The following is a 112,676-nucleotide window of genomic DNA, read 5'->3' as shown; positions in this document are numbered from 1 at the left end:
ACGGCAGCGGCTGCTGACATTCGTGATCGTCGGCGGTGGTCCGACAGGCGTCGAGATGGCCGGTGCCGTTGCGGAGGTTGCCCGCCAGACACTGCCGCCGGAGTTCCGGAACGTAGACCTGCGTCAATCGCGGGTTATCCTGCTGGAAGCCGGACCGCGGATTTTGGCAACCTTCCCCGACGACTTGTCGGCTTATGCGCAGCGAGCGCTCGAGCGGCTTGGCGTGGAGGTCCGAACCTCGACCGCCGTCACCGCCATTGACGAGCGTGGCGTCGGGACTGCCGCCGAGCATATCGACGCCGGAACCGTTATTTGGGGCGCCGGCGTCGTTGCGTCCCCTGCTGGACAATGGGTCGGGGCCGAGCGGGACAAGGCCGGACGGATCAAGGTCGGCCCGGACCTGGCGGTTCCAGGCAGGCCCGAAATCTTCGCCGTCGGCGATACGGCCGCTGTCATCGGCAAAAACGGCCATCCCGTTCCGGGCATTGCGCCGGCGGCCAAGCAGATGGGCCGTTATGTGGCGGACGTCATCACCGCCCGCGTCACCGGTCGGGCCGCTCCGGCCCCCTTCCACTACCGGCATCAGGGAGATCTTGCCACGATCGGGCGAAAGGCCGCGGTGGTGAAGCTCAAGCGTATTCACCTGCGCGGCTTCATCGGATGGATCTTCTGGGGCCTGGCCCACATCTATTTCCTGATCGGCATCCGAAACCGCTTTGTGGTCGCGCTCAACTGGCTGTGGAATTATTTCACCTTCCAGCGCGGCGCCCGGCTCATCACCGAGACAGGACCCACTGTTCAGGTTTCGACCGACGCTGTGCCCCCCTCCGCACCGCAGAGAGGCCGTTAGGGAAACCTCCACCGGGCAGCCGCCGACAGCCGCAAAGAGAACTGGGCCTGCTGAGGATACGGTCACCGGGGCCGTCGACAGGATGTTACTTCTGTGACACGTTTCAGGCCTAGCTTCCGTTCATCATCGGTGGACCCACCCCATGCGAGGACATTCGACCATGCTTCAAAGCCGTCCGCTGGCCGCCCTGCGCGCCGGCTTTCTTGGGTTTTCCCTGCTTCTGTCGGGTACGGCTTTGGCCCAGGAGGCCGTGACGATCCGCTTCGTGCAGACCAACGACATCGACCGGATGAGCCCGGAAAAGGGCCGCGGCGGCTTTGCCAAGCTCGCGACGGTGATCAAGGAGGAGCGCGCCAAGGGCAATGCCTTCTTCGTTCATTCCGGCGACACCATCTCGCCTTCGCTTCTCTCTGGCTTCGACAAGGGAGCCCATATCATCGACATCCTCAATCACATGGGCGTCGATGCCATGGTGCCGGGCAATCATGAATTCGATCTTGGTCCTGACGCCTTTCGCGCCCGCATGGCGGAGGCCAAGTTCGACGTGCTTGCGACCAACATCGTCGATGGCGACGGGATGCCGGCTCATACCAAGGCCGACAAGATCGTCGATGTTAAAGGCATCAAGGTCGGCTTTTTCGGTCTGACGACGGAAGATACGCCCATCGTTTCGACACCGGGAAATATCAAGTTCAAGCCGTCGGTCGCGACCGGCCGCGACAAGGTCAAGGATCTGCGCGCCAAGGGTGCCGATATCGTGGTGGCGGTGGTTCATACGCCGCTCGATGTCGATATGCTTCTCGCGCGTTCCTCCGGAGCCGATGTGATCCTCAGCGGACATGACGAGCATCTGCTCGCGTTCTACGACGGCAAGGTCGTGGTGACGGAATCCGAATCTCAGGGCAACTATATCAATGTCGTCGAATTGTCGGTGACGAAGACCGAGAAGGACGGCAAGGCGACCGTGACCTGGACGCCGAATTTCCGGATCATCGACAGCGCGACGGTCAAGCCTGATCCGGAGATCGAGGCCGTCGTGAAGGGCTATGAGGACAAGCTCTCCAAGGAACTCGATGTGGAGATCGGCGTCACCGAGACGGCGCTCGATAGCCGGCGCGCGACTGTGCGTGGCGGAGAGGCTGCCATGGGCAATCTGGTGGCGGACGCCCTTCGGGCCTCGGTCGGCGCCGACGTCGCCATCACCAACGGTGGTGGGTTGCGTGCCGACAAGGAATATGCTGCCGGGCAGAAGCTGACCCGCCGCGACATCCTGTCCGAGATGCCCTTCGGCAACACCACGGTTCTGCTCGAATTGACCGGCGACAAGATCAAGGCTGCGCTGGAAAACGGCGTGAGCCAAGTGCGCGAGCTCGGCGGCCGCTTCCCGCAGACCTCCGGCATGATCGTCGAGGTCGACATGAAGGAGCCTCCCGGCAGCCGAATCAAGTCGGTCACGATCAACGGCCAGCCTCTGGATCCGGCCAAGACCTACAAGCTCGCGACGAATGACTTCATGGCCCGGGGCGGCGACGGCTATCGTGCCTTTGTGGACGCGAAGCAGCTCATCGACGTTGCTGCGAGCCAGCTGATGGCGTCGCAGGTCATCGACTACGTCGCCAAGGCCGGCAAGGTGGCGCCAAAGGTGGAAGGCCGCGTCGTTCTTCGCTAGCGGCGTGACAGATTGAAGGACCGGAACTGTACGGTTCCGGTCCTTTTTTATGTCCTGACGTTTGGAAAACGGGGGAGGGGCTGCTATTTCTCCCTTCCGCCATTCGCGTCGCCCTTAAGTCGGAACCGAATGATCAAGCTCGACAAAACTTTTTGAAGCGATTCTTTCCTTGCAGAAAGTGACCCGCCCGCCGGATTCAATCCTGTCTCAGAAACGGCGCCGCCAGTCCCTCTTCCGCGGGCGGATGACCCTCGCCATGGGGTTTCTGGGCATCGCCTTCATCGTCGTCACCTTTGCCTTCATCGCCTGGGAGCAGCGTAGCCGCCTGATCCAGCGGGATGTGGACGATATCCGGAACAATGCCTTCTTCCTCGCCGATCATGCGGCGCGCCTTCTGGAGGTGACAGATGTCGCCCTGCGTCAGACTGCTGCACTCGTGGAGACCGAAAGCACCCTGGCCCACGAGCCGGCGCGAGCGCTCTGGGAGCAGCTGCGCGCCGTCAAGCAGGCTCTGCCCTATATCGAGGACATCTGGCTGAATGATCCGGAAGGCAAGCTTCTCCTGACGACCGCCGGGTTTCCGACACCCGCCTCCCATGCCAGCGATCGCGATGCCTTCCAGGCTCAGGTGGGGTCAGATCAGGGCCTCTTCGTCGGAGAGCCGATCATCGGGCGGGTAACAAAGACTCCGACCTTTATGGTCAGCCGTCGCCTGCAGCATCCCGACGGGAGTTTTCACGGTGTCGCCTCCGTGACCGTCTCTCTCGCCTATTTCAACGATTACTGGTCAAGGCTGCGTCTTCCTGCCAAGAGCCGGGTCAGCTTATTCCGCGCCAGCGATGGCAAGGTCATTGCTCAGCATCCTTCGGACCCAGGCAGCATTTCTTTCCTTCCGATCGACAAGCCGTCTTTCGACAAGGCGGTGTCCATCGATCCCGAGGCCGGCTTTTATACAGCTGCCAACGAGGGCAGGGAGCGGCTCGGTGCCTACCACAGGCTTGGAGAATTTCCGCTCTACGTCAGGGTCAGCATCCCGGCGGATGCCTATTGGAATCCCTGGGTCGACCAGATCCGGATCTACGGCTCCTTCGCGCTGTTCGCGCTGATCGCCTTGCTCGCGCTTATGGCCGTTGCCGCCCATCAATTCCAGGAGCAGGCGGCCAATGCGGCGCTGCTCGAGAAGGAAGTAACGCTGCGCACCAGCGAGCTGCGGAAAGAGACGGGTGCGTTGGAGGTGCTGAACCGGACAGGCCGCGCGCTGGCGGCCGAGCTCGATTTCGACAAGATCGCCCAATATGTGATCGATGCAGGCGTCGAGCTGACGGGCGCGCAGATCGGTGCTTTTTTCTATCACGTGGACGAGCATATGCGTGCCGGCGACAAGGGCGGCCCGCGCGCCATGCCTTACGCGATTTCAGGCGAGCTCAGCGGCTCCTTCGCCGATATCGCCATGGTCCGGCACACGTCGATCTTCGCCCCGACGCTGGTCGAGGGGAAAATCGTGCGATCGGACGATATCACTGCCGATCCACGATACGGCCAGAACGCTCCCCATGGCGGTGCTCCCGATTGGCACCCGCTCCTTCGCAGCTATCTTGCCGTTCCGGTGATCTCGCGAACCGGAATCATCGAGGGGGCCCTCCTGTTTGGTCATGAAAAGCCGCGGATCTTCACTAGCCGTGCGGAGCGGCTGGTCGTGGGGCTTGCCGGTCAGGCAGCCATCGCACTTGAAAACAGCAATCTCTACAAGGCAGCGCAGCACGAGATCGATGAGCGCAGGCAGGCGCAGAAGCAGCAATCTCTGCTGATCCGCGAGCTGCATCATCGGGTCAAGAACACGCTCGCAACGGTTCAGGCCGTCGTCGGGGCAACTGCGCGTTCCACCTCGAGCATCGAGGATTTCTATGCGGCCTTCGTCGGCCGCATCATCTCGCTCGCCAACACGCACTCCCTCCTGACCGAAGCCATATGGCAGACGGCGTCGCTGCGTGAGATCCTGGAGAAGGAGCTGAGCCCCTACAATGATGGGACTGGCGAGAGGATCGTCCTGGACGGCCCCCCCGTAGAGCTTCCCTCGGAAGCGGCTGTGCCCATCGGCATGGCGGTCCATGAGTTGACCACCAATGCCGCCAAATACGGGGCGCTCTCCGTCGCTTCCGGCCGCGTTGCCGTTCGCTGGGAATCTGCCGTGGAACCGGATGGGTTGCGGCTCAGGCTGACCTGGACGGAGCAGGGTGGGCCGTCCGTTGCGTCCCCGAAACGGCAAGGGTTTGGATCGCGCTTGCTGCACCGGGTTCTCGCAACGCAGCTCAACGCAGCGGTCCAGATGGATTTCGAGCCTTCCGGCTTGAAGGTTTCCCTGAATGCCCTTCTTCGGCCTGGCGGCTTCCCCTCTTCTTCCATCTGAGGTGCTTCGCGAGCCGCTCACGGAGCTGTGGCCGGGCGCGGCCCGAGGTCCTGTTGGCTGCCGACGCGGAAACACCTATCTAGAGCCACATCAAAAAGGCGCGGCGCGCCAAGGGGCCCCTCGATGAATGAAACTGTCAAGCTTGCCGATCTCAGCCAGGGGGTCCGTCCGGTGGACCATCCGACGATCAGGAGCGGACGGATCGGGGTGCTTCTCCTCAACCTCGGCACGCCGGAAGGCACCGGCTATTGGCCGATGCGCCGCTATCTGAAGGAATTTCTGTCTGACCGGCGCGTTATCGAGACGCCACGGCTCCTGTGGTGGCCGATTCTCAATCTCATCATCCTCACGACCCGGCCGGGTCGGAAGGGACGCGATTACGCCACGATCTGGAACAACGAGCGCGACGAAGGACCGCTCAAGACCATCACCCGCGCACAGGCCGAGGATCTTGCCCGGCATCTGAAGAGTGTTGCCGGTGATCGGATCACTGTCGACTGGGCCATGCGCTATGGCAAACCGGAGGTTCGCGAGCGCATTCAGGCGTTGCTGGATGAGGGCTGCGACCGCATTCTCTTGGTGCCGCTTTATCCGCAATACTCCGCCGCCACCTCCGCGACGGCCTGCGATCACGCCTTCCGGGCCTTGATGGACATGCGCTGGCAGCCTTCGGTGCGGGTATCGCCCCCCTATCATGACGATCCGGTCTATATCGATGCGGTCGTGTCGTCGATGAAGCGTGAACTCGCAAAACTGCCCTTCGAGCCGGAGGTGATCCTCGTCTCCTTCCATGGCGTTCCGAAGGAATATCTCCTGAAAGGCGATCCCTATCATTGCCACTGCGTGAAGACATGGCGCCTGATGCGCGAGGCCTTCGGTTGGCCTGCCGACACATTCCGCATGAGCTTCCAGTCCCGCTTCGGCACGGCGGAATGGCTCCAGCCCTATACGGACAAGACGGTGCAGGCATTGGCCGAGAGCGGTGTCAAGCGTCTCGCCATCGTGGCTCCCGGCTTCTCGGCAGACTGCCTGGAAACGCTCGAGGAGCTCGACGGTGAGAACCGCGAGATCTTCATGCATCACGGGGGCGAGCAATTCGCCTATCTGCCGTGCCTCAACGACAGCGAAGACGGCATGCGAGTGATCCGCCACATTGCGGAGCGCGAACTTCAGGGCTGGATCTAGGACGAAACATCGTCGGACGGGCTAATCGGCCGCTAAACCTGCGGCCGATTCTTACTGCAATTCCTTTGCGGAAGAACCGAATAACGAACGTAAATCTCTTCGATTTCGAACAACATTTCAAATCTTTTCAAGAAAATATTCACCCTTTCCGGGGCATGACAGATTGGCCTGATTTCTTCGCGTCAGAGCGGCGCGAGCCTCCACGGCGATGTGGCGGGCCTCCTGAACTGATATGCGTGCCCTACGATCCCTCTCCATTCGTGCCAAGCTGATCGGCACGTTTTCCTTCTTCGTCCTGCTGCTTCTGGTGCTCGGCTTCATCAGCCTACGTGGTCTCCGGGACATCAATCAGCAGACGGCTGAAATCGCCGATAGCTGGCTGGTTTCGTCACAGAGGATCGGGGCCCTCAACGCCGACGTTCGTGAGTTCCAGACGATCGTCCTGCGCCATATGCTCGCCAACGGCGAAGAAGCGCAGGAGATCGAGGAGGGGATCTCCTGGCGGCTCGACAACATCAACGAATCCACGAGAGCCTATGAAAAAACGATCGATCGCGCAGAGGATCGTAAGCAGTTCGAGGAATTCAAGAAGCTCTGGATCGACTATGATCGGGAAGCCCGGACCGTGCTCGAGTTGTCCCGCAACGGTGAGGTTGCGAAGGCTCGGGATCTCAACTCCCAGAAGGCCGTTCCGATCGCCGAGCAGATGAGTTCCGCACTGACGCGCATGACGAAATGGAACCGCGACAATGCCAATGCGGCGCGGACGCAGGCCTCCGATGTCTATTCCAATGTCCAGAGCCTGACGCTCGGCGTTCTCGCCATCGGAACAATCGTGGCGATGGCTTTGGCAACGCTCCTCATCCGCTCGATCTCTCGCGGCATCGCGTCGGTGACGTATCCGATGGGGCTGCTGGCGCAGGGCGATTTGGCGGCGGCCATTCCGTTCCGCGGCCAGAAGACCGAACTCGGCACGATTGCCGACGCCGTTCAGGTCTTCAAGGAGGCGCTCATCGCCAAGCAGGCGGCAGACGAAGCGGCTGCGCTGGAAGCCGACGCGAAGATGCGGCGGGCGCTGAAACTCGATGAACTCACGCGACGTTTCGAGGCGAATGTGTCCGCTCTGACAGAGGGACTGGCGGGCGCTGCGACCGAGATGGAGATGACGGCCCAGGGCATGACGACCATTGCGGATCAGACCAATCGGCAATCGGTGCATGTGGCGACGGCCGCCGCCCAGACTTCCGCCAACGTGCAGACGGTCGCCGCCGCCACGGAGGAGATGTCCATTTCCATCCAGGAGATTGCATCCCAGGTCACGCAATCCTCGCACATCGCCAGCAGAGCGGTCGATGGCGCGAAGCGCACCAATGAGACCGTCCAGGCCCTGGCCGGAACGGCCGAGAAGATCGGCAATGTCATCGCTCTCATCAACAACATCGCCGGACAGACCAACCTGCTGGCGCTGAACGCCACCATCGAAGCGGCCCGGGCCGGCGAAGCGGGACGCGGCTTCGCGGTCGTTGCGAGCGAGGTCAAGGACCTGGCGAGCCAGACGGCAAAGGCGACGGAGGAGATCGGCGCACAGATCGTCAGCGTGCAGCAGGCCACTCAGGACGTGGTCGCTGCGATCCATGAAATCGCACAGACGATCACCGAGATGTCGCAGATCTCGACGGGCATTGCGGCGGCTATCGAAGAGCAGGGCGCTGCCACGCAGGAGATTTCCCGCAACGTTCAGGAAGCCGCCCGCGGTACCGAGCAGGTGACGGGCAGCATCGGCGAAGTGCAGTCGGGTGCCGGAGAGACCGGTGCGGCGGCGACGCAGGTGCTCGGTGCGGCGCAGGAACTGGCGCGCCAGTCGGAAAGCCTGAGCCGCGAGGTGGCGGACTTCCTGTCGGACGTGAAAGCAGCTTAGGAGCGAAACAGCCCGGTCTCTTGTCCGGCGACCTTCCTCCATTGAGAAGACTGATCGGCCTCGAAGTGGATGTGCTTCGGGGCCGACGCTTTTGAACGGAGGCCATTGCTCGGCACGGTCGCGCTCTAGAGCTGTTTCCACTGACGAGGAAGCATCCCTTTTCTTTGGCAGGATGCATTTTTTGACGGCGAACCGGGCCCACTTCGCTGAAAATGCTTTAGGCGCTTCCTACGGTTTGGGATAGGTTGAAGATCCTGCAACTCCGTTGCCTGGAGGCCGTCCTGTGTTGAGTGGTTTCGATATCTTCGTCATCGTTCTCGTCTTCGTCGTCATTCTGACGATCGCGATGGGAATCAGGACGGTTCCGCAGGGCTATGCCTATACGGTGGAGCGCTTCGGCCGCTATTCGCGCACCTTGAGCCCGGGCCTCGGCCTCATCGTCCCCTACGTGGAGCAGATCGGCAAGAAGGTGAACGTCATGGAGCAGGTCCTCGACGTTCCGAGCCAGGAAGCTTTCACCCGCGACAATGCGGGCGTCACCATCGATGCGGTCGCTTTCTTTCAAGTACTCGATGCGGCGCGCGCCTCCTATGAGGTCTCAAACCTCAACCAGGCGCTCCTCGTCCTCACCATGACCAATATCCGCACTGTGGTGGGCTCGATGGATCTCGATCAGCTCCTGTCTCACCGGGATGAGATCAATGAGCGTCTCCTGCGGGTGGTCGATGCGGCGGCATCGCCCTGGGGCGCGAAGGTCACCCGCGTGGAGATCAAGGATATCGTGCCGCCGGCAGATCTGGCCGGCGCCATGGCCCGTCAGATGAAGGCGGAACGGGACAAGCGCGCCGCAGTCCTCGAAGCGGAAGGCATGCGCCAGTCAGAAATCCTGCGCGCCGAGGGACAGAAACAATCGCAGATTCTGGCAGCGGAAGGTCGCAAGGAGGCGGCGTTCCGAGATGCTGAGGCGCGCGAGCGTCAGGCGGAGGCGGAAGCGAAAGCCACCACGATGGTGAGCGACGCGATCACTCGCGGCGATCTGTCGGCGGCGAACTTCCTGGTCGCGGAGAAATACATCGATGCGATCCGCGCGCTCGCCACGGCGCCCAATCAGAAAGTCGTCATCGTCCCCATCGAGGCGGCGGGACTTGCCGGGACCCTCGGCGGCATCGCTGAATTGACGAGATCGGTCTTCGGAGACGGAGGCAGTGCGCAGAAGCCGGCACGCAGCGTGCCTGCCGTCGTCGGCGGAGCAGAGCGTCCATGATCGTCGAGGCCTTTATGAGGCTCGGCGCCTGGGCCTGGATCATTTTGGGCCTTCTTCTCGCCGGTGTCGAACTTCTGGCGCCGGGAGTCTTCTTCATCTGGCTTGGGCTGGCGGCTCTCGTCACAGGCGTCATCGACGGCATTTTCGGCCTCTCGTGGCAGGCCTCCGCCCTCGTCTTCGCTGTTCTCTCGGTTAGTGCAGTCCTCGTCGGACGGGCCCTGACGCGTCCGAGGCTGCAGCCGGACACCCAGGCCGAATTCCTTAACCGTCGCGGCGAATCCCTCGTGGGGCGTGTCTTCGTCCTCGAAGCGCCGATCAGAGACGGCGAGGGACGCATCCGTGTCGATGACAGTTCCTGGCGCGTCACCGGCGCAGACCGGTTCGCCGGCGCCCGGGTCCGTGTCGTCAAGGTCGAGGGCTCGACCCTCGTGGTGGATGATCCTTAGGCTGCTCCGACACGCAGAAGATCGAGATAATGCACGAGGCCGACCGGACGACGGTTCTCGACGACGATCAGCGCCGTGATCTTGGAGCTTTCCTGAATCTCGAGAGCCGAGGCCAGGAGATCGTCCGGAGCAATGGTGCGCGGCGTCCTGGTCATCACGGCGGTAACGGGCAAGGTACCGAGATCGGGCCTCAGGTTTCGGCGCAGGTCCCCGTCGGTGACGATCCCGGCGAGTGTGCCGTCCGGATGGACCACGATCACGGATCCGAAGCCCTTGCGGCCGATCTCTTCGATCGCCTCGCCCATGAGCGCGTCGGCTCCGACGATGGGCAGGCGTTCGTTCTGATGCATGACGTCGCGAACGAGCTTGAGACGCGCGCCGAGCTTCCCGCCCGGGTGGAAGACCCGGAAATGCTCCGCCGTGAATCCACGCTTTTCGAGGAGCGCTACGGCTAACGCATCTCCGAGGGCAAGCGTCATGGTGGTGGAGGTGGTCGGAGCCAGCCCGTTGGGACAGGCCTCGTTAGCCTTGGGCATGGTCAGGCAGATATCGGCAGCGCGGCCGAGCGTCGAGGCCGTATTCGATGTTAGCGCGATCAACAGGACCCGGAAGCGCTTGGCATAGGCGATGATGTCGGCAAGCTCGGTAGCCTCGCCGGACCAGGACAGGGCAACGATCACGTCGTCCGGCTGCACCATGCCGAGATCGCCATGGCTGGCTTCGGCGGGATGAACGTAATGGGCTGGCGTGCCGGTCGAGGCGAGCGTCGCGACGATCTTGCGCGCGATATGGCCCGATTTGCCGATGCCGGTGACGATGACCCGGCCGCGCGCGGCCGCGATCCGCTCGACCGCGTCCGAGAAAAGGGCTCCCAGGCCGCCGTCGAGGGCCTCCATGAGGGCGGAGAGGCCATCCCGCTCGGTGGCAAGGGTGCGCAGAGCCGAGGACACGGCTTGGTCAGGAGAGGAGGGGAGAAGCGATGCTGATGCCATGGCCGCCCCTCTAGCATGGAGCGGCGGCCGGGCAAAAGTCGGCCATCGGGCTATTTCTGCCGCAGCAGCGCTTCGAGCTCCTGGCGGAATTCGGCGCTGAGGTCGCCGCGCTCTAGGGCATAGGCGACGTTGGCCATCAGGAATCCGATCTTGGATCCGGTGTCGTAGGTCTTGCCCTCATACTTCATGCCGAAGAATTTCTGATCCTTCATGAGGCGGATCATCGAGTCCGTCAGCTGGATCTCGTTGCCGGCGCCGCGCTCCTGCGTCGAAAGCAGGTCGAAGATTTCCGGCTGCAGGATATAGCGGCCGGAGATGATGTAGTTCGACGGCGCCGTTCCCTTCGGCGGCTTCTCCACCATGCCGGTGATCTCGAAGGTCTGGCCGAATTCCGCGCCGACCGAGACGATTCCGTATTGATGGGTCTGGTCGTGCGGCACCTCCTCGACGGCGATGACATTGCCGCCATGCTTTTCGTAGGCGTCGATCATCTGGGCCACGGAGCCACGGCTTAGCATGTCCGGCAGGAGGACGGCGAAGGGCTCGTCGCCCACCAGTTCACGAGCACACCAGACCGCGTGGCCGAGCCCGAGGGGCTCCTGTTGGCGGGTGAAGCTCGTCTGGCCCGCGTCGAACTGATCCTTGGCGAGAGCTTCCAATTCCTTCGTCTTGTTGCGGCTCTCGAGCGTCCTATTGAGCTCATAGGCGATGTCGAAATGGTCCTCGATCACGGCCTTGTTGCGGCCGGTCACGAAGATGAAGTGCTCGATGCCGGCGGCGCGGGCATCATCCACAACGTGCTGCACGACGGGACGATCCACGACGCAGAGCATCTCCTTCGGAACGGCCTTGGTGGCTGGAAGGAAACGGGTGCCGAGACCGGCGACGGGCAGAACTGCTTTACGGATGCGCTTCATAGATTCGGCCATTGGGAAGAGACGTCTCTTAGGGAGGAACGAGAGAGAGGAACTGTCAAGGTTCGACCTTCATATAACGCCCAAGTGAAGGTCTTGTTGCAGTTGGGCGTCTTTCCCTTTTGCCTGCGGCGACCTGAATTGTGGCTGAAGCCCTAACGTTAATCCGGTGCTTGAATTCCGGTCCTGAGACACCTGTCTCCCTCTCTTTTGCTGCTGCCGACCGCCGAATGGCGCGCGGAAAGCCGCACCGAGCCCCTCTATCAACCGCCTGTTAACCTCCATAAGGTCGCATGAGGGGATCCAAGACTTCACTTCCGAGCGGGAGCGACCCACATGCAGCAGCCGATTCGACTGGTGCGCCGTATCCTCTGCGGCGCCTTTCTCCTGGGTGTCATCCTGTCTTCCGGGCCGGCCGCAGCACAGGGGACATTCCGCTCCTTCGTCGATGGGCTATGGCCGCAGGCGAAAGCGCGAGGCGTGTCCCGGGCGACCTTCGACGACGCCTTCCGTGGAGTGGAGCCCGATCCAAAGATCGTTGCGCTGACCAAGAAGCAGTCGGAATTCGTTCGGCCGATCTGGGACTATATCGAGGGTTCGGTATCGGCCCAGCGCCTGCAGCGTGGGCGGCAGATGGCCGCAGAATGGTCGCGGACGCTGGATATGGTCGAGCGCACCTATGGGGTCCCTCGCTCCGTCGTGCTCGGCGTATGGGGAATGGAAACCAATTTCGGAAGCTTCACCGGGTCGATCTACGTGGTTCGGGCCCTCGCGACGCTGGCCTATACCCGTTATCGCGGCGACTTCTTCAAGGACGAGCTTCTGACGGCGCTCCAGATTCTGGAGCAGGACCATATCGACCGCGACAAGATGCTGGGCTCCTGGGCCGGTGCCATGGGCCAGACGCAGTTCATGCCCTCAAGCTTCATGAAGTATGCAGTAGATGGCAACCGTGACGGCGTTCGTGACATCTGGTCGTCGGTGCCCGACGCTCTCGCCTCGACGGCCAATTACCTGCGCCGCCAGGGTTGGGAGCCGGGGCTGCCCTGGGGCTTCGAGGTGAAGCTGCCGAAAGGCTTCGATTTCCGCAACCTGCGGCAGGGTTTCTCCAGCTGGGCCGCGCTCGGCCTGCGTCGCGTCGATGGCAAGCCTCTGCCCCGTTCCGGCGAGGCGTTCCTGTTTCTGCCCGGGGGAGCGGGTGGTCCGAGCTTTCTGCTCACGGACAATTACGACGTGATCAAGTCCTACAACTCGTCCGATGCCTATGCGATGGGCGTGGCCCATCTCGGCGATCGGATCACGGGCGGAGGGCCGATTCAGGGTGCTTGGCCGAAGGACAAGCCTCTCCTCGACAAGGAGCAGCGGGAAGAGCTGCAGCAGCATCTCGCCGGGCTTGGCTTTTATGAGGGCGATGCGGATGGCAAGCTCGGCTCGAAAACCCGGGATGCGGTCCGGAACTTCCAGCTGAGGCGTGGCTTGATCCCGGACGGCTATGCCGACTTGGCCCTGTTGCGAGAATTGCGCGCGGCCCGCTGACGGGCCTCCGACGCAGCTCTATAATGCCGGCAGATCCGTTTTAGGAGATGGAACCGCCGATGAGGTTGTCGCCTGTGTCATTCCGATTGCTGTTCGTGCTGCCCTGTCTCCTGGGCGGCAGCCTTTCGGCCTGGGCACAGCCGGCCTATGGGCCCTATGGCTATCCGCCGCCTGCGGCACAAAGAGATCTGCGAGCGTATCCGCCGGGCTATTACCCCGGCAAACTCGTCCAGCCTGCCCAGCCACAGGGTTTCAGTCTGCGACGCCTTTTCGGCGTTCCGGATGAACCGCCGCCGCCCGTCTATCGACCGGTCGTGCGGCCGCGGCGTCCTGCTCCTCCGCCGGTCACGGTGACCCGTCAGGAAAAGCCTAAGACGAATGCGGTGACCCAGGTTGTCGTCTTTGGCGATGGACTCGCAGCATCCGTAGAGCAGGGCATCGCGGATCTCTATGCTGATTCGGAAGACGTCGCGGTCGTCCGCAAGACCAGAGATGATGGTGGCCTGCTACGCGCCGACCCGGACGAATGGCCGAAATTCATCCGGGAGGTCCTCGACAGCGGCCAGAAGGCCAGCCTCGCGGTCGTCATGATTGGGGCCAAGGACCGGGTTTCCTTCAAGGATCAGAGCGGCGATCACGATCCCCTGACGCCCGAATGGCGTGCAGCTTACCGCCAGCGCGTGGACGCGGTGATGCGGGCCTTCGCGGACCGGGGCATCCCCGTGGTCTGGATCGGTCTGCCACCCATGAAGAACGAGGCGATGTCCGAGGACCTCGTCGCCATGAACGAGATCTTCCGAGAGAGCGTTCAGCGCAGCGGTGGCACTTACGTGGATATCTGGGCCGGCTTCGTAGATGATGACAACCGCTATACGGCAATAGGCCCGGATACCGACGGTCAATCCGCCAAGCTCAGAAGCAACGACGGCGTCTCGTTCACCAAGGCGGGCGCCCGGAAGCTTGCACATTTCGCCGATACGGAAATCAAGCAGATCATCGCTGCCAGACAGCCAGGTGCCGCGAGTACCGCCGGGGCGCATCCGGTCGAGGGCGCACCCGGCGCATCGTCTCCATCTTCCATCGAGTCCGCATTGCCCGCACCGCCCGAGGCCGCGACTCCCGTCTCTCTGCCCTCGAAACCGCTGATCGGTCCCGTTCTGCCGCTCAACCGGCCGGACGTGACGCCGAGCGGGACCCTGGTCTCCACTACGCCGAAGCTCACTGGCGACCAGGCCTATCCGATCCAGAAGGCTCTGCGGGACGGTGTTGCTCCAAGCGCGCGCCCAGGCCGCGCGGACGACTTCCGCTGGCCGTCTCAGTAGACAGAAGCACAGATTGTCGCTGCTTGCGATACAATGTATTGTATCGTTATGGTGGTCATAGGAACGTTGCGAACGATTGCGCTTGCAGCCGTTTTCGGCTGTTGGGCACCCATTCTGATCTCACCGCTTTCCAAAGCCCAGGCTGAAGACGGGGCGGGGAATGGATGTGTGCTTGCGACACCTCAGCCCGTCTTCGCGAAGGGCGGCTTCAAACTCGATAAGAGCAAGGGGGCGGCTCGTGAAACTCTGCGGTTGAATGACGATGTCGTCGTACATCTTGAGCAGACCCAATGCGAATATCGCAATCAGACCTACGCGTTCGTTCTCAACGGTTTTCCCGACGCGATGAACATCATCGGCTGGGAATATCGAGTAGCGATTGAGCTTTTGTCTCTGCTTGAGACGCGGTCGGTTCCGAAGCTGAAATTCGCCGACGAGAAAAAGGCGCTGAAGGCCTATGAACAGCTTGTTGCTGATGCCAAACCAGGCGTCGACATCAACATCAAGCCGCCTCATGACCAGTTTTCTGAGTTGATCTCCATATCGGCGAAGGTCCTTGAGAAAGGGACCCGTATCTCGGTCAAGATTTGGAGTGGGCCCTACTGACGTGGGCCCACCGAACGTCGAGTTGATATAGACGGCTATCCTCGCCTGTACTCAGCGCGGCAGGTTGCTCGATCCTGTCAGGTATTCATCAATGGCACGGGCGGCCTGGCGGCCTTCGCGGATCGCCCAGACCACCAGTGACTGACCACGGCGCATGTCACCGGCGACGAAGACCTTTTCGCTCGTTGTCTTGTAATCCTGATCGCTGGCGACCACGTTGCCGCGTCGGTCGAGAGCGACGCCGGATTGGTCGAGAAGACCCTCCTTCACCGAGCCGGCGAAGCCGATCGCCAGAAACACGAGATCGGCCTTCAGGATGAACTCGGAGCCGGCAATGGGCTGGCGCTTCTCGTCGACACGGGCGCATTGCACACCCACGACCTTGCCCTTCTTGCCTTCGATGCCCAACGTCGCTGCCTGGAACTCGCGCTCGGCACCTTCTGCCTGACTCGACGAGGTGCGCATCTTCGTGGGCCAGTACGGCCATACGGTGAGCTTGTCCTCGCGCTCCGGAGGCTTGGGACGGATGTCGAGCTGCGTCACCGAGAGTGCGCCCTGGCGGAAGGCCGTGCCGACGCAATCCGATGCCGTGTCGCCGCCACCGATGACCACGACGTGCTTGCCTGCAGCCAGGATGGGTTCGCCGGTGACGTCTTCCTGTCCCAGCCGCTTGTTGGATTGGGTGAGATAAGGCATCGCGAAATGAACGCCCGCGAGATCCTGGCCCGGCAGATTGGGATTGCGCGGATCCTCAGCGCCGCCGGCGAAGAGCACCGCATCGTACTCGTTGTGGAGCGAGGCGAAGTTCTTGTCGACGCCGACATTGACGCCGCAATGGAACACGACACCCTCGGCTTCCATCTGCTTCACGCGGCGGTCGATGTGATACTTCTCCATTTTGAAGTCGGGGATGCCATAGCGCAGAAGCCCCCCGGGCTTCGCCTCGCGCTCATAGACATGCACTTCGTGGCCGGCACGCGCGAGCTGTTGCGCGGCGGCAAGTCCGGCGGGGCCCGAGCCGATGACCGCGACGCGCTTGCCTGTGGAGAACGAGACGATCTCCGGCTTGATCCAGCCCATCTCCCAGGCCTTGTCGGCGATGGCCTGTTCGATGGTCTTGATGGCGACCGGCTGGTTCTCGAGGTTGAGCGTGCACGCCTCCTCACACGGCGCCGGGCAGATGCGGCCCGTAAATTCCGGGAAGTTGTTGGTGGAGTGCAGGTTGCGCGCCGCTTCTTCCCAATCGTTCTGCCAGACCAGGTCGTTCCAGTCGGGAATCTGGTTGTTCACCGGACAGCCCGTCGGTCCGTGACAGAACGGAATGCCGCAATCCATGCAGCGCCCCGCCTGCTTTTTCAGGTCGTTGTCGTCGAGCGGCAGCGTGAATTCGCGGAAGTGACGGACGCGTTCGCCGGCGAGCTGATACTTCTGCTCCTGGCGGTCGTATTCGAGAAAGCCTGTGACCTTGCCCATTGGAATTGCCCCTTGATCCTTATTCCGCTGCCTGCAAGGTGCGCAGCCGATCCATTTCCTGAAGCGCACGGCGATACTCGACCGGCATCACCTTCACGAACTTCGTCCGGTAGGTCGTCCAGTTGTCGAGGATCTCCTTGGCTCGCGCCGATCCCGTATAGGTGTGATGGTTGGTGATGAGCTGCATCAACCGCTCCTCATCCGAGCCCGACATGTTCGCGAGGATGTCAATGCGGCCCTTGGTTTCCAGGTCTCCGCCGTGATGGAGGACGCGACGCATCAGGTCTTCCTCTTCCTCCACGGGCTCGAGGTCGACCATCGAGAGATTGCAGCGCTTGGCGAAGCTGCCGTCCTCGTCGAGCACATAGGCGATGCCGCCGGACATGCCGGCCGCGAAGTTGCGACCTGTCTGCCCGAGGACCACCACGAGGCCGCCGGTCATGTATTCGCAGCCGTGATCGCCGGTGCCTTCGACAACCGCGATGGCGCCGGAATTGCGCACGGCGAAGCGCTCGCCGGCGACGCCGCGGAAATAGGCTTCGCCCGCAATGGCTCCATACATCACCGTGTTGCCGACGATGATCGAACGCTCCGGCACAGCCTTCGTGTTCGCAGCCGGCCTGATGATGAGCTTGCCGCCCGAGAGACCTTTGCCGACATAATCGTTGGCCTCGCCCTCAAGGGTCAGCGTGACGCCTGCAGCCAGCCACGCACCGAAGCTTTGGCCAGCGGTGCCCTTGAGCTGCACCATGATGGTATCGTCGGGCAGTCCTTCATGGCCGTAGCGCTTGGCGACTTCGCCGGACAGCATGGCGCCCACCGCGCGGTCGGCGCTGCGAACCTTCTCCTCGATCACGACCGGCTCGCCCTTTTCCAGCGCAGGTCCTGCCTTCGCGAGGAAGGCGCGGTCGAGCACGTTGGCAATGGGATGAGCCTGCCGCTCCGTATGACGAATGGCGATATCCGAGCTGACGTCCCGCTTGTGGAAGAGCTTGGTGAAGTCGAGGCCCTTTGCCTTCCAGTGATCAATGGCTGCATTCTTGTCGAGAAGATCGGACTGGCCGACCATCTCGTCGAGCGAGCGGAAGCCCATGGCTGCCATCAGCTCGCGCACTTCCTCGGCAACGAAGAAGAAGTAGTTGATTACGTGCTCCGGCAGGCCCTTGAACCGCTTGCGGAGAACGGGGTCCTGCGTTGCGACGCCCACTGGGCAAGTGTTGAGATGGCACTTGCGCATCATGATGCAGCCGGCCGCGATCAACGGCGCGGTCGAGAAGCCGTATTCGTCGGCGCCGAGCAGCGCCGCAATCACCACGTCGCGTCCCGTGCGCAGGCCACCGTCAGCCTGGATCGCCACACGGCCGCGCAGGCGGTTCAGCACCAGGGTCTGCTGCGTCTCCGCAAGGCCGATTTCCCACGGGGAGCCCGCATGCTTGAGAGAGGTGAGGGGAGATGCACCCGTCCCACCCTCGAAGCCGGAGATCGTAATGTGATCGGCCCGGGCCTTGGCGACGCCCGCCGCCACCGTGCCGACACCGACTTCGGAAACGAGCTTCACCGAGACGTCCGCCGACGGATTGACGTTCTTCAGGTCGAAGATCAGCTGCGCCAGGTCCTCGATCGAGTAGATGTCGTGATGCGGAGGCGGCGAGATGAGGCCGACACCCGGCGTCGAGTGACGCACGCGCGCGATCTTCACGTCGACCTTGTGGCCGGGAAGCTGGCCGCCCTCGCCAGGCTTCGCGCCTTGCGCCACCTTGATCTGCATCATGTCGGCATTGACGAGGTATTCCGTCGTCACGCCGAAGCGACCGGAGGCCACCTGCTTGATCGCCGAGCGCTTGGAGCGTCCATCGGGAAGAAGCTTGAAGCGCTCCGGCTCCTCGCCACCCTCGCCGGTATTGGACTTGCCGCCGATGGCGTTCATGGCGAGTGCCAGTGTCTCGTGAGCTTCCTTCGAGATCGAACCGAACGACATGGCGCCCGTGGAGAAGCGCCTGACGATGTCCTGCGCCGCCTCGACCTCGTCGAGCGGCACAGGCGTGCGACCCGTCTCTTCCGCCCCCTTGATGCGGAAGAGACCGCGGATCGTCTTCAGGTTATGCTCCTGCTCGTTCACGAGGCGTGCGAACTCGCGGTAGCGGTCATGCGCATTGAGACGCACCGCATGCTGAAGCGTCGCAACCGTGTCCGGATTCCAGGCATGTTCCTCGCCGCGGATGCGATAGGCGTACTCGCCGCCGACATCGAGCATGTTGCGATAGATTGGAGCATCGCCGAAGGCGTCGCGATGACGCTGCACCGTCTCGACGGCGACTTCGTCCATGCCGATACCCTCGATCATGGTCGCCGTGCCGAAGAAGTCGCGGTTCACGAAATCGGACTTGAGGCCGACCGCATCGAAGATCTGCGCGCCGCAATAGGATTGATAAGTGGAGATGCCCATCTTCGACATGACCTTGAGCAGGCCCTTGTCGATCGCCTTGATGTAGCGATGGACGATTTCGTCCTCGTCCACCTCGGGCGGCATCTCGTCCTTCATGGACAGCAGCGTCTCGAACGCAAGATAGGGGTTGATCGCCTCCGCACCATAGCCGGCGAGGCAGGCGAAGTGATGAATTTCGCGTGGCTCGCCGGATTCGACCACGAGACCGACGGACGTGCGCAGCCCCTTGCGGATCAGGTAATTGTGGACGGCAGCCGTGGCGAGCAGCGCCGGGATCGGGATGCGGTCCGGCCCGACCATGCGATCCGACAGGATGATGATGTTGTAGCCGCCATGCACCGCCGCTTCGGCACGATCGCAAAGCCGGTCGAGGGCACCATCGAGAGCGGCCGCGCCAAGTTCGGCCGGATAGGTGATGTCGAGGGTCTTGGTGTCGAAACGATCCTCGAAATGACCGATGCAGCGGATCTTCTCCAGATCCTCGTTGGTGAGGATCGGCTGGCGTACCTCCAGACGCTTGCGACGTGAGGTGCCCTCGAGGTCGAGGATGTTCGGACGCGGGCCGATGAACGATACGAGGCTCATGACGAGCTCTTCGCGAATCGGATCGATCGGCGGATTCGTCACTTGAGCGAAGTTCTGCTTGAAGTAGGTGTAGAGCAGCTTCGGCTTGCTGGAGAGCGCAGAGATCGGCGTGTCGGAGCCCATGGAGCCGACCGCTTCCTGACCGGTGACGGCCATCGGCTGCATGAGGAGCTTCAGGTCCTCCTGGGTGTAGCCGAAGGCCTGCTGGCGATCGAGCAGCGACACGTCGGTGCGCGATTCACGCGCCTGCACCGGCTTCAGGTCTTCGAGCACGATCTGCGCGCGCTTCAGCCAGTCCCTATAGGGATGCGCGCCGGAGAGCTGCTGCTTGATCTCGTCGTCGGAGATGATGCGGCCCTGTTCCAGATCGATGAGCAGCATCTTGCCCGGCTGCAGGCGCCACTTCTCGACGATCTTCTCTTCCGGGATCGGCAGCACGCCCATCTCGGAAGCGAGAACGACGAGTCCATCGTCGGTGACGAGATAGCGCGCGGGCCGCAGGCCGTTGCGGTCGAGGGTCGCACCGATCTGCTTGCCGTCGGTGAAGCACACGGCGGCGGGGCCGTCCCACGGCTCCATCAGGGCGGCGTGATATTCATAGAAGGCGCGCCGGTCCTCACCCATAAGCGGATTGCCTGCCCAGGCCTCGGGGATCAGCATCATCATCGCATGAGCGAGCGAATAGCCGCCGCGCACGAGGAATTCGAGGGCATTGTCGAAGCAGGCCGTGTCGGACTGTCCTTCGTATGAGATAGGCCAGAGCTTCGAGATGTCGTTGCCGAAGAGGTCGGAATCGACGGAGGCCTGGCGTGCCGCCATCCAGTTCACGTTGCCGCGCAGCGTGTTGATCTCGCCGTTATGCGCCACCATGCGGTAGGGGTGGGCGAGCTGCCAAGTCGGGAAGGTGTTGGTGGCAAACCGCTGGTGCACGAGGGCAATGGCGCTCTCGAAGCGGGGATCCTGGAGATCGAGGTAGTAGTTTCGAAGCTGTGTCACCAGCACCATGCCCTTGTAGACGATGGTGCGGGACGACAGGGACACCGGATAATAACCCGCGGTCCGCACATCCTTCATGTCGTAGACGGCGTTCGAGATGACCTTGCGGGCCAGAAACAGGCGACGCTCGAAGGTCTCCGGGTCGTCCATGCCCTTGCCCTTGCCGACGAAGATCTGCCGGTGCAGGGGCTCGGACGACTTGACGCTCTCGCCCAGGTCGCCGGAATCGACCGGCACGTCGCGCCAGCCGAGAACCTGCAGACCCTCGTCGATGATCGCCTTGGTGACGATCTCCTCCACGAGCTTGTGGCCGTCCGGGTCGCGCGGCATGAACAGGTGGCCGACACCGTACTCGCCGGCTTCCGGCAGCCAGATGCCGAGCTTGGCGCATTCCGCCGCGAAGAACTTGTGCGGGACCTGCACCAGAATGCCGCAGCCGTCGCCGGTCTTCGGATCGGCGCCGACCGCGCCGCGGTGGTCGAGATTGAGAAGGATCTGCAGGCCCTGTTCGACGATGGCATGCGACCTGCGGTTCTTCATGTCGGCGATGAAGCCGACACCGCAGGAATCCTTTTCATTCGCTGGATCGTAGAGGCCCTGGCGAGCAGGAAGGGAGGGGTCCCATGCGACGCGGGCCGTATCCGTCGTGGCGGCCGTGCGGCTTGTAGCTTCGGTCGTCAGGCTCTTCATCGGCACGTCGGTCATTCCAGATCCTCGCATCCACGCGAACAGGTCATAAGGTTCGTTCGAGGCGGCTTTTGGGTCCGCCGGATGTCGGTGATGATCCGGAGCCCGCCGCTTTTTGCGTTTCTTGGAGGACCGGGATCCTGGCAGGAGCCCGCTCCTCGCGGGCTGCCTTGGGCTTTGCGTTCAGCCCAGAGTCGCCCGTTCCGCCCACGTTTTGCGGGCAGTTTTATTGGTATCTCGTTTCGTTCGCGTCGAGCGAAGCATCAAGAAAACCTCAGGGACGAAAGAGCGCAGGCGCCCAGATGGGACAGCATCGCTGTCCTAATGCTGGAAAGGTGCCAGAACTCGGCCGGTGATACAAGAGGGTTTAGAAAAGTTTTAGACAAAAATTTCAAGGCGACGGTCTGGAATGTAACAAAGGCATGATTTGACGCCGATCGGCGAAAGGCTTCTCTGATGGGTCAACGACCTTGACATGATGCTGATCGTCGTGAGGCTTGCCGGCCGCAAGGAGACGATTCATGAATTTCGCGAGCGATAATGTCGTGGGCGCGAGCCTGCCCGTGATGCAGGCTCTCATGCAGGCCAATACCGGGGCATTGGCGGCCTACGGGGCGGACGAGATCACCCGCCGGGTGAAGGCGCGCTTCAACGAGATCTTCGAGCGTGAGGTGTCGGTGTTCCTCGCCGCGACGGGCACGGCCGCCAATGCGCTTGCACTTTCTTCGGCGGTGCCGCCGTGGGGGCTGTGCGTGTGCCATCAGGAGTCCCATGTCATCGACGACGAGTGCGGTGCGCCTGAGTTCTTCATGCACGGCGCCAAACTCATCGGACTGCCCGGGGCGGCCGCAAAGCTCGAGGCACAGGCCGTCCGCACCTACCTTGAGGGGCTGCCGAAATCGGTCAAGCAGATGCCGCCGAAGGCCCTGTCGATTTCCCAGGCGACGGAGTGCGGGACCATTTATCGGCCGGACGAGATCGCGGCGTTGAGCGCTGTCTGCCGCGACCATGGCATGTCACTGCACATGGACGGAGCGCGCTTCGTCAACGCCCTCGTGTCGCTGGGCTGCACGCCGGCCGAGATGACCTGGAAGCAGGGCGTGGACATTTTGTCCTTCGGCGCGACCAAGAATGGCTGTCTGATGGCGGAAGCCATCGTGGTGTTCAAGCCGGAGCTCGCGGAGGGGCTGGATTATCGTTCGAAACGGGCGGGCCAGATCATCTCCAAGGGGCGTCTGATCGCCGCGCAGCTGGAGGGTTACTTCGCCGCAGATCATTGGCTCGCCAATGCCCGCCACGCCAACCGCATGGCCGCTCTCCTCGCCGAGGGACTCATGCGGCACCCGAGCGTGCGTCTTGCGTGGCCTGCGGAGGCGAACGAGGTGTTTCCTATTCTTCCGCGACGCCTGAGCGATGCGCTCAAGAGCGCAGGCGCCGTGTTCATGGGGTGGACGGAGGCGAGCCTTCCGAAAGGGGAAAGAATCGGATCGGACGAAGCCCTGATCCGGTTGGTGGCGTCCTTCGCCACCACGGAAAGCGAGGTGCGCCAATTCCTCGATGTTGTGGACGAGACTCTGTCGCAGCAGGCTGCGGAGTGACCCTGCCCTAACCCTGCCGCATTCTCTGACGATGTCTCCCCTTCGAGACCGTACACCGGGGTGCCTCCAGCCCCAGCGGGACTCAAAGGACCAGGTCTAGATAATCAAGAAACGAAAAATATTACGCCCCGGTTTTTTGCCGGGGCGTTTTTTTTGATCGGGAGGGCTCGTGGATTACGCGGCCCGCTGAGCCTCGATCGTCCGAGAGGTCCCGTTGGTGTTGATCGGGATGAGCTTCGGCTTCTTGGCTTCTGGAATCTGCCGGACGAGATCCACATGGAGCAGCCCGTTCTCAAGGGCCGCGCCCGTGACCTGGACGCCATCGGCGAGCTGGAAGCGCCGCTCGAAGGTGCGGGCCGCAATGCCCTGATAAAGGACATCGGATTTCCGCTCTTCGGAGGGCTTCTTCTCGCCGCGGATCGACATGGCGTTTTCCTTCACCTCGATGGCGAGATCCTGATCCGTAAAGCCGGCGACCGCGACGGAGATTCGATAGGCGTTCTCACCGGTCCGCTCGATATTGTAGGGCGGATAGCTGGGAGCCGCGTCGACGCTGACAAGCTGGTCGAGCATCGAGAAAAGGCGGTCGAAACCGACCGTGTTGCGGTACAGAGGGGCAAGATCGAACTGACGCATGGCATATTCTCCACTTGAAGCAACATGCAGTGATGATCCACCTCGAGAGGCTGGATCGGCTGGGTTCGTGCCGCCGTTCTTGGCCGGCACAACCTGGATGTGGGAATAGGCATTTTTGCTGTCAAGGGGCGTCAGAATGTCGGTGGCCCGGGGTGAAAATACCCTATAATGAAACCATCCCCGGACCCTTGAGAACCCGCTCCCGTGCAGCTCGTCCCCACCCCGAATAATCCTGTGCCGGCTGAGCCGAGCCTTTATGCAATCAGGACAAGGGACGGATTGTCCCTTCGGGCCGCAAGCTGGTTGCCCGAGATCGGCAGGCCGCGAGGAACGGTCTGCATTTTCCAAGGACGAGCGGAATTCATCGAGAAATATTTCGAGGTCATCGGAGAGCTGCTCCAGCGCGGTTTTGCCGTGGTCGCGTTCGATTGGCGTGGCCAGGGCCTGTCCGACCGCCAGGTGCGGAATGCCCGCAAGGGGCATGTCCGGCGCTTCGCCGACTATCGCCTCGATGTCGAGGCGCTTCGGGATCAGGTGCTGATTCCGCACATGCCGGAGCCGCATTTCGCGCTGGCGCATTCCATGGGCGGCGCCATCGCCTTGAATGCTGCCTACGAGAGCTGGTTGCCTTTCCGCCGGCTTGTGACGACGACGCCGATGATCTCGCTCAGCATGATCAAGACACTGCGGACCGCCGCGATCCTCGACCGCCTCCTGCGATGGCTGGGTTTCGGCAAGGCGTTCGTGCCTGGCGGTGGTGAAACTTCGATTTCAACCATGCCGTTCAAAGGCAACCGGCTGACAAGCGATCCCGAGCGCTACGCCCGCAACGCCGAGGCTGCGACCGCGCTCGGGGACGGCGCGATTGGTGCGCCCACCGTTGCCTGGCTCGATGCTGCTTTCCGGTTCATGAAGTGCTTCACGGATCCCGCCTATGCCCGCAAGATCCGCCTGCCGACGCTGATCATCGCGGCGGGAGCCGATCCGGTCTGCGCGACGCCGGCGACGGAGCGCTTCGCGTCCCGGCTGAAAGCAGGCCACGCCATCGTCATTCCTGGCGCACGCCATGAAATCATGATGGAGCGCGACGACATCCGCGAGCAGTTCTGGGCCGCGTTCGATGCGTTCATACCGGGCAGTTCGGATCTCAAGGCGGAGCCGATTGGGAGCGCCGCGACAGTGCCGGACGACCTAGCGGCTGAGGAGTTCGACGGCAGCGGCGTGGACGCGGCGATCGCCCGCCGCGACGATGCGGCCACCCTGAGCGGCTGAGCCGCCATCCCAGGCGGTCACGATCCCACCGGCGCCCTCGATGATCGGGATCAGCGCGACGATGTCGTAAGGCTTGAGGCCCGACTCGACGACGAGGTCGATATGCCCGGCCGCCAGCATGCAATAGGCGTAGCAATCGCAGCCGTAGCGGGCGAGGCGGGCGACGCTTTCCACTCGGTCATAGGCGCGCAGCTCCTCTCCCGCAAAGAGCTTCGGACTCGTGGTGGAGATGATCGCATCCTTGAGAGAGGTGCAGCGCCGGGTCATCAGCTTGCGCTCGCCGCCGGGGCCGTGATAGGCCGACCGCCCTCCATCACCGAAGAAGCGCTCTCCGGTAAAGGGTTGATGCATCATGCCGAAGGCTGGCTTCCCCTGCCGGGTGAGGCCGATCAGAGTGCCCCAGGTCGGAAGCCCGGCAATGAAGGCGCGGGTGCCGTCGATAGGATCGAGGACCCAGACATACTCGGCGTCCTCCCGCTCCGAACCGAACTCTTCGCCGACGATGCCGTGGGTCGGGAAAGTGCGCTTGATCAGCTGGCGCATCGCGGCTTCGCTTGCCCGGTCAGCCTCGGTCACCGGATCGAAGGCGCCACCGCGGGATTTGTCCTCTGCCGCGATTGAGCTGCGGAAGAAGGGAAGGATCGCCTGGCCGGAGACGCTGGCAAGCTCATTGATGAAATGAGTGAAGTCGATGAGCCCCATGATGCTCGCTATCCTTTGGCCGCGATGACGGTCCCCACGCCGAAGAGACGGCGGAGGACGTTTCGGCTCAGCTTTTACCAAGAGCCCGGTCGGCGGCAAGAGCGACTGCAGGCTAACGCGTGCGCGACTGCAGGCTAACGCGTGCCGTAAGACGCTCGCCCTCTGTCGCGGGGCGGTTGCCGGGAGGTCCAGGGGAAATTGTTAGGAATATGGGCAGATATGCAGTCTAGGCATAGCTTTGCGTGATTTTGCACTTGCTTATTGTGCGGCGCACTTTATATTGTGCAGTGCGATATGGCGATGGCGTCGCCGTATCGTAGCCCTTCTTGGGCGTTTCCTCCCTAAACTTCGGGCCGCTGGCAACAGCGGCCTTTTTTCTTTTGCAGATAAGCGCGTCGGCTGTCCATTATATCGGGCGGGGGAGAAGCCGACCTTGGCGTTCCGGAACCCGGATCACGTTCCGACCGAATCTTTCACGCACTTATTGGTGAAGCTGGTCTTCGCCGCTCCGCTCAGCTTCTTCTCGGTGGCCTGTGTATCGCAGGAGGCCTTCATGTCCCGCTCGCACTTGGTCATGAAGCTCGTCTTGGCGGCACCCGCCAGTTTCTTGTCCGTGGCCTGAGCGGTGCAGGAGCTTTCGGCGGCTAGCGCGCTTCCGGCACACATTATGAGGGCAATGGCTGCTGCAATGATCTTCATCACGCGTTTCTCCAGGAGCTTGTCCTTGGGGAAATGCTAGGGCAACGAGAGCGGAAGGCAAATAGAATTAAGTATCGGCCCGCAGGGAGCTGGTCCCGTCGAAAATGCCGTCTTTCAGAAGGCGTGATGCCAAATCAGCCCGATCATGCCGATCCCGACCAGGAAAATGGGAAACCACCGCGGGCAATGACAGGAGGGAGGTGGCTCGTCCTTGAGAATGTCCAGATTATCGTCGTGTCGGCTCATCATTCCGATGCCAGTATTTCACGGATGTTTCGGTCATATGACAGGTCCGTCCTGTCGATGATCCTCGGAAGGCGAGGATCGGCCCTGATACGCACAGGCGTCAAGCCCGCGACTTCCAGGCGGCAGCTTAAGCAGAATTTATGCAGGCGATAATCGGCCGGCGCGCGGGTTGGGACATTGGCCGACGGAGCTTTCGTGAAAGGATTGTGCGGCAAAAAAGGGCAGCTGTGCTGCCGTTTTAATCTTGCAGAACGTTTAGACGGAAACTATTTATCGCAATGCGGCAAGGCGATGGCGTCGCCCTGTCGTAGCCCTTCTTGGGCGTTTCCTCCCTAAACTTCGGGCCGCTGGCAACAGCGGCCTTTTTTCTTGTGTCATGGAGCTTGGGAGAGAGTTTCGGGAGCGAGGCTCACTCTGCCGCAATCCGGCTGGGGCGCTGCGCGCCGGCCAGATCGTCGATCACCTGGGCGAACGCAAAGGCGAGATCCTTTGCGAGCATGCCGAAGCCGGACTTCTTCTGCAGCGTCCGCTCGTCCATGTAGATGGATCGGTTGATTTCCACTTGAAGCGCATGGCGGTCAAGGGCCGGCTCTCCGTAATGCTCGGTGATGAACCCGCCCGCATAGGGTTTGTTGCGGATCACCGTATAGCCACGGTCGCGCAAGGCGGTCTCCACCAGATCGATCAGGAGGGGCGCGCAACTCGTGCCGTAGCGATCCCCGAGCACGATATCCGCCTTGGCGCCTTCATCGCGGCTGACGCTGGTCGAGGGCATGGAGTGGCAATCGATCAGGAACGACTGACTGAAGGTCTGGGCCGTGCGGCGGATCAGCTGCCGTAGCATGCGGTGATAGGGCTTATAGAGCCATTCGATCCGCTGGAGCGCTTCGTCCACCGGCAGGCGATGGGCATAGATCTCCTGCCCGTCGGCGACGATTCGCGGGACGGTGCCGAGCCCGCCGGCGACGCGCATGGAGCGGGTATTGGCGAAGGGCGGCAGACGCCCGTCGAACATGCGGGAATCAAGTTCGTAGGGCTCGCGATTCAAGTCGAGATAGGCTCGCGGGAACCGTGCTGTCATGAGCGGAGCCCCTAGATCCACCACGGTGGTGAACAGCTCGTCCACATACGCATCCTCGGACCGGCGCAGGGCCAGGGCATCGAGGCGGGACGAGGCCAGGAAGGCTGCCGGGTAGATCGCTCCTGCATGGGGAACGTTGAAGACGAAGGGCACCGTCTGGCCCGCCGGCTCGACGACGATAAAGGGAGGCTCGAACGCGTCGGTGATGGTGGGCAGCATCCGGTTCTTATGATCTTTGGCTGACAATAAAAGAAGGCTGAGGATAGTGTAAGGCAGCGCCATATTCTGTCCATGGCATTATCATGGACAAGATGCGTCGTTCTTTCACGGCTTATTTACCCCGGAGAGGGCATCAAGACGGGAGACGTTCGTGAAGATTCGAGGTTGGCGGCGATGAAGATCCTTCTTGCCGAAGACGATAACGACATGCGGCGCTTCCTGGTGAAGGCGCTGGAGAACGCCGGCTACGATGTAGCTTCGTTCGACAATGGCCTCTCGGCCTATAACCGGCTGCGCGAGGAGCCCTTCGAACTCCTCCTGACCGACATCGTCATGCCGGAAATGGATGGTATCGAGCTGGCGCGCCGGGCGACCGAGCTCGATCCTGAGATGAAGGTCATGTTCATCACGGGTTTCGCTGCCGTGGCGCTCAACCCCGATTCTCAGGCTCCGCGGGAGGCCAAGGTGCTGTCGAAGCCCTTCCATCTGCGCGATCTGGTGAACGAGGTCGATAAATTGATGGCGGCCTGAAAAAGGTCGCGATCATGGCTTGCGTCCCCGCGCGCTTGCCGGTATATCGCGCTCCACACCTGAAGCGGGACCCAAAACTTCGCCGTTTCAAGGGCGCGTAGCTCAGCGGGAGAGCACTACGTTGACATCGTAGGGGTCGCTGGTTCGATCCCAGCCGCGCCCACCATTTGCTTTTCGTCGGCCTTCCCGAGAGGCTGCTGCAGGAGATCGGACATGAAGATCCGTAACTCGTTGAAGTCGCTGCGCGGCCGTCACCGCGACAACCAGCTGGTTCGTCGCAAGGGCCGCATCTACATCATCAACAAGACCCAAAAGCGCTACAAGGCTCGTCAGGGCTAAGCTTGCGCCCGCGGCTTTGCCGCACGCGAATATGAATTGACGGCGCATGCCGGGATCCTAAAATCCCGGCATGCGCTTTTTTGCGTTCCTTCTGACCGCTTCCTTGAGTCTCTCCGTCGTCCCGGTTTCGGCGCAGGAGGACGTGCGTCCGCCGCCGTCCAAGCCGTCACAGAGCCGCCAAGCTCCGCGGCCTATTACTCTGGATAGCCTGTTCGAGCGTTTGGCCAAGGCCGGCAGTGAGCGGGAGGCAGACGGCATTGCGTCCCTGATCGAACGGCGGCTGTCCCGGTCAGGCTCGGATACGGCGGACCTTCTCTTCTCTCGCGCTGCCAAGGCCGTTGAGGACAAGGACTATCCTCTGAGCGTCGAGCTGCTCGACCGTGTTCTCGCGCTTGAGCCCCAGTGGGCGGAGGCCTGGTATCGCCGCGCCACCGTGTTCTACCTGCTCGACGATCCGGTGGAGGCTCTTGCCGACCTCCATAAGGCCGTGACTTTGGAGCCGCGCCATTTCGGTGCCTGGACCGCCCTGGGTCATCTGTTCATGTCATCTGACGAGAAGTCGCAGGCGCTGGTAGCCTACCGTAAGGTGCTGCAGATCAACCCGCAGACATCCGCCGTCCAGACCATCGTGTCCCATCTCGCTCCCGAGATCGACGGCCAGGATCTCTAGAACATCGAACGCAAAAGTGGGAACCGATTTTGCGTGAAAAGATGCTCAGAATCAAAAACTTAAAGCATCGGACGTGAATGCGAATTCACGTGGCAGAGCAGTGTAGGCGGCGCAATTCTGCGCCGCCGATTTCTATAGAACTCAAGCCTTCGCTGCGTGCTCGCTGTTGATGAAGGCGATCCGGACCATGTTGGTCGCGCCGGGCGTTCCGAATGGGACGCCGGCCACGATGATGATTCTGTCGCTCACCTCGGAGAAGCCCTCGCGCACGGCGAACTTGCAGGCACGGAAGGCCATGTCGTCGATGTCGCTCGCATCCTTGGTGCGGATCGGATGCGTTCCCCACACCAGGGCAAGGCGCCGCGCCGTGTGAATGTTGGGCGTGAGCGCGATCACCGTCGAGTTCGGCCGTTCGCGGGCAAGACGGAACGCAGTGGCGCCCGACGAGGTCCAGGCTGCGATCGTCTTGAGGTGAAGGGTCTCGGCGATCTGGTGGGCGCCCGCTGCGATGGCGTCCGATCCTGTCGCCTCCGGCTCGGCGGCCTGGGTCTTGATGATCGACCAATAGCTCTGGTCCTGCTCCACCTCTTCCGCGATGCGGTTCATGGTGGTGACGGCCTCGATCGGGTACTGGCCGGATGCGCTTTCCGCCGAGAGCATGACCGCGTCGGCGCCGTCGTAGACAGCAGTCGCCACGTCCGAGACTTCGGCGCGGGTCGGCACCGGCGAGGTGATCATCGATTCCAGCATCTGAGTCGCGACGACGACCGGCTTTCCGAGCTTGCGTGCCGCCCGGACGATGCGCTTCTGGATGCCGGGGACCTTTTCGAGAGGCATTTCCACGCCGAGATCACCGCGCGCCACCATGACGGCGTCGGAAATTTCCATGATCTCGTCGAGACGGGCGATCGCCTGCGGCTTTTCGAGCTTGGACATCACGAGCGCACGGCCCTGCGCCACCTTCTTCACCTCGGCGACGTCCTCGGGGCGCTGCACGAAGGAGAGGGCGATCCAGTCGACGCCGGCGTCGAGGGCAGCCTCGAGGTCCGAGCGGTCCTTCTCGGTCATCGCCGCTACCGGGATCACCGTATCGGGCAGGCTGACGCCCTTACGGTTGGAGATCTTGCCGGCCACTTCCACCGTCGTAACGGCCTTGCCGGGCTTTACGCTCTTCACGCGCAGGCGCAGCTTGCCGTCGTCGATGAGGATCGTGTGCCCCGGCTCCAGGGAGGAGAGGATTTCAGGGTGGGGCAGATGCACGCGCTGGGCGTTTCCCGGAGTCTTGTCGGCATCGAGGGTGAAATCTTGCCCTTTCACCAGCATGGCGCTGTCGTTCTCGAAGGCGTCGACGCGCAGCTTCGGGCCCTGGAGATCCGCCAGGATGGCGATCGGTCGCTTGAACTTGGCCTCGACGCTGCGGATCATCTCGACCCGCTCCTTCAGCTTCTCGCGGGGAAGATGGCTCATGTTGAGGCGGAACACGTCTGCTCCTGCCTTAAAGAGGCTCTCCATCATCTCCGGATTCTCGGAGGCCGGCCCCAAGGTTGCGAGAATTTTCGTCCGCCGTGCGCGTCTCATCATCATCGTCATTGCCCCCCCGGGCGATTCGTTTCGGTCAGCTGGATCGTCCAACTCTTCTGTTCACCTGTATCGACTTCGAAGAAGCCGCTGCGATCAAAGCCTCTGGCGAGGCAATCTTCCGTCCCGCGGATCGTGAATTCCCGCTCCCGGGTGCACATGAAGGAGCGCCCGCTCCATTCACCACCGCGGTCGTAGTCGATGGCGAAGACATAGTAGAATCGGCTGGCGAGCTGGCCCTTGAGAAGGGTTTCGCAGCCGCGGGAATTCAGGTTCCACCAGCCTTCGGTCACCCAGCCCTGGCCGTCGCGATATCCGATCGCCACGCCGACGCGGCTCGACGACATGTTGCACATGCGCAAGTCCGCCCGGGCAGGGGATGCCGCAAGGAAACTGCTGCCGAGAGCGAGAGCTGCGAGGCCAAGGCAACGCCGCCCATTGGGAGCCGATAGGGAAAAGCCGGCGATCATGGATATAGGTTCAGGTCGATTCGGGTAACGAAGATGCACAATGCGTCAGGAAGTATGTCGAATCCTTGTCGGCCAGAAGCGTCGTCGCATCAAGTCCCCCGATGAAATTCGTTCTGATTTGCAAACAAGCTACGGATGAAAGCCGGCTATCTTTTTCCGGGCTTGGGCCGTGCGACCCAGATTCCCGCGAGAATCGCGGCGCCGCCGAAGGCTTGAACCAGCGTAAGGGCTTCGCCGAGCAGCAGCCAGCCGAACAAGGCCGCTGCAACCGCCTCCAGGAAAATGACGAGCGAGGAGAAGACCGGAGACAGGCGTCCCAGCGCAACCGAGAGCAGGCCTTGCCCGCCCGCATGGCTGATAAAGGCCATGGCGACGAGGGCGGCGATGCCCTGGCCGGTCTGGGGAAGCACGCGATCGTCGAGCAGGAGGGCGACGAAGAAGAGCGCTATCGACGTGATGACCCCGCTCTCGAAGGTCACCCGTGCAGCGCCGGCGATCGTCCGGGCCCGGCCAGCGAAGATGAAATAGAGGCCGAAGAAGAAGGCTGTGCCCACTCCGAAAAGATCGCCGCGGATGCGGCCGGGATCCACGTGAAGGCTCTGGCCGATCAGGGCGGCTCCGCCGAGAAGGCATATGACGAGGCCCAGGACGGTGCCCGCAGAGACCCTCTGCTTCAGAAAGAGCCAGACGACCAGGACGACGAAGAAGGGTGCGGTGGTGGCGAAGAAGGTGGCGTTGGCCACCGTCGTATTGAGGATCGCCAGATGCCAGAAGAACAGGTCTCCGGTGAAGGCCAGGCCCGCTAGAATCGTTACCTTGGGAAATGATCGTCTCGGCCTATCCTGGGGAGCTTTCGCCTCCTCGATCCGCATCCATCCATAGAGCAGCGGCAGGGCGAGGAACACGCGGTAGAAGGCGCTGGCGAACGGGCCGACATCTGCGGAAGCGTAGCGGACGAAGATCGGCGAAATGCCCATCGCCACGGCGCCGAGGCAAAGGGCCGCGAAGGCTGAGGCGAAGCCCGAATCCAGGCGCGCCTGGGCGGGGGAGGGTGACGTCTGGGTCGGGGGCATGGGCCTGATCGGAAAGGACCGCGCCGCCAAATCGCCACGCGGAAGGTCACATTGTCAGCTTTCCTAGGTCAGGATAAGGCTTCTCTTCAATCCCTCATTCGTCCCTTAAGTATCCTTCCCCGTTTCCATCATGTCCGCTTCTCCTGCATCCCGGCGCGACGATCCAGCCCTGCCGACCTGCCCCGTCGAGAGCATCGAGGGCCGCATTGATTCCGGCGTTTTGCTCCTGTGCGATCACGCCTCCAATAGGGTGCCGGTGGATCTCGGCGATCTGGGCCTGCCGGAGGCCGAGTTCCACCGGCATATAGCCTACGATATCGGCGCGGCCGCCGTGACCCGGTCCCTGGCCCGGAGACTCGAGGCACCGGCGGTGCTGACACGGTTTTCCCGCCTCATCATCGATCCGAACCGGGGGCGGGACGATCCGACCCTCGTCATGCGTCTCTCGGACGGCGCCGTCGTTCCCGGCAATGCGCGGATCACCGAGGAGGATGTGCAGGAGCGTATCCGGCGCTTCTATGATCCCTACGATGCGGCGATCGACGCCGCCGTCGTGCAGGCATTGGCCGCCGGGCATCCGCCGGTGATCGTAACGGTTCATAGCTTCACGCCGATCTGGCGCGGCTGGCCGCGGCCCTGGCATGTGGGTCTCTTGTGGGATGCGGATGCGCGCTTTGCCCAGCCGCTGATCGATGCCCTCCGGGCCGAGGATGGACTCGTCGTCGGCGACAACGAGCCCTATGATGGCGCTCTGCTCGGCGACACGGTGGACCGGCATGCGACTCGGCGCGGTCTTGCAAGCGCCCTGATCGAGATCCGCCAAGATCTCATCGCAGCGGAAAAGGGCCAGGAGGAATGGGCCGAGCGCTTCGCTCGCCTTCTCGCACCGCTGGCAGCGGACGAGGCGCGCCGGCAACCGGCGCCGCAACCGACCCGAACACGCGACCGTCTGCGTCGGCACTAGGCCGATCCGTGGACGGTTCCTGAGGATGACGCCATGACGGACATCGATTCCGAAACCCGTACCAAGCTAGAAGCCGCGGCCTTCCGCAGGCTCCTGGAGCACCTGCGCGAGCGCAGCGACGTTCAGAACATCGACCTGATGAACCTCGCGGGCTTTTGCCGCAACTGCCTGTCGAACTGGCTCAAGGAGGCCGCCGATGCGAGCGGCGTCCCGCTCTCGAAGGAAGAGAGCCGGACTTACGTCTACGGCATGCCTTATGAGGAGTGGAAAGAGCAGCATCAGAACGAGGCCACGGACGCTCAGCGCAGGGCCTTTGAAGAATCCAAGCCGAACCATTAAAACGGCTTCAACCAAATGACCCTACGGTTTCCCCGAGCCCATTTCTGGCGCTAGCGCCATTACTCAAAGGCAAGTTTTATGGATGACGCAGCTTTTCAAACCGAATCCGTCGCAGCCGACCAGCTGAAGGCCTTCATCGAGCGCATCGAGCGTCTCGAGGAGGAAAAGGCCGGGATCGCGGGCGAGTTTCACACCTGCGCCGTCCTCTCCTGATAATGGAACGCCTTGCTGGCCAAGGACTAGCCGAACTCTCACTATCGGGACAGACCTGATAGCGACTGACCCTTCCCATCACTCTCAATGGCGATCTCCAAAACAGGGAGACCGTCATCACAAAGGCGCCCGTTCAGGCGGCCGAAATGACAGACTTGGAGACATCCATGAACCAGCACGCCATGCCGAATGCTGATATCGACACGAGCAGCGTTGCCGCCGATGAACTGAAGCAGTTCATCGAACGTATCGAGCGCCTCGAGGAAGAGAAGGCCGGGATCCAGGGTGACATAAAGGAAGTTTTTGCCGAATTAAAAGGGCGAGGCTTCGATGCTAAAGCGGTAAGAACTATTGTTCGCCTCAGGAAGCAGGACTATTCGGAGCGGCAAGAGCAAGAGGCTATCCTTGAGCTTTACATGCAAGCTCTTGGAATGGCTGGCTAAAATTGCGTCGATTGCGCTCGGAATACATCCTGTGCAATGGACGCGAGACACTTCAGGCGTGAGCGCCAGATAAGAGCCTTGGAAGTTTCGGTTTGCGATGTAAGCCGTCTTCCAAGGCTCTTTGGCTTTAGGACCTGCACATAAGAGCAAGCTGTCAGGTCCTCAACGGCGCTGTAGCCCGGCTGCCCTTATGTGCTGGTACGGTTTATGTGCTGACGGTGAAAACAGCAGTTCAGGTGATTGCAGGGGTTGTATCCGGACGGCACTTGATCGCGCAGTCAGCTTTCGAGCTGCTCATCCCAGCTTGTGTTCTCGCGCTGCTCTCTAGTCTCCCGAACGACGTCTGACATATCCGCGGATCCTCGACTTTGATGCTGCATCAGAGCGAGAGGGCGGGACTTGGTCGCCTCCCAATGCAGGTGGCAGCAGCAGGCCGCCGCCTGAGGTTTCCGTCTCTGGAATAAACCGAATTCCATGCCGCTCCAGGACGGCCTGCACAGCATCATCAATGCGGCTATGCCCAGGCTCCCCTCGCTCAAGCCGATCAACGGATCCACGGCTCACGCGTGCTTCCTCTGCCAGCTCACGCTGTGTGAGCCCAAGCAGGAGACGCGCAGCCCTCAAAAGTTTCCAGGATGCCCCCATGCGCGGACATTGACCGTGCCGGATTGGCTTCGCCACTGCTTGTCAACAATTTGGGCCACTGGCACGAAAACTTAGGCCAGTAGTACAAATTTCTTCTGGATTTCACGAATCCTTCTCCGTATGTGTCGCTGCAGGGGTCAGCCATCGGGCGCTGATTCGTGCGTCGCGGTCTCGGAGTGGAGAATGGCCATCTTCGTCTTTGCAGGATCTAAGGGTGGAAGCGCCCGTACGGTTTCGAGCATCCTGCTGGCCTCAGGGCTTCGCGAGCTGGGTTTCTCTCCAGTTCACGCACAGCTCGTCTCGGAGGGCATGTCACCATCTCTGAGCAGGATCGATGGGCTTCCATTCGCGGTCTCTTATACGAGAAGCGGCAATGTGAAGATGTTCGATGCTGTTTTGGAGGCAAGTTCGCATTGTGGTGCCTCGCACTCTCACGTCATCATTGACAACCCTGCGCAGCCCATCCGAAAGGTTCTCGCATACGCTACAGATACACGGATGCGAATCTTTCTCCCGATGCGCGACGGAGTGCAGGAAATCGCGCAGGTCATCCATGACCTGCGCGAGATCCAAGAGGAAACGAGCGCGTCCGAGGAACCATTACCGAAAATCTGGATCCTTCCCATTGGTTGGCCATCAAGCCTGAAGCCCAAGGACTACTTCGATATCCTGTCGCGCCGGGGTCTCAAGCGAGAACCTCTGCTGGCTCTGTCCGTCCTCCATCCGGGAGTTCCCCAACTCGACACCCTCGACCTCGATTTCCGGGACGATGAGAACCGCTTCATTCTGACCGAGCAGCAGCAGGATGCCGCTATCCGGCTTGCGGAAGCCGTTCTGCGGGCCAATGGCGAAGCGCAATCGATACGGTCCCCTGACAATTGGTTCAGCGGGCCGAAATCGAACTGAAATGGCGACCATCCTTCGCCTCTCCCGATTTGCGCCGTCAATACGGAGGGCGAATCCCCAGCCGACGGTTCACTTCCGCAATGGACCCAAAGCCCTCGATCACATCTCTCCATTACTCCGAGAAACCCATGTTCCTGATCAACAAAGTCCGCCCCTTGAACCGGGCGGCTGCCACGCTCGAGATCGAACGGCTGCAACGGCTCGCGATCGATCTGACGAGTATCCGCGATGGGTGCGGACCAACCGAGGCTGACCTTGCTGACGCCCCCTTTCTCGTAGGATGGAGCCGTGAGCGCCGCCCGGCTTACTGCCTGGTGGGGCACGCATTCGGACACCCGCGCCTGACAGGAGCGGGTCAGCCGATCATGACCTCGGACTTGTGGGTCCTGAACGAAGAACAGGGATGGGCTCGGACGATCTCCCGGTGGTACCGCCTTGGACAGGCGGCGTCCGATACGCCTGCATCCTGATCCCCGGATGATACCTGATGTCATCTCAGGAGGAAAAATCGCCATGGACTGAAGCACGCCGCCGTCATTTCGAACGGCGGTCCTGCGCCGCTGTAGAGGCGCGTTATTTGCCAACTGCGGACGAACTCCTCCAAGGAATGCCGTTCTTTGCCGATAGCATGCAGAAGGACATGCAGTGCTTTGCCGAACACCTGCTGCCTCGAATGCGGAGGAAGCCTGGCTATCGGGCCAAGGCGCGCGTCGTCCGAGCCCTGGAGCGTCTCGTGGGCAATGCCGGCATTGAGGATATCCGGGAGCTGGCAAGCGCGTTCACCGCAGCCTCGGACAATCTCCCGTCCGAGGCCAAGTCCTGGCAGCTTCGATGCCGGATCTACTTGGCTCATATGTACGACCACTCTGCCGCGCTGGCATTGGCGCAGGACGCGATCACGATGGCAACAGCTCCGGAGATCCTTGATAGGTCACAGGATGAGGCGGTTGACCTCATCGGCGTGGCACTCGGCTGGTTGTCATTCGCTGCCGCCAATCCAGCATTCAACTATCTGGCCGCTGTTCCGCGCGGCATCTTCTGGGCTTCGCTCCTCAATGGAGTTGTGAGCCGAAGTCACATCCTCTTGGGCATGATTGAGCGGAATCCGCTATCGTCTCCAAAAGAGACAGAGACGCCCCTGGTCTTGCCGAGGTCATTGACGACAGGTCCTGCTGCTGTCGTGTTTCAGCAGATCGGCAATCAGAAAACCGAAGAAGGCAAGAGAGTCCTCGAGCAATACAAGGACATTCTTGGCAAGGACCTTCCGCTTGTTACGATGCTAGACCTCATTCGCGCCAGAGACGCGCTAAGATCCGAGTTTCCATATGCGGAACAGGTGATCGATCGGATTCTCGCGGACATTCCGGTCCAATCCTATGTCCAACTCCGCCCAACGATCCTGGTCGGTTCACCCGGTTGCGGAAAGTCGCGGTTTGCCCGCAAACTTTTAGCATCGATTGGAATGCCGCACGACGTGATCTCTTGCGGCGGCCTGTCGGATGGCACGTTTGCCGGGACGCCTCGACGCTGGAGCACAGGCGAGCCGTCGCTGCCCGTTGCGCTGATCGGTCGATACAAGAATGCCGGGCCTGGCATTGTTCTAGATGAGATCGAGAAGGTCGGAAGCTCCCGGCATAATGGAAACGTCCATGACGCCTTGCTGTCCTTCCTTGAGCAGGAGACGGCATCTCGGTATCATGATCCCTATATTCAGGCCCCTTGCGACATCTCTTACGTGTCTTGGCTGATGACGGCCAATTCGCTCAATAGCGTCTCGCGTCCGCTGCGCGACCGTTGCCGGGTCATCGAATTTCCCGCGCCTCGCCCGGAGGATCTGTCGACGCTGAGCCGCCAGATCATGATCGAGATGCTTGCTGAGCAGGGGCTCGATGAGCGGTGGCTGGTGCCCCTTGATGGAATGGAGTTGAAAGCCATTCTGGATGTCTGGACAGGCGAGTCGCTCCGAACGCTCAAGCGGATGATCGAGATCGTATTGGCAACCCGATATGTGAAGCAGTGAACTGCAATAGGGATGGATCCCATGGGTGCAGGTGACGACCACGTTCCTTCCATGTTGGCTCATGCCCGGAAGGTTGATGGCTTGGAGCTGGAACGAGCTTGCTTATCGTCTCGCTAGACCACGTTCCGAGGTACGCGGGCGGGCCCCCGGACAAGAGCCGGACCCGACAAGTCTTGAACACCTTGTCGGGTTGCTCGACACGCTTGCTTACATTGATCGTGGGAACGGTGAAGAAAATCAGACACTCCTAGCTTTAATCTCACCTGGAGGTCGGGCAGTCGATTGTCTTCTTCAGGATGGTCAATTCGATCTGGTCCGGGAGCTGCTGGGGCTGGATGAAGGACGCCGAGACATCAGACGGTGGCTCACGCAGTTTGCCGAACACGTTCTTACAGGGGATGAGCATGGGTACGACAGACTTCTTCGAACAGGCGGTCACCAAATCGTGGTTGAGCCTGCCGAAAAGCCGAGAAAGCGCCCGGTTAGAGTGAAGCGCGGTTGAAGCGATATAGTCCCGAGTTTTTTCTCAATCGCCCCATTCACTGCTTCAGCGACATGGTCGGGAAAGAATCTAATTCGCGACCTTCGAGGCGTCGATCAGCCATTGTGCTTATTGCTCAAGGTTGCGGAGGTGGGATAAATGCATCTGACAGGTTGCAGAGCGCACGCTTTTCGCAAATCCCGCCAAAGGCTGAGGCACGATGGATATCGAAGGCGAAACATTCGACGATCTTCTTAGGAAAAGCCTTCAGCTGCTTCTGGAGCGCGGCCACCCGATCGAGCCGACGAAGAAAAAGGCGATTGAGCTTATCGGGGTCTGCTTGAGACTGGAGAATCCTCGCGCCCGGTTCAGCCGGACCGAGAACCGCGGTGTCCTCTACAGCGCTCTGGGCGAGACGCTCTGGTATCTGTCAGGGTCGGACGAATTCGATCCCATCGAATACTATATTCAGGGCTATCGGAAGCATTGTGGAAGCCCGCCAGCGGACGTGAAGAGTTCAGAAGCAGCTTATGGGCCTCGTCTGGCGAGCCAGATGGAGTTCATCAAGGAGCAAATCCGCAAGCGCGATACCCGCAAGGCCGTGATCTCGATCTATCGTCAGGCCGATCAGCAGAATCAGTACGATGTGCCTTGCACCTGCATCTTGCAGTTCTTTCCACGCTCCGGCGCCTTGCATGCGATGGCGCAGATGAGATCAAACGATGTTTATATGGGCATGGCCCACGACATCTTCGCTTTCACAATGCTCCAAGAGCTTCTGGCAAGGTCAGCAAGCTTGGAGGTGGGAACCTACATTCATCAGGTCGGAAGTTTTCATCTCTATGACAAAGACCGGACCAAAGCAGAAAAATACCTGAAACGGGGTGTTCCGGACACGGTGCCAATGGATGCCATGCCTGAGGGCGACCCGGAGGGCGGACTAAGCTGGCTGCTCGGCATGGAGCGCGCGCTACGGGTGGGCAAAGCGATGCCGGACGCATCGGATATCGATCCCTATTGGCAAGATCTCGCGCGTCTTTTACAGGTCAGACAGCTTCGGAAAGCCAAAGATCGAGTCGGCCTGCGAGCGATCCGGGAGGGGATGCACACAAAGGTCTATCACACCTTTATTCAGGACGAGATCAGCAAGGCATGAGCAAATCCCAAGGCAAGCAAGTCGCGAAAAGACACCGCGATGCAAGAGGGACCCATTTGGCAGCCGCACTCAAGGCCTATAGTGCGCAGACGAAACCTTTGCCGGGAATCCAAGATCCTGCGTCTCTAGACTGTCTGATTATGCAATTGCTCGACAGCATCAGGCGCGTGGAATTCGTCAAGCGGCTGACCCTGCAACGATTTGATCCGGACGTTGCTGATCCGACTTCTACTCGGTTCGATCCTTTGAAGGCAGCGGTGTTCAGATCCAGCCAGGGTCATGCCGATGATGCCGTCTGGTTGGTATTCCTCGCCGTCCATTTCGGAAAGCATGCGAAGCACGGGTGGGAACTGACCCGCCATGTTTATGGTCGGCATGGCGAGCAGGGGATATGGGACTGGCGGAGCATTTCGACGGACCTGGGCGGGTTTCGTCGTTGGCTTGCGGCTCAGAACGCTGTCCTGCGTCAATTCCGCTTTAGCAATCACCGTAAGTATGAAGGTCTTGATGCACATTCCCGCAACGGAACGGGCAGCATTATCGCGAGCTTCGTCAACTGGATTCTAACGGCAGGATCGCTCAATCAGCTTGTTCGCACGATCCATCTGAGAGTCGGCCAGAATCCAAGCGAAGTCTTCGATGCGCTCTACAAGGATATGCGCAAGGTCCACCGCTTCGGACGCCTTGCGAAGTTCGATTTCCTGACGCTGCTCGGCAAGCTCGATCTTGCTCCCATTGCCCCGGGATCGGCCTATATCAGGGATAATGCAACGGGGCCTTACCTGGGAATCCGTATGCTGGTGATGGGTGATCGAATGGGCAAGCTCACACGGGGCCAAGCGGACACAATCTACGTCGAACTCGGACATGCGCTGAACATCGGGATGCAGGAGCTTGAGGACGCTCTCTGCAATTGGCAAAAGAGTCCCACGAAGTATGAATACTTCAGGGGATAACGCCGTTATTGTAGAGCTCTTTCCACTTGAAGCGGCGCTTCAGCTTATTGAGCCAGTCATACGGGAGGTGGCCAAGCCGCTGCATCTGACCCACCACGATGCCGGGCGCAATACCGATGCTGAGTGCGAACTCGATGTAATCTTCATACCGTTGCGGAAGGCTGTACATCGTTTCCTGTTTATCGAGCGGGATCAGCGTATCGAAGGCGAAAGTGTTCGCTTGCTCCTCTCTTTCGTCCACTTCACCATCTTCTTCCTCCAGGAAAAGGTCTTGGTCCGTGTGTAGGATAAGATGGCCTGCCTCGTGGAAGAAGGTAAACCAGAAATGATCGTCCGAATAATAACGGAAACTCAGTACGATCATCGCCTTACGCCGGCGGATCAACTTTGTCGCGCCGCTGGCTTTGCAGCCCTTCGGGGTGGGAGCAATCACTACCGCAACTCCCGAATCCGCGCAGATCTCGCGTAGCTTCGGCAAAAACCTTTCAGCATGGTGATTACGCGACAATGCCCGAATAGCGGGAAGACTGGCCGCGAACGCTTCACGATCCCATGGTTGGCAGGTAATGCTCTCGGCCTTGTCCTCTGCCCAACGAAGCCACGCCGATGTTGCCGACGGGTCGGACCGGAAAGCTAGCGACGTTCTGAAGTTCACGCGCGCGAGCAGCGCTGACTGCTGTTGCCTCCAATCGTCGAGGCCGATAACGCCGAAGAAGCGAAAGCACTCTTCAGCCTGCCGGATCGTGTCGCGGTATAACTTGAGCCAGCCCAGACCCGCCATCTCCTTCAGCGGTAGTTGCTTGAGCCAACTCTTCACATCGTCGTCGATGTAGGCAGCAAGATTGCGCTGAATGTCGTCACGGTAGCTCTGCTCGCACCGCAGCCAGAACGACGACGTCGAACCGACGACCCTTGCAAGCCGCGATGCTAGTTCATCGTCGATGACAATTGTGCCTTCGATCAAGCCGCGGGCATCGCGTGTGCTCAGCCCGACCTCGAACGCGAAATCGTCGAGCTCAACCTGTTTGCCGGCAAGGATCCGCGCGACGATTTCACCGGGTGGAGAGATCCATTGCGGAATGCCTGATAAGAGCTCAGGCATCGGGCGCCTCAATGTTTAGGACCAAAACGCGATAGACACCCGTCCAATCAACGCTATTTCCGCTTGTGGGTACTGTGTCCTGATCGATGCGCATGATCACTCCGTATTCGGTTACGAGATTGACCCGCCATGTGAGGTCATCCTGCAAGTCGCCTTGCTCGGGGTGCCCCAACGGTAGTTCCGCAACGTGGTCCGCGTTCCGTAGTGCATGGTAGAACGCATGGATGTCCCTTATGACAGCCCTGGGCAAAGCACCAGCCTCAGGGGTGCGCGCAAGGCAGACTTCCTTCAACTCCTCGGTTGCGAATGAGATCTCCATCTAAGAATAACGGTAGTCCGAGCTAAGAATCCTGCAACTAGAAGGTTGCGTAGCTTCTTGTTTTTTCAACACCTCTTTAGTCGCGCCGGTCAGCTTGCTGTTCCTGGGACTGCCAGGAGGCTGTCCCGGATTATGCGATATCTGAGGATGTCCCCAATGCCGTTCGGACCTCGCTTGAGAGGATTGCGAACATATCTTCAGCCTCCTCCTCGGCGAAGGTCACATAATTATCACGAAGTTCGGAGACCCGCCGCATGATCTCCTGCGCGTCCTTTGGAGGCTCTCCCGGCAGGAGGTTGGCGATATCGATTGTGAGATTAGCCAGAATGTCAGCAACGGTTTCCCTGTCTGCGTCTTCGGCGACGAGAGCAAAGTCGATAACCCGTGAAGTGAGCGATGGCCGCTCATGGGCATGAACAAGGCGGTGCCGCTCGCGGAGCCTGCGATCGAACCGCTTCCGAAACCCCTTCTGGAAATTGTTCGCTCGGTCCACGGTGGCAACGCCTAAATCCAACGCGACGTCGTGCAGAAACCTCATGAGCTCAGTGCCGCGTTCCTGAATGATGTAGAGTTCGCTTTGCCGTAGGCTGTGGCTATGTACCTGCCAGGCTGTCAGCATGTCATGGGGCCCTGAATTGATGAGCTCCCGGTAGCGGGCCGTGAATGGATAGAGACGGATGCGATCGCCCAGGCTCTCGATTTCCATTTTTATCAGGAACGGAAGCTTTTCGGGGGTTGAGTAGGTCGGGACGCTTTTGGGGCTGAGACGTTTGGCGACTCCCTCTCTGGTCCGTGCGGAGATGGCCGGCAATTCAGCGGCACGGGCAAGTCCCTTTCGCAGCTCATTCTCGGAGTACGCCGCCAAGGCCTTGACTGCGTTCCGATCGACTTTCCGCGTGATGTCCCCATTTGAGGCAGTCATAGAAGTTCCGAGCCGATCTTACGGTGAAATGCCAATGACGCCCGTCGGCTCGGCCGGCGGGGTTTCGTCGTCGGCGTCGGCGGCGCCGGGCCCGGGATCCTGCTTTAGATTGCCGAGCATGTTTCGACAGTAGGCGGCGACGTAGCCGGCGATTTCTCGGTAGACGGGCGAGGGCATGTTGGAGCTTTCCATCTCGGCGATGACGCCGGGAAGCGCATTCAACGTCGTTTGCGAAAGTTCGGCAACGCGGCGCCTGACGCCGCTCGCGGAAAGGCCATTTTCTTCAGCGAAACGGTTCCAATGCCGGGCATAGATGTGACCACCCCGTTGCTTGTTGGCGATCTTCATCGCGAGGTTCCGAGTCACATTCTCGTAGATGTCGCCGTTCATCACGTCGTAGATTGGAGCCATAAGGGCCGAGCCGCTGCGGATCAGGAGCGAATAGTTTTTGGCGTGCGCGTCGACATTACCGCACAGCACGTTGAAGAGCATCGCTTCAAAGAAACGAAGCTTGTTGGGGGCTGGCGCAGGTGTGCCCGCCAAGGCATCCATGCAGAGCTTCAGGCCAGGTCCGTGCTTGGCGATGCTGGCGTTCCATTCGTATTTGAGATAGGGCGGAAAGCCTGTCGCCTGGCAGAGGTCCTCCTGATGAAGACGTTGGACCCGGCCACCCTGAATGATGCGATCATATCGTTCCACCAACAGGTAATCGACGTCCTCAGCGCGCTGCATCGTTACCTTTGCGGCGGGAAGTCCGACGGCTGCCGCAAGGCGCAGACAAAAGGCTTCGTTTTCCACGGATGCCCGGAACCGATCGTTCCTCGGCTTGAGGATGTGCGTGCTCGGGGCTCCGTCGAGGGCCAATCCTATGCCTCCATCCCTGTAGCGGACGACCGGGAGCTTCTCCTGGGCGCCGGCCACCGACATATGGACACCGTCTTCGCCGACGAGCAGCGGTCGCTCAGGCAATCGGCGGAGCGCGTCAGCGAGTTCCGCTTCGCTCAGACGGTGATAGTGCGGACGGAACGCCTTTGTGTCCGTTCCGGGACGGCGAATGTCGAGCGCGCCGGGCAGATCACGTCCCATCTCCGCGAGCATTCCGAACACGTCCATTTCATGGACCTGGAGAATGTTTCCGACCGCTTGGAGAGCTCCTCCCTCGGGCAGCAGGTTCAGGAACCAGGGATAGACCACGACTGGATCGTGTTCGACCGCCGCCAATGGCATCGTAATCGAGATTGGGAAGCTGCCCTGGGCGTCGATCCACGCTGGAGCGTAGCGAAAGACGATGTCGGTCACCGCCTCGCTGCGCCGTTCGAGCTGGCCGACACATTGGCCGTCAAACCAGACGTCCAGAAGTTCCCCCGGAACGACAGGGTGCGCGACTTGGTTTCTCACGGCTGGTACCCTCCCGGTTCGTCTTCGATGCCGAGTTCATCTTCCGAGGCGGCAGGTGGCACGGGAGCAGGATCAGTGCTGGCGACAAGGCGAACGCCAAGAGCCTCTAGAAGGCGCAGCGTCAATCCAATCTGGCAGGTCTCCTTGCCGTTCTCGATGTCGACGATGAACCGGGCGCCGACATTGGCCGATAGGGCCAGATCGTGTTGCCGTAAGCCAAGCGCCAACCGCCGAGCCCGAATGAGGGCGCCAAGGGACTGGGTTCCAGAAATGGGAAGGTTTTCCATCGTATTAAATATTCCCGATCGGTAAAATCGTGCTCCTGAATGGGCTTTGAGTCAAGCTAATTTTACCGAGCGGTAATATTGAGGGTGGCAGAGGGTTTGAAAGCCGGAATTTTACCGATCGGGAATATATAGCCTACCGCTTCACCAAAGAAAAATCGCGTCGGTTCGTAAATAAAGGGAGGAGTCGCTCGGGGGAGAGCCTTCAAAGAAATCGAGTTCGGGCAAGGCGCCACAAGCCGCTTCAAACGGAGGAGAGAGCCATTCGGAGGTGGCGATAGCGCCGATCTCTCGTCCGCCACCGACTTCGGAGATTGCAGAGTAAGCCTGTTCACGGCTACGCAAAAACTCCAGCAGCAAGGGAATTCGCTTCTCGCGATCTATCGACGGGCCATGGATGGCCCCGAGGGGCATCAAGCTGTCCTATAAGGGCCGGCTCACAAACGCTCGCAACCTATTTAGGCGCTGGGGCTGCCGACCCAGAAGCTGTGCGTATCGGCTAGGGTTTCGCCAGCCTCCTTCATTGCATGGAAGCAAGCTACACGGTGATAGCCTTCCGCAAGGTGAAGTGGATACTTTAGGTCAGCGGGCGAAGTTTGGAGGAACTTCATTCCCTCAGTTCGAAGAAGTATCGGCAAAACACTCCAAGTTCCATGAAAACGCAGGGACGCTGTAATAAACGGCTTCGCTGTGAGTCCATGTCTCAACATCTGCCCGAATTGGCTTGGTCCGCCACGGAATGCCTCCTGCCCAGGAACAGTGGAAAGGGTAAATTGCTCTATCTCCCACTTGATCTGGGAGAGATCGAGAAATTGCCAACTCTCGGCCGCAGTTGGTTGCTCTTGGAACCAATCGAGGAGGACATCGTCGGGTGGTACGGTCGGTCCAAGTGCTCGGACCCGCGAGAGGTATCGCGTCCGAGCCTCCTGATTTCGCCCTCGTTCGTCATCAATGGGGACAAGGTTCAAGGTTGTGATGGTCATTGTGAGCCGACCCTCATGCACGTAATCAGCTTTGTAAAGGATAAGGAACTGGCGTAGGCAAGGTCATCTTGCGGGCTCTAGCGGTAAGATGGACGGCAGACACCCTATTGGGCAGAGCGCTGGGCCCGCTGGCGCTAGGGTCCTGAGCACCTCAATCGCCGCCAGCAGCGAGTTACGCCAGAAATATTTCTAAACCATCAACAATTAGGGTTCTTACCTGCATTCTATCCGAAGTTGCGATATCGAAGCGAGTTTCAGGAAACAAAATGAGCGATATATCTGCGCAGTTGGGTGTATTGAATCCTGGTGAGGTCCATTGCTGGCGATTCAATCCGTGTAGTTTCAACGTAGAGGAACTCGTCACTGTACTGTCTTCTGATGAGCACGATCGAGCCGCCCGCTTCTTATTGGAAAGGGACAGAGCTGAGTACATAGTTTGTCGGGGCGTGTTGCGACATTTACTCGCTGCCTACGGGTCAGGACCACCCGCTGCTCTGACGTTTGAATATCTCCCTCAAGGGAAGCCAATCTTATCGCAAGCTCATGCGCCGCGAGTCGAATTCAACCTGACTCACTCCCACGACGCGGCTCTCATCGGCGTCGCGCACGGAGCCGCGATCGGCGTTGATTTAGAAAGAGTGCGCATCGTTGAAGACTTCGGGTCATTGGTTTCGAATTGTTTCGCACCCGAAGAACAAGTGGAATTGATGTCCCTTCCTGAGGGCCTCCGCGCCGGCAGGCCTATGGACATATGGACGGACCTGAAACCCTAGAGACCTGTAGTTCCCTATCAGGAGAATATCCTGAGAAGTAGCTTTCGTGTGAAAGGGGCGATATCAAGGACGTCTATGCGGAAGCCAAAGGCAACGGCTTCGACACGAAAGTCCTCCGCAAGATCATCGCCCTCCGCAAGCGCGACTATGCCGAGCGGCAGGAGGAGGAGGCGATCCTCGAACTCTACATGCAGGCGCTCGGGATGGTCGGCTGAGACCGATCACTCAACGAGATCCGAAGGCGGGGCATGCACCCCGCCTTTTTTGCCCTCAGCAGCGGCTCGGTGTACCTGACGGATTGGTGTTGCCGCCCGGATTGGCGTTCTGCTCCGGGAAGCAGGGGTTGCGCCCGCTGGCTCCGATCTCCGCGGCATTGTTGCCGCCAGGAGTGAAGGTCCCGGGTGGATTTCCCGGAGGGTTGACCTCCGAGTTGGATCGCCCGGTCGACCCGGTCGCCCGCGGATCGGATGTTTCGCTGACGGGATGCTGCGGCTTGCCGGCATTGCCTGTGTCAGGTGTTGGAGCAGGCGTCGACAGGCCAGGCGGGCTGCCCGGGAGAGGTTTTGTCTGTCCCGGGCCCGTCGAACCGAGGCCCTGTTGCGCCTGAGCGGCGGTGGTGCTCGCAAGGGCGACAGTCAGGATGAGAGCCGGCCAAATTTTAGAGGACATCTGCAACCTCCGGCCTGCTGAATAATCCGTCACGGATGAGGATGACTCATCTGGAGGACGGATGTTTCAGCGTAGCGGGAGATTCGACCTTGTAGCTGCTGCCCTTAACGTTAGCGGACCACAGGCAGGGGCTTCACGGCAGGCCCGGTGAAGCGGTTCGTGGCGAGATCCCCGACGGGCTTCGATGAGAAGCCCATGTTGATGCTGGGACCTGCCGTCAGGAGTGCCCTGGCCGTGGTCGCGTGCTGGCTCTTGTCTTTCGACGGAGCCTTCTGAGCATCGGCAGCCTTCGGCTTCTCGATTGCGACGGCCGTCCGGGCCGGTGCCGAAGGTTGAGCCGGGATCGTGACGGGCGCCGCAGAGGCCAGCGTGATCGAAGGCGAGCCAGGACGCGGCGGCGGGAGAGGGACGCCCGTCATCTGGCCGCTCAGCGGGAGGCTGGCGATCTGAGCTGGCCCGCGCAGTTCCGGCAGGCCGGGAATCGGGTTTGTCGCCGCAAGCACGCTCGGACGGGCAGGCGGGATCGGCGCATAGGCGATGGCGCCTGTCGCTCCGATATCATCCGGCCGACGCGGTGGCATCGGTGCGAAGGCAATCTCGCGGCCGGTTTCGCCGCTGCTCTGGCCCGAAGGGCCCTGCTGCCAGGCCAGCGTCGGGCCCGAAGGTGTCGCAACCGTGCTCGGCAGTCCCGCGATGCGGGTCGGCGGCAGCGGAGGCGGCGGGACGATTTCCTCGCGCAGGGCAGGGGCGGCGGCTGCGATGGCCGCTGCTGACGGGGCGGGCATCGGTTCAGGTTCCGGCTGCGGCTGGACCACCGGCACAGGCGCCGGCCGCGTCGCCACCTGGACGCGAGGCGCCGCGGTCGGTTGGAGGGCCGCATAGACCGAGGAGTTCGAATCGCTCGCGTAGTAGTCCTGTTGCGGTGCCGAGCGGGACGCCAGGAGATTCCGGCCAGGGCGGGAGGCGGCCCGGATCTCCTCCACGTCCTCATCCTCGTCGCTGCCGCCGAAGAGGGTCGCCCAGAGGCTCTTGCGGCGGGTCGGAGCCGCGACCTCGCCTGCATCCGCCACGGCGCTGTAGCCGGCCACCGTTCCGCCATTGGCGAGAACTTCGGCGCGCGCGAGGTCGTAACCCGGCAGCGGTGTGCCGTCGGCCGGGATATGGACGGTCTTCCCGTCCGGGAAGAGACGCACGAGCTGGTCACGCGTCATGCGCGGCCAGGCGCGCACGCTGCCGACGTCGAGATGCACGAAGGGTGTATAGGCATTCGGATAATAGCCGACGCCGCCGTGCTGCAGGCGCATGCCGATGGCGCGCAGACGATCGGCCGACACGTCGGGCAGGTAGAAGTCCATCGCCTTGCCCTGCATGTGCTGGCTGTTCTTCGCCACCACGCTGGAGCGCCGGCGCAGCATCGCGTTGGTCTGGGGCGAGCGATAGGCGGAATTCACGTGGACGGGCGCGCTCGATCCGACTTCCCGATAGACTTCCCACACCGTATCGAAGAGGCGCGGATCCATACGGGTCTTCTCTTCGCGGCGCCAGTCGCGCAGGAACCAATTGAGCTGCTCAAGGGCCTGCGGGTCGTATTGCCCGTTGCGCCGGAACGTGACCGTGAGAGTCTCTTTCGTGTTGTTGTGGTAAAATGTCAGCGTGCGCGTGTCGCCGTTGGCGATGGCATCCTGCGTCCCGCGCGTTCCTCCGAACAGAACCGCCACGACGGCCGCAAGGCCGATACCGGCGCGCCGCACGAACGTTAAGGCGGCCGCACGGCGATCCGAACGCAATACTCTCACTGTGATACTCGTCTTTACGCGCCGCTGCTGCGGGCTGCGGCATCCCTTATCGTGAAGGGATCTTTGCCGAAGACGGTTACTTCGAGGTTAAAAGATCGAATGTGACTTCAAAGTCACGTTCGATCCATTAAATATTTGATATTGAACATCTTTTCACGCAAAACCGGTTCCCACTTTTACGCTCGATGCATCAAATGCGCAGCGAAAAAATCGCTGCGCCGAAAGGTTCACGATTGCAGGCCGAGAGCCTCCCGCACCTTGCGGTCGAAGCCGTAGAGGTCGTTGAACGTCTTCATCTGACCCTTCTCGTCGATGGACAGCGTGAAATAGGTCAGATGCACCGGCAGAGGGCGACTGAGATTGAGATAGCGCTCGCCCTTGCCGATCAGTCCGCGGAGCTTTTCCTCGGACCATTTCTCGCCGAGAACTTCCTCCGCGAGCTGGAACGGCTGGTCGACACGGACGCAGCCATGACTGAATGCACGCCTGCCGACGCCGAACAGTTTCCGGTTCGGCGTGTCGTGCAGGTATACGGCGTGCTGGTTCGGGAACATGAACTTGATGAAGCCCAGCGCGTTGCGCTCGCCCGGCGGTTGCTGCACGGTGATCCGGTTGCCCTTGCGGATGACCTTGTAGCCCTTCTTCTCCGCATAATAGGGATCGCTGGCCATCGCCGGCAGGAACTCCTTCTTGAGAATTGAAGGCGGCAGCGTCCACGACGGGTTGATCACCAGATACTTCATGTTCTCGGAAAAGATCGGCGTCTGTGACTGCTCCTTGCCGACGATCACGCGCGTCTGATGAATGACGTCGCTGCCATCCACCAGCCGCAGGCTGAATTCCGGCACGTTCACCATGATATGGCGCTCGCCGAGATCGGAAGGCAGCCAGCGCCAGCGCTCCATGTTGGCGATCAGCTCGCTCTCCATATGGGCAACGGACGGGCCTGAGAGCGCCGCCACCGTGTCCGGACCGAGCACGCCGTCGTCGCGCAGGCCCTTCTCCTTCTGGAATACCGCGACTGCCGAGGCGAGGCGCTCGTCGTAAACGTCCTTCTCGTCCGGCGTCTTTCCGAGATTGAAGCGGGCTCTGATCAGCGGCACCCGCTCGTCACGCATGCCGATCCGCAAGGTCGGGCCTTTAGGGAACTTGACACTTGGCTGCGACGGATGGCTGGCGCGCAACTTTGCAAGCTGCGCCTTCAGGGCGCGGTAGCCTTCATGGGGTGGGTTATAGGCTTCGAGAGCGGCGCCGGCATCCGAGGCGTTCGCCACCTGACTCAGGACGTCGCCTACGGCCGGGATGTCGAGCTTCGGCGTGATCAGAGGAGAGATGCGTGAGGGGTCAATGCGCCCGCCGCGCGCGTCGCGTGCATAGCGGATCACGGCGGCGCTCAGCTTGAGGTCGGCCTCCGCCCATTGCGCGGGTGGGGCATCCTTTGAGAGCCGCAGATCCGGCAGCGGGTAATCTGCCGAATCGAGCCCGTCCTCGTCGGCAGCCCTGAGGCGCGCGGCAACCGCCTGCGCGGCCGGCGTGAAGACGCCGTCGCGTGCCCAGGCCAGCGGCCTGTCGGCATTGGCATAGAACGCGGCAAGACTTTCCTTGTCGGCCTGTTTCAGGCGCAGGTCGCGCAGGAGCGCGTCGGAAGCCAGGCGTGCCTCGACCGCCATGCGCAGCCAATCGGTCTGCACTCCTGCGAGCGCTGCCGCCGCGTCCGGCAGAGGAATTTCAGGTATCGGCTTTATCGCTTCGGCGGCGTCGATCGTCACCGGAGCGGCGGGCGGCGGCTCGGGGAGGGCAATCTCCTCATTCGCAGGCTGCGCCGGGGAGGCTCCAACGTCGGCAAAGGACGGTTCGGCGGTATCGACGACAATAGATGGAAGTGCTGGCTCTGGGCCGCCGGCGTCGCCTCCTGCCGCCATGGCAGACAAGGACAACAGAGACACCGTGCCCGTCAGGCCAAGCCACAGTGCCGTCTTGCGCAGGCTAAGCATCCGTTTACTCCTCATCGGTCAGGCGATCGCGAATCGCCTTTTTGAGATCGTGATGGCAGGCGTCAGAATCCTTGCCCGCCAAGCTGTCAACGTTTGAAACGCTCAAGCGGCTTCATCGCTCAGCCCGAGTTCCTTCAATTTTCGGTAAAGTGTGGAACGGCCGATGCCGAGACGGCGTGAGATCGCCGACATCTGTCCACGATAATGCGACAGCGCGAAGCGAATGACTTCGGCCTCTAGTTCCGCAAGGGTGCGCATCTCTCCGCAGGCACTCATCAGAGCAAGCGTGCTGGGATCGCGCGATTGAGGCAGCAGACGGTCGTACACGGGAAGAAGCTGTGTCTCGGGCAGGGCCGGAATGTCGATCCGGCTCTTGCCGGCACGCGCTGCGACCTGCGGAAATTCAGCCGCCGTCAGGACGCTGCCCTCTGCCAGCACGACGGCTCGGAAGATCGCATTTTCGAGCTGCCGCAAGTTCCCGGGCCAATCGTAGCGCGCCAGAAGGTCGAGGGCGTCGGGTGCGAGGTCGATAAGCGCTTTGCCTTCCTCCTTCGCAAGGAGGCGCAGGAAGATCCGGGCCCATTCGTCGACCAGCTCCGGCTCCGTCCTTAAGGGGCGAAGGACGATCGGCTGAACCTGGAGGCGATAATAGAGATTTTCCCGGAAGCGACCGCGCCGGACCTCCTCGTTCAAGGAGAGGCCGGAGGTTGCGATGATTCGCACGTCGAGGCGGGAGGAACGGCGCGGGCCGTCCTGCTGCGTCAGTCCATCGAGCAGGCGGCTCTGCGCAGCCGTCGACAGGTGCTGGATGTCCTCGATGCACAGAGTTCCGCCATGCGCTTCCCGAAGCCCGTTCTGAAGAAGGATTTCCTGATCCTCCTCCCGCTCCGGCCTCTCGCTGCCGCGCAGGATGATGAAAGGACGGCCTTTCCTGTCGCCGCTGGCATGAATGGCACGTGCCAGAGCGGTGGCGCCGCTGCCGGGCTCACCTTCGATCAGGACCGGCAGCATCGAGCGGGCCGCGCGATCGGCGAGCCGGATCGTGCGCAATCCTTCGGGATGCGCCACGTGTCCGGCCGCGCCCTGCCGCAGGGCCCGGATGTCGTCGGCGAAGATCTGAGGAAGAAGCATGAAAAGGCATCAAGTATGGCGAATGGAACGGCGCGATGCTGCGCGACAAGGGTAAACCAGGTCTTAACGGAAACGGGGTGGGCGGAACTTATCCTCCAAGGATCGCGGGTTGATCCTGCGGCATAGACAGCCAATATGATGGACAATCAGTTCTCTTATCCGTCCTAAAATGGCAGATCCCTTGAAACGTCAGAACAATTCTCCGTTGCATAACGTGTCCTCCACCGGCGCCAAACCCGTCGAACTCGGCGTTCTCCCTGAGTGGAATCTTGGTGATCTCTATCCTGCGATCGACAGCGACGCGTTCCGGAACGATCTCGCCAAGGCGGAAGCGGAATGCAGGAGCTTTGCAGAGGCCTATCGCGGCAAGCTTGATTCGCTGGCGCGCGGAGAAGCTCCTTCGACTGCTCTCAGTGAGGCGGTGAAGCGCTATGAGGCCATCGAGGATCTGCTTGGACGACTGATGTCCTATGCCGGGCTCGTCTATTCGGGCGATACCACCGATCCCGTGCGTGCAAAATTCTACGGTGACACGCAGGAGCGCCTGACAGCCGCCTCGAGCGATCTCCTGTTCTTCGGCCTGGAACTGAACCGCATCGAAGACGAGGTGCTGGACAAGGCGATGGGCGAGGAACCGCTTGCCCATTACAAGCCCTGGATCGAAGACCTCCGCAAGGACAAGCCCTATCAGCTCGACGACAAGACCGAGAAGCTCTTCCACGAGAAATCCGTCACCGGGCGGGCCGCCTGGAATCGGCTGTTCGACGAGACCATCGCCTCTCTGCGTTTCCAGGTGCGCGGCGAGGAATTGCCGATCGAGCCGACGCTCAACAAGCTCCAGGATCCGGACGAGAGCATCCGCAAGGATGCGTCCGATGCCCTGGCCAAAACCCTGAAGGCCAATCTGCGCACCTTCACCCTCATCACCAACACCCTCGCCAAGGATAAGGAAATCTCCGATCGCTGGCGCGGCTTCGAGGACGTGGCGGATTCCCGCCACCTGGCGAACCGGGTCGAGCGTGAGGTCGTCGAGGCGCTGGTTTCCGCCGTGCGCGAGGCCTATCCGCGCCTGTCGCACCGTTACTATGCCCTCAAGGCCAAATGGTTCGGCAAGGACAAGCTCGACCATTGGGATCGCAATGCGCCACTGCCCAAGGTCGAGCAGCGGACGATTGCCTGGAACGAAGCCAAGGAGACGGTGCTGTCCGCCTATTCGGCTTTTTCGCCCCGCATGGCCGAGATTGCCCAGCGCTTCTTCGACGAGAGTTGGATCGACGCGCCGACCCGCCCCGGCAAGGCCCCCGGCGCCTTCGCGCATCCGACTGTTCCGTCTGCGCATCCCTATGTGCTGCTGAATTATCAGGGCAAACCGCGCGACGTCATGACTCTCGCCCACGAGCTTGGACATGGCGTCCACCAGGTCCTGGCCGCGCCCAACGGCGCTCTCATGGCGCCGACGCCCTTGACGCTGGCTGAAACCGCCAGCGTCTTCGGCGAGATGCTCACCTTCCGCCGGCTCCTCGATCAGACCATCGATCCGGCCCAGCGCAAGGCGATGCTGGCCGCGAAGGTCGAGGACATGATCAACACCGTGGTGCGCCAGATCGCGTTCTATTCCTTTGAGCGCAAGGTGCACCTGGAACGTCGTAACGGCGAGCTGACGGCGGAGAAGCTCTGCGAGTTGTGGATGTCGGTGCAGGACGAGTCTCTGGGTCCGGCGATCCGCCTCGGCCCGGGCTACGAGTCCTTCTGGACCTATATCCCGCACTTCATCCATTCGCCGTTCTACGTCTATGCCTATGCGTTCGGCGATTGCCTGGTGAATTCGCTCTACGGCATCTACGAGCGCTCGAACGAAGGCTTCGTCGACCGCTATTTCGCGCTTCTCTCGGCGGGCGGCACCAAGCATTACTCGGAGCTTCTCGCTCCCTTCGGGCTGAACGCGCGAGACCCGTCCTTCTGGCAGATCGGCCTGTCCATGATCGAGAGGCTGATCGGCGAGCTCGAATCGATGGAGAAGGCGGCCTGAGCCGATGTCCGACTATGATCCCGAAGCCAACCGCTTCTCCGCCCGGGCGGCGCGCTATGCGCGTGTCGGTGCCAATATGGGCGGCGTGGCGGCGCGGATGGCCGGCGCGCGTCTGTTCGGTCGCGAGGGGCTGAACGGGTCCAACGCTGCGGCCTTGGCCCAGGCGCTCGGCGGGCTCAAAGGTCCGATCATGAAGGTGGCGCAGCTCCTCGCCACCATTCCCGACCTCATCCCGCCGGAATATGCCGCGGAGCTGCAGAAGCTCCAGAGCGAGGCGCCGCCCATGGGAGCGGCCTTCGTGAGGCGGCGCATGCAGGCGGAGCTGGGGCCGGGCTGGCAGGAACGGTTCGGAAGCTTCGATCTCAATCCCGCCGCGGCCGCATCCCTCGGCCAGGTCCATCGGGCGACCACGAAGGCGGGCGAGCCGCTGGCCTGCAAGCTGCAATATCCGGATATGCAATCCGCCGTGGAGGCGGATCTTTCCCAGCTCGAGCTGGTGTTCTCCCTCCATCGCCGCATGGATCCCGCCATCGATACCCGCGAGATCGCCAAGGAGATCGGCGAACGGGTGCGGGAGGAGTTGGATTATGAGCGCGAGGCGCGGCACGCGGCGCTCTACGCCCGGACCCTCGCCGAAGTGCCCGAAGTGCGGGTGCCGAAGGTCCATCCGGAGCTGTCGACGCGCCGGCTCCTGTCGCTCGAATGGCTCGAGGGCGACAGGATCCTGAACTACGCGCAGGCGGACGTCGCTGTCCGCAACCGGCTCGCGATGGCCATGTTCAAGGCGTGGTGGCATCCCTTCAGCCATGCGGCGGTTATCCATGGGGATCCGCATCTCGGCAATTACACGGTCTTCCGTCAGGATGGAGAGCCGGCCGGGATCAACCTCCTCGATTATGGCTGCATCCGCATCTTTCACCCAAAATTCGTCGGCGGCGTTGTCGATCTCTATCGCGGCCTTCAGAACGGGGATCGGGACCGGATCGTCCATGCCTACGAGACCTGGGGGTTCAAGAATCTCTCGGCCGAACTGATCGATATCCTCAATATCTGGGCGCGATTCATCTACGGGCCGCTTCTCGACGACCGGATCCGCACTGTTGCCGACGGCGTGAAGCCCGGCGATTACGGGCGCCGCCAGGCTTTCGAGGTCCACAAGGCCCTGAAGGAGAAGGGGCCAGTGACCGTTCCGCGGGAATTCGTCTTCATGGATCGTGCCGCGGTTGGGCTTGGCGCAGTGTTCCTCCATTTGAGGGCGGAACTGAACTATCACCGTCTCTTCGAAGCCGAGATCGAGCAGTTTTCGCTCGAGACCCTCTCGCAATGCCAGACGGAGGCGCTGAGAGCCTCCGGTCTTCCCCTGCCTGTGTAATGGAGTTGCATATCTGGCCGTCCCGCCGTAGATGGAGGGTTACGGCACGTCAGGGGAAGTTATGAAGTTCGTTTTCGTTCACCAGAATTTTCCCGGCCAGTTCGGCCGGATCGCCAAGGCGCTCGTGCAGGACGGACACGATGTGGTGGCGCTTGGCACGGTGAGAGAATGCACCCTGCCGGGTATCCGATATGTCCCCTACGATGCGGTTCCCGGGCCCGATGATGCTCCTTTCCAGAATCGGTATTCGCCGGTCGTCCCGCGGCTGCGGCGGGCCTACGGGGCTGCCAACAGGGCCCGCCAGATGGCCGAACAGGGATTTTACCCTGACGTGGTCGTAGTGAACACGGGCTGGGGCGAGAACCTGTTTCTCAAGGACGTGTGGCCCGATGCCAAGCATGTGGCCTATTTCGAATATTATTACGCCGCCAAGGGGCAAGACCTTGATTTCGATCCGGAATTCCCGGTGACGAATCAAGAGGTGATATGGCGCCTGCGGGCCAAGAACGCCATGCAGCTCGGCGCGCTCGACGCCGCCGATCTCGCCGTGGCGCCGACCTATTATCAGCGAAACACCTTCCCGGCCTATCTGCGCGACCGGATCGCCGTCATCCATGATGGAATCGACGCCCGGAATCTCAATCCCAATCCGAAGGTGAGCCTTCGCCTCGGCGCCGACGGCCCGCTCCTGAACAGGGACATTCCGGTCGTGACCTATGTCAGCCGCAATATCGAGCCGATGCGCGGATCCCATATCTTCTTCCGCGGCCTGCCGGAGATGCTCAAGATCGATCCGAAGCTGCGGGTCGTGGTCATCGGCGGCAAGGGCAACAGCTATTCCGGCCAGGCGCCGGGCGGAAAGACGTGGTTCGATCTGTTTCGCGAGCGAATCAAGGGCGAGGTGGACTGGTCCCGCGTCCATTTCGTCGGGAATCTGCCTTACGACCAGTTCGTCAAGGTTCTCCAGGTCTCCTCGGCTCATGTCTACATGACCTATCCGTTCGTCCTGTCCTGGTCGTCCATCGAGGCCATGGCGCTGGAATGCCGGATGGTCGTCTCCGACACGGAGCCGGTCCGGGAGATCATCACGGAGGGCGTGAACGGTCGGTTGTTCGATTTCTTCGATCATAAGGCCCTAGTCGAGCGGGTCCGGGAGACTCTCAAGGACAAGGCGCGCTCGGCCGAAATGGCGCGGGAGGGCCGCCGCATCGCGTTGGAACGTTACGATTTCCAGAGTGTCTGTCTTCCGAAATGGCAGGCGTTTCTCGGGGCCTCCTAGGGCTTTGCCCATAATTTTGGCGCCTCGGTGGTTTCGAAGCGTTGCGGCGCCTCACCGCATGGGGTAAACGCAGCCAAAAGAACTGTTGCGAAACAAGGCATCGATTATGGCCGATACAAAACACGCACCCTTTGGGGGTTATAGCCCGGACATGGACGGTTCGGCACACGAGGCAACCTATGTGGGCTTCGTGCGGTTTGCCGAGATCGCGACGGTCGTCGTCGTCTGCCATGTGCTGGCACTCGCCGTCGGCGGGGTCCATCACGCCTGGTTGACAGCCATCATCGGCGTCATCCTTTCGCTCGTGGCTGGCGGCATCGGTGCCGTATCCCCAGCGATTGGCGTGCGTGCGCCTGCGGTCGTCGCAGTCCTCTTGCTTCTGGCACTCCTTTTCTATTGAAATAACTCGAAGGGGACCTTCGTCCCCTTCGATCAATAAAGGGCTGGCCGGGAAGGCACCCAAGGCGGGGGGTTGCATGCGGATTGCTGTTCTCTCGGAGTCCGACAAGGCGGAAACGCGTGTCGCGGCCACCCCCGAGACCGTCAAGAAATACAAGGCGCTCGGTGCGGATGTCGTGGTGCAGGCCGGAGCGGGCCAGCGCGCCGGCATCCCGGATGCCGAATTCGAGGCCGTCGGCGCGACGATCGCACCCAGCGCGACGGACGCGGCGCGCGATGCCGACATCGTCCTCAAGGTTCTCCGTCCCAAGCCGGCGGAACTGGCGACTCTCAAGCAAGGCGCTCTCCTCATTGCCATCATGGATCCGTATGGCCATACGGCGGCCCTGAAAGCCATGGCCGACGCCCGCGTCGCCGCTTTCGCCATGGAGCTGATGCCGCGTATCACCCGCGCCCAGGTGATGGACGTGCTGTCGTCCCAGGCCAATCTCGCAGGCTATCGCGCCGTCATCGATGCTACGGCCGAATACGGCCGTGCCATGCCGATGATGATGACTGCGGCCGGCACGGTCCCGGCTGCCCGCGTCTTCGTCATGGGCGCCGGCGTTGCCGGTCTCCAGGCCATTGCGACAGCCCGCCGTCTGGGAGCGGTAGTCACTGCGACCGACGTTCGCCCGGCGGCAAAGGAGCAGGTGCAAAGCCTGGGAGCGAAGTTCATCGCGGTCGAGGACGAAGAGTTCAAGCAGGCCGAGACCGCAGGCGGTTACGCCAAGGAAATGTCCGCGGAATACAAGGCGAAGCAGGCTGCGCTGGTGGCCTCCCACATCGCCAAGCAGGACATCGTCATCACCACCGCCCTCATTCCCGGCCGCCCGGCGCCGAAGCTCGTGAGCCGCGAGATGGTCGAATCCATGAAGCCCGGCTCGGTCCTCGTCGATCTGGCGGTGGAGCGCGGCGGCAATGTCGAGCTGGCGGAGGCCGGCAAAGTGACCGACCACAACGGCGTGAAGATCGTCGGGCATCTCAACATGCCGGGCCGCCTCGCCGCCACCGCGTCGAGCCTCTATGCGCGAAACCTCTACGCCTTCGTCGAGACGCTGGTCGACAAGGATACGAAGGCATTGGCGGTCAAATGGGACGACGAACTCGTGAAGGCCACGTGCCTGACCCGCGACGGGGCCATCGTCCACACGGCTTTCCAGCCGACAGCGTAAGGGGGCAACGCCATGGCAGTCCTGACACCCGAACAGGCCGTTGAACAGTCTCGGGCGGCGGCAGATGCTGCCCAGCGTGCGGCCGATACGGCCCACGCCATCGCCGATCAGATGGCCGCGGCTGCGAGTGTCGTGACCCACGGAGCGGTCGATCCGACGGTCTTCCGTCTCGCGATCTTCGTGCTGGCCATCTTCGTCGGCTATTACGTGGTCTGGTCGGTGACGCCCGCGCTGCATACGCCGCTCATGTCGGTCACCAACGCCATCTCTTCGGTGATCGTCGTCGGAGCGCTGCTGGCCGTCGGCGTGAATGTCGCGCCTGCCCTCGGCGACGGGCCAGTCTGGGCGCGGGCCTTGGGCTTCATCGCCCTGGTCCTCGCCTCCATCAACATCTTCGGCGGCTTCCTGGTGACCCAGCGCATGCTCGCCATGTATCGCAAGAAGGGTTGAGGCGATGTCGGCAAATCTGGCCTCGATCCTATACCTGATCTCCGGCGTTCTCTTCATCCTGGCCCTGCGCGGCCTGTCGCACCCCACCACGTCCCGGCAGGGCAACCTCTACGGCATGGTGGGTATGGGTATCGCGATCCTCACCACCCTGCTGGTGTCACCGCCGAGCGGCTTCGGCGGCTGGGTCCTGGTGATCGCGGGCCTCGCCATCGGCGGCGGCATCGGCGCCGTCGTCGCGAAGCGCGTTCCGATGACGGCCATGCCGCAGCTCGTCGCCGCCTTCCACTCGCTCGTCGGCATGGCGGCTGTCCTGGTGGCGGCCGGGGCTCTCTATGCTCCGCAGGCCTTCGGCATCGGCTCCGTCGGCACCATCCATGGCGGCTCGCTCTTCGAGATGGCGCTCGGCGTTGCCATCGGCGCCGTCACGTTCACCGGCTCGGTGATCGCCTTCCTGAAGCTCGACGGACGCATGTCCGGCAAGCCGATCCTCCTGCCGCAGCGTCACGTACTCAATATCGCGCTCGGCGTGCTGCTGCTCGTCTTCCTTGTCGGGTTCATCCGCACGGAAAGCCATGTCCTGTTCTGGCTGATCGTGCTGGTGTCCTTCGTGCTCGGCGTGACGCTGATCATTCCGATCGGCGGCGCGGACATGCCCGTGGTCGTGTCGATGCTCAACTCCTACTCGGGCTGGGCGGCGGCAGGCATCGGTTTCACCCTCGGCAACCTCGCGCTCATCATCACCGGCGCGCTGGTCGGCTCCTCGGGCGCGATCCTATCCTACATCATGTGCAAGGGCATGAACCGCTCGTTCTTCTCCGTCATCCTCGGCGGTTTCGGAGGCGAGACGGCGGCTGCGTCCGGCGGGGCCGTCGAGGCCCGTCCGGTGAAGCAGGGTTCGGCGGCGGATGCCGGCTTTATCATGAAGAACGCCGCGAAGATCATCATCGTGCCGGGTTACGGCATGGCAGTGGCGCAAGCGCAGCACGCCCTGCGCGAGATGGCGGACGAGCTGAAGGCCGAAGGCGTCGAGGTGAAATATGCCATTCATCCGGTCGCGGGCCGCATGCCCGGCCACATGAACGTGCTCCTGGCCGAAGCGAACGTGCCCTATGACGAAGTTTTCGAGCTCGAGGATATCAACGGCGAGTTCGCGCAGGCCGACGTGGCCTTCGTCATCGGCGCCAACGATGTGACCAACCCCGCGGCCAAGACCGATCCCGCTTCGCCGATCTACGGCATGCCGGTTCTCGATGTCGAGAAGGCCAAGACGGTTCTGTTCGTGAAGCGCAGCATGGGTTCGGGTTATGCGGGCGTCGAGAACGAATTGTTCTTCCGCGACAACACCATGATGCTCTTCGGCGATGCCAAGAAGGTCGTGGACGACATCCTGAAAAACCTCGACTGACGGCCTGCACGCTGCATTTCTGATGAGTCGAAGGCCGGTCACGAGCCGGCCTTTCGCTTCTGGAGCTGGGCATGAGCATAACCTTGCGGACGGCACGCCCCTCCGACCGGACGGCCGTCATCGAGCTGATCCACCGGCTCAATATTTTCGAGGCCGACCTCACCGGCGACCGCCGGAGGGACTATGCTGGCGCCAGTGCCTATTACGACGAACTCCTCCAACGGCTGACCGGACGGCAGGGGCGGGTGGTGCTGGCGGAAGAGGACGGCATCATCGTCGCCGCCATGGGCTTCTCGATCGACCTGGACGCCGCCTATGTCACGGAAGACGTCCGCAGGCACGGCACCGTGACGGATCTGATCGTGCACGAGGATTGGCGCGGCCGCGGCATCGGCCAGATGCTCCTCCGGGAGGCCGAGCGCCTCACCCGCGCCGCTGGTCTCAGGCGCCTGATGATCGGCGCCCTGGTGGCAAACGAGCGCGCGGAGCGGACCTACCGCGAATTCGGCTTCGAGCCTTATGTATCCTACATGGTGAAGACGCTCTGACCACGCCTCGGTCTTTGACTCCGCGGCCATTCCCACCTACATCGTCAGGGTGACGGGGATGGGGTTCCCCGATAACCGCCAACAGGCTGATGACCCCTACCGGGCGCGTTCGCGCAGGTAGGAGCTTGTCCGCCCCGCACCTCGCACCCGCCCGGACTGGGTTTGGGTCCAACGATCGAGGTGCAGAATGCTTGCGACAATTCTTGTGTTTCTGGGGGGCGGCATCGGCTCGGCCCTGCGTCATGGGGTGAATTTGGCCACGGCCCGATTCCTGGGCACCGGCTTTCCGTATGGAACGCTCACGGTCAACGTGGTGGGCTCTCTGGTCATGGGTCTGCTGGCAGGCTTCTTCGCGTTCAAAGGCGAGGGGACACAGGCTTGGCGGCTGTTTCTCTCGACCGGGATCATGGGAGGGTTCACGACCTTCTCGACCTTCTCCCTCGATGCCGCCTTGATCTACGAACGCGGACAGATGGACATGGCGTTGGTCTATGTACTGGCCTCCGTCGTGGTCTCGATCCTAGCACTTTTCCTGGGCCTGTTCCTTGTGCGGCTATGGTCGTGAGAATGTCCCTCGATCGGGGTTCAATGGGCGGCCTTTCGCGCCAGGACGGGATCTGATCCGTCGGGACGCCGGCCGATTTCGCCTCAGGCGGTCCGTGGCCCCAGCAGGATGATGGCCGCCCCGACGAGGCAGACCACTGCTCCAGTCACGTCCCAACGGTCCGGACGCACGCCCTCGACGGCCCAGAGCCAGAGGAGGGAGGCGACGATGTAGACGCCGCCATAGGCCGCGTAGGCCCGGCCGGCCGCCTCGCTGTCGACGAGCGTCAACAGATAGGCGAACAGGGCCAGCGAGACGCTGCCCGGAACGAGCCACCAGATGGATTTGTCCAGGCGCAGCCACGCCCAGACGGAGAAGCAGCCCGCGATCTCGGCGACCGCGGCACCGGCATAAGCAAGGATCGTCATGCGCCGAACCTGCGACAAATTCGCTCGCTTGCCAATGCCGAGCCTGACCAGGCGCTTCTGCCGCCGCATCAGTGCTCTACGGGAGAGCAGGCCGAGCGCCTCACCCGCGCCGCCGGTCTGACGTTCCTGATGATCGGCGCCGGGTGGCAAACGAGCGCGCGGATCTTGACCCCTTGCAATCACTCGAACCGGTCCGCTGCGTGCCCACGCATATGGGCCTGCGGGCTGCACCCCATCTCGGTCCGGAATGCGTAGACGAAGGCTGATGTCGAACCGTAGCCGAGTTCCATGGCCGTCCGGGTCACATCCAAGCCGCCGCCCATCAGTTCGATCGCCCTGAACAAGCGCAGGCGTCGCCGCCAGGAGCGCAGGCTCATGCCCAGCTCGGCCTCGAAACGGCGGGCCAGAGTCCGTTCCGACATCCCAAGCTCTCGGCCCCAGGCTTCCGGCCCGCGCGAGTCGGCTGGGTCCGCGTAGAGAGCCTCGCACAGCGCAGTCAGAGGCGATCCCCCACGGGGCCAGGGGAGCGCGCCCGGCAGAGGCTGTGCCCGCCGGAGTTGATCAAGGATCAGGGTCGTTACGCGTCCGGCGTAGCCATCACGGTCTTCCTCTCCCTCGATCGTAGTCGCCTCCACGATGAGGGTCTTGAGCAGGGTGCTGACACCGAACACGGTCGGAGTTTCGGGCAGGCCACGACCGGCCTCGTCGGCGATCCAGAGACTGCGGAACTCTGCTCCGAGCAGGGATCCGACCCGGTGCAGCAGACCTGTCGGCAGCCAGACGGCCTGCTCCGGCGAGATCACGAAGGAGTGCCCCTCTACCGTCACCGTGAGCACTCCGGAGATCGCGTACACCATCTGGTTCCAGCGGTGCGAGTGCTCAGGGATGAAGTGGCGCGCCGGAATTGTCTGCGCGCGCACGGTCATCGGTTCCGGCGGCGCAAGACCTGGAGGCGCCTCGATCGTTGCCCATGTCACGGCTAGCCTCCAGTTTGGCGGTTATTCTACATGACTTGGCGGATTGTCAAAATACAGCCAAGGGGCAATCCCATATAAACCGATGAAACGAGTGCAATGGTCCGCCCGCTCTCAGTATGAAGTTTCCACCATGACACACCTCGATAGCCGCGGCCTGTCTCTCTCGACCATGTCCGACCGTGCGGCCAAGTACTACCGGGAAGGAGTGGACCTGCTCCTTTCGGCCTGGCCCGGCGCCGCCGAGACCTTGGACGAGGCCATCGCCGCCGATCCGGATTTCGCTCTCGCCCACGCGGCGCGCGCGCGCCTGCACGCCATCCGGTCCGAACTGGCAAAGGCCCGGGCACGGATCGCGTCGGCGGAAGCGATCGTCGCCCAGCGTGGAACCGAGCGGGAGCGGAGCCACGTGGAAATCCTGTCGCTTGCCATCAATGGCCAGTCGGCAAAAGCACTGGAACAGGCACTCGCACATGCCGAGATCTGGCCGCGGGATGTCCTGATCCTCTCTTTGCCTCTTGGCGCCTTTGGTCTCTTCGCCTTCTCCGGGATGGCGGATCATGATCAGGCGCGCGTGGATCTCTGCGAACGCCATGCCGGGCACTTCGACGCCGACGACTGGTGGTTTCTCACCTACCGGGGCTGGGCTCATGCCGAGAACGGCAACGTCGCGCATGGCCGTGCGCTTGCGCAGCGCGGTTACGATCTGCGAACCAACAATGCGAACGCGGCGCACGCACTCTCGCACGCCATGTACGAGGGCGGTGCGCATGACGAGGCGGAGCAGCTGATCGCCAACTGGCTGCCTGGCTACGATCGAACCGGGACTCTCCATGGTCATATCGCCTGGCACTCGGCCCTGGGCGCCCTGGAGCGGGGTGATCCGGAACGGGCGCTTGCGATCTACGCAGATTACATCCAGCCGTCGGTTTCCGCCGGGATGCCGGTCAATGTGGTCAGCGATACTGCCTCCTTCCTGTGGCGGCTGAAAGCCTATGGTCACACCGTGCCGGCAGGGCTTTGGGAGGCGGCAGCGGGCTACTCAAGGAGATACTTCCAGAATGCCGGCTTCGCTTTCGCAGATATCCATATGGCCATCATTGCAGCGGCCACTGGTGACAGGGCGGCGGTTGAGCAACGCGTAGCGGCTCTGACGGGCCTGATCGAGGCTGGAAGTCTGGCTGCCGGGCCGGTGGTCCCGGCAATCTGCCGCGCCGCTTTGGCCTTTGCGGAGGAGAATTATGCGGGCTGTACCCGCATCCTCGAGCCGGTCGCTGCCGAGGTCGTGCGCATCGGCGGCAGCGGCGCCCAGCGCGAGATGATCGAGGATATGCTTCTTCTCGCCCTGATGCGGAGTGGCGAGGCCGTGAAGGCTCGTGCGCTTCTCGACCACCGCCTGCACCGCCGCCCGTCGCCACGCGACACACGCTGGCATGCTCTGCTCGCAGCCTGAGGATTCCCATGTCACATGTTGATGCCAACACAGCGACCGCACTCGCGCCCGCGATCCGGTCCGGCAATGCCGATGTCTTGAGACTCGCGATCGCGCAGGCTCTCGCTGGGGCGAACTCGGCGGTGGTGTATGCAACCGGCGCCATCGTCGGCAACATCCTCGCTCCTAGCAAGGCGCTGGCCACGCTGCCGATCTCTATCTTCGTTGTCGGAATGGCGGCATGTACCCTACCGGCGGGCGTCATCGCCCGGCAGTACGGCCGCCGTGCCGCGTTCCTGACCGGGACAGGCTGCGGCGTGCTCGTCGGGTTGCTCGCCGCCCTGGCGATCGTGCTGGGCTCGTTCTGGCTGTTCTGCTTAGGCACATTTTTCGGCGGAGCCTACGCGGCCGTGGTCCTCTCGTTTCGCTTTGCGGCCGCAGATTGCGTCCCGCCGGCGCGACGCCCGCGAGCACTATCCGCCGTCATGGCAGGTGGTGTATTTGCCGGAGTGATTGGTCCTCAGCTCGTCACCTACACGATGGACCTGTGGCAGCCCTATATGTTCGCGGCGACGTTCCTGGCGCAGGCAGCCGTTGCTGTCATATGCGCCCTCGTTCTGCTCGGGGTTCATGTTCCGATGCCCACGGCGGCGGAGGTGGCTGGAGGCCGCCCGCTCGGGAATATCGTGCGCCAGCCCCGCTTCATCACCGCGGTGATCTGCGGGGTCGTCTCCTACACGCTCATGAACTTCATCATGACGGCCGCGCCCTTGGCGATGCGCCTGTGCGGCCTGTCGCAGGAATCGTCCAATCTGGGTCTGCAATGGCACATCATCGCCATGTACGGCCCGGGCTTCTTCACCGGGCGGCTGATCACGCGCTTCGGCGCGCCTCGCGTGGTGACCGCCGGACTGGCGCTGACCGCCGTTTCCGCCGTCATCGGGCTGACGGGGGTGGATGTGGCGCATTTCTGGCTGACCTTGATCCTGCTCGGCCTCGGCTGGAACTTCGGCTTCGTGGGCGCCTCTGCGCTCGTGCTCGAGTGCCACCGGCCCGAAGAACGGACTCGGGTGCAGTCGCTCAACGACTTCCTGGTATTCGGGACGATGGCCGCGGGCTCCTTCTCGTCCGGCAGCCTGTTGACAGCTTACGGCTGGGATACGGTCCTCTGGGTATCGTTCCTCCCCCTCGCAGTGGCGCTCGCGGCTCTGGCCATAACGGCATCGTCACGCCCGGGCCGCGCGGCCGGCTGACCATTATGGGAAGGTTCATGCTCATGTTTCATGGCAGATCGCGCGGCATCGGCCTCCAGAGCGTCTGAGCGTGTCGTTAGGCGACCTCAGGTCGCCATGCGATGACGCCCTGCGTGCGTGCACGGACCTCAGGCGAGGCAAGACAGGTCGCGACCGCCTCGTAACCGGGCGCGCCGGGATAGGGGGCGACCTGGATCGGGGGGCTGTGGTTGGCGGGGCAGTAGAGGATCGCCTCGTCCGGGCCCGCAGCCGCCAGATCCAGGATGGCGCAAGACCGTGTGAGCAGGAACAGGGGCGGCTTGCTGCCTCCACTCCCACGCAGATAGGCCATCAGGGCCTCTTGAGTGACCTGATCCAGCCCTTGTTCCACCATATCGATAATGAAGGCGGACCGGCCCTCAGCTTCCAATTCGACCAGGAGGGAGACTAAGGCATCAGAGATCGTGGCGCCGTCTTCGGCAAGCCACGTCCGGATTTGGTCTATCCTGGCCTTGAGGTTCGGATCGGCGTCGAGCTGCGCCCGGGCCTTGGCACCATTTTCTACGCGCTCCAGACCGAGGAAGGTGGCACCGGGAAGCGTCTCGGCAATACGATGAGCCAGCCGTGTCTTGCCGCTCCCCAGAGGGCCCGTGATGTAAGTCAGAGGCCGGATATCACGCAGTTCGAACCGTTCGCCACCCCAGGGCCAGGGCAGGTCGAAGGCGACGCTGAGATCGGCGGAGATCCTTAACTCCGTGAGTTCTCCAGCCGTGGGCAGGAGGCCCTGGGCAAGGTCGGCTCGAAGGCGGCAAACCTTTTCGATGACGCCGGTCGTCTCACGGACCTGCTCCTCGAGTCTTACTTGGTGTGCGGCCAGGGCAGGCTCCAGATCCTGAGCATCGCCGCCCAGAACGCGCCCCACCTGGGCGAGGCTGAGGCCGAGCGCACGCAGGGCTGCGATCTCGGCGGCTCGGGCCATCTCACCGGGACCATAGGCTCGCCACCCGGCTGCCGAGCGGGTTGGGATCAGCAAACCGCGCTGCTCATAGAGCCGGAGAGCCTTGGTGGAGACGCCGAGCCGTTTGGCCGCTTCGGACGGGCTGAGAAATGGGGTGGAAGAGCTCACGACGCACCTCGGTTTTGTTGGTCGCTCCTCTTATCGGGGCGGCCCCAAGGGCCAGGTCAAGAGGGTGTTCGCACTTCGTCGGTCTTCTCGCGCTTGCTGCGAGACGGAGCGACTGGCCCCATGAACGTGGCCCGATGAACGGTCTTCCGCCTCAACACGGAACCGGAAAGGTCTCGTGATGGAGCAAAGCGGACAACTCTACACAACGGTTCTTGGGCTCTTTCTGACCCATAGGAGCCCTACGCCCGAATATGGCCTGTTCGACGATGTGGCTTTCCGAGAGCCCATATCACTCCATCAGGTCATGCGCTCGTCGCGACTTGATCTCGGCAATCCGTTTCGTATCGCCGGCTTGCAGGTAGCGACCACGTTCGAGGATCTCGAGTGTGTATTCCTCGTAGGTCAGACCCAAATCCGCTGCCTTGTGTGCCCTTCTGATGGCGATCTCCATCGGGATTGCCTTCCAGGCGTCCCGGTGTGCCGCCTTCCACGAGAAATAGGTGCCAATGGGGCCTTCACCCCACTCGGGCAGAAGGTCGTCGAGCGGTGGGCCACCGTTGTGGCCTTGAGCAGCAGGAGATGCCTTTTGTGACATTGCGATGGCCCTAAAAACAGTCGCGCGCACCTGGAGCGGCACCCAAGGCGAAGGAGCCTAGGTCCGAAGGCGCGGTCATACGTGCTGGATTCACGGGATAGCTTCGCCCGGGTCGGCGCGCCTATCCAGCTTCAGTTGCAGGAACGCCAGATCGAGCCAGTCTCCGAACTTGGTGCCGGCCTCCTTCAAATGTCCGACGCTCTCGAAGCCGAGTTTGTGGTGCAGCCTGATCGATGCTTCGTTGCGGGCCTCGATCCCGGCCACCATGACGTGCTTGCCCATGGAGCGGGCCCGGTCGATGAGCTCCGCCAACAACGCTCTGCCGATGCCGCCGCCGCGCTGGTCCCTGCGGACGTAGACCGAGTGCTCGACCGTATACCGATAGCCATCCCAGGCGCGCCAATCGCCGAAGGAGGCATAGCCCAGTATGGCTCCCGCATCGTCCACTGCCACCAGGACCGGGTAGCCCTGACAATGTCGGTCGGCCAGCCACGCGGCCCGATTGGCCACATCGACTGTGACCTCGTTCCAGATAGCGGTCGTATTCGCGACGGCATCGTTGTAGATGGCTACGATCCCATCGATGTCTTTCACGTCGGCGTCTCTGACGAGCATAGCGCTTGTTCCTCTCGTCCTGTCTACTATAATAAGATGTATGTCTACCAAATTAGACAATCTGGATCAACGCATCGGGGCTCGCATACGGACCGAGCGGGAGGCCCGTAGATGGTCTCTCAGCGACTTGGCCGAAAAATCGGGTGTATCGCGGGCGATGATCCATAAGATCGAGCGTGGTGACAGCTCACCAACGGCCACGCTGCTTGCGCGGTTGTCCGGGGCCTTCAGCCTGAGCATGTCGACGCTGATGGCCCGGGCGGAGATGCAGGAGGGGCGTCTTTTGCGCCGGACGGATCAGCCGGTCTGGACCGATCCGCAATCCGGATATGTGCGTCGGCACGTCTCGCCGCGGTCGGATCTGCCGCTGGATCTCGTGCATGTCGAGCTTCCGCCAGGAGCCGAGATCCCGATGCCGGCTTCCGCCTATGCGTTCATGAGGCAGTTGATCTGGGTCTTGAGCGGCTCGCTCGTCTTTCTCGAAGGCTCAACCCGCCACGAGATGGAGGAAGGGGATTGTCTGGAGTTGGGGCCTCCAAGCGACTGCGTATTCAAGAATGAGAGCGCTGCGCCCTGCACCTACGCTGTTGCGGTCCTGAGCAATTCGTAGGCGACCTAGGCGCCGCGCTACTGCTTGTGCCCGTCTATTCTCGTCCTGCCGAAACGGTCAGCTCAAGAACGTCAGCTTCGGCCAGCGCGTGGACCAATCCTTGCGGGCAAGGCGCTCGCGATAAACATCCATCTTTCCGAAGAAGGACGGTGTCGGCCGGACGATCAGGCCAAGAAGATCCTCGATCCCATGGGGAGCGATGATGTCGACATGATCGCCGGCCAGGCGGGCCGCGATGGCGGTTGCGGTTTCGGGCCAGCGGGCGATGGCACCGGCCGTGTCGCGATAAGGCGCATCGCCGTTGCGCAGGTGCATGCGTGCCTGGTTCTTCACTTGCCAGCGATGATCCGGGCAAAGGCGTTGAAGATGGGCCTGAAGGGCGTCATCTCGCTCGGCGCCGATCTCCGTTCGATCGAGAAACACTACGTCCACGTCGTCGAGGGAGGCGAGGTCGAAAGGCCGTCCGTGCAGCGCATCCCAGACGGCGTTACGCACGAAGCCTGCACCGATCCAGCTGTCCGGCAGGTCGAGGGAGGCCACGATAAACAGAAGCCCACGCATCGCCGCGTGGGCTTCGATCAGATCCGTGATGTCCGGGAGGCCGCGCACGAAAGGAGCGCTGCCCGCGCCGTCAGAGGCGGGAATTGCCCTGCCGCGCGACCTGATTGGTGTTGTCGATGGCAAGAGCGCGCTGGAAGCTCTCGGCAGCTTGGCTCTTGTTGCCCTGCTTCTCGAAGGCGACGCCGCGCCAGGCCCAGGAATCGGCGTCACGGGCATTCACGTTGAGAGCGGCGTTGAAGTCCTCGATCGCCTTGTCGAACTGCCCCATGGCGATGAGGCTCTGGCCCCGGGCGGCGTAGGGCGCGGCGACGAAGGGATTGCGGTCGATCGTGGCGTCGAAGTCAAGGACGGCCTGCTGGTGCATGCCCTGGCGCTGATAAAGCAGGCCGCGGGCATGGAGAGCCTCGGCGGATTCAGGAAGCAGCCGGATCGCGGCATTCAGATCGTTGAGAGCGTCCTGGTACTGATTCTGGGCGCGCAGAAGGTTGCCACGGCCGATATAGGCCGGGCCGTAATTGGGATCAGCCTGGATCGCACGGGTGAAGTCGGCCAGCGCCTGGTCGTTGCGGCCCGTCTGCCGAAGGGCGAGGGCGCGGTTGGCATAGGCCGGGGCATTGTTCGGATCGAGCTGAACCGCCTTGGTGAAGTCCGTCATGGCGTCGCTGTAGCGGCCGACCCGGGCATAGGCGGCGCCGCGGGTATTGTATGCGCCCGGATCGCCTGGGTTGCGCTCGATCACGTCCGACAGAGAGGCGATGTTCACCTTGCTCGTGCCTTGGGTGTCTTCCTCCACGACGGCGATGCGCCGGGTGACGCCGCTGGTGGTCTCGCAGGCGGCGAGGCCAAGGGCGACAAGGGTCAGGGTCAGGGGCGCAAAGCGGCGAATCGATGGGGCGAGCACCTTCGTCTCCAGCTCGTGAAAGGGGGATAGGTTCACCCTAACCGGTAAACCTTAACAGCCATGAAATAAAGCAGCCTGAACGGGGAGGGTGGCTCCGAAATGCAATCGGCGCCCGGTCTTTGCAGACGGGCGCCGTTCACAATCGAAAGGCCAAAATTATAAAGCTCTGGGAAGAGCTTAGCGGGCCGGACGGCCCGGAGCGGCAGTGCGCGGCTTCGAAGGCAGGAGGCCTTCGCGCTGCATACGCTTACGGATCAGCTTGCGGGCGCGACGAACGGCCTCGGCCTTTTCACGGGCCTTCTTCTCAGACGGCTTCTCGTAATGACCGCGAAGCTTCATCTCGCGAAAGATGCCCTCACGCTGCATCTTCTTCTTGAGAGCGCGGAGCGCCTGATCGACGTTGTTATCCCGGACAAGAACCTGCACGCGAATTCCTCGTATTGATCCGTTTCGATTGTGACAAAAAGAAATGAGGCGCGTCCTGCGCACCTCGATCTGACCGGCGTGACTACCAGAAGGCACCCAGATTGTCCAGGCATCTTCACGAGAAAAGCACCGACCAATGCCGACAACGGCTCAGCCAGGAAAAGGTTTCAGTCGCTTTCGGGGTAGACGCGAGTCACATGTCCCATCTTGCGGCCAGGCCGGGCCTCGGCCTTGCCGTAGAGATGGAGATGGGCTCCTGGCTCGGCCAGAACCTGCTCCCAGGCATGCGCGTCGTCGCCGATCAGATTCTGCATCTCGACCCGGCCCAGGCGGCCCGTCGCGCCGAGGGGCCAGCCGCAGATGGCCCGGACATGCTGCTCGAATTGCGACGTCACCGCGCCGCCAAGGGTCCAATGGCCGGAATTGTGCACTCGCGGCGCAATCTCGTTGACGACAAGACGCTCGCCATCCTCGCCGGTCAGCAGGAACAGCTCGACGGCAAGGACCCCGACGTAATCGAGAGCCTCGGCGATCGACCGGGCAATCTCGAAGGCCGCCTCCTCGGTCCCGCGGGAGACGCCGGCCGGAATCCGGGTCGTCGCCAGAATGTGGTGGCGATGCTCGTTGGCGCAGAGATCGTAGGCTGCGAAGGCGCCTGCAGCCGTCCGGGCCGCGACGACCGAAACCTCGCGCTCGAAGGGAACGAAGCCTTCCAGGATGGCTGGCGCCCTGCCGATCGCCGCGAACGCCTCCGCCGGATCCGTATCGGGCCGGATCATGACCTGGCCCTTGCCGTCATAGCCGAAGCGGCGGGTCTTGAGCACGGCGGGACGGCCGATCCGCTCCAGGGCGCCGACGAGATCCGTCTCGCCCGCGACAGCCGCGAAGGGGGCTGTCGCGATGCCCAGCTCCGCCACGAAGGTTTTTTCCATCAGCCGGTCCTGCGACACGGCGAGGGCATGCGCATTCGGAGCGAGGGGGGCATGGGCGCCCAGGATAGCCGCCGTCGCGGCCGGGACATTCTCGAACTCGTAGGTGACGACGTCCACCGCCTTGGCGAAGCGCACGAGGGCTGCCTCGTCCTCGTAAGCCGCAACCGTATGCTCTGCAGCTACGTCGAAGGCGGGACTGTTCCGCTCCGGCGCGTAGATATGGGTGCGAAGTCCCAGATCCGCGGCCGCCATGGCCATCATGCGGCCGAGCTGGCCGCCACCGAGAATGCCGAGGGTGCTGCCGGGGCGAATCATGTCCTCTCAGCCTTCGCTGACGGGCCGCTCGGCCACGCTTTCGCTTTGCCTGTCGCGCCAGGCATCCAGCCGTTTCGCCAGGTTCTTATCGTGCAGTGCAAGAACCGCCGCGGCAAGAAGGGCGGCATTGACAGCGCCGGCTCGCCCGATCGCGAGCGTACCCACCGGAATGCCGGCCGGCATCTGCACGATGGAGAGGAGGCTGTCCTGCCCGGACAGGGCCTTGGACTCCACCGGCACGCCGAAGACCGGAAGCGGGGTCATGGATGCCGTCATGCCGGGAAGATGTGCAGCGCCGCCGGCGCCCGCGATGATCACCTGAAAGCCGGCCGCTTTCGCGCCCTTGGCGAAGGAGACGAGCCTGTCAGGCGTGCGGTGAGCGGACACGATGCGTGCGTCGTAAGGGATCTCGAGGAGATCAAGGGTTTCGGCGGCGTGCCGCATGGTGGCCCAGTCGGATTGACTGCCCATGATGATGGCAACGGGGGTTCCTGCCATGGTCCGGCTCCGGCTCTGGCCAACTGCGTCACGGCGGGCATAGCGAAGCCTTCATGGCCAAGCAAGGGCCATGCGTAGAGCCGCCTGCCTTTCAGGCGATGATGTCGGGGGTGATCTGATCCTCGATCTGGATGATCCGATCCTTGAGGACCAGCTTGCGCTTCTTCAGGCGCTGCACCTGAAGCTGATCTCCGGCGATCATCTGTTCGAGGGCTTCGATCGCCATGTCCAGGTCGCGATGCTCCTGCTTGAGGCGCGCGAGGTCCGCTTCGAGTTCAGCCAGATCATGCATCGAAAAACCCAGATGGCACGTCGCCTTAAGCGGGTGCGAGAAGCCAAAATTATGCGCTCCGGGCGGGTCGAGAGCAAGATGCAACCGGGCCGTGCCCAGGCCGTTCCTTCGCCGCAATGCAGCATGCTTTGCCTTCGACTCGCCATTTTCTCTGTGTCACACTCCTGTCGTCAGATGTCGAACAGGAGGTTGCTGATATGCCGCTGCAGAATCATCTTGTGGAGCTCGAACGGAGGCATCAGGCGCTTGAGCGCGAGATTCAGGATGCTCTCAATCACCCGTCCATGGATGACACGAAGCTGGCGGAGCTGAAGCGCAAGAAACTTCAGCTCAAGGATCAGATTTCCCGCCTCAGAAGCTCTCACGCGATGGTGCACTGATCACACCATCCTCTCCTCATTCCCCACCAAGAGCTGTCGCCATCCGTCAGGGATGCGGCAGCTTTTTTATTGGATCTCACAGAAATGTCCTGATGCCGTCGACGATAAGCTTGGCGCCTACCAGGACCAGAAGAAGATAAACGAGGGTGTAGAACCGTTCACCGGAGGTCCGGCGCACGAGCAGGACCCCGAGCCACGTGGAAACCACCGCGACCGGAAAGAGGGCGGCGGCGGTTGTGAGATTTTCGTGGGTGAACTGGCCCAGAGCCAGATAGGGCGGCACCTTGATCCAGTTGATGAGCGCGAAGCAGATCGCTCCCGTTCCGACGAAGATGTCGCGCGGCAGGCGCTGCGGCATCACATAGATCTGGAACGGCGGCCCGCCCGCATGGGCGACCATGCTGGTGAAGCCGATCACGGTGCCCCAGAACAGCCCGTGCGGAACATCCGCCTTGGTCGGGTCTGGCGGCATCGCGCGCCGCTCGACGATCAGCCTGCGAACGGCGAATGCGATCGAAATGACGCCGACCGCAAGCGTGACCGCTGCATCCGAGACCCTGGCCGCCAGGAGATAGCCCGAGACGATGCCGACGATGCTGCTTGGGATGAGGATCGCGAGATTGCGGCGGTCCCAGTAGCGCCGATAGGCCCAGACGGTCACCACATCCTGAATGATCAGGATCGGCAGCATGATGGCCGCCGATTGCACCGGCGAAACGACGAGCGCCATGAGCGGCAGCGACAGGAGACCGAGTCCCGAAAAGCCGCCTTTCGACAAACCCATCAGGACGACCGCCGGTACAGCCGCGACATAAAACGAGAGATCGGTGATCATGGCCAACTCGCCGAAAGTCGCCGCTGACCGCAGCGTTTTCGCCTGCTACCACGGCAGGGCTTGGAAGTCTCATGCGGTGAACACATTGGGGTAATGCCATGACAACGACCCGGATGACCTCGAGCCAGGAGACATCGAACCAGAATGGATCGGGTCGGAGCCGCTACCACGACGCCTACGGACGCTGGCAATCCGACCCGGAATGGTTCTGGGAGGAGGCTGCCCGCGAGATCGATTGGTCGAAGGCAGCGGAGAGGATTTTCGACCCGGCGCAAGGCGTCTATGGACGCTGGTTCGTGGGAGCGGAATGCAACGCCTGTTACAATGCCGTCGACCGCCATGTGGAGCGCGGCCGCGCGGGTCAGGCGGCGCTGATCTACGACAGCCCTGTCACCGGGACGATCCGGACCTTCACCTATCACGAGCTGCGGGACGAGGTCGCCACGCTGGCGGCCGTATTGCAGGAGATGGGCGTCTCCAAGGGAGACCGAGTGATCCTCTACATGCCCATGATCCCGGAAGCCGTCTTCGCCATGCTGGCCTGCGCTCGCATCGGAGCCGTACATTCCGTCGTGTTCGGCGGATTTGCCGCGCGCGAGCTCGCGACCCGGCTGGAGGATGCCACGCCCAAGCTCGTGCTCTCCGCCTCCTGCGGTGTCGAGGGCGCCCGTGTGGTGCCCTACAAGCCGCTCCTCGACGAGGCGATCGCGTTGAGCGCTCATAAGCCGCAAGCCTGCCTGATCCATCAGCGCCCGCAGGCGCAGGCCGTGCTCGTGAAGGACCGGGACCACGATTGGCAAGCGGCCGTCGCCACGGCGCGTGAGGCCGGGCGGAAGGCACCCTGCGTGGCCGTTGCCGCGACCGATCCGCTCTACATTCTCTACACCTCGGGGACGACAGGCCGGCCGAAGGGGGTTCTGCGCGACACGGGCGGCTATATGGTCGCGCTCAAATGGTCCATGAAGAATCTCTATGGGGTCGATCCGGGCGAGGTCTATTTCTGCGCCTCTGACGTGGGCTGGGTGGTCGGCCATTCCTACATCGTGTACGGCCCGCTCCTGCATGGATGCACATCTATTCTCTACGAAGGCAAGCCGGTCGGCACGCCGGATGCCGGTGCCTTCTGGCGCGTCATCGCGGAGCACAAGGCCGTGGTGCTGTTCACAGCACCGACGGCCTTCCGGGCGATCAAGAAGGAAGACCCGAACGCGACGCATCTTCAGAACTACGATCTGTCGAGCTTCAGGGCCCTGTTCCTGGCGGGCGAGCGCGCCGATCCGGACACGGTGCAATGGGCCGAGCGGATCCTCGGTGTGCCCGTCATCGACCATTGGTGGCAGACCGAATCCGGCTGGCCGATCGCCGGAAATCCGCTCGGCCTCGGCGCCCTGCCGGTCAAGTACGGTTCGCCGACCGTCCCCATGCCGGGCTATGACGTGCAGGTTCTCGATGAGGGAGGGCGGCAGCTTCCCGCGGACACGATGGGATCGATCGCCATCAAACTGCCATTGCCGCCCGGCTGCCTACCGACCCTGTGGCATGCGGATGAGCGCTTCCGCGACGCCTATCTCGTCACCTATCCCGGCTACTACAACACCTCGGATGCCGGCTTCATCGATGGCGACGGCTACGTCTACATCATGGGCCGTACGGACGACATCATCAATGTGGCCGGCCACCGGCTCTCCACCGGCGGCATGGAGGAGGTGCTGGCCTCCCATCCGGCAGTCGCGGAATGTGCCGTGATCGGCGTGCGCGATTCCCTGAAAGGGGAGGTCCCCTGCGGTTTCGTGGTGCTGAAATCCGGAGTCGGACAATCGCCGGCGGTCGTCGAGACGGAACTGGTCGGGCTGGTGCGGGAAAAGATCGGTCCCGTGGCCGCCTTCAAGATCGCCATCACGGTCGGGCGGCTGCCGAAGACGCGCTCCGGCAAGATCCTTCGCGGGACCATGAAGAAGATCGCCGATGGCGAGACATGGACAATGCCGGCCACCATCGACGATCCGGCGATCCTCGGCGAAATCGGAGAGGCGCTTCGGAAGCGGGGATTGGGGGAGTAGCCGGGATGAAGTCCTCACGCGATGCCAACATGAAGGCTCAGCCCGTGACGCAGCCGACTTCAACGGGGGAGGCGGCATTCGAGGCGATGTTGAAGCAGGTTCTCTCCGACGAGGAAGCCCGCATGCACCGCGCCGCGAAGGAACAGCGCATGAGCGCGCTCAACCGTGCCGTCGAGGCGAAAGAGACTTTCGAGCGTGGCCGCGAGCGGCTTCGCAAGCCGCTCAAACGCAAGGCCAAGCGAGCGGCGGAGAAGTCCCGGCTCAAATGAAAAGGCCCGGATCGCTCCGGGCCCTGAAACCTTATTCTTCGTCTTCGTCGTCGGAGCGCTTGAGCTGCTTGAGCTTGGCGAAGACCGAGTTCACGTCGATCTCTTCCTCCTTGGCCGGCTTCGGCCGGCTCATGTCGGCGAAGGGCTCCTCGCGCTCCGGCTCTGCCGTCGAGATCTCCGCCGGCATCAGGGTACCGCCGCCCTCATGGGACACCACGGCATGCGGCCGGTCCTTGGCAGCGCGCTGGACTTCGAAGTCGAGGTCGATCTGCGAGCAGAGGCCGAGGGTCACCGGATCCATGGGCGAGAGGCTCGCCGAGTTCCAGTGGGTGCGATCGCGGACCTGCTGGATCGTGGTCTTGGTGGTGCCGACGAGGCGCATGATCTGCGCATCCTTCAGCTCGGGATGGTTGCGCACGAGCCAGAGAATGGCGTTTGGGCGGTCATGGCGCCGGGAGACCGGGGTATAGCGCGGTCCCTTCTTGATGCGCTTCTGCTCGGGCAGCTTCACCCGGGTCTCGGCCATCTTGAGCCGGTAGTTTGGATCATTCTGCGCCTTCTCGATCTCTTCCCGGGTCAGCTGACCGGTGGTGATGGGATCGAGCCCCTTGATCCCGGTTGCCACCTCACCGTCCGCGATCCCCTTCACTTCGAGCGGGTGGAGTTTGCAGAAATCGGCGATCTGGTCGAACGACAGGGAGGTATTCTCGACAAGCCACACGGCTGTCGCCTTCGGCATCAGCGGTCCCTGGGACATGGGCTAAACTCCTTCAGGCCGGGCGCCGGCTCATCGGCGCCGCGCGGCAAAACTCTCCTGCGCTCCGTCCCGGCTGGGCCGGAGCGATCTCGTCTCACGATGTGAGGGAAACAAGGTGATTATAGGGAACCCGTCCTCATGTTTCAATTCTAAAGGGTGAGAACGATCTTGCCGATATGATCGCCGGCATCCATGCGGGCATGGGCCTGGGCGACCTCCTCCAGGGGAAACGTCGAATCCATCACCGGTCTGACGCCGCCCTGCGCCAGCAACGGCAGGACGTTCTCCTCGAGCGCGCGGGCGATCTCCGCCTTCTCGGCCACGGAGCGGGGACGCAGGGTCGAGCCGGTGTGGATCAGGCGCTTGACCATGAGCAGGCGGAAATCCACCTCCGCTCTGCTGCTTTTCAGAAAGGCGATCTGAACGATTCGTCCGTCGCGGGCAGCGGCCTCGTAATTGCGGGGAATGTAGTCGCCGCCCACCATGTCGAGAATCACGTTCGCGCCCCGGCTTCCCGTGGCTTCCTTTACGGCGGCGACGAAGTCGGTCTCCCGGTAATTGATGGCGAAGTCGGCGCCCAGGGCACGGCATGCATCGCATTTCTCGGCTGTTCCGGCGGTCACGATCACCCTTGCCCCGAAGGCCTTCGCCAGCTGAATCGCCGTGGTGCCGATGCCGGAGGAGCCGCCATGGATCAGAAGGGTCTCGCCAGGCTGCAATCCGCCGCGCTGGAAGACGTTGGTCCAGACCGTGAAATAGGTCTCCGGGACGGCGCTGGCCTCCTCCATGGACAGGTTAGCCGGTACCGGCAGGGCATTGGTCTCGTGGGCGATCGCATAATCCGCGTAGCCGCCGCCCGGGACGAGGGCCATGACCCTGGCCCCCAGCGGGTAGCGGGTCGCATGCGGGCCCGCCGCGACAATCACGCCGGCGATCTCCAGGCCGAGGATGTCCGGCGCTCCCGGCGGAGGCGGATAAGAGCCCTGACGCTGGGCGACATCGGGGCGATTCACGCCGGCGGCCGCGACGCGCACGAGAATTTCTCCCTCACCGGGGCGGGGAACCGGGCGCTCGACGATCTTCAGCACATCGGGGCCTCCGGCGCCTTCGGCAACGACTGCTCTCATCGTGTCGGAAATGGTCGTGTCAGAAATTGCCCCCATTCGGTCCTCCTTCCGTCAAAGGTTGATGGATATAGGTCAAGATTGGCAAGCCGTGCACTGCGCACTACCCTTATGGCAGCGTGAGGAAGGAGGATGTCATGGCTTTCGATCCCTTCGACGAGGAAACCCGGCTCCGTCCGACGGGTCATGAATTCGGCCAGGATCTTTCGAAGCTGTCCATCGATGAAATCGACGATCGCATCGCGATGCTGGAGCGGGAGATCTCACGCCTGCAGGAAGCCAGGCGCGGCAAGGAGAATTCGCTGGCGGCCGCCAGCGCCTTCTTCAAGCTCGGCTCCTCGTGAGCGCATGCTTAACCGGGTATTAAGGTTTCTTGGAAGATAATCGAAGGCATCCAGTCCTCCCTCTGGATACGGAGTGGCTCCTGTCCACTCCATTTGACGCCTCCCTGTGATGACTTGAGCCGCTCCGGCGGCTCTATTTTTGAGTGCTCATTCTGCTCTTAACCTTAAGAAACGGTTAGCAGAGCATCGAACAAAGAGCCGCTCTATAGTGTTTTCTGCTATGACGTTGACGTCTCGGGCCGCAATGGGGCCGGGGACCAGTGCCTATGGGAGATGGCCAGTGAGCGAACCCGAAGTGATCAAGCTTGGCACCGAAACCGTCCCGTTCGGGCACAGCTTCGTCCATTCGGACGCCTTCAAGGCCCTGTTCCAGGAGGGAATGGAACTCGTCGAGGACACGGCCAGCTATCTCGACGGCCAGGGGCGGACGGATTCCAAACTTCTCCCGCGCGAGGGCGTCATTGCCTATGCAGCCGAGAGCATGCGCCTGACGACGCGGCTGATGCAGATTGCCTCATGGCTGCTCCTGCAGCGAGCAGTCGCCGAGGGCGAACTCTCCCTCGATCAGATCCAGCTGGAAAAAAATCGGGTGCATCTGACGCAGCAGGACACGATCACGACGATCGAGGATTACGAGGCGCTGCCGACACGTCTGAAGGAACTGATCGGCCTCGCCACAAGGGTCCACGCGCGTATCCTGCATCTCGAGCGGCTCATGAGCGAGCCGGAGACGGCGCCCGCGGCGCCCCGGCCCAATCCGGTCGCTGCCCAGCAGCGGTTGCTGGAACAGGCCTTCAGCGCCCGTTAGGAAGTCTCCCCACCGTCATTCCGGATTGTCGTCAGACAAGTCCGGAACCCATAGCCGCTGACGGCCGAGGGTAGGGTGCAATGGCAGCCATTGCTTTCCATTTTGCCGCACCGGTGTTTATAGGTTCCGGGCTCCGCTGCGCGGCCCCGGAATGACGGGTACGTTGCATTCCGATGCTCTGAAAATGGAAAAGCCCCGCCGAAGCGGGGCTTTTGCTTTTGACCGCAGAGGTCGAAACTCTTGAAGCGGCTTACTTCTTGCCGAACGACAGGTTGCCGAACTTCGAGTTGAAGCGCGACAGACGGCCGCCGCGATCGAGCAGCGTCTGCTGGCCGCCGGTCCAGGCCGGGTGGGTGTTCGGGTCGATGTCGAGGTTGAGCGTATCACCCTCTTTGCCGTAGGTGGACCGGGTCGTGAACTCGGTGCCGTTGGTCATCACGACCTTGATGAAGTGGTAGTCGGGATGGTCGATTTCTTTGCGCGCCATTGCCATATCCTCTTGCGGTCCGCCAGCGTGGTGCCCGCAGCCTGTGATCGAGCCTGTCTTGAAAGGTTGCGGGCCTATACCTTACTTGGAACCCTGAAACAAGCCGGGACAGGGATTGCAGCCCATTGAGAGCCCGACATCCCGGAAACAATATCGATATGGCCTCTGACCCCTACGGATCGCAACGCCCCAAGGCCGCTTTAAGCGCCCTGAGGCCCCTTGTCCCCTATGCTCTCGCCTATAAGGGCCGGATCCTGGCAGCTCTTGCCGCCCTTGCTCTGGCCTCCGCCATGACCCTGGTGATGCCGGTCGCGGTGCGCCGGGTCATCGATCTCGGCTTCACCGAGCAGGGCCGTGGGCTCATCAACGCCTATTTCGGCGTCCTGACCCTGATCGTGGCCCTTCTCGCCCTGGCCAGCGCGAGCCGGTACTATTTCGTCATCACCCTGGGTGAGCGCGTGGTGGCCGATCTGCGCTCCGCCGTCTTCGGCCATCTGACCTCCCTCGATCCGGCCTTCTTCGATCAGACCAAGAGCGGGGAGATCGTCTCCCGCCTGACGGCCGACACCACGCAGGTGAAGGCGGCCTTCGGAGCCAGCATCTCGATTGCACTGCGCAATATCTTCCTCTTCCTCGGGGCGGTGGCCCTGATGATCGTGACGAGCCCCAAGCTCTCGGCTCTCGTCCTGGTCGCGATTCCGGTCATCGTCCTGCCCCTCGTCCTGTCCGGCCGTGCGGTGCGGCGGCGCTCCCGGGCGGCACAGGACCGGCTTGCCGATGCATCGGCCTATGCGGCGGAGGCGATCGGGGCAGTACGGACCATGCAGGCTTTCGGAATGGAGCGCCAGACAGCCCTGCACTTCGCCGATGCCGCGGAAGAGGCCTTCGATGCCGCGCGCCTGTCCACCACCATGCGGGCCTTTCTCACGGGAATCGGCCTGTTCCTGGTGTCGGCCAGCGTGGTCGGGGTGTTGTGGTATGGCGCCCAGGACGTGATGGCCGGGACCATGACGGCGGGCCAGCTGTCCCAGTTCGTGCTCTATGCGGTCTTCGCCGCGAGCGCCCTCGGCCAACTGTCGGAAGTTTATGGAGAATTGGCGCAGGCCGCAGGCGCGGCGGAGCGATTGGCGGAAATCCTGGCGGCCGAGCCGGCGATCGAGGCTCCGCGCGATCCGAAGCCGCTTCCGGAGCCATCTCTCGGCACCCTTGCCTTCGAGGATGTGCATTTCTCTTATCCGACCCGCTCGGAGCAGCGGGCCCTGCACGGCCTGAGCTTCCGGGTGGGGACCGGTGAGCGCGTCGCTCTGGTCGGCCCTTCCGGTGCCGGCAAGAGCACCGTGCTCCAGCTGCTCCTCCGCTTCTACGATCCGCAGCAGGGCGTCATCCGCGTGGACGAAGTGCCGGTGACGGAGGCGGATCCGCTCGCCCTGCGCCGACGCATGGCGCTGGTTCCCCAGGAGCCGACGGTTTTCGCCGCGAGCGTTCTCGACAATATCCGCTACGGGCGTCCGGAGGCGTCGGAGGAGGAGGTCCGCCGCGCAGCCGAACTCGCATCGGCTGACGGGTTCATTCGCGCCCTGCCGCAGGGCTATGCGACGCAGATCGGAGAACGCGGCGTGACGCTCTCCGGCGGCCAGCGCCAGCGCCTGGCCATCGCCCGCGCCATCCTGAAGGACGCGCCGATCCTGCTCCTCGACGAGGCCACCTCCGCCCTCGACGCGGAAAGCGAAAAGAAGGTGCAAGGAGCCCTCGACCGGCTGATGCAGGGGCGCACGACCCTCGTCATCGCGCATCGTCTCGCCACCGTCCGCTCCGCCGACCGGATCCTCGTCATGGATGGCGGACGGATCGTGGAGGAGGGGACGCATGATAGCCTGCTCGCCGCCGGCGGTCTCTATGCCCGCCTTGCCCGCCTCCAGTTCACGGGCGAGGGCGGCCATGCTCAGGCCGCCGAGTGAGCTGGCGAGTGCCCGGGATTGAACCGAAGCTTGCCTCCTGAAGTTGAAAAGGAACCGGCGGCCCCGCCGGTCAATACGGCTTCAGGAGATCAGGATGGCTGACAATCTGAACAAGCGGCATCCTCAGGATGCCTCCCGGATCAACATCCACGAGGATTGGGAAGTCCGTTACTGGAGCGACAAGTGGCACGTGTCGCGGCAGCAGCTGATGGACACCGTCAAGCGAGTCGGCGTTCAGGTATCGGACGTCGCGCGGGCTCTCGGCAAAGCAGGCTGAGAAGACAGGCTGAGACGTCCGGATCAACGCTCCGTCAGCTTCAGCTCGATCCGCCGGTTCCGGGCATAGGCCTCTTCCGTCGTTCCAAGATCGAGAGGCTGAAATTCACCGAACCCCGCCGCAAGCAGATGCTGGGGCTGAACGCCGCGGGCTGCGAGCGCCTGCACGACGGCAATGGCGCGGGCGGCGGAAAGCGCCCAGTTCGAGGGGAATTGCGATGTGGCGATGGGCCTTGCATCCGTATGGCCGTCGACGCGGATGACCCAGGGGAGGTCGGGCGGAATCTGCTTTTGCAGCTCGACGAGGGCGCTCGCGATCCGGTCGATCTCGTCCGAAGCCTCGGGACGCAGGGTCGCCTGTCCCGCCTGGAACAGCACCTCCGACTGGAACACGAAGCGGTCCCCGACGATGCGCACGTCGGGCCGATTTCCGAGGATCTGGCGCAGGCGGCCGAAGAAGTCGGAGCGATAGCGCGCCAGTTCCTGGACGCGCTGGGCCAGCGCCACGTTGAGGCGGCTGCCGAGATCCGCGATGCGGGCCTGGCTTTCCTTGTCGCGACTCTCCGAGGCGGCCAGCGCCTCTTCCAATGCCGCAAGCTGGCGGCGCATGGCGGCGATCTGCTGGTTGAGGATTTCTACCTGGCTCAAGGCTCGCCCGGTCGCTTGGCGTTCGGCCTCAAGGGCCGTGTTGAGTTCTCCTGCCCGTGCCTGGGCTTCGCCGCCGCTTTCGATCAGGCTCTGGAGCCGCGCCCGATCCGCCTCCACGGCGCTAAGAGTGCTTTGAAGGGCGTTCATATTCTCTTCCGTCGTGCGCCGGCCCGACTTTTCCAGAGCGAGGAGATCGGTGAGCTCGGCGATCTGGCGGTTGAGCCGGTCGAGCACCGTGTCGCGGCTCGACAATTCGCGGGACAGGAAGAACTGCCCGACCATGAACACCGAGATCAGGAAGACGATGGACAGAAGCAGGGTCGAAAGCGCATCGACGAAGCCTGGCCAGTAATTGAGCTGTCCCTGGCGGCCACGGCGGCGCCCTCCCGTGGAGGAGGCGGGCATCAGGGCAGCCTTTCCCGAGTGAGACGATCGAGGACCTGCTTGAGTTCCTTCTCACGGGCGGCCTGGGCCTCCACCCAGTCGCGAATCATCTGCTGTTCGGCGCGCATGTGCTGGACGAGGCCCTGGACGCCTTCGGCGAGGTTCGCCATGGCCTGGGTCGAGGCCCGGCCGCTGGCGCCGTCGTTGACGGCTGCCGTCAGGCGGTTGAGGGCCAGTGTGACGTCGCTCGGTGCCGCGCCGGCCCGCAGCGAGACTTCGGGCGTCGTGTCGGCGGTAGAGGTGGCAAGCCAGTCTTCCAGCTCGGTATAGAAGCGGTTTTGAGCCTGCCCGGCCTGGAGATCGAGAAAACCGAGCACCAGGGAGCCGGCTAGGCCGAAGAGGGAGGCCGAGAACGACAGGCCCATGCCCTGGAGCGGGCCGGCGAGGGAATTCTTCAGTTCGTCGAAGAGAACGGCCGTGTCCTGCCCGGTGCGCAGGGACGAGATGATCCGGCCTACCGACCCTACCGTGTCGATCAGGCCCCAGAACGTGCCGAGGAGACCGAGAAAGACCAGCAGGCCAGCGAGATAACGCAGGATCTCGCGGCTCTCGTCGAGGCGCGCTCCGATGGAATCGAGGAGCGAGCGCATGGCTGCGACGGAGAGATAAGATTGCGTCGAGCGGTTGCTGAGAAATGCGGCGAGCGGTGCAAGCAGGACCGGAGCGGTCGGCTGGATCAGGCCTTCCTCCGCATGGCGCAGGGTATTGACCCAGCGCACTTCCGGAAACAGGCGCCAGACCTGCCGGATCGCCAGGGCGATGCCGATGAACATCACGCCGATGATCAGGCTGTTGAGGCCTGGATTGGCCATGAAGGCGTTCCAGATCTGCTTGTAGAGGATGAAGGCGACGAACCCTGCCAGGATCAGGAAAACCGCCATGCGGATAAGGTAGATCCGCGGTGGGGTGAGGGTCTGGTCGTCCATATGGATCCTGCTCGTTGGTGCCTCACGACCGTTCCAATGTGACCGGACGGGGGAGCGGGATCAAGCGTTGCCGTCTGAATCCCGCCGCTCCACAAACAGAAATATCAGCCTTTTCCCTTCTTCAAGAGCTTGAGCAGCTCGCGATGCAGCACTTCGTTGCCGCAGGCCACGCTTCCCGTAACGAGAGGGTTGCTGCCGCCATCAGCGTCGGAAATGAAGCCGCCGGCCTCGCGGATCATCAGGATGCCAGCCGAGACGTCCCAGGAGTTGAGGCCGCGCTCCCAATAGGCATCGAGCCGGCCGCAAGCCACATAGGCGAGGTCGAGCGCGGCGGCGCCCCAGCGGCGCATGCCGCCTGCATAACCCATGACGACGGACGACTCGCGCAGGAACAGGCCATGGTCACCCTTCCCGATATGCGGCAGGCCGCAGGCGATCACCGCTTCCGCCATATCGGAGCGCGCGGCGACGCGGATGCGGCGGTTGTTGAGAAAGGCTCCCTTGCCCCTCTCCGCGATGAAGAGCTCGTCCTTGATCGGATCATAGATGACGCCTGCCACGATCTGTCCATCGCGCTCCAGTCCGACCGAGAGGGCGAAATGCGGCAAACCGTGGAGGAAGTTGGTGGTGCCGTCGAGCGGATCGATATGCCAGCGATGGCTCGGATCCTTGCCTTCGACGATGCCGCTCTCCTCCATCACGAAACCGTAATCGGGACGGGCTTTTTCGAGGGCTTCGCGCAGGATCTTTTCCGCCTTGCGATCGGCTGCCGAGACGAAGTCGCCGGGTCCCTTTCGCGACACCTGCAGATTCTCGACCTCGCCGAAGTCGCGCTTGAGGGAGCGCGATGCTTTCATCACGGCATCGGTCATGACGGTCATGAGGGGCGAGCGGATCATGTCGGGCGGTCCTGGAACGGGCGAAGGGAACGTGGTGGGTGGACCACGGGAGGGGCGTTAGGTCAAGCGTTGCGGATCAATGCGCGCCGAGGCGCTCTGCCGCGACCTTCTCGGCGCGGGTCTTCTCGTCGGCGCTCATGTCCTTCAGGGCATCGTCGAGCCAGGCATCGTTCAGCCCCTGCGCGGAGGCAAGAAGATGCCAAGCGGCCGCGTCGACCTTGTTCTGAGGTACGCCGCGGCCTGCCGCGAGCATGCGGGCCAGTCGGTTCTGGGCGATGGCATTGCCTTTCGCGGCGGCACTGCGGAAATAGCGAGCGGCCTTGGACTCGTTCTTCGCCACGCCATCGCCGTTGAAGAGCAGGATGGCGTATTCCACCTCTCCGACGGAGCTTCCGTTCTTCGCGGCCCGCTCGAAATAGCGTGCTGCCTGCGCGGCATCGCGCTCGACGCCGCGGCCCTGGAGATAGAGCACGCCGAGCGCATGCTGGGCATCGGGGATTTCCGACTGGGCAGCCTGACGCAGAAAGCCCGCGGCCCGACGCAGGTCGTCCTCGGAGCTGCTCGACAGGAGCAGCAGGGCGAGGTTGTAGCAGGCCACCGGCTCGTTCTTGGCCGCGGCCTGTTCGAGCCAGGCCTTCGCCTGGGCCGGATCCTTCTTCATGCCGCGCCCGTCCAGGGCCATGAGACCGAGGGAAGCGAGAGCATGGGCATCGCCCCGGGCGGCCGCGAGCCGATACCAGTCGGCGGCCTTTTCGGCGCTCAGGGAAAGGCCGAGGCCCTGGTTGTAGAGTTCGCCCAGCAGAGTCATGGCCGGTGCGTCGTTCTTGTTCTTGTCGAGCCGCTGGGTCGCCTCGCGGAAGGCTGCGAGATACTGGCCGCGTTGATAGGCGCCGTAAGCAAGATCCGGCTCTGCCTTTGCCCCGACGATGGAGGCGCCGAGGCACAGGACGGCGAGGCATGACGTCATGCGCATCAGGGCAGGGCCTCCTGTTCGCCGACGATCTTCGCCGCTGCCGCAACGGCCTTGGCGGGACCCTCCGGATGCGACCAGACCGCGTCTCCGAGCGCGATGAACTCCGCTCCCGTCGCAAGGAGCGTTCTCACCGCCTCCAGGGTCGGCGCATAGGCGACACAGGGCGTCTCGAAGATCTCGGCCCACCAGGATGCCCGGTCTACCACGCTGTCGAGGGCCGGGAGGGATCCATCGGGGCGCGGCTCGCCGAACATGAGGTAGTCGACCCCGGCCTCGCCCATGGACATGGCGTCGTCCTTGGTTCGAAGGCCGCCCGCTCCGAGGGCGCGCTCGGACTTCAGGCGTTCACGCAGGTCCCTGATCCGGGCGGGATTTCCGCTCACATGAATGCCGTCAGCGCCGCCGCGCGCCGCGATCGCCGCGAGGTCGGCCTCTCCCTCCACGGTCACGATCGCCGCCGCTCCGGCCTCCTGGACCGGAGGGCTGAGAGCCTTCACCAGATTGATGAGGCTCCGTTCATCGGCCGGGCCCAAACGCAGCAGCACGGCCGCCACGTCTTGGCCAGCACAGGCCTCGACGAGGCGCGGCGCGAAGGATGCGTCCGTCAGAACGGGTGTGACGAGGTAGAGGCGGGCAACGGGCTCGGCCATGATCCACTGAGGTTCGAAAAATATTCAGACATTTTCCCATAACGAAAACGGGGCCGTCTTGCGAGGCCCCGTTTCTGCGATGGGATTAAGGCGAAAGCCTGATGGCTTACTCGGCCGCCTGGCGGCTCGCGCCGAATTTCGGGTCGAGTTCGCCGGATGCATAGCGCTTGGCCATCTCGGCGAGGGTGAACACGCGCTTGATCTTGGAGGCTTGGCCGGCGGTGTTGAACTCCTGGAGGCGCTGCTTGCAGAGCTTCGTCATCGCGTCCATGGCGGGCTTCAGATACTTGCGCGGATCGAACTCGCCGGGATTCTCGGTCAGAACCTTGCGGATCTGGCCCGTCATTGCCATCCGGTTGTCGGTGTCGATGTTGATCTTGCGCACACCGTGCTTGATGCCGCGCTGAATCTCCTCCACCGGCACGCCCCAGGTCGGCTTCATCTGGCCGCCGAACTTGTTGATGATGTCCTGGAGATCCTGCGGCACCGAGGAGGAGCCGTGCATCACGAGATGCGTGTTCGGGAGCTTGCGGTGAATCTCCTCAAGCACGTGCATCGCGAGGATGTTGCCGTCCGGCTTGCGGGTGAACTTGTAGGCGCCGTGCGAGGTGCCCATGGCGATGGCGAGTGCGTCGACCTTGGTTTCAGCGACGAATTTCACTGCCTCGTCCGGGTTCGTCAGGAGCTGGTCGTGCGAGAGCTTGCCCTCCGCACCATGACCGTCCTCCTTGTCGCCCATGCCGGTCTCGAGGGAGCCCAGCACGCCGAGTTCGCCTTCCACCGAGATGCCGCCGAGATGGGCCATCTCGACCACCTTCTTGGTGACGCCGACATTGTAGTCCCAGTCGCCCGGAGTCTTGCCGTCGGCCTTCAGCGAGCCGTCCATCATCACCGAGGTGAAGCCGGCCTGGATCGCCGTCATGCAGGTGGATGGTTCGTTGCCGTGGTCGAGATGCACGCAGACCGGAATATGCGGATAGATCTCCGTCACCGCGTCCATCATGTGCTTGAGCATGACGTCGTTGGCATAGGAACGGGCGCCGCGGCTCGCCTGAATAATGACGGGCGCGTCGACTTCGTTCGCAGCCGCCATGATGGCGAGCGCCTGCTCCATGTTGTTGATGTTGAAGGCAGGCACGCCGTAATCGTGCTCGGCGGCGTGATCCAGAAGCTGCCTCAAGGTAATGCGCGCCATCTCTTCCTCCTGATTGTGCGCGCCAATGAAGCGCGCCGAAGCTGAACCGTGCCTTAAGCTCTCAAAGCCTCAACGCCGGGCAGCGCCTTGCCTTCAAGCCATTCGAGAAATGCGCCGCCTGCCGTGGATACATAGGTGAAGCTGTCGGCGACGCCAGCATGGTTGAGGGCAGCGACCGTATCGCCGCCGCCTGCGACGGAGACGAGCTTTCCGGCCTTGGTGCGCTCCGCGGCATGACGGGCGGCCGCGACCGTGCCCTGATCGAACGGGGCGATCTCGAAAGCGCCGAGCGGGCCGTTCCAGACCAGCGTCTTCGCATCATTGATCGCGGAATTCACGCGCTCGACCGATTGCGAGCCCACGTCGAGGATCATCTGGTCCTCAGGTATAGCATCGATGCCGTAGGTCTGGTTGTGCGCTCCGGCCTTGAACTCGTAGGCGCAGACGCCATCCACGGGAAGGATGATCGCGCAATTGGCCTCGCGGGCCTTCTCGATGATGCGCATCGCCGTCGCGGCGAGATCCTTCTCGGCCAGCGACTTGCCGACATTGAGGCCTGTGGCGTGCAGGAAGGTGTTGGCCATGCCGCCGCCGATGACGAGGGCATCGACCTTCCGGACGAGATTTTCGAGCAGATCGATCTTCGTCGAGACCTTCGCGCCGCCGACGATGGCGACGACGGGACGCTGCGGCGCCTCCAGGCCCTTCGTCAGGGCTTCGAGCTCCGCCTGCATCGTGCGGCCTGCATAGGCTGGCAGCACATGCGCCAGGCCTTCCGTCGACGCATGGGCCCGGTGGGCCGCCGAGAACGCGTCGTTGACATAGAGGTCGCCGAGCTTTGCGAGCGCGGCGACGAAGTCCTTGTCGTTCTTCTCCTCGCCCGCATGGAAGCGGGTGTTCTCGAGGAGGAGCACGTCGCCGTCCTTCAGGGCGGCGACGGCCTTCTCTGCCGCTTCGCCGATGCAGTCATCGGCGAATGCGACGTGTTTTCCGAGGTGCTTTGCGACCGCTCCCGCAACCGGCTTCAGGGATTCCTTGGGATCGCGACCCTTCGGGCGTCCGAAATGGGCGAGAAGGATCACCTTTCCACCCTTGTTCGCGATTTCCTGGATCGTCGGAAGGACGCGCTCGATGCGCGTCGCATCCGTTACCTTGCCGTTCTCCATGGGGACGTTGAGGTCCACCCTGACGAGAACGCGTTTCCCTTTGACGTCAGCCTGATCGAGAGTCCGGAAGGCGGTCATGAAAGCCTCCGTCAGATGAGCTTCGCCAGAGCGATGGCGGTGTCCGCCATGCGGTTCGAGAAGCCCCACTCGTTATCGTACCACGACAGGACGCGCACGAAGTTGCCGTCCATCACCTTGGTCTGGTCGAGGTGGAATACGGAGGAGTGCGGATCGTGGTTGAAGTCCGACGAAACGTTCGGCTGATCCGTGATGCCGAGGATGCCCTTCAGCTCCTGGCTCGCAGCGCGCTTGATCGCCTCGTTGATCTCGTCCTTCGTGGTCGCCTTCTTGGCGACGAACTTGAGGTCGACGACGGAGACGTTGGGGGTCGGCACGCGGATCGAGGAGCCGTCGAGCTTGCCGTTGAGTTCCGGCAGCACAAGACCCACAGCCTTGGCGGCGCCGGTCGAGGTCGGGATCATGTTCAGGGCCGCCGCGCGGGCGCGGTAGAGGTCCTTGTGCATCTGGTCGAGGGTCGGCTGATCATTCGTGTAGGAATGGATCGTCGTCATGAAGCCCTTCTCGATGCCCACCACGTCGTTCAGCACCTTGGCGACCGGCGCAAGGCAGTTCGTGGTGCAGGAGGCGTTCGAGACGACGATGTGGTCCTTCGTCAGCTTGTCATGGTTGACGCCGTAGACCACCGTGAGATCGGCGCCATCGGCGGGCGCCGACACGAGGACGCGCTTGGCTCCTGCCTTCAGATGGGCCGACGCCTTCTCCTTTGAGGTGAAGATGCCGGTGCATTCCATCGCGATGTCGACGCCGAGCTCCTTGTGGGGAAGTTCGGCCGGATCCTTGATCGCCGTGACCTTGATCTTCTTGCCGTTGATGACGAGGTTCTCGCCCTCGACCTTCACTTCCGCCGGGAAGCGGCCATGGACGGAGTCGAAGCGGAGCAAGTGTGCATTCGTTTCGACCGGGCCGAGATCGTTGATGGCGACCACCTCGATATCCTTGCGGCCGCTTTCCACGATGCCGCGGAGGATGTTGCGTCCGATGCGACCGAACCCGTTGATCGCGACCTTGACCGTCATAGCCTTAGCTCCCTTATCCGATGGGCCTGAAACGCTTTTTAAGCTTTAGAGATTGTGTGTTCTGAGGATCTGTTCCGCAACAGCCTCAGGCGTGATGCCGAAGTGCTTGTAGAGTTCCTTGTACGGCGCGCTGGCACCAAAGCTGTGCATGCCGACGAAGATGCCGTCCGAGCCGATCACCGCGTCCCATCCGAAGCGGACGGCAGCCTCGACCGCAACCTTGACCGGCGCGTCGCCGATGATACGGGCGCGGACCTTCTCGGGCTGCGCAAGGAAGAGATCGAGCGAAGGCACCGAGACGACGCGAACCGCGAAGCTCTGCTCGGCGAGAATTTTCTGAGCCGCGAGGGCGATCTCGACCTCGCTGCCCGAGGCGAAGATCGTAGCGCGGGCCTTGCCTTGCGCCGGCGACAGCTCGTAGGCGCCCGTCGCCGACAGGTTCTCGCGGCCGGCATCCTTGCGGACCTGCGGCAGGTTCTGGCGAGTCAAGGCCAGGACGGTCGGGCCATCCGTGCGCTCGAGCGCCAGCTGCCAGGCCTCCGCCGTCTCGATGGCATCGGCCGGACGGAAGACGCGCATCTTCGGCATGCAGCGGAGCGCCGCCAGATGTTCCACCGGCTGGTGGGTCGGGCCGTCCTCGCCGAGGCCGATGGAATCGTGCGTCATCACGTAAACCGCCGGAATTCCGGCAAGCGCCGCAATGCGCATGGCAGGCCGCGCGTAATCTGTGAAGACCAGGAAGGTGGCGCCTGCCGGCACGAGCCCGCCATGGAGTGCGATGCCGTTCATGGCCGCCGCCATGCCGTGCTCACGGATCCCGTAGTGGATATAGCGGCCGGCATACTGGCCAGGTGAAATGGCCGTCAGGTTCTTGGTCTTGGTGTTGTTGGAGGGCGTCAGATCCGCCGAGCCGAGCACCAGCTCGGGCATGGCCTCGGTGATCACCTCGAGCGCGATCTCGCTCGCCTTGCGGGTTGCGACGTTCTGCGGCTCGGCTGTCAGGCGCTCCTTCAGCTTGGCGACGGCATCAGCAAGACCTTGCGGACGCACGCCCTTGACCCGGCGCTCGAATTCGCTGCGCTTGTCACCCGGGAGAGCCTTCAGGCGCTCGCTCCAGGCCTTGCGCAGGCGGCGGCCTTTCTTGCCGGCCTTGGCCCAGGCGTCCTGAATGTTCTCCGGAACCTCGAAGGGGCCGTGGTTCCAGCCGAGCGCCTTCTTGGCGCCGGCAAGCTCCTCGGCGCCGAGCGGCTCGCCATGGGCCTTCGACGTACCGGCCTTCTTGGGCGCGCCGAAGCCGATGGTGGTGCGGCAGGCGATCAGGGTCGGGCGGTCGGATTTCTGGGCGCGGGAGAGCGCGCGGGCGATGGCCTTCTCATCGTGACCGTCGATGCGCACGGCGTTCCAGCCGCAGGCCTGGAATCGCTTCACCTGATCGACGGAGTCGGAGAGCGAGAGCGGACCGTCGATGGAAATGCCGTTGTCGTCGAACAGGACGATGAGACGGTTGAGCTTCAGGTGGCCGGCAAGGGCGATCGCCTCCTGACTGATGCCCTCCATCAGGTCGCCGTCCGAGGCGAGGACGTAGGTACGGTGGTCGACGAGATCGTCGCCGTACTCGGCGTTGAGCATGCGCTCGGCGAGCGCCATGCCCACCGCCGTCGCGATGCCCTGGCCGAGCGGGCCCGTCGTCGTCTCGACGCCGGGGGTCATGAAGTTCTCCGGATGACCCGGAGTCTTCGAATCGAGCTGGCGGAAGCGCTTGAGCTCGTCGATGGTCATGCCCTTCACGCCGGTCAGGTGAAGGAGGGAGTAAAGCAGCATCGAGCCGTGGCCGGCGGAGAGCACGAAACGGTCGCGGTCGGGCCAGGTCGGGTCGGTGGCGTCGTATTTCAGGATCTTGGTAAACAGCACCGTCGCGATGTCGGCGGCGCCCATGGGCAGGCCCGGGTGGCCGGATTTGGCTTGCTCGACGGCGTCCATGGCGAGAGCGCGAACGGCGTTCGCCAGATCGGAGTGGCTGACGCGTTCGGCGGAAACGGTATTGGTCACAGCTTGATCCACAAAATCTGACGGCGGGCCCCAGGCGCAGGGGGCAGGCCTATCGAAAAGAGCGTGGGCTCCTTAACACGGGGGAGGGGCGAGTCAAAGGCTCAAGGGCCTCAAATTCCCCGCAGACCATTGCCGATCGGCAGCGTGGGCCCGGAAGCATTGGCCTTGGAAAGCAGCTTCCCGCTTTCGAGATCCGTCGAGGGTTTCGTCATTCTCGGCGGCGCGCCGTCCAGCGTGCAAAATCGGGTCCACTTTTCCGTGCGATGCGCTAGTGTCGTCAACGATTCCCGGAGGACCGATGACCGCCATTCTGGACGACGCGCTTAAACGACTCGAGGTGGCCTTAGGCCTTCTCGAAGCCTCCGTGTCGCGCCGTTTGGACATGGAAAAGCGTCGTGGCGATCTGGAAACCGAGCTCCAGCTCATGCAGGACGACCGTGCGCGCCTGGCGGACGATCTCGATGGGGCCCTGACCCGTCTCCATCGCTTCGAGGCGGCCACCGATGATGTCAGTCGCCGCGTGCGGCAGGCCATCGGGGCAATCCAGTCCGTCCTGGTCCAGGCCGGCGAACTTGCGCCGGACGAGACCTGACATGGCCCAGGTCACCGTGACCATCGCTGGAAAAACCTACCGTATCGCCTGCGGCGACGGGGAGGAGCAGCATCTTGAAGAACTCGCCGCGTCGTTCGACGCCAAGATCGAGGATATGCGCGCAGCCTTCGGCGAAATCGGCGACATGCGCCTCCATGTGATGGCCGCCATCACCCTGGCGGACGAGATGCACGAGACCAAAAAGCGTATTGCGGCTCTCGAGGCGGAACTTGCGGAACTCCGGCGCTTCGCTTCCCAGGGGGACGAACGCACGCAGGCCATCGAGGCACGGCTTGCGGAGGGCGTTCACCGGGCTGCGGAGCGGATCGAGCTTCTGGCACGCCGCTTGGGAGCGTCCGGGCAAGGGTAACGCTCTGTCATCTGGGCCCAGCTCTCCGAGCTGTCCCGGAATGACAACGGAGTTCTCCAAAAATCCCCCTTCCCCTCGACCCGTTCGGTCCCTACATAGGGAAGGCGGGGCTGCGGGGTGCGTTAGGAGTTCATATTCCCCGGGGCCTTATCGATCCTGAAGGGAGCTGTCCCTGACCCGGTCCGTGGACCGGGACATACGGCGCCCACCTACTTTGTAGGTTCCCGGGATCGCTTCTCCGACGACTTTTGTGGCTCCGCGCTTCATGCTTTCTTCCTCCCTTTCCGAGCGCAAGGAACGGCTTCGCCGCGAGGCATTTGCCATGCGCGACGGCCTCGACGAGATATTTCGCCGGGAGGCGGCCGAGCGCATCGCCGCACGAGCCCTGGCTTGCGGTGATCTTAAAGACCGCAATCCCGTCGGCGGCTATTGGCCGATCCGGAGCGAGGTCGATCCCCGGCCGCTGATGCAGGCGTTGACATCGCGCGGCCAGGACGTGGCGCTGTCGCAGGTTCTTCATCCCCATCTGAGCTTTCGCCTCTGGCGGCCCGGTGACATCCTGGTGAGGGGAGGTTTCGGCGTTCACGAGCCTGGGCCCGATGCTCCGGAGGTCTTCCCCAATGCGCTCCTGGTGCCGCTGCTCGCCTTCGACCGGCGCGGTGGCCGGATCGGCTATGGCAAGGGGCATTTCGATCGTGCCATCGCGGCTCTCGAGGATAAACATCCCATCTTGACCATTGGGCTCGCCTATGCGGTTCAGGAGATCGAGGAGGTTCCGGTCGAACCGCACGATCGCCTGCTCGATCTCATCGTCACCGAGGCCGAGCTCATCCGGACCTCAGCTGTCCGCGACGCCTTGTAAGGATTTTCTATGCGTCTTCTCTTTCTTGGCGATGTGGTCGGACGGGCCGGTCGCAACGTGGTCATCGATCGGTTGCCGGCTCTTAAGGAGCGCTGGCGGCTCGATTTCGTGGCGATCAACGGGGAGAATGCAGCGGGCGGCTTCGGCATCACGGAAGCGATCTGCGACGACCTGATCCAGGCGGGGGCGGACGCAGTGACCCTCGGCAATCACAGCTGGGACCAGCGGGAGACCCTGGTCTTCATCGAGCGCCAGCCACGGCTCCTGCGGCCGGTCAACTATCCGCCCGGCACGCCCGGACGCGGAGCCAATCTCATCGAGAGCGCATCGGGGCACCGGGTTCTCGTCGTCAACGTCATGGGCCGTCTCTACATGGACGCGCTCGATGATCCCTTTGCCGCCGTGGACCGCGAACTCGATGCCTGTCCGCTCGCCCAGGTAGCCGATGCCGTCATCGTCGACGTCCATGCGGAGGCGACGAGCGAGAAGGAGGCGATGGGCCATCATCTCGACGGGCGCGCGAGCCTCGTGGTCGGCACCCATACCCATGTGCCGACCGCCGACCACCGGGTTCTCGGAGGCGGCACGGCCTATATGTCCGACGCGGGCATGTGCGGCGACTACGATTCCGTTCTCGGCATGCAGAAGGAGGAATCGATCCGCCGCTTCCTGCAGAAGACCCCCGGACCGCGCATGGAGCCGGGGCTGGGGGAGGGGACACTTTCCGGAATCGCCGTCGAGACCCACGACCGCACGGGCCTCGCCGTGCGGGTCGCGGCCTTGCGGCTCGGCCCGCATCTCGAGGAATCCTGGCCACGCTTCTGGGATTAGCCTCCCGCCCTTGGTTCGCGGCGAAGCATTCCCATCTGTCTGCTGACGGAGATGCCAGTGGACGCAGAGAACCCCCAGACCCTTGCCCGTGAAAACGGCACCGTGCCCGAGGCCGCTCAGCACAAAAGCGTCTCCGCCGTTCTCCGGGCGGTGATCGATGGTGCCAAGGGTGAGAGCATCACCATCGGCGAGATCATCGAGGCGTTCGGCGAGCGCGCCTTCGGTTTCGTGCTGATTCTCTTCAGCTTGCCGAACTGCGTGCCGGCCCCGCCCGGCATCGCGGGTATCGTCGGAACGCCGGTGCTCATCTTCGGTATTCAGATGATGCTGGGGCACCGCCATCCTTGGCTGCCCGGCTTCGTCAAGCGCCGTTCGGTGTCGGTCGCGACTTTCAAGAGGCTGATCGATGTGGCCGAACCGAAGCTGAAATGGCTGGAAAGCTACTGCAAGCCGCGGCTGCCGCCGCTCTTCAGCGTCGTCGGGGACCGGATGGTCGGCCTCTTCGCCTTCCTCGTGGCGATCTCCGTGCTGATTCCGTTTCCAGGCACCAATTTTCCGCCCTCCATTGCCCTCGTCATCGTCTCCATCGCGGTGATGGAGGAGGACGGCTATCTCCTGCTCCTAGGCTACGCGATCGGGCTGACGGGACTCGCCTATACGGCGACAATCCTCGGCGCCTCCTATCATCTGATCAAGGCGGCTCTGACCAGCTGGTTCGGAATCTAGAACAAAGAGAGGCCTTGGGGCTTTGCCTCCGGCGCTACACCGTTTTATAAGCCCGCTAGAGCCTCGGACCCAGAAGTGGTTCCCACTTTTGGGATTTATCCGATGCTCCCTTCTTAAGCGGCGCATCGTTCGGGGCGGACCCAGAGGGCCGCGTCAGCGAAAACCGGATCCACTTTTCCGGACGATGCGCTATCGTCAACATCCGCGGCCTGACGGGCCCCTTGAACGCCAAGACGCTCTCGGTCGCGATCGCGGAGGCTCCATGGCCGGACATTCACAATTCAAGAACATCATGCACCGCAAGGGCCGGGTGGACGCCGTTCGCTCGAAGGTGTTCTCCAAGCTCGCGCGCGAAATCACCGTCGCCGCCAAGATGGGGCTGCCCGATCCCAACATGAATCCGCGCCTGCGCGCCGCAATCATCGCGGCCCGGGCCGAGAACATGCCCAAGGACAACATCCAGCGCGCCATCAACAAGGCTGCCGGCAACGAGGGCGAGAACTACGAGGAGATCCGCTACGAGGGCTACGGCCCGGGTGGCGCGGCGTTGATCGTCGAGGCCATGACCGACAACCGCAACCGCACCGCCTCGGACATTCGCTCCTACTTCACCAAGAGCGGCGGTAACCTTGCGGAAACCGGCGCCGTCTCCTTCATGTTCGACCGGGTGGGCTTCGTCGAGTTCGCTCCCGAGGCGGCCAGCGCCGACGCCATGCTGGAGGCCGCCATCGAGGCGGGAGCCGACGATGTGGTGTCGAGCGAGAACGGCCACGAAATCTACTGCGATCAGGGCTCCCTCAACGAGGTCACCAAGGCCCTGGAAGAGAAGTTCGGCGAGCCGAAGGCCTCGAAGCTGATCTGGAAGCCCCAGACCCCCGTCGCCGTGGATGACGACGCAGGCGAGAAGCTCATGAAGCTCATGGAAACGCTCGAAGAGCATGACGACGTGCAGAACGTCTACGGCAATTTCGAATTGTCCGAGGCGCTCATGCAGAAGATGGCGGAATAGGAGCCTTGAGCGAGCGCATCCGCATTCTTGGCCTCGATCCCGGCCTGCGCAACACGGGCTGGGGCGTCATCACCATCGAGGGGACGAAGCTCTCCTTCGTGGCCTGTGGTGTCGTGACCTCGGACGGCGACCTCGATCTGGCGCTTCGCCTCAAGCAGCTCCACGACCGGCTGACGGACGTGATCAGGACCTGGACGCCCGACGAGGTGTCCGTCGAAGAAACATTCGTCAACAAGGACGCGCAGGCGACCCTCAAGCTCGGCCAGGCCCGGGCCATGTCGCTGCTGGTTCCTGCGCTGCATGGACTTCCCGTATCGGAATACGGCGCCAACCAGGTGAAGAAAACCGTGGTCGGCGTCGGACACGCGGAAAAGGAGCAGGTCCAGGCGATGGTGAAGATCCTGTTGCCCAAGGCTGACTTCAAGAAGGCCGACGCAGCCGACGCGCTTGCCATCGCCATCGCCCATGCCCATCACCGCAAGGCGCGGGCTTTGGCGGCGAGTTACTAACCTGTTACAGAAGAACCATCGTCATTCCGGGGCGGCGAAGCCGAGCCCGGAACCCATAAACACTAACAGAGCGTGATTGAGCACCGTCGGCGGCTACGGATCCCGCCTGCGCGGAGATGACGGCGGAGGGAGACCAACGTGATCGGCAAATTGAAAGGCGTCGTCGATTCCTACGGCGAGGATTTCATCATCCTCGACGTGCATGGCGTCGGCTACGTAGTGCATTGCTCCTCGCGCACGCTCCAGAACCTGCCACCTGTCGGCGAGGCGGCGGTGCTCTCCATCGAAACTCTCGTCCGTGAGGACATGATCCGCCTTTTCGGGTTCCGTTCGGATGCGGAGCGGGAATGGTTTCGTCTCCTCCAGACCGTGCAGGGCGTTGGCAGCAAGGTGGCGCTCGGAATCCTGTCGGTGCTCGATCCGGGCGGTATCGCCACCGCCATCGCGACGGGCGACAAGGCGGCCGTGGCGCGCGGTCCGGGTGTCGGCCCGAAGCTCGCCGCCCGCATTGTCGCGGAACTCAAGGACAAGGCGCCGGCCTTCGCGGCCGTCGATCCGGCACTCATCCGTCTGACAGGTGCCGTGGAGGACAAGAGCGCTCCTATTCCCGTATCGGATGCGATCTCCGCCCTCGTCAATCTCGGCTATCCCCAGGCCCAGGCCTCTGCTGCCGTGGCGGCAGCGCTCAAGCAGGCCGGTGAAGAAGCCGAGGCCAAGACGCTGATCCGACTGGGCCTGCGCGAGCTGGCCCGTTAGGCACGCGATTGGCACTCTTTTGCGGGATTGGTAAGAGACGGCCTATACGATGAACCCGTGACCTTTTGCCGTTCCTGTTTTGATCTCATGCAGATTTGGCGTATGTCAGGGAGGAGCCTCGTCATTACGCCTTCGGAAGGTAAGCTTCTTTGACCGATTCACGCCGCCTTATCACCCCTGAGAAGCGCGAAGATGATCCGGATGCCTCGCTCCGGCCGTTGTCGCTCGGGGATTTCACGGGCCAGGCGGCGGCCCGCGCGAACCTTCAGGTCTTCATCAACGCCGCGAAATCGCGGGGCGATGCTCTCGACCATGTGCTGTTCGTCGGCCCGCCGGGCCTGGGCAAGACGACGCTCGCCCAGATCGTGGCGCGGGAACTCGGCGTCAATTTCCGCTCGACTTCTGGTCCGGTCATCGCCAAGGCCGGTGACCTGGCGGCCCAGCTCACGAACCTGGAAGAGCGCGACGTGCTCTTCATCGACGAGATCCACCGCCTCAACCCGGCGGTGGAGGAAATCCTCTACCCGGCCATGGAGGATTACCAGCTCGACCTCATCATCGGCGAGGGACCGGCGGCCCGTTCGGTGAAGATCGAGCTGCCCAAGTTCACCCTGGTCGGCGCGACGACCCGCGCGGGCCTGCTGACCACGCCCCTGCGCGACCGTTTCGGCATCCCGATCCGCCTCGAATTCTACACGGTGGACGAGCTCGAGCTCATCGTCCGCCGCGGCGCCCGGGTGCTCGGCCTCGGCATGAGCGACGCAGGTGCCAACGAGATCGCCCGCCGCTCCCGCGGCACGCCGCGCATCGCCGGACGCCTGCTGCGCCGGGTGCGCGACTTCGCCATCGTGGAGGGCGCCCCAACGGTCACGCGCGACCTTGCCGACAATGCCCTGCGCCTCCTCGACGTCGATCCCATCGGCCTCGACCTGATGGACCGGAAGTACCTCACCACCATCGCCCATTCCTTCGGGGGCGGCCCTGTCGGGATCGAGACGATTGCCGCGGCCCTGTCCGAGCCCCGCGATGCGATCGAGGAGATCATCGAACCCTATCTCATCCAGAAGGGCTTCGTGCAGCGCACCCCACGGGGCCGCATCCTGACGCCCCATGCCTTCAGGCATCTCGGGCTGCCCGAACCCACGCGGGAGAGCGCTGCCCAATTCGGCCTCTTCAACGGCGGGGATGAGGATGACTGAGCGGCCTGACATCCCCCCCGTTCTCTCCGGCCGCCTCGTCGGCGATACGCATCTTCTGCCCATCCGCGTCTATTACGAGGACACGGATTTCTCGGCGCGCGTCTACCACGCCAGCTATCTGCGCTTCATGGAGCGGGGACGCACCGAGCTTTTGCGGGCGGCGGAGGTGGCGCAGTCGGACCTTCACACCGAGATGGGCGGCCTCGCCTTCGTGGTGCGCAAGATGGCGATCGACTTCCTGGGTGCTGCCCTGATGGACGATGTCCTGACCATCGTCACGCGGCCCAAGGAGATGCGCGGCGCCTCGATGACCCTGTTCCAAGAGGTGCGGCGCGGCGAGGACATCCTCGTGACGGCCGAGGTGACCGTGGCGGCCGTTAGGGGCGGCCGGGCGGTTCGGATTCCGGACGAATTGCGGTCTGCCCTGACGCCACTTGCCGAGTAGGCGAGGGGACTGCCCCACAGCCCGATAGCGATCGGAAATGCTCTGGACTTCGTGCCCGCCGCGCATCTCCGGTCGCGGCATATCGCCCTTGGCCGGCGGCCTTTAAACCAACCCTTAACCTTGATGTGTGCTTAACATGTAACGGATCGGGAAGATCGGCGTCCCTTGGCCGCGCGCCCTTATTTTCGACAGATTCAGGCGCGAACGAACAATGAAACGCACAAGATTTTCCTACCAAGGCGGCGAGCCCGGTTCCGGGCCGCTCGAGGAGCGGGGACTCGAAAAATGAATCCGGCGGATGTGGCCCAGGCAGTCCCTGTGGCCCACGATATGTCTCTATTCGGCCTGTTCTGGCAGGCGCATTTCATCGTCAAGCTCGTGATGCTCGGTCTCCTCGGCGCCTCCGTCTGGTGCTGGGCGATCATCATCGACAAGACCCTGCTCTATGCCCGCACCAAGCGCGCCATGAACCGCTTCGAGGAGGTGTTCTGGTCGGGCCAGTCGCTGGAGGAGTTGTTCCGCTCGCTCCAGAGCCGCCCGGCAACGGGCCTCGCCGCGGTGTTCGTCGCCGCCATGCGGGAGTGGAAGCGGTCCTTCGAGGGCTCCGGGCGCTCCTTCCAGAGCTTGTCCCAGCGCATCGACAAGGTCCTCGACGTGACCATCCAGCGCGAGGTCGAGCGCCTCGATTCCAAGCTGACGGTCCTCGCCTCCATCGGTTCGGCCGGCCCCTATATCGGCCTCTTCGGCACGGTGGTCGGCATCATGAATTCCTTCACTTCGATCGCGGCGTCCAAGAGCACGAGCCTCGCGGTCGTGGCGCCCGGCATCGCCGAGGCCCTCTTCGCGACCGCAATCGGTCTCTTCGCAGCCATTCCGGCGGTGCTCGCCTACAACAAGCTCCAGAGCGAGGTGAGCAAGCTCCAGTCGCGGCTCGAAGGCTTCGCCGACGAGTTCTCCGCCATCCTCTCGCGCCAGATCGACGAGCGCATCGCGCTCGCGGCCTAAGGAGGATTGGGGATGGCTTCGACCGCAGGCATGGCCAAGGGCGGCGGCTCCCGTCGCCGCCGGCGCTCCCACCGGGGCGGTGCCATGAACGAGATCAACATGACGCCGTTCATCGACGTCATGCTGGTGCTGCTCATCATCTTCATGGTGGCGGCCCCCATGATGACGGCCGGCGTGCCGCTCGATCTGCCTCAGACGAAGGCGGCGCCCCTCAACATGGATGCTAAGCCCGTGACCCTGTCCATCAAGGCGACGGGGCAGGTCTACATGGGCGAAACCGAACTCCCCGACGATGCCATCGTCGGCAAGCTGGCCGAGGTCGCCAAGAGCGGTCTCGACGAGCGCGTCTTCGTGCGCGGCGACAAGAAGGTCGATTACGGCCGTGTCGCCCAGGTCATGTCCATCGTCACCGGGGCCGGATACAAGCGCGTCGCGCTTGTCACGGAGCCGGATCAGCGCTGAGCGGGGTAGGGGCGAGACCGTGGCGTTGAAGCTGAAATTCAACACCTCCGAACCGGGCTTCTGGGTCTCGGGCGCCACCCATGTGGTGCTCCTGGCCGCGGCCCTGGTCGGTCTCTCATCCGTTCGCGAATTCCCCGACGCCGAGGAAGGCATCCCGGTCGAGGTCATCACCGACAACCAGTTCTCCCAGATCACCAAGGGCGAGAAGACCGCCAAGGAAGTGCTGCCGCAGCCCAAGCCCCGGGCCGAGCGCGTGGCCGACAAGACCGAGCAGCGCGATCCCGGCGAGGACAAGCGCGATGCGCCCGCGCCGCCGAAGCGGCCTGAAGAGATGAAGGTGGCCGAGAAGGAAGAACCGGTCGCCGCCCAGCCCCCACCGCCGCCGAAGCCGAGCCAGGCCGAAGCCGAGGCGAAGGCCAAGGCGCTCGAGGAAGAGAAGAAGCTCACCGAGGCCAAGGCCGAGGCGGAGGCCATCGAGCGCGCCAAAGCCGCCGAGAAGGCCAAGGCGGAAGCTGAAGCGAAGGCCAAGGCGGAAGCCGAGGCAAAGGCTCAGGCCGAAGCCAAGAAGCTCGCGGAAGCCAAGGCGAAGGCAGAGGCCGAAGCGAAAGCCAAGGCGGAGGCTGAAGCCAAGAAGATTGCGGAAGCGAAGGCCAAGGCCGAAGCGGAGGCCAAGGCCCGCAAGGAAGCGCAGGTCGCCAAGAAACTCGACATGGGCGACCTCAAGCAGTTCCTGGAGAACAAGGAGCGCAACCAGTCGACGGGCGCGACCGGAGCGGAGGTTCAAAAGACCGCCTCGCTCGGCACCGCGACCGGAACGGCTGCGAAGCTCAATCCGAGCCAACGCGATGCGCTGATGGGAATTCTTCAAGAGCAGATGAGACGCTGCTTTACCCCACCGATCAGCGCATCTGCCGGAAATACAGTCGCTCCGTTGCTCGACGTGCGCCTCAATCCAGATGGAACGCTGACACAAGATCCTTCTGTTGTTCAGAGCGGACCGAATTCAACTGATCGTGCCATTGCCGATGCGGCCCTGCGCGCCGTTCGTCGATGTGCTCCCTATCGTATCCCTGCTCAGTACGCCCCTCAGTATTCCGATTGGAAAATGCTGAAGGTCTATTTCGATCCCATGATCTGAAGCCCCTCATGCTTAAGATGAAAGCCATGATCACTCGTACCGTGTCCCGTCTTGCAGTTGTCCTGACCTTTGTCTTGTCGATCGTTGCAGTGGCTCCTGTCGCACACGCAGAGCTATCCTTCCGCGTCGGACCGGGCGGCCAGTTCCAGCCCATGCCGATCGCCGTCGCGGACTTCGCGGGCGAGGGCGATCTCGGCCAGCGGGTCTCGGGGATCATTTCGAGCAACCTGCAGCGCTCGGGCTATTTCGCGCCGCTCGACCGGTCGCGCTTTCCGGAGCGTCCGGCCTTCGACGTGGCGCCGCGCTTCGAGGCCTGGAAGCTCGCGGGCGCCCAGGCGCTGGTGACCGGCCGCGTGACCCGTGATCCCTCGGGACGCCTCAAGGCCGAGTTCCGGCTCTGGGACGTGGATACGGGCCAGCAGCTGACCGGCCAGCAATACATGACGGACCCGAATTTCTGGCGCCGGGTCGGCCACATCATCTCCGACTCGGTCTACAGCAAGCTCACTGGCTTCGGCGGCTTCTTCGATACGCGCATCGTGTTCGTGGACGAATCCGGCCCGAAGGAGAACCGCCGCAAGCGCCTCGCCATCATGGATCAGGATGGAGCGAATGTCCGTTTCCTCACGCAGGGTGACTCCCTCGTCGTGACCCCGCGCTATTCGCCCGCCTCCCAGGACATCACCTACATGTCGCAGGTCGAGGGCCAGCAGCCGCGCGTGCAGGTGATCAATCTCGAGACCGGCTCCCGTCAGGTCGTCGGCAACTTCCCCGACATGACCTCGAGCCCGCGCTTCTCCCCCGATGGGCAGCGCATCGTCATGAGCCTGCAGCAGGGCGGCAATGCCAACATCTTCATGATGGACCTGAACTCCCGCGCCACCACCCGGTTGACCTCCACCGCCGCCATCGATACCTCGCCATCCTACTCGCCGGACGGATCGCAGATCGTGTTCGAGAGCGACCGAGGCGGCACGCAGCAGGTTTACGCCATGGCAGCGGACGGCTCGAACCAGCGCCGCATCTCCTTCGGCGACGGCTCCTATTCCCAGCCGGCCTGGTCGCCGCGGGGCGATTACATCGCCTTCACCAAGCGCCGCGCCGGCGGATTCGCCATCGGTATCATGAAGCCGGACGGCTCGGGCGAGCGCATCCTGACGGAAGGCTTCCATAACGAGAGCCCGACCTGGGCGCCGAACGGGCAGTACATCCTGTTCTTCCGCGATCCCGGCGGGCAGGCGGGCGGAAAGCTCTACATGGTCGACATCACCGGCCGCGTCGAGCAGCCGGTCCCGACGCCGTCCTATGCGTCGGACCCGACCTGGTCGCCGCTCCTGAGCGAGAGCAGGGCTCAGAACTGATCGAACAGGGGCGCCTCGGGCGCCCCTTCTTCATTCAGGCGCGCAGCGACGAGCGCGCCGTCGGAACGAGGCGGGAGATCTCCCGCGGACGCCAGATCCATTGTTCGAATTCAGGATCGACCGTCCGGACCCACGCTTCGGACGCCGCGAGAGCGGCCAGATGGTGGTCATAGGCCGCGAGATCGGCAAAGCCTGAGAACCATACGAAAACGGTCTCGCCCTCCCGGACCGGAAGGCGCGGAAAGGTGTTCGGGCTTCGCTCGGTCACGAAGGAGGCGAAGATCCTGGCCCCCGCCTTTTCCAGCTGCGGTCGGACCTTGTCCTTGAAGAAGGAGGCAAAGGCATCCTCCTTCTGCGGTGCGAGGGAGCAGATCGTCGCCACGATCAAGCCGGGCGCTCCGACCTCCTGGCCGATTGCGGCGCGGGGATGAACGGCGGGCGGGAAGCCGTCGCCCGGCTGGGCGGGCCGGAGAAGAAGCACGTTGTCGGAATTGATCATCGTGCCGTTGGCCTGATCCCGATGCGCCGCCCAGACGGGTCCACCATAGAAGGCGGCGAGGGCTTCGGCGCGTGTCGCCATGTCGGCGAAGCCGCGAAGCCAGACAAAGCTGTCGGGATCATCGAGGTCGCGGAATTGGCCGATGACCCGCATGCCCACTTCTTCCTGAGGCTCGACGAAGGCGCGGTCGAAAAGATCGATCAAGCGATCGCGCGCCTCCCGGTGCAGGCGATACCGGCGCAATTCCACGATGGCGTCCTCGCCTGTTGCTGCCGTCGGATTGCGGGCGTCCACCACTTCGAGATCCATATTTTTCTCCTGAACAGGACGAGCGTCCTGTTCTGCAATACAGGACGCTTGTCCTGTTCTGTCAACCTGCTATTTTCACGGCAGGGAGAGGAACAATGGCGAAGTCCGACGGACAGGGACGAACGAACGATCCGGAAGGCTTTCGGCGGAAAGTTCTGGATACGGCTTACGCGGCGTTCTGCACGCATGGATATGCCGCGACGTCCATGCACGATCTGAAACGCGATGCCGGTGCTTCCGGCGGTGCGCTCTCACATCATTTCCCGACCAAGAAGGATCTGGCTCTCGCGGTCCTGGAACATCGCGTCGCGGACGCGGTGGAGGAAACCTGGATCTCCCCGGTGCGCACGGCAGCCGCCGCTGCGGAGGGGATTCAGGCCGTCTTTAATTCCATTGCGACGGAGCTGGAGGAGCGCGGGGCGGTCTCAGGCTGCCCGCTCAACAATCTGGCGCTCGAATTGTCCCGGCAGGATGAGGACTTCAGGGCCGCGATCGACGCCATCTTCGTGCGCTGGCGCTGGGCGATCGCTGACCGGATCCGGGCCGACCAGGGCCAGGGGCGTCTGATCTCTCTTGATGCGGAAGAAACGGCCACCTTCGTGGTGGCCGCCTATTCGGGTTCCATGGCGATGGCCAAAGCGAGCCAGAGCGCAGTGCCTTTGAGGGCCTGCGCTGCAATGCTCGATCGGACCCTGCGGGACGCGTCGGCCTAAAGTGACGGACGCTCAGGCGCCCCGCGGCATGGCGGTCGTCGTGGGCGTCACGTCCTTGCGGCTCCTCAGCCTGAAGGCGAGGACCAGGAGCGTGATGCCGAAAATCAGGGCATAGACGCCGAGCCACCAAGTGAGCACCACCGCACCGATCAGCGGAGCGATCAGCAATGCGATACCGAACAGGATCGACACGATGCCGCTGAAGATCATCCAGCCGCGTCCGTAGGCCGGATTGAGCTTGAACGCCGCAACGATTTCGAGGACGCCGGTGATCAGCGACCACACCGCCAGCAGGGTGACGAAAAACACGACCGTCAGGCCCGGCCATGAGAAGGCGATGACGCCGACCAGGATGTCGACGATCCCTTCCAGGACGAGGAGGCCCCAGCGTTGGTGTTGGGAGGCGGCCCGGATGGCGGACACGATGCTGAAGACGCCATCCACGAGCATATAGGCGGCGAAGAACAGGACCAGCGACAGGATCGTCGCTCCTGGCACGAACAGCGCGATCAGAGCGAAGATGATGGCGAAGACACCGCGAAGGGCGACGGCCCACCAGTTCTGCGCCAGCAGCGCACTCATTGCCTCCGATTGGTCGAAGGATCCGGACGTTTGGGAAGTGCCGCTTGCCATGGTGATCTCCTCGATAAAGAGCCCCCCTATGGTGACTGACCTAAGGGTAGGTATCAAATCAACACTCAAGCTTGGCAGTAGGTTTCATTTCTTTTCACGAATTGTGGCTGGAATCGACGGATCCTGCCATCCGCGCCGCCTGACGGCGCTGTTCGAGCTTCCGGCGCCGCATCCGGGTGCGCCATTTGAGACGAAACGCCCGGATCATCAGAGCCAGGCCGAGCCAGACAAGGCCGATCACCAGGGGGACGACGATCAGGATCGGGAAGAGGGCGACGACGACCGCCAGGGCCAAGAGCACCGCGCCGATCACCGCGATGCTGCTCGCCTCCGTGGCTGTGAGAGAGCGGGCGTTTTCGGTTCTGCCAATGCTGTTGCTCAGGGCGAGCGCGCCCGCCGCCAGACGCCGCACGCCACCTCTTCTGGGGCGCGGCAAGCGGCGCGAGCGCATCTTCTGCGACTGTTTGCGCCGCGTCAGGAGGCCGGGAACGATCTCGGTCGCATTGGCGAGATCCTTCAGGTACATCTCCTCCATGGCCCCGGCGAAGTCGCGATCCTCGACCACGACGTCGAGCTCCCAATTGGTGGCCCAGCTCGCGAGGTTGAGATTGGTTGAACCGACCCGCGCCCAACGCCCGTCGGCTACCGCCGTCTTCGCGTGAAGCATGGAGCCGTTCCATTCGAAGACGCGGATTCCCGCCTCGATCAAGGATCGGTAGCCGGCGCGAACCACCGGCTGGAGGATCGCCACGTCACTGGCGCCGGGCACGAGGAGGCGGACGTCGACCCCGTCCCGCGCTGCCTCCGCGAGAGCCTGCACATAGGATGTCGTGGCGACGAAATAGGCGTCGGTGAGCCAGAGATTGCGCTGGGCCGTCGCCGCGACGAACTGGTCGAACCGATAGGTACGGAACATGCCGGGCTGTCCGCAGAGAACGCGCGCCGCCACGGTGCCGGCCTTCGGGATGGCCTCGGGATCCGGGAACTCGCTTAAGTCGAGAGGCCCGCCGGCGCGGGCCCAGCTATCGGCGAAGGCGGCGTCCAGATCGGCGACGACAGGGCCTTCCAGGGAGAGGCCGGTATCGCGCCAGGGATCCGCTCTGTCGCTTCCTTCCCAGGCGTTCGAAACGCACAGACCGGCCACGAAACCCAATCGGCCGTCGACCGTGATGACCTTGCGATGATTTCGGCGGATCCAGAGCGGATCGGTCAGCCGGGGCGGATTGAAGACCCTGACCTCCACGCCGGCACGGCGCAGGCGGTTCCAGAATCCGGGCAGCGCGCGCCAGGAGGAGCCGAGCCAGTCGTAGAGAACCCGAACCTTCACGCCGGCCTGGGCCCGCTCCATCAAGGCGTCGGCGAAAGTGCGGCCGGTCTGGTCGTCGGCGATGATGAAATTCTCGAAATGCACGACCCTGCGGGCGCTCCGAATGGCCTCAAGCCAGGCAGGGTAGTTTTCGCCCGCATCCCGCAGCAGGGCGATGGCATTGCCCTGACGCAGGTGGCTGTCGGCAATCCGGGCAAAGGCGCGCTCCAACCGGATGTCCGTCGCGGGCGCCTGCGCGAATGGTTCGATCTGTCTTGGCGTAAGGGGAGCTGTCATAATCCCATAACGCACGAAGGCTCGTTTCGGCTTCGCCGTATCTGACCACGGTCGAAGGGTCGCGGCGGAGCGGTGCCAACTCTTTGCCGTATTTACTCCTAATTAACGCTAAGCCCAGGTTTCCCGACCTGGATTCGATTCACCTTAATCCCACCTCTACCCGCCGGATCGACGGAACCGTCCCTTAACCATCCCCCGATATAGATCACACAACGTTCGGCAGACGTATGTGTAAGGAGTATTGCCAATGATGACGTTGCGCGCCGTCAAGTTCGCCGCTGCCATCGTCCTCGCCCTTGGGGCGGCGGCGTGTTCGTCCAACAAAGATGGAATGGCCGATGGAGCCGGGGGCGGGTTCGGCGCCGGCGGAGCCGCCACCCCGGGCAGCGCCCAGGACTTCGTCGTCAATGTCGGCGACCGCGTCTTCTTCGAGACCGACCAGACCGACCTGACCCCGACAGGCATCGCCACCCTCGACAAGCAGGCCCAGTGGCTCAACCGCTATTCGAACTACACCTTCATCATCGAAGGCCATGCGGACGAGCGCGGCACCCGCGAATACAACTTCTCTCTCAGCGCCCGCCGCGCCCAGAACGTCCGCGACTACCTCGTGTCGCGCGGCATCAATGCCTCCCGCCTGCGGACCGTTTCTTACGGTAAGGAGCGCCCTGTGGCCGTCTGCAACGACATCTCCTGCTGGTCCCAGAACCGCCGCGCCGTGACGGTCCTGAGCACGGGCGCAGGAATGTAAGGCTCTTGGCATGAGACCTTTTCCCTCCCGTTCGACGGAGGGCCGAGCTGCGCCGCCACAATCTCGCCGTGGCGGCGCATTTGTGTTATCGGCACCTTTGTTGCGACCTCCACGGTACCCGAGAATGCTGCGCCGCCTGATCGTCTACCTCGTCTTCATGATGTCCCTTGCCGCGCCTGCCTTCGCGCAGGACGCGGCCGACGCCATCGTGCGTCTCAACCGGCTTGAGAGCCAGTTCCGGCAGATGTCCGGGCAGATGGAGCAGCTCCAGCACGAGAATCAGGTGCTGAAGGAGCAGCTCCGCAAGTTCCAGGAAGACGTGGAGTTCCGCTTCCAGGAAGGGCGCGGTGGCGGCGGCAAGGCTCCGGCGACCGGTACTCCGCCCCGTCCCGCTCAGGCTCAGCCGCAGCGGCGTAGTGACATCTTCGATCCGTCGGAGGCGCCCAGCGCCCCCGGCGCTCCCCAGCCTCTCGGATCCACAATCCCGTCCGCTCCGCTCACGGCGGATGCGCGTCAGCCGCTTCCGCTGCCGGGTAGCCAGGCCGCCGGGCAGCCTTCGGGCATCGGCGAGCTGATCGAGGAGGACGAGGTGGCCATGGATGCCGCCCCCCTCGACATCAATCCCGCCGGCCGGACCGCATCCGCGGCCCCGTCCGCTCCAGTCGCTCCATCGCGCGGCCCGAGCGTGGCGGCGACCAGCGTCGGCGATCCGCGCGCCGATTTCGAGACGGCCTATGGCTACTTCGCGCAGCAGCAATACGAGGAGGCTGAAATGGGCTTCCGCCGCTTTCTGCAATCCAATCCCCGCGACCGCCTCGTTCCGGAAGCCTCCTACTGGCTCGGCGAAACCTACATGCAGCGCAGCCGCTATCGCGAGGCGGCCGAGCAGTTCCTGAACGTCTCCACGGATTACCCGAATACGGCCCGCGCGCCCGACGCGCTCCTGAAGCTTGGTATCGCCCTCAACGGCCTTGGCGCGCGCGACCGCGCCTGCGCTGTCTTCGCTGAACTCAACCGCAAATACCCGCAGGCTTCCGCCGCCGTGCGCCAAGGGTCCGAGCGCGAGCAGCGCCGCTCCAAGTGCAGCTAGGAGCCGAGCCCGGCAGACGATCCTCTGTGTCCCGCCCCGCTCCAGCGACCGACCTTCTGTCCAGCGAACGGCTGGAAGACCTTTTTGCCTCCCTGACGACCGCCCGAAAGATCCTCGCCGCCGTGTCCGGCGGGCCGGATTCCATGGCGCTGATGCATCTCCTGGCATCGTGGCGCCAGGGCGGGTGCCGCCCGCTCGTCGTCGTGGCTACGGTCGATCACGGGCTCCGGCCCGAGGCTTCCCAGGAGGCTGCCTTCGTGGCCAGCGAGGCCACCACCTTGACCCTTTCACATCGCACTCTCCCCTGGACCGGCCCTAAACCGGCGACCGGCTTGCAGGAGGCGGCACGCAGTGCCCGCTACGATCTACTGGTTGATCTTGCACGCCGGGAAGGAGCCACCCATCTCGTCACCGCCCACACGCTGGACGATCAGGCCGAGACCGTCCTGATGCGCCTGTCTCGCGGCTCCGGGATTGCCGGGCTCGGCGGCATGCGGATGGAGCGTGATCTGGATGGGCTCCGGCTCGTCCGTCCCTTATTGGACGTTCCGAAGCGCATGCTGCTTGATCTCTGTGCCCAGGAGCGATGGGCCTTCGTTCGGGACCCCTCCAACGCGGACGAGCGCTTCGCCCGCGTGCGATGGCGTCGGCTCATGCCGGCGCTGGCCGCCGAGGGCCTCACAGCGGAGCGGCTGGCCAGTCTTGCCCGCCGCGCCCGGCAGACCGAGGAAGCTCTGGACATCAAGGCGAGAGAGGCATTGACGCGGGCGAGGCCGGTACGGGATGCAGCATTGCGCCTTGATGCCGCGCCCTTTGCGGAAGAGCCGTTCGAGATTGCCCTACGGATGCTCATCCTGGCGCTTCGCGAGGCCGGGATTGACCTGGAAGTGAGCCGGCTCGGTCGCCTTGAGGACTGCGCGCACCGCGTTCGGGAAGCTGCGAGGAAGGGGGGAGGGCTCAAGGTGACCGTGGCAAGTGCCGTGATCCGCCTCGATCACCGCGGCGGGCTGATGATCGCTCCGGAACCGCCGCGCAAGCGCGGCCGTTAGCCAAATCCGTCATCAAAGGCAACCGAAGATGCCGCATGGGCGCCGCATTCCCTTGGCAAGGAACAAAGGCACGCCTACATTGAGTTTAGCCGCGCGGGGCGTTCCCCGCGCTCGTCTCCCTCTGGGGCAGAAAAACTGATACGATGAATTCAAATTTCCGCAACTTCGCCTTGTGGGTCGTCATTTTCCTTCTGGTGCTGGCCCTTGTGACGCTGTTCCAGAGCCCGGGCCATCGTGGCGGCAGCGGCGATATTGCCTATAGCCAGCTCCTCAGCGATGCCGATTCCGGCCGCATCTCGAACGTGGTGATTTCCGGTCCGGAGATCAGCGGCACCTATACGGACGGCCGTACCTTCACGACCTATGCGCCGAACGACCCGAGCCTGGTGTCCAAGCTGCAGCAGAAGGGCGTGCAGATCACGGCCCGGCCGCAATCCGACTCCACCCCGTGGTTCATCGCTGTTCTCATGAACATCCTGCCGATTGCGCTGTTCATCGGCGCCTGGGTGTTCCTGTCACGCCAGATGCAGAACGGGGCGGGCCGCGCCATGGGCTTCGGCAAGTCCAAGGCCAAGCTCCTGACCGAGGCCCACGGGCGCGTCACCTTCGACGACGTCGCCGGCGTCGACGAGGCCAAGGAGGATCTGCAGGAGATCGTAGAATTCCTCCGCGATCCACAGAAGTTCCAGCGCCTCGGCGGCCGTATTCCGCGCGGCGTGCTTCTGGTCGGCCCTCCCGGTACCGGTAAGACTCTGACCGCCCGTGCTGTGGCAGGCGAGGCGAACGTGCCCTTCTTCACGATTTCCGGCTCGGACTTCGTCGAAATGTTCGTGGGCGTCGGCGCCTCTCGTGTCCGCGACATGTTCGATCAGGCGAAGAAGAATGCGCCCTGCATCATCTTCATCGACGAGATCGACGCGGTCGGCCGTCACCGTGGTGCCGGTCTCGGCGGCGGTAACGACGAGCGCGAGCAGACCCTCAACCAGCTTCTGGTGGAGATGGACGGCTTCGAGGCCAACGAGGGCATCATCATCATCGCGGCGACCAACCGTCCCGACGTTCTCGATCCGGCGCTCCTGCGTCCCGGCCGCTTCGACCGGCAGATCGTGGTTCCGAACCCGGACGTCACCGGCCGCGAGAAGATCCTGCGCGTCCATGTGCGCAAGGTCCCGCTCGCTCCCGATGTGGACCTGAAGGTTATCGCCCGCGGTACGCCCGGCTTCTCCGGCGCCGATTTGATGAACCTGGTCAACGAGGCAGCCCTGCTGGCGGCCCGCCGCGGCAAGCGCATCGTCACGATGCATGAGTTCGAGGACGCCAAGGACAAGGTTATGATGGGCGCGGAGCGTCGCACCCTGGTCATGACCGACGACGAGAAGCGCCTGACCGCCTATCACGAGGCGGGCCACGCCATCGTCGCCCTGAACGTCCCGGCGACCGACCCCGTGCACAAGGCCACGATCATTCCGCGTGGCCGGGCCCTGGGCATGGTCATGCAGCTGCCGGAGCGCGACAAGCTCTCGATGACCTTCGAGCAGATGACCTCGCGGCTTGCCATCATGATGGGCGGGCGCATTGCCGAAGAGATGATCTTCGGCAAGGAGAAGGTGACTTCAGGTGCCCAGTCCGACATCGAGCAGGCGACCCGCCTCGCCAAGATGATGGTGACCAAGTGGGGCTTCTCGCCCGAACTCGGCACCGTCGCCTATGGCGAGAACCAGGACGAGGTCTTCCTCGGCATGCAGATGGGCCGGCAGCAGAACGTGTCGGAAGCCACCGCCCAGAAGATCGACTCCGAAGTGCGCCGTCTCGTCGAAGCCGGCCTCGAGGATGCTCGCCGCATCCTTACGGAGAAGGCGCACGATCTCGAAACCCTCGCCAAGGGCCTGCTCGAATACGAGACCCTGACCGGCGACGAGATCCACAATCTCCTCGACGGCCAGCCTCCGATCCGTGACACCGGCGACACCATGTCGTCGAGCCGGGGCTCCGCCGTTCCGACGGCCGGACGCGGCCGGCCCAAGGAGAGCGGCGGCGGAATGGAGCCGCAGCCCCAGGCCTGATTTTTCGAAGCACCCCGAAAGACTGAAGACGCCCGCCTTGAGCGGGCGTTTTTTTGTGAATTCAATAGATTTAAGTCGTCGTGAGGATTGTCGGTCCCCTGCATTGTAACAATTGCTTATCACTTGTGATGGCCGTTTTCGCGCGAAAGCCTTGACCCGATTCAGGGAGGTTGCTTTGAGAAAACCAAAGCGCGTATCGGCGCGACAGAAGGCGGAGAACCAGTACGTGCGCAAATACTTTGGAACTGACGGCATCCGCGGTCGCGCCAACGGCATCATTACACCGGACCTTGCCCTGAAGGTCGGGCAGGCGGCCGGTCTCATGTTCCAGCGTGGCGACTACCGTCACCGGGTCATCATCGGCAAGGATACGCGCCTCTCAGGCTACATGATCGAGAACGCTCTGGTGGCTGGCTTCACCTCCGTGGGCATGGACGTGCTGCTCCTCGGCCCCATGCCGACCCCGGCCGTGGCCATGCTGACCCGCTCCATGCGCTGCGATCTCGGCGTCATGATCTCCGCCTCGCACAATCCTTACGAGGACAATGGCATCAAGCTGTTCGGCCCGGACGGATTCAAGCTCAACGACGACGTCGAGCGTGAGATCGAGATTCTGCTGGAATCCGATCTCTCCACTCGGCTAGCCGGCTCGTCTCTCCTGGGTCGCGCCAAGCGCATCGAGAGCGCGGATGCGCGCTATATCGAATTCGCCAAGCGGACCCTGCCGCGCCAGCTCGATCTCGAGGGCATGCGGGTGGTCATCGATTGCGCCAACGGAGCCGGCTACAAGGTCGCTCCGGAGGCCCTGTGGGAGCTGGGAGCCGAGGTGATGTCCATCGGCGTTGAGCCCAACGGCTTCAACATCAACCACGAGGTCGGCTCGACGGCGCCCGACGCTCTGGTCAACAAGGTGCGTGAGCTGCGCGCGGATGTGGGCATCGCCCTCGACGGCGATGCGGACCGCGTGCTGATCGTCGACGAGAAAGGTCAGAAGGTCGACGGCGACCAGCTCATGGGCGTGGTGGCGCGGTCCTGGCAGGAGGATGGGCGGCTGTCGCAGGGCGGCATCGTCGCCACGATCATGTCCAATCTCGGCCTCGAGCGCTATCTCGACGGCCTTGGTCTCAGCCTCGTCCGCACCGCGGTCGGCGATCGCTACGTGCTCGAACACATGCGGGCGCACGGCTTCAATCTTGGTGGCGAGCAGTCCGGCCATATCATCATGTCGGACTACACCACCACAGGTGACGGTCTCATCGCGGCGCTCCAGCTGCT

General features: G+C 63.0%; 112 protein-coding genes, 1 tRNA gene, 1 other RNA gene, 1 pseudogene and 1 riboswitch (2 of these 116 only partly in view). Of the genes and pseudogenes, 67 read left to right on the top strand and 48 right to left on the bottom strand.

Going from position 1 to position 112,676, the window contains the following annotated elements; all coding sequences use genetic code 11:
• From K9B37_RS14020 to K9B37_RS13990, 7 genes are all read left to right on the top strand, one after another.
• A protein-coding gene (locus K9B37_RS14020) for an NAD(P)/FAD-dependent oxidoreductase (RefSeq protein WP_224313767.1) crosses the window boundary here: on the top strand, nt 1–850 show its 3' portion. The gene continues 485 nt to the left of window position 1, outside the view; the window shows 850 of its 1,335 coding nt (coding positions 486–1,335); the start codon falls outside the window, past its left edge; its stop codon occupies nt 848–850.
• 160 nt (nt 851–1,010) lie between these two features.
• A complete protein-coding gene (locus K9B37_RS14015; protein ID WP_224313765.1) occupies nt 1,011–2,519 on the top strand; it encodes a bifunctional metallophosphatase/5'-nucleotidase in 1,509 nt (502 codons plus the stop codon).
• 178 nt (nt 2,520–2,697) lie between these two features.
• Nucleotides 2,698–4,926 carry an HWE histidine kinase domain-containing protein gene (locus K9B37_RS14010; protein ID WP_224313858.1) on the top strand — a complete coding sequence of 743 codons (2,229 nt, stop codon included), beginning with the start codon at nt 2,698–2,700 and terminating at the stop codon, nt 4,924–4,926.
• A 123-nt stretch (nt 4,927–5,049) separates the two neighbouring features.
• A complete protein-coding gene (gene hemH / locus K9B37_RS14005) occupies nt 5,050–6,111 on the top strand; it encodes a ferrochelatase (RefSeq protein WP_224313763.1) in 1,062 nt (353 codons plus the stop codon).
• A gap of 232 nt (nt 6,112–6,343) precedes the next feature.
• Nucleotides 6,344–8,029, top strand: coding sequence for a methyl-accepting chemotaxis protein (locus K9B37_RS14000; protein ID WP_224313762.1), 1,686 nt, complete (start codon nt 6,344–6,346; stop codon nt 8,027–8,029).
• 346 nt (nt 8,030–8,375) lie between these two features.
• A complete protein-coding gene (locus K9B37_RS13995) occupies nt 8,376–9,293 on the top strand; it encodes an SPFH domain-containing protein (protein ID WP_224313856.1) in 918 nt (305 codons plus the stop codon).
• Nucleotides 9,290–9,739, top strand: a complete 450-nt coding sequence (locus tag K9B37_RS13990) for an NfeD family protein (RefSeq protein ID WP_224313760.1) — start codon at nt 9,290–9,292, stop codon at nt 9,737–9,739. The genes K9B37_RS13995 and K9B37_RS13990 overlap by 4 nt, the downstream gene beginning before the upstream one ends.
• On the opposite strand, the gene K9B37_RS13985 is transcribed toward K9B37_RS13990, so the two are convergent.
• Together K9B37_RS13985 and galU are read right to left on the bottom strand one after the other, a co-directional pair.
• Nucleotides 9,736–10,731 carry a KpsF/GutQ family sugar-phosphate isomerase gene (locus tag K9B37_RS13985; protein WP_224313759.1) on the bottom strand — a complete coding sequence of 332 codons (996 nt, stop codon included), beginning with the start codon at nt 10,729–10,731 and terminating at the stop codon, nt 9,736–9,738. The genes K9B37_RS13990 and K9B37_RS13985 overlap by 4 nt on opposite strands.
• A gap of 50 nt (nt 10,732–10,781) precedes the next feature.
• Nucleotides 10,782–11,648 carry a UTP--glucose-1-phosphate uridylyltransferase GalU gene (gene galU / locus K9B37_RS13980; RefSeq protein WP_224313854.1) on the bottom strand — a complete coding sequence of 289 codons (867 nt, stop codon included), beginning with the start codon at nt 11,646–11,648 and terminating at the stop codon, nt 10,782–10,784.
• Between the two features lie 333 nt (nt 11,649–11,981).
• Here galU and K9B37_RS13975 point away from each other — a divergent pair, with 333 nt between their 5' ends.
• The 3 genes from K9B37_RS13975 to K9B37_RS13965 all read left to right on the top strand — a co-directional run bounded on the left by K9B37_RS13975 (nt 11,982) and on the right by K9B37_RS13965 (nt 15,109).
• The gene (locus K9B37_RS13975; RefSeq protein ID WP_224313757.1) at nt 11,982–13,181 is read left to right on the top strand and encodes a lytic murein transglycosylase; all 1,200 of its coding nucleotides are present in this window, start codon (nt 11,982–11,984) and stop codon (nt 13,179–13,181) included.
• A gap of 59 nt (nt 13,182–13,240) precedes the next feature.
• The gene (locus tag K9B37_RS13970) at nt 13,241–14,503 is read left to right on the top strand and encodes an SGNH/GDSL hydrolase family protein (protein WP_224313755.1); all 1,263 of its coding nucleotides are present in this window, start codon (nt 13,241–13,243) and stop codon (nt 14,501–14,503) included.
• A 168-nt stretch (nt 14,504–14,671) separates the two neighbouring features.
• Nucleotides 14,672–15,109 carry a hypothetical protein gene (locus K9B37_RS13965; protein WP_224313754.1) on the top strand — a complete coding sequence of 146 codons (438 nt, stop codon included), beginning with the start codon at nt 14,672–14,674 and terminating at the stop codon, nt 15,107–15,109.
• 51 nt (nt 15,110–15,160) lie between these two features.
• On the opposite strand, the gene K9B37_RS13960 is transcribed toward K9B37_RS13965, so the two are convergent.
• Nucleotides 15,161–16,582, bottom strand: a complete 1,422-nt coding sequence (locus tag K9B37_RS13960) for a glutamate synthase subunit beta (protein ID WP_224313752.1) — start codon at nt 16,580–16,582, stop codon at nt 15,161–15,163.
• Nucleotides 16,583–16,601: 19 nt separating this feature from the next.
• A complete protein-coding gene (gltB, locus tag K9B37_RS13955) occupies nt 16,602–21,314 on the bottom strand; it encodes a glutamate synthase large subunit (RefSeq protein ID WP_224313751.1) in 4,713 nt (1,570 codons plus the stop codon).
• Between the two features lie 503 nt (nt 21,315–21,817).
• Between gltB and K9B37_RS13950 the strand changes: the two genes are divergently transcribed.
• Nucleotides 21,818–22,894 carry a threonine aldolase family protein gene (locus K9B37_RS13950; protein ID WP_224313749.1) on the top strand — a complete coding sequence of 359 codons (1,077 nt, stop codon included), beginning with the start codon at nt 21,818–21,820 and terminating at the stop codon, nt 22,892–22,894.
• A gap of 174 nt (nt 22,895–23,068) precedes the next feature.
• On the opposite strand, the gene K9B37_RS13945 is transcribed toward K9B37_RS13950, so the two are convergent.
• Nucleotides 23,069–23,530 (bottom strand): Hsp20 family protein, encoded by a 462-nt coding sequence (locus tag K9B37_RS13945; protein WP_224313747.1) that lies wholly within the window; start codon nt 23,528–23,530, stop codon nt 23,069–23,071.
• Between the two features lie 204 nt (nt 23,531–23,734).
• Between K9B37_RS13945 and K9B37_RS13940 the strand changes: the two genes are divergently transcribed.
• Nucleotides 23,735–24,802, top strand: coding sequence for an alpha/beta fold hydrolase (locus tag K9B37_RS13940; protein WP_224313746.1), 1,068 nt, complete (start codon nt 23,735–23,737; stop codon nt 24,800–24,802).
• Here K9B37_RS13940 and hisN read toward each other — a convergent pair.
• The 3 genes from hisN to K9B37_RS13925 all read right to left on the bottom strand — a co-directional run bounded on the left by hisN (nt 24,722) and on the right by K9B37_RS13925 (nt 27,749).
• A complete protein-coding gene (hisN, locus tag K9B37_RS13935; protein ID WP_224313744.1) occupies nt 24,722–25,504 on the bottom strand; it encodes a histidinol-phosphatase in 783 nt (260 codons plus the stop codon). The two genes, K9B37_RS13940 and hisN, sit on opposite strands and share 81 nt — an antisense overlap.
• A 453-nt stretch (nt 25,505–25,957) precedes the next feature.
• Nucleotides 25,958–26,203, bottom strand: coding sequence for a PsiF family protein (locus K9B37_RS13930; protein WP_224313853.1), 246 nt, complete (start codon nt 26,201–26,203; stop codon nt 25,958–25,960).
• A gap of 655 nt (nt 26,204–26,858) precedes the next feature.
• Nucleotides 26,859–27,749: an N-formylglutamate amidohydrolase gene (locus tag K9B37_RS13925; RefSeq protein ID WP_224313743.1), complete on the bottom strand. Its 891-nt coding sequence runs from the start codon at nt 27,747–27,749 to the stop codon at nt 26,859–26,861.
• Between the two features lie 174 nt (nt 27,750–27,923).
• On the opposite strand from K9B37_RS13925, the gene cpdR reads away from it, so the two are divergent.
• From cpdR to K9B37_RS13905, 4 genes are all read left to right on the top strand, one after another.
• Nucleotides 27,924–28,280 (top strand): cell cycle two-component system response regulator CpdR, encoded by a 357-nt coding sequence (gene cpdR / locus K9B37_RS13920; RefSeq protein WP_224313741.1) that lies wholly within the window; start codon nt 27,924–27,926, stop codon nt 28,278–28,280.
• A gap of 91 nt (nt 28,281–28,371) precedes the next feature.
• Nucleotides 28,372–28,446, top strand: a tRNA-Val gene (locus tag K9B37_RS13915).
• Nucleotides 28,447–28,493: 47 nt separating this feature from the next.
• Nucleotides 28,494–28,619 (top strand): type B 50S ribosomal protein L36, encoded by a 126-nt coding sequence (gene ykgO / locus K9B37_RS13910; RefSeq protein ID WP_109599448.1) that lies wholly within the window; start codon nt 28,494–28,496, stop codon nt 28,617–28,619.
• Nucleotides 28,620–28,689: 70 nt separating this feature from the next.
• Nucleotides 28,690–29,289 (top strand): tetratricopeptide repeat protein, encoded by a 600-nt coding sequence (locus K9B37_RS13905; protein ID WP_224313739.1) that lies wholly within the window; start codon nt 28,690–28,692, stop codon nt 29,287–29,289.
• Nucleotides 29,290–29,430: 141 nt separating this feature from the next.
• On the opposite strand, the gene pyk is transcribed toward K9B37_RS13905, so the two are convergent.
• From pyk to K9B37_RS13890, 3 genes are all read right to left on the bottom strand, one after another.
• Entirely contained in the window at nt 29,431–30,867 is a 1,437-nt protein-coding gene (gene pyk, locus K9B37_RS13900; RefSeq protein WP_224313851.1) for a pyruvate kinase, read from the bottom strand.
• A gap of 8 nt (nt 30,868–30,875) precedes the next feature.
• A complete protein-coding gene (locus K9B37_RS13895) occupies nt 30,876–31,337 on the bottom strand; it encodes a DUF1036 domain-containing protein (protein ID WP_224313737.1) in 462 nt (153 codons plus the stop codon).
• A gap of 146 nt (nt 31,338–31,483) precedes the next feature.
• On the bottom strand, nt 31,484–32,410 hold the full coding sequence (locus tag K9B37_RS13890) for a DMT family transporter (RefSeq protein WP_224313735.1): 927 nt from the start codon (nt 32,408–32,410) through the stop codon (nt 31,484–31,486).
• Nucleotides 32,411–32,540: 130 nt separating this feature from the next.
• Between K9B37_RS13890 and K9B37_RS13885 the strand changes: the two genes are divergently transcribed.
• The 4 genes from K9B37_RS13885 (at nt 32,541) to K9B37_RS13870 (ending at nt 34,369) form a co-directional block, all read left to right on the top strand.
• A complete protein-coding gene (locus K9B37_RS13885) occupies nt 32,541–33,374 on the top strand; it encodes an N-formylglutamate amidohydrolase (protein ID WP_224313733.1) in 834 nt (277 codons plus the stop codon).
• Between the two features lie 33 nt (nt 33,375–33,407).
• Complete coding sequence (locus K9B37_RS13880) at nt 33,408–33,713, top strand: DUF1244 domain-containing protein (RefSeq protein WP_224313731.1); 306 nt, start codon at nt 33,408–33,410, stop codon at nt 33,711–33,713.
• 78 nt (nt 33,714–33,791) lie between these two features.
• Nucleotides 33,792–33,926, top strand: a complete 135-nt coding sequence (locus K9B37_RS13875; RefSeq protein WP_439651728.1) for a GapR family DNA-binding domain-containing protein — start codon at nt 33,792–33,794, stop codon at nt 33,924–33,926.
• Nucleotides 33,927–34,108: 182 nt separating this feature from the next.
• A complete protein-coding gene (locus K9B37_RS13870; RefSeq protein WP_439651732.1) occupies nt 34,109–34,369 on the top strand; it encodes a DUF2312 domain-containing protein in 261 nt (86 codons plus the stop codon).
• Between the two features lie 324 nt (nt 34,370–34,693).
• Here the strand turns inward: K9B37_RS13870 and K9B37_RS13865 are convergent, their stop codons facing one another.
• A complete protein-coding gene (locus tag K9B37_RS13865) occupies nt 34,694–35,014 on the bottom strand; it encodes a helix-turn-helix domain-containing protein (protein WP_224313849.1) in 321 nt (106 codons plus the stop codon).
• A gap of 498 nt (nt 35,015–35,512) precedes the next feature.
• Between K9B37_RS13865 and K9B37_RS13860 the strand changes: the two genes are divergently transcribed.
• From K9B37_RS13860 to K9B37_RS13840, 5 genes are all read left to right on the top strand, one after another.
• Nucleotides 35,513–35,920: a hypothetical protein gene (locus K9B37_RS13860; protein WP_224313729.1), complete on the top strand. Its 408-nt coding sequence runs from the start codon at nt 35,513–35,515 to the stop codon at nt 35,918–35,920.
• Nucleotides 35,921–36,048: 128 nt separating this feature from the next.
• Nucleotides 36,049–36,390, top strand: coding sequence for a DUF6634 family protein (locus K9B37_RS13855; RefSeq protein WP_224313727.1), 342 nt, complete (start codon nt 36,049–36,051; stop codon nt 36,388–36,390).
• Between the two features lie 17 nt (nt 36,391–36,407).
• Nucleotides 36,408–37,940, top strand: a complete 1,533-nt coding sequence (locus tag K9B37_RS13850; RefSeq protein WP_224313726.1) for an AAA family ATPase — start codon at nt 36,408–36,410, stop codon at nt 37,938–37,940.
• A 701-nt stretch (nt 37,941–38,641) separates the two neighbouring features.
• On the top strand, nt 38,642–39,577 hold the full coding sequence (locus tag K9B37_RS13845; RefSeq protein WP_224313725.1) for a thymidylate synthase: 936 nt from the start codon (nt 38,642–38,644) through the stop codon (nt 39,575–39,577).
• Nucleotides 39,574–40,533 (top strand): alpha-glutamyl/putrescinyl thymine pyrophosphorylase clade 3 protein, encoded by a 960-nt coding sequence (locus K9B37_RS13840; protein WP_224313723.1) that lies wholly within the window; start codon nt 39,574–39,576, stop codon nt 40,531–40,533. Before K9B37_RS13845 ends, K9B37_RS13840 begins: the two co-directional genes overlap by 4 nt.
• Here K9B37_RS13840 and K9B37_RS13835 read toward each other — a convergent pair.
• The 5 genes from K9B37_RS13835 to K9B37_RS13815 all read right to left on the bottom strand — a co-directional run bounded on the left by K9B37_RS13835 (nt 40,523) and on the right by K9B37_RS13815 (nt 44,972).
• Nucleotides 40,523–41,635 carry an ImmA/IrrE family metallo-endopeptidase gene (locus K9B37_RS13835; RefSeq protein ID WP_224313721.1) on the bottom strand — a complete coding sequence of 371 codons (1,113 nt, stop codon included), beginning with the start codon at nt 41,633–41,635 and terminating at the stop codon, nt 40,523–40,525. The genes K9B37_RS13840 and K9B37_RS13835 overlap by 11 nt on opposite strands.
• Before the next feature lie 449 nt (nt 41,636–42,084).
• Complete coding sequence (locus tag K9B37_RS13830; protein ID WP_224313719.1) at nt 42,085–42,876, bottom strand: hypothetical protein; 792 nt, start codon at nt 42,874–42,876, stop codon at nt 42,085–42,087.
• An 18-nt stretch (nt 42,877–42,894) separates the two neighbouring features.
• Complete coding sequence (locus K9B37_RS13825) at nt 42,895–44,274, bottom strand: type II toxin-antitoxin system HipA family toxin (RefSeq protein WP_224313717.1); 1,380 nt, start codon at nt 44,272–44,274, stop codon at nt 42,895–42,897.
• Nucleotides 44,271–44,561, bottom strand: a complete 291-nt coding sequence (locus tag K9B37_RS13820) for a helix-turn-helix transcriptional regulator (RefSeq protein WP_224313715.1) — start codon at nt 44,559–44,561, stop codon at nt 44,271–44,273. Before K9B37_RS13820 ends, K9B37_RS13825 begins: the two co-directional genes overlap by 4 nt.
• Before the next feature lie 141 nt (nt 44,562–44,702).
• The gene (locus K9B37_RS13815; RefSeq protein WP_224313713.1) at nt 44,703–44,972 is read right to left on the bottom strand and encodes a hypothetical protein; all 270 of its coding nucleotides are present in this window, start codon (nt 44,970–44,972) and stop codon (nt 44,703–44,705) included.
• Between the two features lie 835 nt (nt 44,973–45,807).
• Here K9B37_RS13815 and K9B37_RS25065 point away from each other — a divergent pair.
• A complete protein-coding gene (locus tag K9B37_RS25065) occupies nt 45,808–46,314 on the top strand; it encodes a 4'-phosphopantetheinyl transferase family protein (RefSeq protein WP_439651727.1) in 507 nt (168 codons plus the stop codon).
• 56 nt (nt 46,315–46,370) lie between these two features.
• A pseudogene (locus K9B37_RS13810) lies at nt 46,371–46,529 on the top strand (DUF2312 domain-containing protein); the annotation flags it as partial.
• A gap of 55 nt (nt 46,530–46,584) precedes the next feature.
• Here K9B37_RS13810 and K9B37_RS13805 read toward each other — a convergent pair.
• The 4 genes from K9B37_RS13805 to K9B37_RS13790 form a co-directional block, all read right to left on the bottom strand.
• Nucleotides 46,585–46,983: a hypothetical protein gene (locus tag K9B37_RS13805; RefSeq protein ID WP_224313712.1), complete on the bottom strand. Its 399-nt coding sequence runs from the start codon at nt 46,981–46,983 to the stop codon at nt 46,585–46,587.
• A 110-nt stretch (nt 46,984–47,093) separates the two neighbouring features.
• Nucleotides 47,094–48,779: a peptidoglycan L,D-endopeptidase MepK gene (locus tag K9B37_RS13800; RefSeq protein WP_224313710.1), complete on the bottom strand. Its 1,686-nt coding sequence runs from the start codon at nt 48,777–48,779 to the stop codon at nt 47,094–47,096.
• Nucleotides 48,780–49,006: 227 nt separating this feature from the next.
• Nucleotides 49,007–50,773, bottom strand: a complete 1,767-nt coding sequence (locus K9B37_RS13795; RefSeq protein WP_224313709.1) for a L,D-transpeptidase family protein — start codon at nt 50,771–50,773, stop codon at nt 49,007–49,009.
• Nucleotides 50,774–50,875: 102 nt separating this feature from the next.
• On the bottom strand, nt 50,876–51,904 hold the full coding sequence (locus K9B37_RS13790; protein ID WP_224313707.1) for a sigma-54-dependent transcriptional regulator: 1,029 nt from the start codon (nt 51,902–51,904) through the stop codon (nt 50,876–50,878).
• Nucleotides 51,905–52,073: 169 nt separating this feature from the next.
• Between K9B37_RS13790 and K9B37_RS13785 the strand changes: the two genes are divergently transcribed.
• The 9 genes from K9B37_RS13785 (at nt 52,074) to crcB (ending at nt 61,165) form a co-directional block, all read left to right on the top strand.
• Complete coding sequence (locus K9B37_RS13785) at nt 52,074–53,933, top strand: M3 family oligoendopeptidase (RefSeq protein ID WP_439651726.1); 1,860 nt, start codon at nt 52,074–52,076, stop codon at nt 53,931–53,933.
• A 4-nt stretch (nt 53,934–53,937) separates the two neighbouring features.
• A complete protein-coding gene (locus K9B37_RS13780) occupies nt 53,938–55,305 on the top strand; it encodes an ABC1 kinase family protein (protein ID WP_224313703.1) in 1,368 nt (455 codons plus the stop codon).
• Nucleotides 55,306–55,366: 61 nt separating this feature from the next.
• Nucleotides 55,367–56,584 (top strand): glycosyltransferase, encoded by a 1,218-nt coding sequence (locus K9B37_RS13775; RefSeq protein ID WP_224313701.1) that lies wholly within the window; start codon nt 55,367–55,369, stop codon nt 56,582–56,584.
• A gap of 106 nt (nt 56,585–56,690) precedes the next feature.
• Nucleotides 56,691–56,984, top strand: a complete 294-nt coding sequence (locus K9B37_RS13770) for an aa3-type cytochrome c oxidase subunit IV (RefSeq protein ID WP_224313699.1) — start codon at nt 56,691–56,693, stop codon at nt 56,982–56,984.
• A 76-nt stretch (nt 56,985–57,060) separates the two neighbouring features.
• Nucleotides 57,061–58,197 (top strand): Re/Si-specific NAD(P)(+) transhydrogenase subunit alpha, encoded by a 1,137-nt coding sequence (locus tag K9B37_RS13765; protein ID WP_224313696.1) that lies wholly within the window; start codon nt 57,061–57,063, stop codon nt 58,195–58,197.
• 12 nt (nt 58,198–58,209) lie between these two features.
• Nucleotides 58,210–58,647: a proton-translocating transhydrogenase family protein gene (locus tag K9B37_RS13760; RefSeq protein WP_224313694.1), complete on the top strand. Its 438-nt coding sequence runs from the start codon at nt 58,210–58,212 to the stop codon at nt 58,645–58,647.
• Nucleotides 58,648–58,651: 4 nt separating this feature from the next.
• Entirely contained in the window at nt 58,652–60,052 is a 1,401-nt protein-coding gene (locus tag K9B37_RS13755) for an NAD(P)(+) transhydrogenase (Re/Si-specific) subunit beta (protein WP_224313692.1), read from the top strand.
• Between the two features lie 71 nt (nt 60,053–60,123).
• A complete protein-coding gene (locus K9B37_RS13750) occupies nt 60,124–60,600 on the top strand; it encodes a GNAT family N-acetyltransferase (RefSeq protein WP_224313690.1) in 477 nt (158 codons plus the stop codon).
• Between the two features lie 45 nt (nt 60,601–60,645).
• Nucleotides 60,646–60,706, top strand: a riboswitch (Fluoride riboswitch).
• An 81-nt stretch (nt 60,707–60,787) separates the two neighbouring features.
• Nucleotides 60,788–61,165, top strand: coding sequence for a fluoride efflux transporter CrcB (gene crcB, locus K9B37_RS13745; protein ID WP_224313688.1), 378 nt, complete (start codon nt 60,788–60,790; stop codon nt 61,163–61,165).
• A gap of 83 nt (nt 61,166–61,248) precedes the next feature.
• On the opposite strand, the gene K9B37_RS13740 is transcribed toward crcB, so the two are convergent.
• A complete protein-coding gene (locus K9B37_RS13740; protein ID WP_224313848.1) occupies nt 61,249–61,572 on the bottom strand; it encodes a YnfA family protein in 324 nt (107 codons plus the stop codon).
• 179 nt (nt 61,573–61,751) lie between these two features.
• Complete coding sequence (locus K9B37_RS13735; RefSeq protein ID WP_224313686.1) at nt 61,752–62,549, bottom strand: AraC family transcriptional regulator; 798 nt, start codon at nt 62,547–62,549, stop codon at nt 61,752–61,754.
• Nucleotides 62,550–62,679: 130 nt separating this feature from the next.
• Here K9B37_RS13735 and K9B37_RS13730 point away from each other — a divergent pair, with 130 nt between their 5' ends.
• Both K9B37_RS13730 and K9B37_RS13725 read left to right on the top strand, forming a co-directional pair.
• Nucleotides 62,680–63,999: a tetratricopeptide repeat protein gene (locus K9B37_RS13730; protein WP_224313685.1), complete on the top strand. Its 1,320-nt coding sequence runs from the start codon at nt 62,680–62,682 to the stop codon at nt 63,997–63,999.
• A gap of 8 nt (nt 64,000–64,007) precedes the next feature.
• Nucleotides 64,008–65,231, top strand: a complete 1,224-nt coding sequence (locus tag K9B37_RS13725) for an MFS transporter (protein ID WP_224313684.1) — start codon at nt 64,008–64,010, stop codon at nt 65,229–65,231.
• A 76-nt stretch (nt 65,232–65,307) separates the two neighbouring features.
• On the opposite strand, the gene K9B37_RS13720 is transcribed toward K9B37_RS13725, so the two are convergent.
• The 3 genes from K9B37_RS13720 to K9B37_RS13710 form a co-directional block, all read right to left on the bottom strand.
• Nucleotides 65,308–66,336 (bottom strand): MerR family transcriptional regulator, encoded by a 1,029-nt coding sequence (locus K9B37_RS13720; protein WP_224313682.1) that lies wholly within the window; start codon nt 66,334–66,336, stop codon nt 65,308–65,310.
• A gap of 289 nt (nt 66,337–66,625) precedes the next feature.
• The gene (locus tag K9B37_RS13715) at nt 66,626–66,931 is read right to left on the bottom strand and encodes a hypothetical protein (protein ID WP_224313680.1); all 306 of its coding nucleotides are present in this window, start codon (nt 66,929–66,931) and stop codon (nt 66,626–66,628) included.
• Nucleotides 66,932–67,021: 90 nt separating this feature from the next.
• Nucleotides 67,022–67,546, bottom strand: coding sequence for a GNAT family N-acetyltransferase (locus tag K9B37_RS13710; RefSeq protein WP_224313678.1), 525 nt, complete (start codon nt 67,544–67,546; stop codon nt 67,022–67,024).
• Between the two features lie 40 nt (nt 67,547–67,586).
• Here K9B37_RS13710 and K9B37_RS13705 point away from each other — a divergent pair, with 40 nt between their 5' ends.
• On the top strand, nt 67,587–68,156 hold the full coding sequence (locus K9B37_RS13705; RefSeq protein WP_224313675.1) for a helix-turn-helix domain-containing protein: 570 nt from the start codon (nt 67,587–67,589) through the stop codon (nt 68,154–68,156).
• Nucleotides 68,157–68,213: 57 nt separating this feature from the next.
• On the opposite strand, the gene K9B37_RS13700 is transcribed toward K9B37_RS13705, so the two are convergent.
• From K9B37_RS13700 to K9B37_RS13675, 6 genes are all read right to left on the bottom strand, one after another.
• On the bottom strand, nt 68,214–68,765 hold the full coding sequence (locus K9B37_RS13700; RefSeq protein WP_224313673.1) for a nucleotidyltransferase family protein: 552 nt from the start codon (nt 68,763–68,765) through the stop codon (nt 68,214–68,216).
• Between the two features lie 22 nt (nt 68,766–68,787).
• On the bottom strand, nt 68,788–69,618 hold the full coding sequence (locus tag K9B37_RS13695; protein WP_224313672.1) for a tetratricopeptide repeat protein: 831 nt from the start codon (nt 69,616–69,618) through the stop codon (nt 68,788–68,790).
• Between the two features lie 177 nt (nt 69,619–69,795).
• Entirely contained in the window at nt 69,796–70,044 is a 249-nt protein-coding gene (gene rpsU / locus K9B37_RS13690) for a 30S ribosomal protein S21 (RefSeq protein WP_224313670.1), read from the bottom strand.
• 167 nt (nt 70,045–70,211) lie between these two features.
• Nucleotides 70,212–71,291: a 5-(carboxyamino)imidazole ribonucleotide synthase gene (locus K9B37_RS13685; RefSeq protein ID WP_224313668.1), complete on the bottom strand. Its 1,080-nt coding sequence runs from the start codon at nt 71,289–71,291 to the stop codon at nt 70,212–70,214.
• A 6-nt stretch (nt 71,292–71,297) separates the two neighbouring features.
• A complete protein-coding gene (purE, locus tag K9B37_RS13680; protein ID WP_224313666.1) occupies nt 71,298–71,789 on the bottom strand; it encodes a 5-(carboxyamino)imidazole ribonucleotide mutase in 492 nt (163 codons plus the stop codon).
• 91 nt (nt 71,790–71,880) lie between these two features.
• Nucleotides 71,881–72,081: a YdcH family protein gene (locus K9B37_RS13675; protein WP_224313664.1), complete on the bottom strand. Its 201-nt coding sequence runs from the start codon at nt 72,079–72,081 to the stop codon at nt 71,881–71,883.
• A gap of 197 nt (nt 72,082–72,278) precedes the next feature.
• Here K9B37_RS13675 and K9B37_RS13670 point away from each other — a divergent pair, with 197 nt between their 5' ends.
• Complete coding sequence (locus K9B37_RS13670; RefSeq protein WP_224313662.1) at nt 72,279–72,461, top strand: YdcH family protein; 183 nt, start codon at nt 72,279–72,281, stop codon at nt 72,459–72,461.
• 76 nt (nt 72,462–72,537) lie between these two features.
• Here the strand turns inward: K9B37_RS13670 and K9B37_RS13665 are convergent, their stop codons facing one another.
• Complete coding sequence (locus K9B37_RS13665; protein ID WP_224313660.1) at nt 72,538–73,296, bottom strand: sulfite exporter TauE/SafE family protein; 759 nt, start codon at nt 73,294–73,296, stop codon at nt 72,538–72,540.
• Nucleotides 73,297–73,394: 98 nt separating this feature from the next.
• Between K9B37_RS13665 and K9B37_RS13660 the strand changes: the two genes are divergently transcribed.
• The gene (locus tag K9B37_RS13660; RefSeq protein ID WP_224313659.1) at nt 73,395–75,356 is read left to right on the top strand and encodes a propionyl-CoA synthetase; all 1,962 of its coding nucleotides are present in this window, start codon (nt 73,395–73,397) and stop codon (nt 75,354–75,356) included.
• A 5-nt stretch (nt 75,357–75,361) separates the two neighbouring features.
• A complete protein-coding gene (locus tag K9B37_RS13655) occupies nt 75,362–75,625 on the top strand; it encodes a hypothetical protein (protein ID WP_224313658.1) in 264 nt (87 codons plus the stop codon).
• A 31-nt stretch (nt 75,626–75,656) separates the two neighbouring features.
• Here K9B37_RS13655 and K9B37_RS13650 read toward each other — a convergent pair whose 3' ends face one another.
• Both K9B37_RS13650 and K9B37_RS13645 read right to left on the bottom strand, forming a co-directional pair.
• Nucleotides 75,657–76,382 (bottom strand): DUF1013 domain-containing protein, encoded by a 726-nt coding sequence (locus K9B37_RS13650; RefSeq protein ID WP_224313656.1) that lies wholly within the window; start codon nt 76,380–76,382, stop codon nt 75,657–75,659.
• Nucleotides 76,383–76,531: 149 nt separating this feature from the next.
• Nucleotides 76,532–77,545: an NAD(P)H-quinone oxidoreductase gene (locus tag K9B37_RS13645; RefSeq protein ID WP_439651725.1), complete on the bottom strand. Its 1,014-nt coding sequence runs from the start codon at nt 77,543–77,545 to the stop codon at nt 76,532–76,534.
• A 98-nt stretch (nt 77,546–77,643) separates the two neighbouring features.
• Here K9B37_RS13645 and K9B37_RS13640 point away from each other — a divergent pair, with 98 nt between their 5' ends.
• Nucleotides 77,644–77,850, top strand: a complete 207-nt coding sequence (locus K9B37_RS13640) for a DUF1192 domain-containing protein (protein ID WP_224313654.1) — start codon at nt 77,644–77,646, stop codon at nt 77,848–77,850.
• A 280-nt stretch (nt 77,851–78,130) separates the two neighbouring features.
• Nucleotides 78,131–78,658, top strand: a complete 528-nt coding sequence (gene rcdA, locus K9B37_RS13635; protein ID WP_224313652.1) for a protease adaptor protein RcdA — start codon at nt 78,131–78,133, stop codon at nt 78,656–78,658.
• A 250-nt stretch (nt 78,659–78,908) separates the two neighbouring features.
• On the opposite strand, the gene rpmE is transcribed toward rcdA, so the two are convergent.
• The gene (gene rpmE, locus K9B37_RS13630) at nt 78,909–79,145 is read right to left on the bottom strand and encodes a 50S ribosomal protein L31 (RefSeq protein WP_224313640.1); all 237 of its coding nucleotides are present in this window, start codon (nt 79,143–79,145) and stop codon (nt 78,909–78,911) included.
• A 158-nt stretch (nt 79,146–79,303) separates the two neighbouring features.
• Here rpmE and K9B37_RS13625 point away from each other — a divergent pair, with 158 nt between their 5' ends.
• Both K9B37_RS13625 and K9B37_RS13620 read left to right on the top strand, forming a co-directional pair.
• Nucleotides 79,304–81,103 carry an ABC transporter transmembrane domain-containing protein gene (locus tag K9B37_RS13625; protein ID WP_224313639.1) on the top strand — a complete coding sequence of 600 codons (1,800 nt, stop codon included), beginning with the start codon at nt 79,304–79,306 and terminating at the stop codon, nt 81,101–81,103.
• A 94-nt stretch (nt 81,104–81,197) separates the two neighbouring features.
• Complete coding sequence (locus tag K9B37_RS13620; RefSeq protein ID WP_224313638.1) at nt 81,198–81,380, top strand: DUF3606 domain-containing protein; 183 nt, start codon at nt 81,198–81,200, stop codon at nt 81,378–81,380.
• 23 nt (nt 81,381–81,403) lie between these two features.
• On the opposite strand, the gene K9B37_RS13615 is transcribed toward K9B37_RS13620, so the two are convergent.
• The 9 genes from K9B37_RS13615 to tkt form a co-directional block, all read right to left on the bottom strand.
• Complete coding sequence (locus K9B37_RS13615; protein WP_224313637.1) at nt 81,404–82,432, bottom strand: peptidoglycan -binding protein; 1,029 nt, start codon at nt 82,430–82,432, stop codon at nt 81,404–81,406.
• Entirely contained in the window at nt 82,432–83,397 is a 966-nt protein-coding gene (locus K9B37_RS13610; RefSeq protein WP_224313636.1) for a MotA/TolQ/ExbB proton channel family protein, read from the bottom strand. Before K9B37_RS13610 ends, K9B37_RS13615 begins: the two co-directional genes overlap by 1 nt.
• A 104-nt stretch (nt 83,398–83,501) precedes the next feature.
• On the bottom strand, nt 83,502–84,296 hold the full coding sequence (locus K9B37_RS13605) for an inositol monophosphatase family protein (protein ID WP_224313635.1): 795 nt from the start codon (nt 84,294–84,296) through the stop codon (nt 83,502–83,504).
• Between the two features lie 76 nt (nt 84,297–84,372).
• A complete protein-coding gene (locus tag K9B37_RS13600; protein WP_439651724.1) occupies nt 84,373–85,269 on the bottom strand; it encodes a tetratricopeptide repeat protein in 897 nt (298 codons plus the stop codon).
• Complete coding sequence (locus K9B37_RS13595; protein ID WP_224313634.1) at nt 85,269–85,919, bottom strand: thiamine phosphate synthase; 651 nt, start codon at nt 85,917–85,919, stop codon at nt 85,269–85,271. The genes K9B37_RS13600 and K9B37_RS13595 overlap by 1 nt, the downstream gene beginning before the upstream one ends.
• A gap of 106 nt (nt 85,920–86,025) precedes the next feature.
• Nucleotides 86,026–87,114 (bottom strand): class II fructose-bisphosphate aldolase, encoded by a 1,089-nt coding sequence (gene fba / locus K9B37_RS13590; protein ID WP_224313633.1) that lies wholly within the window; start codon nt 87,112–87,114, stop codon nt 86,026–86,028.
• Nucleotides 87,115–87,167: 53 nt separating this feature from the next.
• Nucleotides 87,168–88,358: a phosphoglycerate kinase gene (locus K9B37_RS13585; RefSeq protein ID WP_224313632.1), complete on the bottom strand. Its 1,191-nt coding sequence runs from the start codon at nt 88,356–88,358 to the stop codon at nt 87,168–87,170.
• A gap of 11 nt (nt 88,359–88,369) precedes the next feature.
• Nucleotides 88,370–89,377, bottom strand: a complete 1,008-nt coding sequence (gene gap, locus K9B37_RS13580) for a type I glyceraldehyde-3-phosphate dehydrogenase (protein WP_224313631.1) — start codon at nt 89,375–89,377, stop codon at nt 88,370–88,372.
• Between the two features lie 45 nt (nt 89,378–89,422).
• Nucleotides 89,423–91,357: a transketolase gene (tkt, locus tag K9B37_RS13575; RefSeq protein ID WP_439651731.1), complete on the bottom strand. Its 1,935-nt coding sequence runs from the start codon at nt 91,355–91,357 to the stop codon at nt 89,423–89,425.
• Between the two features lie 367 nt (nt 91,358–91,724).
• Between tkt and K9B37_RS13570 the strand changes: the two genes are divergently transcribed.
• The 15 genes from K9B37_RS13570 to tolB all read left to right on the top strand — a co-directional run bounded on the left by K9B37_RS13570 (nt 91,725) and on the right by tolB (nt 102,691).
• The gene (locus tag K9B37_RS13570) at nt 91,725–92,018 is read left to right on the top strand and encodes a DUF4164 domain-containing protein (protein ID WP_224313629.1); all 294 of its coding nucleotides are present in this window, start codon (nt 91,725–91,727) and stop codon (nt 92,016–92,018) included.
• A gap of 1 nt (nt 92,019) precedes the next feature.
• On the top strand, nt 92,020–92,388 hold the full coding sequence (locus tag K9B37_RS13565) for a cell division protein ZapA (RefSeq protein ID WP_224313628.1): 369 nt from the start codon (nt 92,020–92,022) through the stop codon (nt 92,386–92,388).
• Nucleotides 92,389–92,492: 104 nt separating this feature from the next.
• Nucleotides 92,493–92,649: non-coding RNA, 6S RNA (ssrS, locus tag K9B37_RS13560), on the top strand.
• A 4-nt stretch (nt 92,650–92,653) separates the two neighbouring features.
• Nucleotides 92,654–93,250 carry a 5-formyltetrahydrofolate cyclo-ligase gene (locus K9B37_RS13555; protein ID WP_224313627.1) on the top strand — a complete coding sequence of 199 codons (597 nt, stop codon included), beginning with the start codon at nt 92,654–92,656 and terminating at the stop codon, nt 93,248–93,250.
• A gap of 9 nt (nt 93,251–93,259) precedes the next feature.
• Entirely contained in the window at nt 93,260–94,081 is an 822-nt protein-coding gene (locus K9B37_RS13550; RefSeq protein WP_224313626.1) for a TIGR00282 family metallophosphoesterase, read from the top strand.
• Nucleotides 94,082–94,138: 57 nt separating this feature from the next.
• Nucleotides 94,139–94,807 (top strand): exopolysaccharide biosynthesis protein, encoded by a 669-nt coding sequence (locus K9B37_RS13545; protein ID WP_224313625.1) that lies wholly within the window; start codon nt 94,139–94,141, stop codon nt 94,805–94,807.
• Between the two features lie 262 nt (nt 94,808–95,069).
• Nucleotides 95,070–95,816, top strand: coding sequence for a YebC/PmpR family DNA-binding transcriptional regulator (locus K9B37_RS13540; RefSeq protein ID WP_224313624.1), 747 nt, complete (start codon nt 95,070–95,072; stop codon nt 95,814–95,816).
• A gap of 5 nt (nt 95,817–95,821) precedes the next feature.
• Complete coding sequence (gene ruvC / locus K9B37_RS13535) at nt 95,822–96,325, top strand: crossover junction endodeoxyribonuclease RuvC (protein ID WP_224313623.1); 504 nt, start codon at nt 95,822–95,824, stop codon at nt 96,323–96,325.
• Between the two features lie 138 nt (nt 96,326–96,463).
• Complete coding sequence (gene ruvA / locus K9B37_RS13530) at nt 96,464–97,081, top strand: Holliday junction branch migration protein RuvA (protein ID WP_224313622.1); 618 nt, start codon at nt 96,464–96,466, stop codon at nt 97,079–97,081.
• A gap of 149 nt (nt 97,082–97,230) precedes the next feature.
• Nucleotides 97,231–98,280, top strand: a complete 1,050-nt coding sequence (gene ruvB, locus K9B37_RS13525) for a Holliday junction branch migration DNA helicase RuvB (RefSeq protein ID WP_224313621.1) — start codon at nt 97,231–97,233, stop codon at nt 98,278–98,280.
• A complete protein-coding gene (ybgC, locus tag K9B37_RS13520) occupies nt 98,273–98,725 on the top strand; it encodes a tol-pal system-associated acyl-CoA thioesterase (RefSeq protein WP_224313620.1) in 453 nt (150 codons plus the stop codon). Before ruvB ends, ybgC begins: the two co-directional genes overlap by 8 nt.
• A gap of 285 nt (nt 98,726–99,010) precedes the next feature.
• Entirely contained in the window at nt 99,011–99,730 is a 720-nt protein-coding gene (gene tolQ / locus K9B37_RS13515; RefSeq protein WP_224313619.1) for a protein TolQ, read from the top strand.
• Nucleotides 99,731–99,742: 12 nt separating this feature from the next.
• The gene (locus K9B37_RS13510) at nt 99,743–100,192 is read left to right on the top strand and encodes an ExbD/TolR family protein (RefSeq protein ID WP_224313618.1); all 450 of its coding nucleotides are present in this window, start codon (nt 99,743–99,745) and stop codon (nt 100,190–100,192) included.
• A 25-nt stretch (nt 100,193–100,217) separates the two neighbouring features.
• On the top strand, nt 100,218–101,330 hold the full coding sequence (gene tolA / locus K9B37_RS13505; protein WP_224313843.1) for a cell envelope integrity protein TolA: 1,113 nt from the start codon (nt 100,218–100,220) through the stop codon (nt 101,328–101,330).
• Between the two features lie 26 nt (nt 101,331–101,356).
• On the top strand, nt 101,357–102,691 hold the full coding sequence (gene tolB / locus K9B37_RS13500; protein WP_224313617.1) for a Tol-Pal system beta propeller repeat protein TolB: 1,335 nt from the start codon (nt 101,357–101,359) through the stop codon (nt 102,689–102,691).
• Nucleotides 102,692–102,725: 34 nt separating this feature from the next.
• Here tolB and K9B37_RS13495 read toward each other — a convergent pair whose 3' ends face one another.
• A complete protein-coding gene (locus K9B37_RS13495; RefSeq protein WP_224313616.1) occupies nt 102,726–103,499 on the bottom strand; it encodes an NIPSNAP family protein in 774 nt (257 codons plus the stop codon).
• 95 nt (nt 103,500–103,594) lie between these two features.
• On the opposite strand from K9B37_RS13495, the gene K9B37_RS13490 reads away from it, so the two are divergent.
• Nucleotides 103,595–104,212: a TetR/AcrR family transcriptional regulator gene (locus K9B37_RS13490; protein WP_224313615.1), complete on the top strand. Its 618-nt coding sequence runs from the start codon at nt 103,595–103,597 to the stop codon at nt 104,210–104,212.
• Nucleotides 104,213–104,224: 12 nt separating this feature from the next.
• On the opposite strand, the gene K9B37_RS13485 is transcribed toward K9B37_RS13490, so the two are convergent.
• A complete protein-coding gene (locus K9B37_RS13485) occupies nt 104,225–104,845 on the bottom strand; it encodes an HdeD family acid-resistance protein (RefSeq protein ID WP_224313614.1) in 621 nt (206 codons plus the stop codon).
• Nucleotides 104,846–104,939: 94 nt separating this feature from the next.
• Nucleotides 104,940–106,448 (bottom strand): phospholipase D-like domain-containing protein, encoded by a 1,509-nt coding sequence (locus K9B37_RS13480; RefSeq protein ID WP_224313613.1) that lies wholly within the window; start codon nt 106,446–106,448, stop codon nt 104,940–104,942.
• Between the two features lie 247 nt (nt 106,449–106,695).
• Between K9B37_RS13480 and pal the strand changes: the two genes are divergently transcribed.
• The 5 genes from pal to glmM form a co-directional block, all read left to right on the top strand.
• Entirely contained in the window at nt 106,696–107,199 is a 504-nt protein-coding gene (gene pal / locus K9B37_RS13475) for a peptidoglycan-associated lipoprotein Pal (protein ID WP_224313612.1), read from the top strand.
• A gap of 124 nt (nt 107,200–107,323) precedes the next feature.
• Entirely contained in the window at nt 107,324–108,289 is a 966-nt protein-coding gene (gene ybgF / locus K9B37_RS13470; RefSeq protein ID WP_224313611.1) for a tol-pal system protein YbgF, read from the top strand.
• Between the two features lie 26 nt (nt 108,290–108,315).
• Nucleotides 108,316–109,338, top strand: a complete 1,023-nt coding sequence (gene tilS / locus K9B37_RS13465; protein WP_224313610.1) for a tRNA lysidine(34) synthetase TilS — start codon at nt 108,316–108,318, stop codon at nt 109,336–109,338.
• Nucleotides 109,339–109,481: 143 nt separating this feature from the next.
• Nucleotides 109,482–111,401, top strand: coding sequence for an ATP-dependent zinc metalloprotease FtsH (gene ftsH, locus K9B37_RS13460; RefSeq protein ID WP_224313609.1), 1,920 nt, complete (start codon nt 109,482–109,484; stop codon nt 111,399–111,401).
• Nucleotides 111,402–111,627: 226 nt separating this feature from the next.
• On the top strand, nt 111,628–112,676 hold the 5' portion of the coding sequence (glmM, locus tag K9B37_RS13455) for a phosphoglucosamine mutase (RefSeq protein ID WP_224313841.1). 328 nt of this gene lie beyond the right edge of the window; only the first 1,049 of its 1,377 coding nucleotides appear in the window; it begins with the start codon at nt 111,628–111,630; the stop codon falls past the right edge of the window.

Origin of the sequence: Microvirga puerhi, assembly GCF_020089865.1 — a bacterium.
In the GTDB taxonomy this organism is placed as follows: Bacteria; Pseudomonadota; Alphaproteobacteria; order Rhizobiales; family Beijerinckiaceae; genus Microvirga; species Microvirga puerhi.
This window is presented reverse-complemented; position numbering and strand designations above follow the sequence as displayed.

Coding starts and splice junctions, on each gene's coding strand:
- K9B37_RS13950 (WP_224313749.1), top strand. CDS start 21,818: ATGAATTTCGCGAGCGATAATGTCGTGGGCGCGAGCCTGCCCGTGATG.
- K9B37_RS13985 (WP_224313759.1), bottom strand. CDS start 10,731: ATGGCATCAGCATCGCTTCTCCCCTCCTCTCCTGACCAAGCCGTGTCC.
- K9B37_RS13550 (WP_224313626.1), top strand. CDS start 93,260: ATGCGTCTTCTCTTTCTTGGCGATGTGGTCGGACGGGCCGGTCGCAAC.
- purE (WP_224313666.1), bottom strand. CDS start 71,789: ATGGCAGGAACCCCCGTTGCCATCATCATGGGCAGTCAATCCGACTGG.
- ybgF (WP_224313611.1), top strand. CDS start 107,324: ATGCTGCGCCGCCTGATCGTCTACCTCGTCTTCATGATGTCCCTTGCC.
- K9B37_RS13840 (WP_224313723.1), top strand. CDS start 39,574: ATGAGCAAATCCCAAGGCAAGCAAGTCGCGAAAAGACACCGCGATGCA.
- K9B37_RS13675 (WP_224313664.1), bottom strand. CDS start 72,081: ATGCATGATCTGGCTGAACTCGAAGCGGACCTCGCGCGCCTCAAGCAG.
- ybgC (WP_224313620.1), top strand. CDS start 98,273: ATGACTGAGCGGCCTGACATCCCCCCCGTTCTCTCCGGCCGCCTCGTC.
- K9B37_RS13610 (WP_224313636.1), bottom strand. CDS start 83,397: ATGGACGACCAGACCCTCACCCCACCGCGGATCTACCTTATCCGCATG.
- K9B37_RS13670 (WP_224313662.1), top strand. CDS start 72,279: ATGCCGCTGCAGAATCATCTTGTGGAGCTCGAACGGAGGCATCAGGCG.
- K9B37_RS13725 (WP_224313684.1), top strand. CDS start 64,008: ATGTCACATGTTGATGCCAACACAGCGACCGCACTCGCGCCCGCGATC.
- K9B37_RS13775 (WP_224313701.1), top strand. CDS start 55,367: ATGAAGTTCGTTTTCGTTCACCAGAATTTTCCCGGCCAGTTCGGCCGG.
- tolB (WP_224313617.1), top strand. CDS start 101,357: ATGATCACTCGTACCGTGTCCCGTCTTGCAGTTGTCCTGACCTTTGTC.
- K9B37_RS13780 (WP_224313703.1), top strand. CDS start 53,938: ATGTCCGACTATGATCCCGAAGCCAACCGCTTCTCCGCCCGGGCGGCG.
- K9B37_RS13905 (WP_224313739.1), top strand. CDS start 28,690: ATGCGCTTTTTTGCGTTCCTTCTGACCGCTTCCTTGAGTCTCTCCGTC.
- K9B37_RS13895 (WP_224313737.1), bottom strand. CDS start 31,337: ATGATCGCCGGCTTTTCCCTATCGGCTCCCAATGGGCGGCGTTGCCTT.
- K9B37_RS13730 (WP_224313685.1), top strand. CDS start 62,680: ATGACACACCTCGATAGCCGCGGCCTGTCTCTCTCGACCATGTCCGAC.
- K9B37_RS13660 (WP_224313659.1), top strand. CDS start 73,395: ATGACAACGACCCGGATGACCTCGAGCCAGGAGACATCGAACCAGAAT.
- K9B37_RS13820 (WP_224313715.1), bottom strand. CDS start 44,561: ATGGAAAACCTTCCCATTTCTGGAACCCAGTCCCTTGGCGCCCTCATT.
- K9B37_RS13655 (WP_224313658.1), top strand. CDS start 75,362: ATGAAGTCCTCACGCGATGCCAACATGAAGGCTCAGCCCGTGACGCAG.
- K9B37_RS13485 (WP_224313614.1), bottom strand. CDS start 104,845: ATGGCAAGCGGCACTTCCCAAACGTCCGGATCCTTCGACCAATCGGAG.
- K9B37_RS13565 (WP_224313628.1), top strand. CDS start 92,020: ATGGCCCAGGTCACCGTGACCATCGCTGGAAAAACCTACCGTATCGCC.
- K9B37_RS13740 (WP_224313848.1), bottom strand. CDS start 61,572: ATGACGATCCTTGCTTATGCCGGTGCCGCGGTCGCCGAGATCGCGGGC.
- K9B37_RS13945 (WP_224313747.1), bottom strand. CDS start 23,530: ATGCGTCAGTTCGATCTTGCCCCTCTGTACCGCAACACGGTCGGTTTC.
- K9B37_RS13845 (WP_224313725.1), top strand. CDS start 38,642: ATGGATATCGAAGGCGAAACATTCGACGATCTTCTTAGGAAAAGCCTT.
- K9B37_RS13865 (WP_224313849.1), bottom strand. CDS start 35,014: ATGGGGGCATCCTGGAAACTTTTGAGGGCTGCGCGTCTCCTGCTTGGG.
- rpmE (WP_224313640.1), bottom strand. CDS start 79,145: ATGGCGCGCAAAGAAATCGACCATCCCGACTACCACTTCATCAAGGTC.
- K9B37_RS13650 (WP_224313656.1), bottom strand. CDS start 76,382: ATGTCCCAGGGACCGCTGATGCCGAAGGCGACAGCCGTGTGGCTTGTC.
- gap (WP_224313631.1), bottom strand. CDS start 89,377: ATGACGGTCAAGGTCGCGATCAACGGGTTCGGTCGCATCGGACGCAAC.
- K9B37_RS25065 (WP_439651727.1), top strand. CDS start 45,808: ATGAGCGATATATCTGCGCAGTTGGGTGTATTGAATCCTGGTGAGGTC.
- K9B37_RS13925 (WP_224313743.1), bottom strand. CDS start 27,749: ATGCTGCCCACCATCACCGACGCGTTCGAGCCTCCCTTTATCGTCGTC.
- K9B37_RS13605 (WP_224313635.1), bottom strand. CDS start 84,296: ATGATCCGCTCGCCCCTCATGACCGTCATGACCGATGCCGTGATGAAA.
- K9B37_RS13750 (WP_224313690.1), top strand. CDS start 60,124: ATGAGCATAACCTTGCGGACGGCACGCCCCTCCGACCGGACGGCCGTC.
- pal (WP_224313612.1), top strand. CDS start 106,696: ATGATGACGTTGCGCGCCGTCAAGTTCGCCGCTGCCATCGTCCTCGCC.
- K9B37_RS13715 (WP_224313680.1), bottom strand. CDS start 66,931: ATGTCACAAAAGGCATCTCCTGCTGCTCAAGGCCACAACGGTGGCCCA.
- ftsH (WP_224313609.1), top strand. CDS start 109,482: ATGAATTCAAATTTCCGCAACTTCGCCTTGTGGGTCGTCATTTTCCTT.
- K9B37_RS13830 (WP_224313719.1), bottom strand. CDS start 42,876: ATGACTGCCTCAAATGGGGACATCACGCGGAAAGTCGATCGGAACGCA.
- K9B37_RS13975 (WP_224313757.1), top strand. CDS start 11,982: ATGCAGCAGCCGATTCGACTGGTGCGCCGTATCCTCTGCGGCGCCTTT.
- K9B37_RS13540 (WP_224313624.1), top strand. CDS start 95,070: ATGGCCGGACATTCACAATTCAAGAACATCATGCACCGCAAGGGCCGG.
- K9B37_RS13705 (WP_224313675.1), top strand. CDS start 67,587: ATGTCTACCAAATTAGACAATCTGGATCAACGCATCGGGGCTCGCATA.
- hemH (WP_224313763.1), top strand. CDS start 5,050: ATGAATGAAACTGTCAAGCTTGCCGATCTCAGCCAGGGGGTCCGTCCG.
- K9B37_RS13860 (WP_224313729.1), top strand. CDS start 35,513: ATGCGAATCTTTCTCCCGATGCGCGACGGAGTGCAGGAAATCGCGCAG.
- K9B37_RS13805 (WP_224313712.1), bottom strand. CDS start 46,983: ATGTCCTCTAAAATTTGGCCGGCTCTCATCCTGACTGTCGCCCTTGCG.
- K9B37_RS13890 (WP_224313735.1), bottom strand. CDS start 32,410: ATGCCCCCGACCCAGACGTCACCCTCCCCCGCCCAGGCGCGCCTGGAT.
- fba (WP_224313633.1), bottom strand. CDS start 87,114: ATGGCGCGCATTACCTTGAGGCAGCTTCTGGATCACGCCGCCGAGCAC.
- K9B37_RS13960 (WP_224313752.1), bottom strand. CDS start 16,582: ATGGGCAAGGTCACAGGCTTTCTCGAATACGACCGCCAGGAGCAGAAG.
- tolQ (WP_224313619.1), top strand. CDS start 99,011: ATGAATCCGGCGGATGTGGCCCAGGCAGTCCCTGTGGCCCACGATATG.
- K9B37_RS13815 (WP_224313713.1), bottom strand. CDS start 44,972: ATGCCCCTCGGGGCCATCCATGGCCCGTCGATAGATCGCGAGAAGCGA.
- K9B37_RS13620 (WP_224313638.1), top strand. CDS start 81,198: ATGGCTGACAATCTGAACAAGCGGCATCCTCAGGATGCCTCCCGGATC.
- K9B37_RS13595 (WP_224313634.1), bottom strand. CDS start 85,919: ATGGCCGAGCCCGTTGCCCGCCTCTACCTCGTCACACCCGTTCTGACG.
- K9B37_RS13880 (WP_224313731.1), top strand. CDS start 33,408: ATGACGGACATCGATTCCGAAACCCGTACCAAGCTAGAAGCCGCGGCC.
- K9B37_RS13510 (WP_224313618.1), top strand. CDS start 99,743: ATGGCTTCGACCGCAGGCATGGCCAAGGGCGGCGGCTCCCGTCGCCGC.
- K9B37_RS13790 (WP_224313707.1), bottom strand. CDS start 51,904: ATGCTTCTTCCTCAGATCTTCGCCGACGACATCCGGGCCCTGCGGCAG.
- K9B37_RS13755 (WP_224313692.1), top strand. CDS start 58,652: ATGTCGGCAAATCTGGCCTCGATCCTATACCTGATCTCCGGCGTTCTC.
- K9B37_RS13495 (WP_224313616.1), bottom strand. CDS start 103,499: ATGGATCTCGAAGTGGTGGACGCCCGCAATCCGACGGCAGCAACAGGC.
- K9B37_RS13645 (WP_439651725.1), bottom strand. CDS start 77,545: ATGGGGGCAATTTCTGACACGACCATTTCCGACACGATGAGAGCAGTC.
- K9B37_RS13885 (WP_224313733.1), top strand. CDS start 32,541: ATGTCCGCTTCTCCTGCATCCCGGCGCGACGATCCAGCCCTGCCGACC.
- gltB (WP_224313751.1), bottom strand. CDS start 21,314: ATGACCGACGTGCCGATGAAGAGCCTGACGACCGAAGCTACAAGCCGC.
- K9B37_RS13930 (WP_224313853.1), bottom strand. CDS start 26,203: ATGAAGATCATTGCAGCAGCCATTGCCCTCATAATGTGTGCCGGAAGC.
- galU (WP_224313854.1), bottom strand. CDS start 11,648: ATGAAGCGCATCCGTAAAGCAGTTCTGCCCGTCGCCGGTCTCGGCACC.
- K9B37_RS13710 (WP_224313678.1), bottom strand. CDS start 67,546: ATGCTCGTCAGAGACGCCGACGTGAAAGACATCGATGGGATCGTAGCC.
- K9B37_RS13785 (WP_439651726.1), top strand. CDS start 52,074: ATGGCAGATCCCTTGAAACGTCAGAACAATTCTCCGTTGCATAACGTG.
- K9B37_RS13875 (WP_439651728.1), top strand. CDS start 33,792: ATGGATGACGCAGCTTTTCAAACCGAATCCGTCGCAGCCGACCAGCTG.
- K9B37_RS13770 (WP_224313699.1), top strand. CDS start 56,691: ATGGCCGATACAAAACACGCACCCTTTGGGGGTTATAGCCCGGACATG.
- K9B37_RS13995 (WP_224313856.1), top strand. CDS start 8,376: ATGGGAATCAGGACGGTTCCGCAGGGCTATGCCTATACGGTGGAGCGC.
- K9B37_RS14000 (WP_224313762.1), top strand. CDS start 6,344: ATGCGTGCCCTACGATCCCTCTCCATTCGTGCCAAGCTGATCGGCACG.
- K9B37_RS13990 (WP_224313760.1), top strand. CDS start 9,290: ATGATCGTCGAGGCCTTTATGAGGCTCGGCGCCTGGGCCTGGATCATT.
- K9B37_RS13835 (WP_224313721.1), bottom strand. CDS start 41,635: ATGCCTGAGCTCTTATCAGGCATTCCGCAATGGATCTCTCCACCCGGT.
- K9B37_RS13855 (WP_224313727.1), top strand. CDS start 36,049: ATGTTCCTGATCAACAAAGTCCGCCCCTTGAACCGGGCGGCTGCCACG.
- K9B37_RS13850 (WP_224313726.1), top strand. CDS start 36,408: ATGTCATCTCAGGAGGAAAAATCGCCATGGACTGAAGCACGCCGCCGT.
- K9B37_RS13615 (WP_224313637.1), bottom strand. CDS start 82,432: ATGCCCGCCTCCTCCACGGGAGGGCGCCGCCGTGGCCGCCAGGGACAG.
- K9B37_RS13665 (WP_224313660.1), bottom strand. CDS start 73,296: ATGATCACCGATCTCTCGTTTTATGTCGCGGCTGTACCGGCGGTCGTC.
- hisN (WP_224313744.1), bottom strand. CDS start 25,504: ATGGGGCTCATCGACTTCACTCATTTCATCAATGAGCTTGCCAGCGTC.
- K9B37_RS13870 (WP_439651732.1), top strand. CDS start 34,109: ATGCCGAATGCTGATATCGACACGAGCAGCGTTGCCGCCGATGAACTG.
- K9B37_RS13480 (WP_224313613.1), bottom strand. CDS start 106,448: ATGACAGCTCCCCTTACGCCAAGACAGATCGAACCATTCGCGCAGGCG.
- ykgO (WP_109599448.1), top strand. CDS start 28,494: ATGAAGATCCGTAACTCGTTGAAGTCGCTGCGCGGCCGTCACCGCGAC.
- cpdR (WP_224313741.1), top strand. CDS start 27,924: ATGAAGATCCTTCTTGCCGAAGACGATAACGACATGCGGCGCTTCCTG.
- K9B37_RS13585 (WP_224313632.1), bottom strand. CDS start 88,358: ATGACCGCCTTCCGGACTCTCGATCAGGCTGACGTCAAAGGGAAACGC.
- K9B37_RS14015 (WP_224313765.1), top strand. CDS start 1,011: ATGCTTCAAAGCCGTCCGCTGGCCGCCCTGCGCGCCGGCTTTCTTGGG.
- K9B37_RS13795 (WP_224313709.1), bottom strand. CDS start 50,773: ATGCTTAGCCTGCGCAAGACGGCACTGTGGCTTGGCCTGACGGGCACG.
- K9B37_RS13640 (WP_224313654.1), top strand. CDS start 77,644: ATGGCTTTCGATCCCTTCGACGAGGAAACCCGGCTCCGTCCGACGGGT.
- crcB (WP_224313688.1), top strand. CDS start 60,788: ATGCTTGCGACAATTCTTGTGTTTCTGGGGGGCGGCATCGGCTCGGCC.
- K9B37_RS13625 (WP_224313639.1), top strand. CDS start 79,304: ATGGCCTCTGACCCCTACGGATCGCAACGCCCCAAGGCCGCTTTAAGC.
- K9B37_RS13490 (WP_224313615.1), top strand. CDS start 103,595: ATGGCGAAGTCCGACGGACAGGGACGAACGAACGATCCGGAAGGCTTT.
- K9B37_RS13570 (WP_224313629.1), top strand. CDS start 91,725: ATGACCGCCATTCTGGACGACGCGCTTAAACGACTCGAGGTGGCCTTA.
- K9B37_RS13685 (WP_224313668.1), bottom strand. CDS start 71,291: ATGATTCGCCCCGGCAGCACCCTCGGCATTCTCGGTGGCGGCCAGCTC.
- K9B37_RS13555 (WP_224313627.1), top strand. CDS start 92,654: ATGCTTTCTTCCTCCCTTTCCGAGCGCAAGGAACGGCTTCGCCGCGAG.
- K9B37_RS13765 (WP_224313696.1), top strand. CDS start 57,061: ATGCGGATTGCTGTTCTCTCGGAGTCCGACAAGGCGGAAACGCGTGTC.
- pyk (WP_224313851.1), bottom strand. CDS start 30,867: ATGAGACGCGCACGGCGGACGAAAATTCTCGCAACCTTGGGGCCGGCC.
- tkt (WP_439651731.1), bottom strand. CDS start 91,357: ATGGACGCCGTCGAGCAAGCCAAATCCGGCCACCCGGGCCTGCCCATG.
- K9B37_RS13760 (WP_224313694.1), top strand. CDS start 58,210: ATGGCAGTCCTGACACCCGAACAGGCCGTTGAACAGTCTCGGGCGGCG.
- K9B37_RS13600 (WP_439651724.1), bottom strand. CDS start 85,269: ATGCGCATGACGTCATGCCTCGCCGTCCTGTGCCTCGGCGCCTCCATC.
- K9B37_RS13970 (WP_224313755.1), top strand. CDS start 13,241: ATGAGGTTGTCGCCTGTGTCATTCCGATTGCTGTTCGTGCTGCCCTGT.